Source organism: Niveibacterium microcysteis (assembly GCF_017161445.1).
Lineage (GTDB): Bacteria > Pseudomonadota > Gammaproteobacteria > Burkholderiales > Rhodocyclaceae > Niveibacterium > Niveibacterium microcysteis.
This window is the reverse complement of the sequence record NZ_CP071060.1, coordinates 509,804-625,146: the sequence shown is the minus strand read 5'-3', so window position 1 is coordinate 625,146 and position 115,343 is coordinate 509,804. Positions and strand designations below refer to the sequence as shown.

The 115,343-nt window shown below is 65.3% G+C and carries 98 protein-coding genes (1 of these 98 cut by a window edge); 48 read left to right on the top strand and 50 right to left on the bottom strand.

Annotated elements, in window-relative coordinates; genetic code table 11:
* The 4 genes in view from cyoE to JY500_RS02860 are tightly spaced (at most 5 nt apart) and all read right to left on the bottom strand, a layout consistent with a single transcriptional unit that may run on beyond the window.
* A protein-coding gene (cyoE, locus tag JY500_RS02875; protein ID WP_172201067.1) for a heme o synthase crosses the window boundary here: on the bottom strand, positions 1 to 838 show its 5' portion. 59 nt of this gene lie to the left of the window's left edge; the window shows 838 of its 897 coding nt (coding positions 1-838); its start codon is at positions 836 to 838; the stop codon falls past the left edge of the window.
* Complete coding sequence (locus tag JY500_RS02870) at positions 819 to 1,832, bottom strand: COX15/CtaA family protein (protein WP_206255017.1); 1,014 nt, start codon at positions 1,830 to 1,832, stop codon at positions 819 to 821. Before JY500_RS02870 ends, cyoE begins: the two co-directional genes overlap by 20 nt.
* 5 nt (positions 1,833 to 1,837) lie before the next feature.
* On the bottom strand, positions 1,838 to 2,374 hold the full coding sequence (locus tag JY500_RS02865) for a hypothetical protein (protein WP_206255016.1): 537 nt from the start codon (positions 2,372 to 2,374) through the stop codon (positions 1,838 to 1,840).
* A complete protein-coding gene (locus JY500_RS02860; protein WP_246479770.1) occupies positions 2,364 to 3,128 on the bottom strand; it encodes an SURF1 family protein in 765 nt (254 codons plus the stop codon). Before JY500_RS02860 ends, JY500_RS02865 begins: the two co-directional genes overlap by 11 nt.
* On the opposite strand from JY500_RS02860, the gene JY500_RS02855 reads away from it, so the two are divergent.
* Complete coding sequence (locus JY500_RS02855) at positions 3,127 to 3,321, top strand: DUF2909 domain-containing protein (protein WP_172201071.1); 195 nt, start codon at positions 3,127 to 3,129, stop codon at positions 3,319 to 3,321. The genes JY500_RS02860 and JY500_RS02855 overlap by 2 nt on opposite strands.
* A gap of 12 nt (positions 3,322 to 3,333) precedes the next feature.
* On the opposite strand, the gene JY500_RS02850 is transcribed toward JY500_RS02855, so the two are convergent.
* The 6 genes from JY500_RS02850 to mpl form a co-directional block, all read right to left on the bottom strand.
* On the bottom strand, positions 3,334 to 4,182 hold the full coding sequence (locus tag JY500_RS02850; RefSeq protein WP_172201073.1) for a cytochrome c oxidase subunit 3: 849 nt from the start codon (positions 4,180 to 4,182) through the stop codon (positions 3,334 to 3,336).
* Between the two features lie 40 nt (positions 4,183 to 4,222).
* A complete protein-coding gene (locus JY500_RS02845; protein WP_172201075.1) occupies positions 4,223 to 4,426 on the bottom strand; it encodes a DUF2970 domain-containing protein in 204 nt (67 codons plus the stop codon).
* A complete protein-coding gene (locus JY500_RS02840) occupies positions 4,423 to 4,983 on the bottom strand; it encodes a cytochrome c oxidase assembly protein (RefSeq protein WP_206255015.1) in 561 nt (186 codons plus the stop codon). The genes JY500_RS02845 and JY500_RS02840 overlap by 4 nt, the downstream gene beginning before the upstream one ends.
* Before the next feature lie 121 nt (positions 4,984 to 5,104).
* Positions 5,105 to 6,685, bottom strand: a complete 1,581-nt coding sequence (gene ctaD, locus JY500_RS02835) for a cytochrome c oxidase subunit I (protein ID WP_172201079.1) — start codon at positions 6,683 to 6,685, stop codon at positions 5,105 to 5,107.
* A 32-nt stretch (positions 6,686 to 6,717) separates the two neighbouring features.
* Positions 6,718 to 7,563 carry a cytochrome c oxidase subunit II gene (gene coxB / locus JY500_RS02830; RefSeq protein WP_206255014.1) on the bottom strand — a complete coding sequence of 282 codons (846 nt, stop codon included), beginning with the start codon at positions 7,561 to 7,563 and terminating at the stop codon, positions 6,718 to 6,720.
* A 328-nt stretch (positions 7,564 to 7,891) separates the two neighbouring features.
* Entirely contained in the window at positions 7,892 to 9,241 is a 1,350-nt protein-coding gene (gene mpl, locus JY500_RS02825; protein WP_206255013.1) for a UDP-N-acetylmuramate:L-alanyl-gamma-D-glutamyl-meso-diaminopimelate ligase, read from the bottom strand.
* An 81-nt stretch (positions 9,242 to 9,322) separates the two neighbouring features.
* Between mpl and JY500_RS02820 the strand changes: the two genes are divergently transcribed.
* The 9 genes from JY500_RS02820 to JY500_RS02780 all read left to right on the top strand — a co-directional run bounded on the left by JY500_RS02820 (position 9,323) and on the right by JY500_RS02780 (position 16,170).
* A complete protein-coding gene (locus JY500_RS02820; protein ID WP_206255012.1) occupies positions 9,323 to 9,925 on the top strand; it encodes a hypothetical protein in 603 nt (200 codons plus the stop codon).
* Positions 9,922 to 10,479, top strand: coding sequence for a peroxiredoxin family protein (locus JY500_RS02815; protein ID WP_206255011.1), 558 nt, complete (start codon positions 9,922 to 9,924; stop codon positions 10,477 to 10,479). The genes JY500_RS02820 and JY500_RS02815 overlap by 4 nt, the downstream gene beginning before the upstream one ends.
* A 141-nt stretch (positions 10,480 to 10,620) precedes the next feature.
* On the top strand, positions 10,621 to 11,112 hold the full coding sequence (aroQ, locus tag JY500_RS02810; protein WP_172201089.1) for a type II 3-dehydroquinate dehydratase: 492 nt from the start codon (positions 10,621 to 10,623) through the stop codon (positions 11,110 to 11,112).
* Positions 11,113 to 11,170: 58 nt separating this feature from the next.
* Positions 11,171 to 11,623 (top strand): acetyl-CoA carboxylase biotin carboxyl carrier protein, encoded by a 453-nt coding sequence (gene accB / locus JY500_RS02805; protein ID WP_172201091.1) that lies wholly within the window; start codon positions 11,171 to 11,173, stop codon positions 11,621 to 11,623.
* 60 nt (positions 11,624 to 11,683) lie between these two features.
* Complete coding sequence (gene accC, locus JY500_RS02800) at positions 11,684 to 13,030, top strand: acetyl-CoA carboxylase biotin carboxylase subunit (RefSeq protein ID WP_172201093.1); 1,347 nt, start codon at positions 11,684 to 11,686, stop codon at positions 13,028 to 13,030.
* Positions 13,031 to 13,041: 11 nt separating this feature from the next.
* Positions 13,042 to 13,926, top strand: coding sequence for a 50S ribosomal protein L11 methyltransferase (prmA, locus tag JY500_RS02795; RefSeq protein ID WP_172201095.1), 885 nt, complete (start codon positions 13,042 to 13,044; stop codon positions 13,924 to 13,926).
* The gene (locus JY500_RS02790; RefSeq protein ID WP_206255010.1) at positions 13,926 to 15,428 is read left to right on the top strand and encodes a DUF3426 domain-containing protein; all 1,503 of its coding nucleotides are present in this window, start codon (positions 13,926 to 13,928) and stop codon (positions 15,426 to 15,428) included. Before prmA ends, JY500_RS02790 begins: the two co-directional genes overlap by 1 nt.
* Before the next feature lie 144 nt (positions 15,429 to 15,572).
* Positions 15,573 to 15,788 (top strand): hypothetical protein, encoded by a 216-nt coding sequence (locus tag JY500_RS02785; RefSeq protein WP_172201099.1) that lies wholly within the window; start codon positions 15,573 to 15,575, stop codon positions 15,786 to 15,788.
* 178 nt (positions 15,789 to 15,966) lie between these two features.
* The gene (locus JY500_RS02780; protein WP_172201101.1) at positions 15,967 to 16,170 is read left to right on the top strand and encodes a hypothetical protein; all 204 of its coding nucleotides are present in this window, start codon (positions 15,967 to 15,969) and stop codon (positions 16,168 to 16,170) included.
* A gap of 119 nt (positions 16,171 to 16,289) precedes the next feature.
* Here the strand turns inward: JY500_RS02780 and JY500_RS02775 are convergent, their stop codons facing one another.
* The 3 genes from JY500_RS02775 to JY500_RS02765 all read right to left on the bottom strand — a co-directional run bounded on the left by JY500_RS02775 (position 16,290) and on the right by JY500_RS02765 (position 19,528).
* Complete coding sequence (locus tag JY500_RS02775) at positions 16,290 to 16,934, bottom strand: DNA-3-methyladenine glycosylase family protein (protein WP_206255009.1); 645 nt, start codon at positions 16,932 to 16,934, stop codon at positions 16,290 to 16,292.
* On the bottom strand, positions 16,931 to 18,157 hold the full coding sequence (locus JY500_RS02770) for a GGDEF domain-containing protein (protein ID WP_206255008.1): 1,227 nt from the start codon (positions 18,155 to 18,157) through the stop codon (positions 16,931 to 16,933). The genes JY500_RS02775 and JY500_RS02770 overlap by 4 nt, the downstream gene beginning before the upstream one ends.
* Before the next feature lie 150 nt (positions 18,158 to 18,307).
* Positions 18,308 to 19,528: a threonine/serine exporter family protein gene (locus JY500_RS02765; RefSeq protein ID WP_281391259.1), complete on the bottom strand. Its 1,221-nt coding sequence runs from the start codon at positions 19,526 to 19,528 to the stop codon at positions 18,308 to 18,310.
* Between the two features lie 302 nt (positions 19,529 to 19,830).
* Here JY500_RS02765 and JY500_RS02760 point away from each other — a divergent pair, with 302 nt between their 5' ends.
* Together JY500_RS02760 and JY500_RS02755 are read left to right on the top strand one after the other, a co-directional pair.
* Positions 19,831 to 21,405: a M4 family metallopeptidase gene (locus JY500_RS02760; RefSeq protein WP_206255006.1), complete on the top strand. Its 1,575-nt coding sequence runs from the start codon at positions 19,831 to 19,833 to the stop codon at positions 21,403 to 21,405.
* A gap of 152 nt (positions 21,406 to 21,557) precedes the next feature.
* Positions 21,558 to 22,094 (top strand): GNAT family N-acetyltransferase, encoded by a 537-nt coding sequence (locus tag JY500_RS02755; RefSeq protein WP_206255005.1) that lies wholly within the window; start codon positions 21,558 to 21,560, stop codon positions 22,092 to 22,094.
* A gap of 13 nt (positions 22,095 to 22,107) precedes the next feature.
* Here JY500_RS02755 and JY500_RS02750 read toward each other — a convergent pair whose 3' ends face one another.
* Positions 22,108 to 23,031 (bottom strand): DUF2167 domain-containing protein, encoded by a 924-nt coding sequence (locus JY500_RS02750; protein WP_206255004.1) that lies wholly within the window; start codon positions 23,029 to 23,031, stop codon positions 22,108 to 22,110.
* A 221-nt stretch (positions 23,032 to 23,252) separates the two neighbouring features.
* On the opposite strand from JY500_RS02750, the gene JY500_RS02745 reads away from it, so the two are divergent.
* Positions 23,253 to 23,696: a CBS domain-containing protein gene (locus JY500_RS02745; protein WP_206255003.1), complete on the top strand. Its 444-nt coding sequence runs from the start codon at positions 23,253 to 23,255 to the stop codon at positions 23,694 to 23,696.
* Positions 23,697 to 23,720: 24 nt separating this feature from the next.
* Here JY500_RS02745 and pbpC read toward each other — a convergent pair whose 3' ends face one another.
* From pbpC to JY500_RS02730, 3 genes are all read right to left on the bottom strand, one after another.
* On the bottom strand, positions 23,721 to 26,114 hold the full coding sequence (gene pbpC / locus JY500_RS02740; RefSeq protein WP_246479766.1) for a penicillin-binding protein 1C: 2,394 nt from the start codon (positions 26,112 to 26,114) through the stop codon (positions 23,721 to 23,723).
* Positions 26,115 to 26,183: 69 nt separating this feature from the next.
* The gene (locus tag JY500_RS02735; protein ID WP_206255002.1) at positions 26,184 to 26,846 is read right to left on the bottom strand and encodes a VC0807 family protein; all 663 of its coding nucleotides are present in this window, start codon (positions 26,844 to 26,846) and stop codon (positions 26,184 to 26,186) included.
* Between the two features lie 115 nt (positions 26,847 to 26,961).
* Complete coding sequence (locus JY500_RS02730) at positions 26,962 to 28,098, bottom strand: carboxylesterase family protein (protein WP_206255001.1); 1,137 nt, start codon at positions 28,096 to 28,098, stop codon at positions 26,962 to 26,964.
* A gap of 383 nt (positions 28,099 to 28,481) precedes the next feature.
* Here JY500_RS02730 and JY500_RS02725 point away from each other — a divergent pair, with 383 nt between their 5' ends.
* Positions 28,482 to 29,639 (top strand): glycoside hydrolase family 26 protein, encoded by a 1,158-nt coding sequence (locus JY500_RS02725; protein WP_206255000.1) that lies wholly within the window; start codon positions 28,482 to 28,484, stop codon positions 29,637 to 29,639.
* 472 nt (positions 29,640 to 30,111) lie between these two features.
* On the opposite strand, the gene JY500_RS02720 is transcribed toward JY500_RS02725, so the two are convergent.
* From JY500_RS02720 to ybaK, 5 genes are all read right to left on the bottom strand, one after another.
* A complete protein-coding gene (locus JY500_RS02720; protein WP_206254999.1) occupies positions 30,112 to 30,672 on the bottom strand; it encodes an imm11 family protein in 561 nt (186 codons plus the stop codon).
* A gap of 2 nt (positions 30,673 to 30,674) precedes the next feature.
* Positions 30,675 to 31,556, bottom strand: coding sequence for an AHH domain-containing protein (locus JY500_RS02715; RefSeq protein ID WP_206254998.1), 882 nt, complete (start codon positions 31,554 to 31,556; stop codon positions 30,675 to 30,677).
* Between the two features lie 29 nt (positions 31,557 to 31,585).
* Positions 31,586 to 36,715 (bottom strand): alpha-2-macroglobulin family protein, encoded by a 5,130-nt coding sequence (locus tag JY500_RS02710; RefSeq protein ID WP_206254997.1) that lies wholly within the window; start codon positions 36,713 to 36,715, stop codon positions 31,586 to 31,588.
* A 1,024-nt stretch (positions 36,716 to 37,739) separates the two neighbouring features.
* Positions 37,740 to 38,591, bottom strand: coding sequence for a hypothetical protein (locus JY500_RS02705; RefSeq protein ID WP_206254996.1), 852 nt, complete (start codon positions 38,589 to 38,591; stop codon positions 37,740 to 37,742).
* Between the two features lie 61 nt (positions 38,592 to 38,652).
* Complete coding sequence (gene ybaK / locus JY500_RS02700) at positions 38,653 to 39,135, bottom strand: Cys-tRNA(Pro) deacylase (RefSeq protein WP_246479764.1); 483 nt, start codon at positions 39,133 to 39,135, stop codon at positions 38,653 to 38,655.
* Between the two features lie 112 nt (positions 39,136 to 39,247).
* On the opposite strand from ybaK, the gene JY500_RS02695 reads away from it, so the two are divergent.
* Together JY500_RS02695 and JY500_RS02690 are read left to right on the top strand one after the other, a co-directional pair.
* Positions 39,248 to 40,006 carry a GNAT family N-acetyltransferase gene (locus JY500_RS02695; RefSeq protein ID WP_172201133.1) on the top strand — a complete coding sequence of 253 codons (759 nt, stop codon included), beginning with the start codon at positions 39,248 to 39,250 and terminating at the stop codon, positions 40,004 to 40,006.
* A 122-nt stretch (positions 40,007 to 40,128) separates the two neighbouring features.
* Positions 40,129 to 40,953, top strand: a complete 825-nt coding sequence (locus JY500_RS02690; RefSeq protein WP_206254994.1) for a lysophospholipid acyltransferase family protein — start codon at positions 40,129 to 40,131, stop codon at positions 40,951 to 40,953.
* Between the two features lie 24 nt (positions 40,954 to 40,977).
* Here JY500_RS02690 and JY500_RS02685 read toward each other — a convergent pair whose 3' ends face one another.
* Positions 40,978 to 41,499 (bottom strand): DNA-deoxyinosine glycosylase, encoded by a 522-nt coding sequence (locus JY500_RS02685; RefSeq protein WP_206254993.1) that lies wholly within the window; start codon positions 41,497 to 41,499, stop codon positions 40,978 to 40,980.
* Positions 41,483 to 43,273 carry an endonuclease/exonuclease/phosphatase family protein gene (locus JY500_RS02680; protein ID WP_206254992.1) on the bottom strand — a complete coding sequence of 597 codons (1,791 nt, stop codon included), beginning with the start codon at positions 43,271 to 43,273 and terminating at the stop codon, positions 41,483 to 41,485. Before JY500_RS02680 ends, JY500_RS02685 begins: the two co-directional genes overlap by 17 nt.
* Before the next feature lie 92 nt (positions 43,274 to 43,365).
* Between JY500_RS02680 and JY500_RS02675 the strand changes: the two genes are divergently transcribed.
* Both JY500_RS02675 and JY500_RS02670 read left to right on the top strand, forming a co-directional pair.
* A complete protein-coding gene (locus JY500_RS02675) occupies positions 43,366 to 44,994 on the top strand; it encodes an isovaleryl-CoA dehydrogenase (RefSeq protein ID WP_206254991.1) in 1,629 nt (542 codons plus the stop codon).
* A 60-nt stretch (positions 44,995 to 45,054) separates the two neighbouring features.
* Positions 45,055 to 45,981 (top strand): substrate-binding periplasmic protein, encoded by a 927-nt coding sequence (locus tag JY500_RS02670; RefSeq protein ID WP_206254990.1) that lies wholly within the window; start codon positions 45,055 to 45,057, stop codon positions 45,979 to 45,981.
* Here JY500_RS02670 and JY500_RS02665 read toward each other — a convergent pair.
* The gene (locus JY500_RS02665; RefSeq protein ID WP_172201143.1) at positions 45,964 to 46,431 is read right to left on the bottom strand and encodes a putative toxin-antitoxin system toxin component, PIN family; all 468 of its coding nucleotides are present in this window, start codon (positions 46,429 to 46,431) and stop codon (positions 45,964 to 45,966) included. The two genes, JY500_RS02670 and JY500_RS02665, sit on opposite strands and share 18 nt — an antisense overlap.
* Positions 46,432 to 46,565: 134 nt before the next feature.
* On the opposite strand from JY500_RS02665, the gene JY500_RS02660 reads away from it, so the two are divergent.
* On the top strand, positions 46,566 to 48,194 hold the full coding sequence (locus tag JY500_RS02660; protein ID WP_206254989.1) for a bifunctional aminoglycoside phosphotransferase/ATP-binding protein: 1,629 nt from the start codon (positions 46,566 to 46,568) through the stop codon (positions 48,192 to 48,194).
* Here the strand turns inward: JY500_RS02660 and JY500_RS02655 are convergent.
* The 7 genes from JY500_RS02655 to JY500_RS02625 all read right to left on the bottom strand — a co-directional run bounded on the left by JY500_RS02655 (position 48,179) and on the right by JY500_RS02625 (position 55,513).
* Positions 48,179 to 50,974, bottom strand: a complete 2,796-nt coding sequence (locus tag JY500_RS02655; RefSeq protein ID WP_206254988.1) for an AMP-binding protein — start codon at positions 50,972 to 50,974, stop codon at positions 48,179 to 48,181. The genes JY500_RS02660 and JY500_RS02655 overlap by 16 nt on opposite strands.
* An 82-nt stretch (positions 50,975 to 51,056) precedes the next feature.
* Positions 51,057 to 51,857 (bottom strand): hypothetical protein, encoded by an 801-nt coding sequence (locus JY500_RS02650; protein WP_206254987.1) that lies wholly within the window; start codon positions 51,855 to 51,857, stop codon positions 51,057 to 51,059.
* A gap of 52 nt (positions 51,858 to 51,909) precedes the next feature.
* Positions 51,910 to 52,389, bottom strand: a complete 480-nt coding sequence (gene ahbB / locus JY500_RS02645) for a siroheme decarboxylase subunit beta (RefSeq protein ID WP_206254986.1) — start codon at positions 52,387 to 52,389, stop codon at positions 51,910 to 51,912.
* A 15-nt stretch (positions 52,390 to 52,404) separates the two neighbouring features.
* A complete protein-coding gene (locus JY500_RS02640) occupies positions 52,405 to 52,881 on the bottom strand; it encodes an Lrp/AsnC family transcriptional regulator (RefSeq protein WP_206254985.1) in 477 nt (158 codons plus the stop codon).
* A gap of 4 nt (positions 52,882 to 52,885) precedes the next feature.
* Positions 52,886 to 53,968, bottom strand: coding sequence for a siroheme decarboxylase subunit beta (ahbB, locus tag JY500_RS02635; RefSeq protein WP_246479762.1), 1,083 nt, complete (start codon positions 53,966 to 53,968; stop codon positions 52,886 to 52,888).
* Positions 53,968 to 55,158, bottom strand: a complete 1,191-nt coding sequence (locus JY500_RS02630; RefSeq protein WP_281391246.1) for a cytochrome D1 domain-containing protein — start codon at positions 55,156 to 55,158, stop codon at positions 53,968 to 53,970. Before JY500_RS02630 ends, ahbB (JY500_RS02635) begins: the two co-directional genes overlap by 1 nt.
* Positions 55,148 to 55,513: a c-type cytochrome gene (locus JY500_RS02625; protein ID WP_172201147.1), complete on the bottom strand. Its 366-nt coding sequence runs from the start codon at positions 55,511 to 55,513 to the stop codon at positions 55,148 to 55,150. The genes JY500_RS02630 and JY500_RS02625 overlap by 11 nt, the downstream gene beginning before the upstream one ends.
* Positions 55,514 to 55,792: 279 nt before the next feature.
* On the opposite strand from JY500_RS02625, the gene JY500_RS02620 reads away from it, so the two are divergent.
* Positions 55,793 to 57,166 carry a hypothetical protein gene (locus JY500_RS02620; protein ID WP_206254984.1) on the top strand — a complete coding sequence of 458 codons (1,374 nt, stop codon included), beginning with the start codon at positions 55,793 to 55,795 and terminating at the stop codon, positions 57,164 to 57,166.
* Positions 57,167 to 57,231: 65 nt separating this feature from the next.
* Here JY500_RS02620 and JY500_RS02615 read toward each other — a convergent pair whose 3' ends face one another.
* Both JY500_RS02615 and JY500_RS02610 read right to left on the bottom strand, forming a co-directional pair.
* Positions 57,232 to 57,540 carry a c-type cytochrome gene (locus JY500_RS02615; RefSeq protein WP_172201149.1) on the bottom strand — a complete coding sequence of 103 codons (309 nt, stop codon included), beginning with the start codon at positions 57,538 to 57,540 and terminating at the stop codon, positions 57,232 to 57,234.
* A gap of 122 nt (positions 57,541 to 57,662) precedes the next feature.
* Positions 57,663 to 59,387, bottom strand: a complete 1,725-nt coding sequence (locus tag JY500_RS02610; protein ID WP_206254983.1) for a nitrite reductase — start codon at positions 59,385 to 59,387, stop codon at positions 57,663 to 57,665.
* A 155-nt stretch (positions 59,388 to 59,542) separates the two neighbouring features.
* Between JY500_RS02610 and JY500_RS02605 the strand changes: the two genes are divergently transcribed.
* On the top strand, positions 59,543 to 59,851 hold the full coding sequence (locus tag JY500_RS02605) for a metal-sulfur cluster assembly factor (RefSeq protein ID WP_206254982.1): 309 nt from the start codon (positions 59,543 to 59,545) through the stop codon (positions 59,849 to 59,851).
* Entirely contained in the window at positions 59,848 to 60,930 is a 1,083-nt protein-coding gene (locus JY500_RS02600) for a hypothetical protein (RefSeq protein ID WP_206254981.1), read from the top strand. Before JY500_RS02605 ends, JY500_RS02600 begins: the two co-directional genes overlap by 4 nt.
* Before the next feature lie 6 nt (positions 60,931 to 60,936).
* On the opposite strand, the gene JY500_RS02595 is transcribed toward JY500_RS02600, so the two are convergent.
* Complete coding sequence (locus tag JY500_RS02595) at positions 60,937 to 61,119, bottom strand: hypothetical protein (protein ID WP_206254980.1); 183 nt, start codon at positions 61,117 to 61,119, stop codon at positions 60,937 to 60,939.
* 265 nt (positions 61,120 to 61,384) lie between these two features.
* On the opposite strand from JY500_RS02595, the gene cysK reads away from it, so the two are divergent.
* Positions 61,385 to 62,317 (top strand): cysteine synthase A, encoded by a 933-nt coding sequence (gene cysK, locus JY500_RS02590; protein WP_172201159.1) that lies wholly within the window; start codon positions 61,385 to 61,387, stop codon positions 62,315 to 62,317.
* 113 nt (positions 62,318 to 62,430) lie between these two features.
* Complete coding sequence (locus JY500_RS02585; protein ID WP_206254979.1) at positions 62,431 to 63,570, top strand: MalY/PatB family protein; 1,140 nt, start codon at positions 62,431 to 62,433, stop codon at positions 63,568 to 63,570.
* Between the two features lie 351 nt (positions 63,571 to 63,921).
* Here the strand turns inward: JY500_RS02585 and JY500_RS02580 are convergent, their stop codons facing one another.
* Positions 63,922 to 65,409 carry a methyl-accepting chemotaxis protein gene (locus tag JY500_RS02580; protein WP_206254978.1) on the bottom strand — a complete coding sequence of 496 codons (1,488 nt, stop codon included), beginning with the start codon at positions 65,407 to 65,409 and terminating at the stop codon, positions 63,922 to 63,924.
* Between the two features lie 142 nt (positions 65,410 to 65,551).
* On the opposite strand from JY500_RS02580, the gene JY500_RS02575 reads away from it, so the two are divergent.
* Entirely contained in the window at positions 65,552 to 67,066 is a 1,515-nt protein-coding gene (locus JY500_RS02575; protein ID WP_206254977.1) for a pyruvate kinase, read from the top strand.
* Position 67,067: 1 nt separating this feature from the next.
* Here JY500_RS02575 and JY500_RS02570 read toward each other — a convergent pair whose 3' ends face one another.
* On the bottom strand, positions 67,068 to 67,367 hold the full coding sequence (locus JY500_RS02570; RefSeq protein ID WP_206254976.1) for a chorismate mutase: 300 nt from the start codon (positions 67,365 to 67,367) through the stop codon (positions 67,068 to 67,070).
* A gap of 25 nt (positions 67,368 to 67,392) precedes the next feature.
* Positions 67,393 to 69,828: an EAL domain-containing protein gene (locus tag JY500_RS02565; protein WP_206254975.1), complete on the bottom strand. Its 2,436-nt coding sequence runs from the start codon at positions 69,826 to 69,828 to the stop codon at positions 67,393 to 67,395.
* A gap of 680 nt (positions 69,829 to 70,508) precedes the next feature.
* Between JY500_RS02565 and pepN the strand changes: the two genes are divergently transcribed.
* Entirely contained in the window at positions 70,509 to 73,208 is a 2,700-nt protein-coding gene (gene pepN, locus JY500_RS02560) for an aminopeptidase N (protein WP_206254974.1), read from the top strand.
* A gap of 114 nt (positions 73,209 to 73,322) precedes the next feature.
* Here pepN and JY500_RS02555 read toward each other — a convergent pair whose 3' ends face one another.
* Positions 73,323 to 75,134, bottom strand: coding sequence for a S8 family peptidase (locus tag JY500_RS02555; protein ID WP_206254973.1), 1,812 nt, complete (start codon positions 75,132 to 75,134; stop codon positions 73,323 to 73,325).
* Positions 75,135 to 75,641: 507 nt separating this feature from the next.
* On the opposite strand from JY500_RS02555, the gene rhlP reads away from it, so the two are divergent.
* Together rhlP and JY500_RS02545 are read left to right on the top strand one after the other, a co-directional pair.
* The gene (rhlP, locus tag JY500_RS02550) at positions 75,642 to 76,481 is read left to right on the top strand and encodes a rhombotarget lipoprotein (RefSeq protein WP_206254972.1); all 840 of its coding nucleotides are present in this window, start codon (positions 75,642 to 75,644) and stop codon (positions 76,479 to 76,481) included.
* Positions 76,478 to 77,080, top strand: coding sequence for a rhomboid family intramembrane serine protease (locus JY500_RS02545; RefSeq protein ID WP_206254971.1), 603 nt, complete (start codon positions 76,478 to 76,480; stop codon positions 77,078 to 77,080). Before rhlP ends, JY500_RS02545 begins: the two co-directional genes overlap by 4 nt.
* On the opposite strand, the gene JY500_RS02540 is transcribed toward JY500_RS02545, so the two are convergent.
* Both JY500_RS02540 and JY500_RS02535 read right to left on the bottom strand, forming a co-directional pair.
* Positions 77,059 to 78,183, bottom strand: coding sequence for a radical SAM/SPASM domain-containing protein (locus JY500_RS02540; protein ID WP_246479760.1), 1,125 nt, complete (start codon positions 78,181 to 78,183; stop codon positions 77,059 to 77,061). The genes JY500_RS02545 and JY500_RS02540 overlap by 22 nt on opposite strands.
* Positions 78,184 to 78,425: 242 nt before the next feature.
* Positions 78,426 to 80,045 carry an ABC-F family ATPase gene (locus tag JY500_RS02535; protein ID WP_172201190.1) on the bottom strand — a complete coding sequence of 540 codons (1,620 nt, stop codon included), beginning with the start codon at positions 80,043 to 80,045 and terminating at the stop codon, positions 78,426 to 78,428.
* 189 nt (positions 80,046 to 80,234) lie between these two features.
* Here JY500_RS02535 and JY500_RS02530 point away from each other — a divergent pair, with 189 nt between their 5' ends.
* The 3 genes from JY500_RS02530 to egtD are packed head-to-tail and all read left to right on the top strand — an operon-like array spanning position 80,235 to position 82,887.
* Positions 80,235 to 80,618: a VOC family protein gene (locus JY500_RS02530; RefSeq protein ID WP_172201192.1), complete on the top strand. Its 384-nt coding sequence runs from the start codon at positions 80,235 to 80,237 to the stop codon at positions 80,616 to 80,618.
* Between the two features lie 31 nt (positions 80,619 to 80,649).
* Positions 80,650 to 81,912 (top strand): ergothioneine biosynthesis protein EgtB, encoded by a 1,263-nt coding sequence (egtB, locus tag JY500_RS02525; protein WP_246479758.1) that lies wholly within the window; start codon positions 80,650 to 80,652, stop codon positions 81,910 to 81,912.
* Between the two features lie 3 nt (positions 81,913 to 81,915).
* The gene (egtD, locus tag JY500_RS02520; RefSeq protein ID WP_206254968.1) at positions 81,916 to 82,887 is read left to right on the top strand and encodes an L-histidine N(alpha)-methyltransferase; all 972 of its coding nucleotides are present in this window, start codon (positions 81,916 to 81,918) and stop codon (positions 82,885 to 82,887) included.
* A 55-nt stretch (positions 82,888 to 82,942) separates the two neighbouring features.
* On the opposite strand, the gene JY500_RS02515 is transcribed toward egtD, so the two are convergent.
* Entirely contained in the window at positions 82,943 to 84,562 is a 1,620-nt protein-coding gene (locus tag JY500_RS02515) for an alpha-amylase family glycosyl hydrolase (protein ID WP_206254967.1), read from the bottom strand.
* A gap of 145 nt (positions 84,563 to 84,707) precedes the next feature.
* Here JY500_RS02515 and pyrF point away from each other — a divergent pair, with 145 nt between their 5' ends.
* Positions 84,708 to 85,526 (top strand): orotidine-5'-phosphate decarboxylase, encoded by an 819-nt coding sequence (gene pyrF, locus JY500_RS02510; RefSeq protein WP_206254966.1) that lies wholly within the window; start codon positions 84,708 to 84,710, stop codon positions 85,524 to 85,526.
* 91 nt (positions 85,527 to 85,617) lie between these two features.
* Here pyrF and JY500_RS02505 read toward each other — a convergent pair whose 3' ends face one another.
* Together JY500_RS02505 and JY500_RS02500 are read right to left on the bottom strand one after the other, a co-directional pair.
* The gene (locus JY500_RS02505) at positions 85,618 to 88,815 is read right to left on the bottom strand and encodes an efflux RND transporter permease subunit (protein ID WP_172201202.1); all 3,198 of its coding nucleotides are present in this window, start codon (positions 88,813 to 88,815) and stop codon (positions 85,618 to 85,620) included.
* A gap of 32 nt (positions 88,816 to 88,847) precedes the next feature.
* Positions 88,848 to 89,960, bottom strand: coding sequence for an efflux RND transporter periplasmic adaptor subunit (locus JY500_RS02500; protein ID WP_206254965.1), 1,113 nt, complete (start codon positions 89,958 to 89,960; stop codon positions 88,848 to 88,850).
* 270 nt (positions 89,961 to 90,230) lie between these two features.
* Here JY500_RS02500 and JY500_RS02495 point away from each other — a divergent pair, with 270 nt between their 5' ends.
* Positions 90,231 to 90,803, top strand: a complete 573-nt coding sequence (locus JY500_RS02495; protein ID WP_206254964.1) for a lipid-binding SYLF domain-containing protein — start codon at positions 90,231 to 90,233, stop codon at positions 90,801 to 90,803.
* A gap of 52 nt (positions 90,804 to 90,855) precedes the next feature.
* On the opposite strand, the gene lgt is transcribed toward JY500_RS02495, so the two are convergent.
* The gene (gene lgt, locus JY500_RS02490; RefSeq protein ID WP_206254963.1) at positions 90,856 to 91,710 is read right to left on the bottom strand and encodes a prolipoprotein diacylglyceryl transferase; all 855 of its coding nucleotides are present in this window, start codon (positions 91,708 to 91,710) and stop codon (positions 90,856 to 90,858) included.
* 228 nt (positions 91,711 to 91,938) lie between these two features.
* Between lgt and ilvD the strand changes: the two genes are divergently transcribed.
* From ilvD to JY500_RS02455, 7 genes are all read left to right on the top strand, one after another.
* Complete coding sequence (gene ilvD, locus JY500_RS02485) at positions 91,939 to 93,801, top strand: dihydroxy-acid dehydratase (protein WP_206254962.1); 1,863 nt, start codon at positions 91,939 to 91,941, stop codon at positions 93,799 to 93,801.
* Positions 93,802 to 93,873: 72 nt separating this feature from the next.
* Positions 93,874 to 94,359: a YbaK/EbsC family protein gene (locus JY500_RS02480; protein WP_206254961.1), complete on the top strand. Its 486-nt coding sequence runs from the start codon at positions 93,874 to 93,876 to the stop codon at positions 94,357 to 94,359.
* An 18-nt stretch (positions 94,360 to 94,377) separates the two neighbouring features.
* Positions 94,378 to 94,773 (top strand): methylglyoxal synthase, encoded by a 396-nt coding sequence (locus tag JY500_RS02475; RefSeq protein WP_343073402.1) that lies wholly within the window; start codon positions 94,378 to 94,380, stop codon positions 94,771 to 94,773.
* Between the two features lie 125 nt (positions 94,774 to 94,898).
* Positions 94,899 to 95,471 carry a hypothetical protein gene (locus tag JY500_RS02470; RefSeq protein WP_206254959.1) on the top strand — a complete coding sequence of 191 codons (573 nt, stop codon included), beginning with the start codon at positions 94,899 to 94,901 and terminating at the stop codon, positions 95,469 to 95,471.
* An 868-nt stretch (positions 95,472 to 96,339) separates the two neighbouring features.
* Positions 96,340 to 99,726, top strand: coding sequence for a hybrid sensor histidine kinase/response regulator (locus JY500_RS02465; RefSeq protein WP_246479754.1), 3,387 nt, complete (start codon positions 96,340 to 96,342; stop codon positions 99,724 to 99,726).
* Positions 99,713 to 100,651, top strand: coding sequence for a response regulator transcription factor (locus JY500_RS02460; RefSeq protein WP_206254957.1), 939 nt, complete (start codon positions 99,713 to 99,715; stop codon positions 100,649 to 100,651). Before JY500_RS02465 ends, JY500_RS02460 begins: the two co-directional genes overlap by 14 nt.
* A 175-nt stretch (positions 100,652 to 100,826) precedes the next feature.
* Positions 100,827 to 100,991 (top strand): hypothetical protein, encoded by a 165-nt coding sequence (locus JY500_RS02455; protein WP_172201220.1) that lies wholly within the window; start codon positions 100,827 to 100,829, stop codon positions 100,989 to 100,991.
* A 65-nt stretch (positions 100,992 to 101,056) separates the two neighbouring features.
* Here the strand turns inward: JY500_RS02455 and JY500_RS02450 are convergent, their stop codons facing one another.
* Together JY500_RS02450 and nudC are read right to left on the bottom strand one after the other, a co-directional pair.
* On the bottom strand, positions 101,057 to 101,293 hold the full coding sequence (locus tag JY500_RS02450) for a hypothetical protein (protein ID WP_206254956.1): 237 nt from the start codon (positions 101,291 to 101,293) through the stop codon (positions 101,057 to 101,059).
* Positions 101,294 to 101,404: 111 nt separating this feature from the next.
* Positions 101,405 to 102,268: an NAD(+) diphosphatase gene (nudC, locus tag JY500_RS02445; protein WP_206254955.1), complete on the bottom strand. Its 864-nt coding sequence runs from the start codon at positions 102,266 to 102,268 to the stop codon at positions 101,405 to 101,407.
* Between the two features lie 212 nt (positions 102,269 to 102,480).
* On the opposite strand from nudC, the gene urtA reads away from it, so the two are divergent.
* The 6 genes from urtA (at position 102,481) to urtE (ending at position 108,941) form a co-directional block, all read left to right on the top strand.
* A complete protein-coding gene (urtA, locus tag JY500_RS02440; RefSeq protein ID WP_206254954.1) occupies positions 102,481 to 103,752 on the top strand; it encodes an urea ABC transporter substrate-binding protein in 1,272 nt (423 codons plus the stop codon).
* 104 nt (positions 103,753 to 103,856) lie between these two features.
* Entirely contained in the window at positions 103,857 to 105,458 is a 1,602-nt protein-coding gene (gene urtB, locus JY500_RS02435) for an urea ABC transporter permease subunit UrtB (RefSeq protein WP_206254953.1), read from the top strand.
* A 145-nt stretch (positions 105,459 to 105,603) separates the two neighbouring features.
* On the top strand, positions 105,604 to 106,815 hold the full coding sequence (urtC, locus tag JY500_RS02430) for an urea ABC transporter permease subunit UrtC (protein ID WP_206254952.1): 1,212 nt from the start codon (positions 105,604 to 105,606) through the stop codon (positions 106,813 to 106,815).
* Between the two features lie 74 nt (positions 106,816 to 106,889).
* Complete coding sequence (urtD, locus tag JY500_RS02425) at positions 106,890 to 107,654, top strand: urea ABC transporter ATP-binding protein UrtD (RefSeq protein ID WP_338086726.1); 765 nt, start codon at positions 106,890 to 106,892, stop codon at positions 107,652 to 107,654.
* Positions 107,655 to 107,716: 62 nt separating this feature from the next.
* The gene (locus JY500_RS02420; RefSeq protein WP_206254951.1) at positions 107,717 to 108,169 is read left to right on the top strand and encodes a hypothetical protein; all 453 of its coding nucleotides are present in this window, start codon (positions 107,717 to 107,719) and stop codon (positions 108,167 to 108,169) included.
* Between the two features lie 79 nt (positions 108,170 to 108,248).
* The gene (gene urtE, locus JY500_RS02415) at positions 108,249 to 108,941 is read left to right on the top strand and encodes an urea ABC transporter ATP-binding subunit UrtE (protein WP_172201236.1); all 693 of its coding nucleotides are present in this window, start codon (positions 108,249 to 108,251) and stop codon (positions 108,939 to 108,941) included.
* A gap of 47 nt (positions 108,942 to 108,988) precedes the next feature.
* Here urtE and JY500_RS02410 read toward each other — a convergent pair whose 3' ends face one another.
* Genes JY500_RS02410 through JY500_RS02400 form a run of 3 tightly spaced genes read right to left on the bottom strand, consistent with a single transcriptional unit; the run spans position 108,989 to position 112,535 of the window.
* The gene (locus JY500_RS02410; RefSeq protein WP_206254950.1) at positions 108,989 to 109,198 is read right to left on the bottom strand and encodes a hypothetical protein; all 210 of its coding nucleotides are present in this window, start codon (positions 109,196 to 109,198) and stop codon (positions 108,989 to 108,991) included.
* Positions 109,195 to 110,346 (bottom strand): PepSY-associated TM helix domain-containing protein, encoded by a 1,152-nt coding sequence (locus JY500_RS02405; RefSeq protein WP_206254949.1) that lies wholly within the window; start codon positions 110,344 to 110,346, stop codon positions 109,195 to 109,197. The genes JY500_RS02410 and JY500_RS02405 overlap by 4 nt, the downstream gene beginning before the upstream one ends.
* 5 nt (positions 110,347 to 110,351) lie before the next feature.
* Positions 110,352 to 112,535 (bottom strand): TonB-dependent siderophore receptor, encoded by a 2,184-nt coding sequence (locus JY500_RS02400; protein ID WP_206254948.1) that lies wholly within the window; start codon positions 112,533 to 112,535, stop codon positions 110,352 to 110,354.
* Between the two features lie 463 nt (positions 112,536 to 112,998).
* Between JY500_RS02400 and JY500_RS02395 the strand changes: the two genes are divergently transcribed.
* Both JY500_RS02395 and queF read left to right on the top strand, forming a co-directional pair.
* Positions 112,999 to 113,535 (top strand): ester cyclase, encoded by a 537-nt coding sequence (locus JY500_RS02395; protein ID WP_206254947.1) that lies wholly within the window; start codon positions 112,999 to 113,001, stop codon positions 113,533 to 113,535.
* An 836-nt stretch (positions 113,536 to 114,371) separates the two neighbouring features.
* Positions 114,372 to 115,214: an NADPH-dependent 7-cyano-7-deazaguanine reductase QueF gene (gene queF, locus JY500_RS02390; RefSeq protein WP_206254946.1), complete on the top strand. Its 843-nt coding sequence runs from the start codon at positions 114,372 to 114,374 to the stop codon at positions 115,212 to 115,214.
* Positions 115,215 to 115,343: the final 129 nt, after the last annotated feature.

The following is a 115,343-nucleotide window of genomic DNA, read 5'->3' as shown; positions in this document are numbered from 1 at the left end:
AGCGGAAGGCGCGCCGCGCCAGTGCGTCCGAGTAGTCCACCCAGAGTCGCCAGCCATAGCGGATGAAGCCAGCGCCCAGACCGACAGCGGCGACGAGGTAGGGCAAGCCGCTCATCTTGGTCGCATACGGCAGCAGCGTTACCGCGAACAGGATCAGGGTGTAGAGCAGCACCTGCAAGCGGGTGTATTCCGAACCGTGGGTTACCGGCAGCATCGGCAAACCGGCGCGGGCGTACTCCTGGGTCCGGTACAAGGCGAGCGCCCAGAAGTGAGGCGGCGTCCAAGCGAAGATGATCAGGAACAGGAGGCAGGCATCGGCCGAGACCTCACCGGTCACCGCGGCCCAGCCGAGCACCGGCGGCATCGCCCCCGATGCGCCACCGATCACGATGTTCTGCGGTGTGTAGGGCTTCAGCAGCACGGTGTAGATCACCGCATAGCCGACGAAGGTCGCGAGTGTCAGCCACATGGTCAGGGGGTTGACCGCCTGCCACAGCACGGTCAGACCGAAGCCGCCCAGCAGGCCCGAGAACGCCAGCGTCTCAGCCGGTGTCAGCACGCCGCGCGGCAGCGGTCGTGCGCGCGTGCGCGCCATCACGGCGTCGATCTTCTGCTCGATGAGGCAATTGATCGCGGCCGCCGCGCCAGCCACGCAAGCGATCCCCAGCGTGGCGGCGATCACCGTCGCGGCATTGGGTAGCCCCCCTGGCACCGCGAGGAACATGCCGATCACCGCGCAGAACACGATCAACAGGTTGACGCGGAATTTCGTCAGCGCACCGAAGGCGCGCAAACGATCGGCCAGTGGCTGAGCAAATTCAAGCGAGAGCGTTCTCATTCAGGCACCTCCCCCGACGCACCACCACGGCACGCGGCCGCACGGCGTGATTGATCCGGACCATCACCAGCACCAGCACCAAAGCGCCGGCGTTATGCATCACCGCAAGCGGCAGTGGCAGGCTCAACAGTACGTTGGCCGCACCGAGCGAAATCTGCAGCACCAGCGCTGCAAGCAGCAGCGCACCGAGCCCGCGCGTTGCGGTACGCCGCAGCAGCGCAATCGCCAGCGCGGCAAGCAAGGCCCCCGCCACCAGCGCTCCGCCACGATGACTCAGGTGAATCGCGGTCAACGCCGCGTTTGAGAGCAGATCACCGCTGGCTGTCATGCCCAGTTCGCGCACGAGGTGGAACGCATTGTGGAAGTCGGTCTCCGGCCACCACTGGCCGTGACAGGTTGGCAGATCGGCGCACGCCAGTGCCGCGTAGTTCGTGCTCACCCAGCCGCCGAGAACGACCTGGCACGCAAGCGCGAGAAACGCAGCTCGGGCAAGCCAGGCTTGCGCCGGCGGTACGTCGATGCGGCGCAAGCCCGCCAGCCGGCAGGCAAGCCACGCGAGCAGCGCCGCGGTGGTCATGCCGCCGATCAGGTGACCGCTGACAATCGCGGGTTTCAGCAGGAGCGTGACCGTCCATTTGCCCAGGAGCCCCTGAAAGATCACCACGCCAACAATGGCCGCAGCAAGACCCAGCGGCGCGCCCTCGCGACGGCGGCGCCAGGTCAGCATCGCAATGCCGAGGATCATCAGACCAAGCGTTGCCGCCAGATAGCGATGAACCATCTCCTTCCAGGCCTTGGGCATCGACACCGGCCCCTGTGGCGCGTCGGCCTGCGCGGCAGAGATCGCTTCGGCCGCGTGATGCGGACTCAATTGGCCATAGCAACCGGGCCAATCCGGGCAGCCGAGACCCGCATCCGACAGCCGGACGTAGGCGCCCAGCACGATCACGATGCAGGCCAGAGAGAGGGCGGCGAGAACGAGTCTGCGCAACATGCCGTTCAGCCCAGCCGCGAGTACTTCAGGATGCGGGTCAGATCCTTGATGATCCGCTTCGGCTCAGGCTGTGCCGGGTAACGCATCATCCGGTTGCCCAGCGGGTCGACCATCTCGATCCGCCCTGCTGGCGCCGCGGCGGCCTCGGCGCGCACCACGCGCAGCCCCGGATGCTCTGCGAGCAATTCGGCACTGGGCGCGCTGCCGTCGGTCACGAGCCAGACCCGCTCGACGCGCTCCATCTCCTTGCCCTGTGCTGTGCGCACCTGACGCATGATCCAGAGGTCGTGCCGGCAGGCGGCGTCGCACGCCGCTGGCGCGGCGTAGACCATCACCCAGCGGCCCTTCAGGCTTGCAGGTTCGATCGCAGCGCCGCCGAGCTCGACCATTCGGCCCGGTTGCCACGGCGCTGGCTGCAGCAGCTCGCCGTAGTTGGCGCCCGTCGGCGCTCTGCCGAACCAGTAGAGCGTGTAGCTTGCGATGACCGGGGCGGCACAGACCGCGCCAATCAGCAGCAAGGTGCGGCGGGCGTCAGGCTTCATCACGTCGCAAACTCCTCCATCCAAACCACAGCGTCAGCCCCGCAGCGAGGGCTGCGAGCAAGAACCATTGCAGCGCGTACCCGCGGTGCTTCTCCGGCCCGAACGCAGGTGGCGCCCACTCGCGCACGAGGCCATCACCCACATTGCTTTCGAGTTGCAGCACCAGCGGGTAGACCTTTGCTGCGCCTGCCCACCGCTGCATCTGGGCAACATCGATGCGCGACCACAGCGCGTCGCGGGCATCGCCGCCCGCGAGCGTGTAGCCGCCGGTCGCAGGCTGCACCGCCACCCCGATCAGTGCCTGTGCCGCGCCGCTTGGCAATGACGGCAATGGCAACTGACGACGATCGCCCGGCATGGGCGCCCAACCCCTGTTTACGAACAGCCAGCTGCCGTCGGCGAGCGCGAGCGGCGTAAGCACATGGACGCCTGCGCGGCCGGCGTGGGTTCGGTTGTCGATCCAGACGGTGCGGTCGATCAACCACTTCCCGCTCACCACCACACGAGCGCCGTCGTAGTGCGCCGCGTCGGCAGACGGTGGTAGCGGCTGTGCCGAACCTGCTGCAGCATGGGCAGCGGCGAGCGCTGCCTTGAACTCGGCACGCTGCAATTGCCAGCGCCCCAAACCCAGACACAGCACGCAGAACGCCAGGCCAGTCAGCAGTGCCAGCGCGCGGCGCAGCGACGCACGCCGGCTGGCCGACGCCGCCGGGGCTGAACTACACTGCGTGACAACCATTCCGGAGTGAGACATGCGCGTTCTGGTGATCGTGTTTCTGGTGCTGATCGTGGCAAGCCTGGCTTCCGCGCTGGGCTTCCTGCTCAAGGACCGCGGTGCCGGTCAGCGCACCGCGATGGCCTTGTCGATTCGGGTTGGCATGTCCTTGCTGCTATTCCTGTTGCTGATGGCGAGCTATCACTTCGGCCTGATCAACGGCAGGCTCTGAGTCCCCCCGCAGTCAAAGCCAGTAGACGACGACGAACAGGAACAGCCACACGACGTCGACGAAGTGCCAGTACCAGGCCACCGCCTCGAAGGCGAAGTGGCGTTCTGCCGTGAAGTGCCCCTTGATGCTGCGTGCGAGGATCACGATCAGCATCGTTGCGCCGATCGTCACATGCATGCCGTGGAAGCCGGTGAGCATGAAGAAGGTGGAGCCATAAATGCCGGACGCCAGCGTGAGGTTCATCTCCGCGTAGGCATGGTGATACTCATACGCCTGCAGGCACAGGAAGATCACGCCGAGCAGCACGGTCAGCGCGAGCCCATTGATCAGCTGGCCGCGAGCGCCCTTCAACAATCCCCAATGCGCCCACGTCAGCGTGACGCCGGAACTGAGCAGGATCGCAGTATTGATGGCCGGAATACCCCACGCGGCCATCGGCGTGAAGGCCTCTTCCGCATAAGGGCCGGCATTGGGCCAGGCACTCTTGAACCCGTCCCACAGCATCGCGGACTTGCCGGAACCTAGCTCAGGCAAGGCCAGCACGCGAACATAGAAGAGCACGCCGAAGAAGGCCGCAAAGAACATCACCTCCGAAAAGATGAACCAGCCCATGCTCCAGCGGAACGAACGGTCGACCTGTGCGCCGTACTTGCCGCCTTCGGATTCGCGCACCACCTGGCCGAACCAGCCGAACAGCATGTAGATCAGCGTCGCGAAACCGGCCGCCACCATCCAAGAGCCAGGCGATACCCGGTTGAGCCACATCGCCGCACCCGCACCGATCAGCAACAAGGCGGCGGAGCCGAAGATCGGAAAGCGTGAGGGCTCGGGTACGAAATACTTTTCGAGCGTGGAGCTCATCTGTGCGTCTCCCTGTCGATGCTGTTTTATGTCGGCGCCTTCAAGGCGACGCCGTAACCCATGACACAACCATCACGAGTGTGAAGATGAACAACGCACCCGCGATCAAGCCCGCCACCACCACCGCAAGCGGATTCAGCGAACTCGCGTCTTGCTGATAATCCTGTCGTTTGCGCACACCGATGAACGACCACAACACCGCACGCAGCGTTGCCAGGAAGCCAGCCCGCGGCGTCGCCGTCACCCGGCCCGCCCCGCAGCGGCCACAGGCGCAGCGCCTTCCACCTCGAAGAAGGTGTACGACAAGGTCACGGTATTCACTTCAGCCGGCAGCGCCGCGTCCACCACGAAAACCACCGGCATGACTCGGCGCTCGTGTGGCGCCAGGGTCTGCTGCTGGAAACAGAAGCACTCGAGCTTCTTCACGTACTGCGCGGCGACGCGTGGCCCATAGCTCGGGATCGCTTGCCCCACCACCGTTTTGTCCGTGGTGTTCTCGAGCACGTAATCCACCCGCACCAGTGCGCCGGGGTGCGTGCTCACACTCGACTGCTGCGGCGAGAAGCGCCACGGCAACGCGTGGGTGTTGGCGTCGAACTCGACGATCAACGTGCGCGAGGCATCGACCTGGCTGTTGGCCGCCTGCGCATCCGCCTTCATCAGGCGATTGATGCCAGTGACCTCACAGATCGTGTTGTAGAACGGCACCAGAAGAAAGCCGAAACCGAACATCGCGACCGCAGCCACGGCCAGCCGCAGCAGCAGACGACGATTCTCGGAGGCGCGTTCCAGTGAGCTCATTGGTGGTTCTGCAGCCAGTACTTGAGCATCACGCCGAAGAAGAACACCAGGGCGATCGATCCCAGCCCCAGTGCCGTCTTCAGGTTGCTGCGCGTTGCGCTCCGCTTGGCCATGTTGCGACTCACTTGACCTGAGGCGGCTCTTCAAAGGTGTGGTACGGCGCCGGCGACGGCACCGTCCACTCAAGCCCCTCGGCACCATCCCAAGGCTTGGCTGCGGCCTTCTCGCCACCGCGCACACACTTGATGACCGTGAAGAGGAAGATCAGCTGTGAAAGCCCGAACCCGAAGGCGCCGATCGTGGCGATGGCATTGAAGTCCGCGAACATCGGGTTGTAGTCCGGAATGCGCCGCGGCATGCCGGCCAGGCCGAGGAAGTGCATCGGGAAGAAGGTGATGTTGAAGAAGATGATCGAGCACCAGAAGTGCAGCTTGCCGAGGCGCTCGTCATACATGTGCCCGGTCCATTTCGGCAGCCAGTAGTAGGCGCCGGAGAACAGCGCGAACAGTGAGCCGGCCACCAGCACATAGTGGAAGTGCGCCACGACGTAATACGTATCCTGGATCTGGATGTCGATCGGCGCGATCGCGCAGATCAGCCCGGTGAATCCGCCCATCGTGAACACGAACAGGAAGCCGACCGAGAACAGCATCGGCGCCTCAAAGGTCATCGAGCCGCGCCACATCGTCGCGACCCAATTGAACACTTTCACGCCCGTCGGCACCGCAATCAGCATCGTTGCGTACATGAAGAACAACTGGCCGGTCGCGGGCATGCCGGTCGTGAACATGTGGTGTGCCCACACCATGAAGGAGAGAATTGCGATCGACGCCGTCGCGTAGACCATCGAGGCATAGCCGAACAGGGGCTTGCGCGCAAAGGTCGGAATCACCTGCGAGACGATGCCGAAGGCCGGCAGGATCATGATGTACACCTCGGGGTGCCCGAAGAACCAGAACACATGCTGGTAGAGCACCGGATCACCGCCACCGGCCGCGTTGAAGAAGCTGGTACCGAAGTGCCGATCCGTGAGGATCATCGTCACGGCCCCCGCCAGCACCGGCATCACGGCGATCAGCAGGTAGGCGGTGATCAGCCAGGTCCAGCAGAACAGCGGCATCTTCATCAGCGTCATGCCAGGGGCGCGCATATTCAGCACCGTGACGACGATGTTGATGGCGCCCATGATCGAGCTGATGCCCATGATGTGGACCGCGAAGATCGCCATGTCCATGCCCATGCCCATCTGGATCGACAGCGGCGCGTAAAGCGTCCAGCCAGCCGCCGATGCTCCGCCCGGCACGAAGAACGACCCCACCAACAGGATCGCAGCCGGCGGCAACAGCCAGAAGCTCCAGTTGTTCATCCGCGCGAAGGCCATGTCGCTCGCGCCGATCATCAGCGGGATCTGCCAGTTCGCGAAGCCGACGAAGGCCGGCATGATCGCGCCGAATACCATCACCAGCCCGTGCATGGTGGTGAGCTGGTTGAAAAACTCCGGCTGCACCACCTGCAGGCCAGGTTGAAAGAGTTCGGCACGGATCGTCAGCGCCATCACGCCCCCGGAGAGGAACATGATGAAGCTGAAGATCAGGTACATCGTGCCGATGTCCTTGTGATTCGTGGTTTGAATCCAGCGCATCAACCCGCTCGGGTGATGGTGGTCATGTCCGTGTTCCAGGCCGTGTGGGACCGCACTCATGCTCTAGCTCCTGTCTCGGAATCGGTGCGTGATCAACCGGCCGCGGCCGTGTTGGCAGATGCCTGCGGGGCCGCGGGCTGCGCTTCAGCGGCCATGCGTTTCTTCTGCGCCGCAACCCATTCGGCGTACTTCGCAGCAGACACCACATGCACCTCGATCGGCATGAAGCCATGCTCCTTGCCGCACAGTTCGGCGCAGTTGCCGCGATACACGCCCTCCTTCTCGGCACGGAACCAGGTGTCGCGGATGAAGCCGGGGATCGCGTCCTGCTTCACGCCAAAGGCCGGCACCCACCAGGCGTGGATCACATCGTTCGCGGTGGTGAGGATGCGGATCTTCTTGCCCACCGGCACGACCACCGGGTTATCGACTTCGAGCAGGTAGTTGGCGCCCTTGGCCGCCCCGCCTTCGATCTGGTCGCGCGGCGTGGACAGCGTGGAGATGAAGCGCACGCCCTCGCCCTCGCCCTTGAGGTAGTCGTAACCCCACATCCACTGGTAGCCGGTGGCCTTGATCGTGATGTCCGGGTTTGACGTGTCCTTCATCGAGATCACCGTCTTCGTCGCCGGGTAGGCCATGCCGAGCAGAATCAGCACCGGCACGACAGTCCAGGCAATCTCGACCGCTGTGTTCTCGTGGAAATGGGCTGCAACCGCGCCCTTCGATTTGCGGTGCCGGAACACCGACCAGAACATCACGCCGAAGACACCGACGAAGATCACCAGGCAGATCACGAGCATCATCGAATGCATGCCGTAGATCTGTTCGGCAATGCCGGTGACAGGGGGCTGGAGGTTGTAACGTGCGTCGGCTGCCGACGCGGCGTTGGCGACAAACGCCATTGCCAGTGGAACTGATGCGCGAGTGGTATGCCTCATGGGTCCTCGAAAAACACCGGATGAGTGCTGCTTCTGACGACAGCTTTGCAGTCCGTGAGCACCCGACCTCGCGACGCCTCACACGACCGCTTGCCGCAACTCCAACTCCCGCGCGGGGGAACGACGCCCTTTCGGGCCGCCCCGCCGCGTTCGGTTTTGATGGTGCCACAGCGAGGGCGCTCGCAGCAACAAATGTTGATTCATATCAATGTGTTGCATTGCCGCACATGCTGCATCGCCATATCCATCTGCCTGAACACACACCGCTTACGCAGCACAGAAAAACAAAAGGCGCCCGAAGGCGCCTTTTCTCTCTGCGTGCAAGGGGTCAAGCGACAGCCAGCGCATCCAGCAACTTCTGATGGACACCGCCGAAGCCCCCGTTGCTCATCACGAGGACATGGTCGCCGGGTGCGGATTGCTGCACCACAGCACGCACAAGTTCATCGATCGACTCAAAGGTGCGTGCCCTCTCGCCCAGCAGATTCAATGCCTCGGCCGGATCCCAGCCGAGTTTGTTCGCATAGCAATAGACAAAATCCGCCTGCGTGAGGCTTGGCGCCAAACGATCCTTCATCGTGCCGAGCTTCATCGTGTTGGAACGCGGCTCCAGCACGGCGAGGATGCGCCCTTGCGGCTGCCGCCGGCGCAAGCCTTCAACGGTGGTTTGGATCGCAGTCGGGTGATGAGCAAAATCGTCATACACCGTAACGCCGCGCACGACGCCACGCACTTCGAGCCGCCTCTTGATGCCCTTGAAGCCCGCGAGCGCGGCAATCGCATCCTGCGGGCGCACGCCGACATGGCGAGCCGCCGCAATCGCCGCCAGCGCATTGGCGCGGTTGTGCGCTCCAGCCAGCGGCATCTCGGCACGCCCGATCTCGTTGCCATGAAGAGAAAACACCGCCTCCGACACCGAATCACCCTCTCGCGCGTGCCACGCACCCGCGTCGTCAAACCATTCGAGCTCGCTCCAGCAACCGCGGTCGATCACGCGTCGCAGACTCGCCTCGGCCCCGTTGGCCACGATGCGACCAAGGCGCGGAATCGTGCGCACCAAGTGATGGAACTGGGTTTCGATCGCGGCCAGGTCGGGGAATATGTCTGCGTGGTCGTACTCAAGATTGTTCAGGATCACCGTGCGCGGGCGGTAATGAACAAACTTCGAGCGCTTGTCGCAGAAAGCGGTGTCGTACTCATCGGCTTCGATGACGAAGAAGGGCGACTCGGTCAACCGCGCCGACACGCCAAAGTCCTGCGGCACCCCACCAACCAGAAAGCCGGGATTGAGCCCGGCGGACTCCAGCAGATAGGCCAGCAGCGACGTGGTGGTGGTCTTGCCATGCGTGCCCGCAACCGCCAGCACCCACTTGCCCGGCAGGATGTGCTCAGCCAGCCACTGCGGCCCGGAGGTGTAGGGCAAGCCGCGATCCAGAATCGCTTCGAGCAGCGGATTGCCCCGCGACACCGCGTTGCCCACCACATACATATCTGCCGCCTGATCCAGCTGCGACGGATCGAAGCCTTCGATCAGGCCAATCCCCTGTTCCGCCAGTTGCGTGCTCATCGGCGGATAAACATTGGCATCGCAGCCAGTGACGCGATGGCCTGCAGCGCGGGCAAGCAAGGCAATGCCGCCCATGAAGGTGCCGCAGATACCAAGAATGTGAATATGCATCAGGGACGGCGCAGCCGGGAGACCGCGCGGGGTGTGGTTAGAATAGGCTCAATTGTAGCCGAGGCCCCGCGCCCAACCCCGATGCCGCTCGATGCACCGCCCCCGCGCAGTTCGCTGCGCCAGAACGTCGCCGCACTGGCAGCCCGCCTGATGGCCGAAGACGGCATATCCGATTACGGCCTCGCCAAACGGAAGGCTGCGCGCCAACTCGGCGTCACCGAGGGCGAAGCGATGCCGAACAACGCCGAGATCGACGCCGCATTGCGCGAGTATCAGGCGCTCTACCCCGACGACGAGCATGAGGAACGCCTGGAAACCATGCGCGAAACCGCCTGCGAGGTCATGCGGCTGCTCGCCCCCTGGCGCCCCGCCCTGACCGGCGCGGTGCTCGACGGCTCGGCGAATGGATTCTCGGAAGTCGAAATCGACCTGTTCGCCGACAGCGCCAAGGAAGTCGAGATCTTCCTGCTGAACCAGGCGCTCGACTATGAACACCGCGAAGTGCGCCGGCCAGGCCCGGAGTCGCCCGAGGCGATCCTCGCGTTTGAATGGGACGAAGTGCCGGTCAAGCTCTGCGTGTTCGGCCCGCTGGCGGAACGCATTCCGCGCCGCAACGGTTCGGACCGCGCCAAGCTGCCCGCAGTGGAAGCCCTGCTCACTTCACCGGCACAGCGCGAAGAATGAACCCCACCACTCGACGCGCCCTCGCAGCGGCGCTGATCATCGGTGTATCCGCCATTGCCGGCTACGCGGGCTGGCGCACCCAGCGCCATGTCGACCAAGCAACACCCGCACCGAAAATCAGCGACAGCGCACTCCGGCAGCTGATGGCATTGCAACTGCCCGACTCGGACGGCCGACCTCAGGCCCTCCAGCAATGGCAGGGCAAAGTGCTCGTCATCAACTTCTGGGCGACCTGGTGCCCACCCTGCCGCAAGGAAATGCCCTTGCTGGATGCGGCGCAACGCAAATGGGCGGACAAGGGTGTGCAAATCGTTGGCATCGGCATCGACGAAGCCGACGCGATTCACAACTATGCAGTCACGAACAAGCTTGCGTTCCCGCTGCTGGTCGGCGGCGCGGAACTGGTCGACCTCACCGTCGCGCTCGGCAACGCAGCGCAAGGACTTCCGTTTTCAGTCGTGATCGGGCCAGACGGCCGCGTTGCACAAACCAAGCTCGGTGCATTCAAGGACGATGCGCTGGAGAAACTGCTGCAGGAACTCGCCCCGCGTTGATCTGGCGGCCGCCGCGCTTGCAAAGTGCGGCATCGAGTGGCATCGTGCAGCGAACTCGCCGCATGAGGCTGGCCGACTATTTTCGTCGGTTCCTGCCTCGACGGTAGTCATCTTCGTCGATTTCCGGCAAACTTGTCGGTTATGGCGACCTCCAATCGCAAATCGAAGCGCACTTCTGCTGCACCGCCGCAGCGCCGCATCCTCGTGCTGCACGGGCCGAACCTGAACCTGCTCGGCACGCGCGAGCCGGAGGTGTACGGCCGCACGACGCTGGCGGACATCCACGACATGCTCTCGGCGCGCTCGCGTGCCGATGGCGTGCTGCTCGAATCCTTCCAGAGCAATCACGAAGGCGAGCTGATCGACCGTGTACAAGCTGCGCGCAGCGAAGGGATCGACTTCATCCTGATCAATCCGGGTGGTTACACCCACACCAGCGTCGCGTTGCGCGACGCTTTCTCCGCGGTGCAGATCCCGTTCATCGAGGTGCACCTGTCGAACATTCACGCCCGCGAGCCTTTCCGGCATCACTCCTATTTTTCGGAGATCGCGGTGGGCGTGATTTGCGGACTCGGCGCCCAGGGCTACGCGCTCGCGCTCGAGTACGCACTCAACCGCATTCGCGAAAACTAAGCCGTCACCGCCTCCCCAGACAAATGGCGGGCCGGCATCCACGTGAGGGAGCAATAAATTGGACCTGAGAAAACTCAAGAAGCTGATCGACCTCGTCCAGGAGTCAGGCATTTCTGAACTGGAAGTGACCGAGGGCGAAGAAAAAGTCCGCATCGCGAAGCATCTCGGCGCACCGAGTGGTGCCGCCCCGGCACAGTACTACGCGGCGCCGGCCCCGGTTGCCGCAGCACCGGCACCGGCCGCACCCGCCGCGCCGGCAGAAGCCGCGCAGCCGGACGGCCATGTCGTCAAGTCACCGATGGTCGGCACCTTCTATCGGACCTCGGCCCCCGGAGCGAAACCCTTCGTCGAGCTCGGTCAGTCGGTTTCGAGCGGCGACACGCTGTGCATCATCGAGGCGATGAAACTGATGAACGAGATCGAGTCCGATGCAACGGGCACGATCAAGGCGATCCTGGTCGAAAACGGCCAGCCGGTCGAATACGGCCAGCCGCTGTTCGTGATCGGTTAAGGGTTCGGGCGCGAGCCCTTCCCCCTACCGACCCTATTCACCTTTCACGGACACTGCCTCATGTTTGAAAAAGTCCTGATTGCCAACCGGGGCGAGATCGCGCTGCGCGTGTTGCGCGCCTGCCGCGAGCTTGGCATCCGCACGGTTGCAGTGCACTCCGAGGCCGACATCTCGGCCAAGTACGTCAAGCTGGCCGATGAGTCGGTCTGCATTGGCCCGGCCGCCTCGGCGCAGAGCTATCTGAACGTGCCGGCGATCATCGCCGCCGCGGAAGTGACCGACGCCGAAGCAATTCACCCGGGTTACGGCTTCCTGTCGGAAAACGCCGATTTCGCTGAGCGCGTCGAAAAATCCGGCTTCGTGTTCATCGGTCCGCGCCCCGACACCATCCGCCTGATGGGCGACAAGGTTTCGGCCAAGCAGGCGATGATCGAAGCAGGCGTGCCTTGCGTGCCCGGTTCGGGCGGCGCACTGCCGGACGACCCGAAGGAAATCACCAAGATCGCCCGCGCGATCGGCTTCCCGGTCATCATCAAGGCGGCCGGTGGTGGCGGTGGCCGCGGCATGCGCGTGGTGCATACAGAAGGCGCGCTGATCCAGTCGGTTACGATGACCCGTACCGAAGCACAGGCGGCCTTCAGCAACCCGACCGTCTACATGGAAAAGTATCTGGAGAATCCGCGCCACGTGGAGATCCAGATCCTCGCCGATCAGCACGGCAATGCGATCTACCTTGGCGAGCGCGATTGCTCGATGCAGCGCCGCCACCAGAAGGTGATCGAAGAAGCGCCTGCGCCCGGCATCGATCGCAAGCTGATCGAAAAGGTCGGCAAGAGCTGTGTCGACGCCTGCAAGCGCATCGGCTATCGCGGCGCCGGCACCTTCGAGTTCCTGTACGAGAACGGCGAGTTCTTCTTCATCGAGATGAACACCCGCGTTCAGGTGGAGCACCCGGTGACCGAGATGATCACCGGCATCGACATCGTGCAGGAGCAGATCCGCGTCGCATTTGGCGAGAAGCTGCGCTATACGCAGAAGGACGTCGTACTGCGCGGTCACGCGATGGAGTGCCGCATCAACGCCGAAGACCCGTTCAAGTTCACGCCGTCTCCCGGCAAGATCACCAACTGGCACACGCCGGGCGGCCCCGGTATCCGCGTGGACTCGCATGTGTACAACGGCTACACGATCCCGCCGAACTACGATTCGATGATCGGCAAGGTGATTTCGTACGGCGACACACGCGAGCAGGCAATCCGCCGGTTGCGCATCGCGCTGTCCGAGATGCTGGTCGAAGGCATCAAGACCAACATTCCGCTGCACCAGGAACTGCTGCATGACGGCAACTTCATGCGCGGCGGCACCAGCATTCACTATCTCGAAGCGAAGCTGGCGAAGAAAGACTGAGGAACACGACGATGTGGCTGCAGGTTGCCGTTCAGGCGGATGAAGCGCATGCGGAAACGCTTTCCGAAGCGCTGATGGACGCGGGAGCGTTGTCGGTGTCGATCGATGACGCCGATGCCGGCACGCCTGACGAGGTGCCGCAGTTCGGCGAGCCGGGCCATCCGGCCCAGCCCTTGTGGCAACACAGCCGCGTCGTCGCGTTGTTCGATCGTGATGTCGAGCTGGCGGTAGCGCTCGCCGAAGCGGCGGCGCAGGCCGGCCTCGATGCGGTACCGCCATTCACCGTCGAAGAGGTCGCCGAACAAGACTGGGTGCGTCTGACGCAAAGCCAGTTCGATCCGATCGAGATCGATCCCCGCCTGTGGATCGTGCCGTCGTGGCATGTGGCACCGAACCCTGACGCGATCAACATCGAGATGGATCCGGGCCTCGCATTCGGCACCGGCTCGCACCCGACCACCCGACTGTGCCTGCAGTGGGTGCTCGACAACATTCCCGCCGGCTGCAGCGTGCTCGACTACGGCTGCGGCTCCGGCATCCTCGCGATCGCGGCGGCCAAGGTCGGCGCGGGCAAGGTTGTCGGCATCGACATCGACGAACGCGCGCTCGAAAGCACGCGCGACAACGCCGAGCGCAACGGCGTGTCGATCGAGGTGGTGCATAGCGGCACACCGGTTACGGCCCGCTACGACCGCGTGATCGCGAACATTCTGACCAACCCGCTGTGCGTGCTCGCCCCCGCCATTGCGGCCTGTGTCGCAGACGGCGGCAAGCTGGTGCTCTCCGGCGTGCTGGAACCACAAGCCGAGCAGGTCATCGCCGCATACGCCCCCTACATCGCGCTCAAAGTCGGCGCGACACATGAGGGCTGGGTGCGCCTGGAGGGTCAGCGCTAATGCTGATGACGCGCTGCCCGCACTGCGGCACCGCGTTCCGGGTCAAACCCGAGCAGCTCCGCGCGCGCGGCGGGCGGGTGCGCTGCGGCCACTGCCAAGCCCCCTTCTCTGCGCTCGAATCCCTGATCGATTCGCCGCCGGCGCCGCAAGGCACCGAGGATGCGAACACCGAAGCGGCGGTCACGACCTCGCCCGCGACGCCCGCGAGTACACCTGCACCTGCACCTGCACCTGCACCTGCACCTGCACCTGCACCTGCCAGCGTGACGCCGTCGCCCGCGGTTGTGACAACGCCTCCGCGCGTCGCCGCGCCAGTCGAGCCGCCGAAAGCGCCACTCGCGGTGAACTCGGCACTCGCCACACATCGCACCAGTTCCTGGGCCGGCACCTCGGCCACCGAGATCGTTCCGCCGATGCCGGAGCTCGATCCCGCCGCGCCGCGACGCAGCAGCTACGAGCTCGATTTCGACCTCGATGCCGACGTGCCCGCGACCGCCACGCCGGCCCCCGTTGCGCCACCCGCCACGGCCGACTTCATCCGGCCCGCGCGCGACGACGAGAAAACGACACTCACGTTCGACTGGCGCACCGGCGGCGACATCCCGGGCGGGCATGGCGGTGCAGCACAAGCACATGAGGCGGAAGTCGACCTCGCCGCTTCTGACTGGCACAGCGAGCCGGTTGAGCGAGTCCCGGTCGAATCCCTGTCGGAAGTACCGCTCGAGGCAGAAGAACTCGCACCCGCGGACGAAGACGACGCGCCGGTCTTTGTTACCGCCTACGCTTCACCTGCAGGGGTGACACAAGAACCGAGCTGGCCGACCGAGGTGCACGAACTCGATGCCATCGAGGAAGACCGCTTTGCCCCGCTGCCCGAGCCGGCCGTTGCCAGCGCCGCCGTGGTGGGGGACGACCTGCATACGGTACCGGGCGAGCCCGAGCTGATCGAGCACGTCGACGACGAAGATGAGCCGCCGCATGAGGCTGCGCAGCAGTTCGCCTGGGAAAAGCCGCGGACCCCGAAATCCGTCAGCTGGATGTGGGGCATTTCGATTTTTGTACTGTTCGCCGGCGTTGTCGCCCAAGGACTGCTTTGGGCTAGGCACGACATCGCGCGTGAGCTGCCCGAGACCCGGCCATTGTTCGAGGCGGCCTGCGCGAAGCTGGGCTGCGCAATGCCGTGGCCGCGCGTGTCGTCGCAGATCAGTATCGACGCCTCGGATCTTCATCCTCGCCCAGGCAAGGACGGCCAGTTTGAATTGAGCGGCACACTCCGCAACAAAGCGGCATTCAGCCAGTCTTACCCGCACATCGAGGTTACGCTCACCGATGTGTTCAATCGTGCGCTGGTCCGCCGCGCGCTACCGCCTGAGGAATGGCTGCCGCCGAATCTGCAGCACACGCAGGCCTTTGCAGCGGGCAGCGACGTGTCCTTCACGCTCTATCTGGACGCAACCGGCCAGAAGGCCACCGGCTACAAGCTCTACGCCTTCTACCCCTGACCGCCATTTGCGGCGGCGCAACAAATCCCGCTTATACAACAATCGGAAAGATGAATTGGTGCTCCCTTTAAGGCGGAGTAGTCTTTGTGCTGTGCACAAAAGCATAACAAGGCACGCAGTACAACTACCCTGGGGGTACAGATCATGAGTGAAAACGCTCTCGAAGTTTTTGAAGTCTCCAACGGTTCGGTGCGCGTCTTCGGTGGCGTCTATGCCGCCAATGATGGCTTCTTCGCCGAAATCCACGAACAGCGTGACGGGTCGATCCGCCGCGTCGACAAGTCCGACATGCTGCCTTCGCACGAGATCGCGGTGGCATGGATGCAGAGCCGGCCCTGGTTCAAGCACTCCGCCGCCTGATTCCGCCCCTCGCCCGACATCCGGGCGCCCTGACGTAATGGCCACCAAACGGTGGCCATTATTCATTTTGGGTCCCCGATAGAAAAAACTATCGACATATCAAAAGCTTGAATTTGTTAGCTGCTTTGGCTGCGACTAGAATTCAACTCAGCAGTAAAGCAAAAAGAAAGGAATAGTCATGGCCCCCCTACCGCTTGACGTGATGGAAACCGGCACCGGTCGCAACTGCGTATTCGGTGGTGTGTATGCCGCGAACGACGGCTTCTTTGCAGAGATCCACGAACAGAAAGACGGCCGCGTCCGTTTGATCGCGAAGTCGAGCAGCATGCCGACCCGCGAGATCGCGGTGGCATGGATGCGCACCCGCTGCCAGGCAAACTAAAGATCTCCCCCGCTGGGCGAGCTTAACGCGCGCACCGGCACAAGCACCGAGACAGGTGCAAAGCAAACAGGGCCAAACGGCCCTGTTTGTCTTTTTGGGTCGGCGTGCGCGATATGCGCTCAAGGAGCGTCGGCAGCCCGCCACAGGTACCAGCAGGCAACGCTGCGCCAAGGCGCCCAGCACTGTCCCGCCGCGCGAAGTTCGCTGGCGCTTGGCAAGCGATCCTGGCCATAGGCTCGGGCATAGCCTGCACGAATGCCGTAGTCGTCGAGCGGCAGCACGTCGATACGGCCCAGCGTGAAGATCAGGAACATCTCCGCCGTCCAGCGCCCGACGCCTCGCACGGCTGTGAGCCGCATCACGATCGCATCGCTGGACAAGCGCTCGAGTTCGCCACTCGCCATCGGCACGACACCTTCCAGCGCCTTGGCGGCGAGGTCACGCAGATAAGCTTGCTTCTGCCTTGAAAGTCCGGCCGAACGAAGTTGCTCATCGCTCGCAGCGAGCACCGCAGCTGGCGGCGGGAATGCGTGCTCGGGAAACAGCGCGAGGAAGCGGCGATGAATCGTCTCCGCAGCCCTGCCGGCAAGTTGCTGGTACATCACCGCCGTAGCCAGCGCCTCATACGGCGAACGAGCGGGGTCGGGCGCCAACAGACAGCGGCCATGGCGTGCTATCAGCGCAGCCAGCACCGGATCCGCCGCCGCAAGCCCACGCTCGGCGGCACGCAGCCGGCGCGGCGTGATCAGAATCGGCTTGGTCACGCGCGCAAGGGGCTGCGCAGGAAACTCGTCAGCGGGCCCGAATCGTCTTCGGAAATCGGTGACGGTACTTCCGCTGGCGGCTGCCAGCCTTCGACGCGATTGCCGCCCGCTTGCCGCGCACTCACCAAGGCAAGATCGGCGCGACGCAACACGGCATGCGACCGCTCACCGACCATGCAGTCGGCAACGCCAATGCTGACACTCACGGCGATCGCGCCATCAGCAAGCACGAAAGGCTCCTCGCCGATCGCCTGGCGCACACGTTCTGCCAGGACATGCGCCTCGCCCACATTCGTATCGGGCAGAAGGATGCAGAACTCGTCGCCACCGAAGCGTCCGCAGACATCGTCCGCACGGGCGACACCGATAATCCGCTTTGCCACTTCAAGCAGCACCCTGTCGCCGGTGGCGGCACCAAAACCGGCATCGATATCACCGAAGCGGTCTACGTTGATCATCACAACGCTGTAGGGGCGCCCGCTCCGCAGCCAGCGCGCGTGCTGGCGAGCCAGCAGTTCGGTGAGAGACAGACGGTTCGCGAGTCCGGTGAGATCGTCGATGCGCGCAAGCCGGGCCAGCTGAGATGAGACACGGATGTTCGCCCAGAGCAGGCAGCCGAACGAGAACACAATCGACAGCACGCTGACACCGGCATAGCAGAGCACGCGCGTGGTCGCATCGTTGGCATTCAGACCGCCGGGCAACAAGTTTGCGGCGATGCGGGTGCAGAAGATACCGCCAAGTCCGGTCGCGGCCAGCAGGATCACGACGCGAGCGGATTGCTCCTCGACAGCACCAGGGCCGAGCACACGCAACGCGATCGCACCGCTGGCCAAAACCAGCAGACCCGACATCAAGGTCACTCGGATCGTCGCCTGCATGCCCTCGCCCGCAAAACCAAAGCTGATGACCAGGCCCGCCAGTGCGGCGAGCGGCACCAGCCACAGGCGGGCCTCGGCGCCATCAAAACGGCGTACGCCTTCGAGGAAGGCAACAAAACCGGCGAGCACGCCGGCATTGAACACGGCACGCCCGCCGGGCAAGCCGATCCACATCAGGCCGACCAGTGCGATCAGGCCGGTCGCCACAAGACTCATACCAAGGCACCAGAGGTCACCGCCGGGCACCTCGCTCCGCCGGCGAATCGTCAACGTCAGCACCAGTGCCAGGGCGGTGTGAATGGCGGCCGCCATGATCGCCATCGTCGGTTCGTGAAACTGCATGGTGACGCTCCTTCCCAGCCTCGCTGACGGGCATGTATCACCTGCCGTCGCGCCGCCTCACCCGATCATTGCAATCCGGTCATGCTACGCCCGGCGTTTCGCTTGCGAGCGAGAAATTCGTCAAACCTGCCGACAAACGGCTGGCGGCGATCAATCCCGCGGGCGCCGTACCAATCCAGCCAGGCGCGCGCCGATCAGCAAGCCCAGCCCCATCGCGCCCACCACGAAGCAGGCCTTGAAGAAGCACGCGAAAGTCGCGGCCAGTTGCGCCGCATCAGCATGCGCGCCTTCACGCGCGATCTGCATCGCGCCGGCGATGCCTTGGTAGATGAACACGCCGGGCATCATCGGTACTGCGCCAGCAAAGGCCACGGCGGCAAAAGGCAGACGCATGCGGTCAACCGCAACGTTGGCCATTGCCCCGATCGCGAGGCAGGCAAACAAGGTCGCGATCTCCTGCGACACGCCGTTGTGCATGGCGACGTAGCGGATGCCGTGGCCCACCATGCCACACAGGATCGATGTCCAGAGCACACGCCAGGGTTCGTTGTAGAACGCGCCGAAGCCACAGGCCGCCACGCCCGCCAGAAGTACGTCGACCAGCAAGGTGATGTTGGCGTCTGGCGAGGGCACCGCGGACACGGTGGTCATGCCCAGCGTCAGCCAGCCGCCCAGGAAGACGCCGAGTGCCGCCGCAACGAGGATCCCCGTGGCCAGCCCGAGGCGTGCGATCCCGGTCTGCATGTGGTTTTCCAGCATGTCGTAGAGGCCATTGATCAGATGTGGCCCCGGCACCAGCATCAACGCGGGCACCATCAGGCAGAACCCCGGTGTGGCGGTCCATCCGGCACGGATCACCAGCCCGCCGAGGATCGAGCCGATCAGGGCCGCGGTGAACGGCATGGCGAACAGCACGACATGCCGTTTCGCGAGTTCCTGGCGCGCCAGCAGGCCAAGCCCTGAGGACACGCCACTCACGGCGACCGCCCCCCAATCCGCTTGCAGCAAGCGCGCCAGCGCTGCGGCTGCAACGCCGAAAATGCAGGCGAGCAGCCAGCGGTTATGGCGCACGGCACGGCGCTCGATCGACTCCAACTCTGCAGTTGCTTCGGCCAACCCGATGCGGCCTTCGCACACCTCATCGATCACCCGATTGACGACCGAGCTGACGGCCACGTTGATGCGCAGCTCGGGGGCTTGCGCGTGGAACTGTTGCCCGCCGGGCGAAAAGAGCGTGACGCCGCGGTAGCTGACGAAGACCAGGATATCGAGGCCAAGGTGCGACGCCGCGCGGAGCAATTTCCGCCGCAGCAGTTCAGCGCGCATGTTGTATTCACAGAGCAATCGCGCAGCGAGAACAAGAAACCGCATCGCCGGCAAAACATCGGCTGCGGGAATGGGAGTGGCGTGCTGGGCTTGGGCAGTATTCATCGTGTGACCTCTGCTGGCGCCCGCGTGGTTGCGGGGCCGGATCGCTGCCGGATGAGCAGCGTGGCAATCGTAGCGGATGCGGCGCGACAGCCACGCCGGATCGGTCAACTCCGGCCTTCGATGCGGGAAACGCTGGACAGCGCGTCCGCCGCAACTATGCTATTCGAATCCCCCCGACCGACGAGGGTACGTGGCACAACTGCGCACCCCGACTCTCCAGCCCGACAGAGAAGGAGTTACCCATGGTGTTTCGCAAACGTCAGCTTGTGGTCTCAATCGCAGTCGCACTGTCCAGCGTTGGCGCCGCCTCGGCGCAGGAAGCATCCGCCCCGGCGGTCAAACGCGCCCAGATCCATCTGCAGAACTTCGGCGCAAACGTGCAGGCATCCGAAGGCGATCAGTTCATCGCACGCGGCACGATTACCGATGCCGACGGTAGTGAGCATGTCCGCTTCGACCGCACCTACAAGGGGCTGCGCGTGATCGGCGGCGACATCGTCGTGCATTCGAATGCGCGCGGACAAGCGCAGCGCTTCAGCCACACGATGGCGACACGGCATCAGATCGACACCCGCCCGACGCTCGACGACCTCGCGGCCACGGCCGTCGCGGAATCGGCATTCCGCGGGCAGCGCGACGGCGCCTCGCGCAGCGAGCAGGTGATCTTCGCGCGCGGCAGCCAACCCACGCTCGCCTATGAAATAGTGACGACCGGCACGGCACCCGACGGCACACCCAGCGTGATGCACACCTTCATCGACGCCCACGGTGGCCAAGTGCTCGACAAGTGGGACGAGATCGAAACAGCCGCCACCTTGGGCACCGGCAAGAGCCTGTTCGACGGCTCCGTTTCGCTGACCACCGACAGCCAGAGCACTGGCGGCTACGCCTTGCGTGACCCCTCGCGTGGCAACCACTACACCACCAACCTGAAGAACCGCACCAGCGGCGGCACGATCTTCACCGACGCCGACAACGTGTGGGGCGACGGCACCACCGCCGACACCGCCACCGCGGCCGTCGACGCCACCTTCGGGCAGAACGTCACCTGGGATTACTACAAGAATGTGCACGGTCGCAACGGCATTGCGAACGATGGACGTGGCGCCTATTCGCGGGTGCATTACAGCCGCAAGTATGTGAACGCGTTCTGGAGCGACTCCTGCTTCTGCATGACTTACGGCGACGGTGATGGCACCAGCTACTATCCGCTCACCTCGCTCGACGTGGCCGGCCACGAGATGACGCACGGCGTCACCAGCCGTTCGGCCAACCTCACCTACTCGGGTGAATCAGGCGGCCTGAACGAAGCAACGTCGGACATCTTCGGCACGCTGGTGGAGTTCTATGCCAGCAACGCATCGGACCCAGGCGACTATCTGATCGGCGAGAAGATCTTCGTCGCGAACAAGGGCGTCAGCAACCCGACCAAGGCGCTGCGCTACATGTTCAAGCCAAGCCTTGATGGCTCATCGCCCGATTGCTACAGCAGCACGCTGGGTTCGCTCGACGTGCACTATTCGTCCGGCGTGGCGAACCACTTCTTCTACCTGCTCGCCGAGGGCGCCAAGGTGCCGACCGGCTTCAACCTGTCGGCCTCACAACTGGTCTGCAATGCAGATACCGGGCTCACTGCGATCGGGCGCGATGCGGCAGGCAAGATCTGGTACCGCGCGCTCACGGTGTACATGACGTCCAACACCAACTACAAGGGCGCCCGCACCGCAACGCTCAGCGCGGCGGCGGACCTCTTCGGGGCAAGCTCTGCGCAATACGCCGCCGTGGCACGCGCTTGGTCGGCCGTCAGTGTGAATTGAACCTCGCACACCGGCGCGCACGGCGCTGGTTACGCAAAACGCCCGGCGGCCACGATCGCGCCGGGCGTTTTTGCATGAATTTGCCAAGCTGGTCTGGTGCAACGCGCACACTTGCGGTACGAATCACCCCTCCAGGGCTCCACCGTCAGACCATGCCTGTAACGCCTGACACGATCTTGCTCGAACCACTCGCCACGCACCACGCAGAGGCCTTCTGGCCCCATGCGCAGTCCGATGCGCTGTATGCGTTCGTCCCGATCGAGCAGCCGGGTTCGCAACAGGAACTGGCCGCGTGGTTCGCGCGTCTCGCCGCTGGCGCGCCCGCGCACCTGAACGAGGAGTGGCTCAACTGGGCCGTGCGGCTTCCGGAAGACGGCGCCGTTGCTGGCATTGTGCAGGCGACGGTGATGCCCGACGGAGAGGCCGAACTGGCCTACCTGATCGCGCCGGCATTCTGGGGCCACGGTATCGGCCGCGTGGCGGTGCGACGCATGATTGAATGGCTGTGGCACGAGCGTGCGGTGGCGGTGCTCCGTGCGGTGGCGGACACCCGCAACCTGCGCTCGCAGGCGCTGCTCGATGCGCTTGGCTTTGTGCTCGCCGGGGAGGTGGCGTCGTCGATACGCGGCGTGCCGAGCACGGACCGAGTGTACGCCGCTCAGGCGCGCAGCGTGCTCCGGCGCGCCTGATTCGACACCGCGCTCAGACGGACGCGTCGTCCTGCTGCGCCTTGCGCCCGCCAAACAGGCGGCGGGCGGCGGCCACCAGCGCAACACCGCCGAGCGCGATCAGCTTGAACGACTTGGCCGCGAAGGCGGCAATCACGGCGAAGAGCCCGAGCTTCTTCACCGCCAGGCCGCCGACAAGCGCGGCGAGCCCGTACTCAGCCACCTTGTCGGTGGAGGCATTGAAGTCCGAGTAGCGCTTGCCGTCGCCGTACTCGAGCGCGGCAAGCAGGGCATGCGCGACCGGCTTGTCCTGCGCGATGCGATCGGCGCCGGTAACCAGGTTCAGGCTGAAGTAACCATCGCGCCCGAGTGCGTAGGTGTTGTAGTTGATCGAACCTTCAGCGCTTTCAGGCTGGCCTTTCTGGCGTGCGCGGATCGACCACACAAGGCGGTGCGTGGCAGCATCGTAGGTCGGCGCCTGCACCCAGCCGAGCACGTCGAGCTCAGGGATGCCGCGCGCACGGCGATCTTCGTTGCTGGCGGCGGTGCCTTGCTTGATGTTTTCAAGCAACTCGTCGGCCTTCCAGTCACGCGCGTCGTCGTCCTTGATGTAGCCCGCCTTCTCGAACTCCGCCACAACCAGCCAGTCGCCCTCGCCGTCCGGGAAGATCACGCCAGCGAGGCGATCATCCGCGCTGTTGCCCATCGCGTGCATCAGGTTGCCAGCAGCCGGCTGCGGCACCCAGATGCGGCCTGCGGGCAACTTCAACGTGGCCTGGTCGAGCAGCTTCACTTCGGCCGGGCCGACCACCTTCACCGCTTCGGCGGCCTGCACCGCAGCCGACATCTCTGCCTGGCGCGCGGCGACCTGGGCCTCTTCGGCCGACGATGGGCCTGCACACAACAGCATCGAACACACGCTAAGGCAACTCAGGGCACGGCGGGCAAACGCAATCATGATCGGTCCGAAAAGGTCGGGAACATTGGCGGGGCTGGCCCTGCCGGGAAAGGAGGGGGTACGATGCCCTCCGCCGTTGCCGGCAGCAAGGGCTGGCTGCGGTGCCGTGTGTCCTCGCGCACACTGCAAAGCAATCCTTGTGATTTTGATGCGGGCAGTCCAGATTAGAAGCTCACAGATCCGCCCGAGAGCGGCATACCCACAGCGAGGAGAGCAAGGCAATGACGATTACGGTACGGCAGATGCTTCAAGCCAAGGGTGGCAAGGTGTTCACCGTTTCGCCGGATCAAAGCGTGTTGCATGCGCTGGAGTTGATGGCGAAGAACGATGTGGGTTCGGTGCTGGTCACCGAAGGCGAGCGCCTCGCCGGCATATTCACCGAACGTGACTACGCGCGGAAAGTGGTGCTCAAGGGCCGCACCTCGGCGGAGTCGACCATCGGGGACCTGATGACCTGCAATGTGCTGACCGTCTCGCCAACGCAGACGATCGACGACTGCATGGCGATCATGACCAACAACCGCATCCGCCACCTGCCAGTGGTTGAGAAGGGCCAGCTGATCGGCATCGTCACGATCGGTGATGCGGTGAAAGCGGTGATCGAAGAACAGCAACGCACGATCAGCCAGCTCTCCAGCTACATCTCAGGCGAACTCACGACCTGATTCGGCAGCGCCGCCGCCGGGAGCTCAGTTCGCCCGCGGCAGACTCATGCTGAAATCCACCACCGCGAAGCGCCCGCCGGCATCCACCACGCTGACAGTGTGGGCGCCGGCGGTAGCGACCTCGATCAGCTGAGTCGCAGCGGCCGGCGCGCTGCGCAGCACCCGCCCGTCCAGCAGCCACCACACGGCGCCGCTCGCCCCCAGCAGCTGCAACTGCACCCGCGCGGAGGCCTGGCCAGGCGCCGGCCGAAGCACACTGCCCGGCGTCAGACCATTGATGCGGAGATTGCCCGCACCGTCGCCGGCGGCCACGCAGCGCGGCGACCAGGCGGGGATGCCAACGCGTTCACGCATTGCAGGGCCGAGGAAGGGCTCCAGATGCGTCGGCCAACGCGCGACGCGGCGGGCCTGGGCATCGGCTCGACAGGCGGGTGTAGTGCGCAAGCCGCTGTCCGGATCGATCCAGACCGTATCGAGCTGCCCGCTCGGACGCACGCGGTCCGGCAGCGTTGGCGGCGCGGCACCGTTAAGCGTCCATGCAGTGCGCTGCTGGTGGCAATGCGCCGGATCGGTGTCGGCCAATGCGCGACCAAGCGGCCAGCAGATTTCCGCCACGCCGACGTTCTTCGGCGGCGTGCGTGGCGCGCTCGCGGCGGCGCCGGGCAGCGCCGCCGCGATGTCCTTCAGTAGCGGCGCGGCGATGTTGGCCCCGAAGAAGCCGGGGTTGGGTGTGCCGTCCGGGCGGCCGACCCAGACACCTATCGTGTGGCGATCGGTCACACCAACCGCCCATGCGTCGCGAAAACCAAAGCTGGTGCCGGTTTTCCACGCCACGCGCCGCGAGCCCGCCTCGATGAAGGGCCGGTCGGGGTGACCACCGGTTTCAAGGATGTCGCGCACGATGAAGGCGGCCCCCTCGCTCATGATGCGGTTCTCCACCCGCGGGGCATCGGGCGTGAGGCGTGGTTGGCCAGCCAACCCGCCCGCGGCCAGCGCCCGATACGCGCCGACGAGTTCCTCCAGCGTTGTACCTGCGCCACCGAGGATGAGTGACAGGTTGGGCGTAGCGCCCTTGGCCATGCGCAAACGCAGGCCGCCCGCCCGCAACCGGGCGGCAAAACGTTGCGGCCCCACGCGGTCGAGCAGATCGACCGCCGGCACGTTGAGCGACCGTGTCAGTGCTTCGGCAACGCTGACCGGGCCGGAGAATGCGGCCTGGAAGTTGCCGGGCTCATAGCCGGAGAAAGCCTGCGGCGCATCACTGAGCAGGCTCTCTGAATGAATCAGGCCTTCGTCCAGCGCGATCGCGTAGAGGAAGGGTTTCAGCGTGGAGCCCGGAGAGCGCACGCCTCGCACCATGTCGACGTATGCGTAACGGGCGCGATCGGAGAAATCCGCCGAGCCGGCATAGCCGAGCACCGCAAGACTGGCGTTGTCCATCACCAACGCCGCCATCGACACCTTCGGCGGCAATTGATCGACGCGATCCAGCAACATGCGCTCCAGCGTGCTTTGCACCTCAGGTTCCAGCGTGGAGCGTACAAGCTGCAAGGCGCCTTCGGTACGCGCTGCTGCGGCCGGGGTGCGCGCTTCGCCGCGCAGGCGCTCGGCCGCGAGCGGCGCAAGCCAATGCGCGCGGATCGGCTGTGCGCCGACGCGCTCAACACGCGCATCGGCCACTTCGGCTGCCGACCACACACCAAATGCAGCCATGCGATCGAGCACCTTGTCGCGCGCGGCCTGCGCCTTGTCCGGCGCACGATCGGGCCTCAGCCGCGACGGCGCCTGTGGCAAGGCCGCGAGCATTGCGGCCTCGGCGTGGCTGAGGTATTTGGACGGTTTGCCAAGGTAAGCCCGGCTCGCCATTTCAACACCTTCGACGATGCCGCCCATCGGCGCATGGTTCAGGTACAGCGTGAGGATTTCATCCTTCGAGAAGTGCACTTCAAGCTGCAAGGCACGCACGACCTGGCGCAGCTTGCCGCGCAAGGTGCGTGGCGGCGGATCGAGCATGCGCGCCACCTGCATCGTCAGCGTCGATCCGCCGGAAACGATGCGCCCGTTGCGCGCCCACTGCCACGCCGCACGCAGCATCGCGAAGGGATTCACGCCCGGATGCCAGCGGAACCAACGGTCTTCGTAGTTGAGCACCGCCTGCAGGTAGCGCGGTGACACCTGTTCTGCCGTAACCGGGTAGCGCCATACGCCATCCACTGAAGGCCAGGTGCGCAGCGGGGTGCCGTCGGCTGCGGCAACGATCAGTCCGGCCTCGTGCGGCGGAAGCGGCAACGGAAACAGGCGATCGAGCACCCACGCCGTGAGGACGAGGCAAGCAAGCGTCGCCAATGCCACGCGTGCGCTGCGGCGCACAGCCAGTGCAGCGAGCATCCGCTTGATCGCCACACTGCGCGCTTGCATCCAACTCAAGTCTTTCGCCTCAGCATCGCATCGCTCGTGACGACCTGCGCGTCGTCATCGCGAGCGGCTTCAACCCACCGCATCTTGCGGGCCGACCTGCTGGCCATCAGCCGGGCCGGCATCGCGCTCTGCGCGCCCCAGCAGGCGGCGATACCACAGCGTCCACAGCATCAGCAGCGCGACCAGCCCGTAGCCAATGAATGGGGCCACCGCGAGGAAGCGGGCGGGTGGCCAGGTCCATGCCAGCCAGGTACGCAGCGCGGCCTCGGCGGTGAGGCCGCTCCCCCACACCGCGGTCATCACCGACACCGCCCGACGGGCTCCCGAGGTGGCCCACCACGCCTCGATCATCTCGTGGGCGTCGTCTTGCTCACGGGCCATCGTCGCGCGCGCGAGGTAGAAAATCAGCGGCTTCTCAAACAATAACGACACCAGAAAGGCCACGCCAATCGCACCAGAAGCCAGGGATTCGCGGACCAGCAATATCCGCGCATCGCCACCCAGAGCCAAGCCCACCAGCGACATCGCAATGCCGACCAACACCAACACGCTCAGCGCGTCCAGACGCCGATGCCGCAGCAACTCGCCCAGGCTCCAAAGCAGGGGCGGAATCGCCGAGGCAATCAAGCCCCCCAACTCGCCCCAGCGCGGCTCGGCCAGCGTGTAGGCCATCCACGGCAGCGCCAGATTGACGGCGAGTTCGGCGATGAGGTTGATGTGTTTTCGGTTCATGGTATTCACAAGCGGCATACGGCCAATCAACCGAAAGCGTAACCCGACACGCGGCCGTTCGCGTCGCCCGCGCGCGCGAACATTGCCCTCGCTAACGTGGGCGCGGACTGCGCGCCTAGGCGCGGCATGCCTCGGTGGCGTCGTCCCGAATGAGGTCGGGGTAAAAGCGATACGGCACCTTGACCGCCGGCAGCGGAGAGACGAAGCACTTCACATTGCCCGCACTATCCCGACGCGCATACATCAACCAGCCCGCGATGAACCGGTCGTCACGGATATAGAGGAAGGGCATCGGGTTGCGGCCCGGACCGAAATCGAGCCGGATCTGGCGGTCGGTCGCGGAAATGCTCACCTTCTCGCCGGTATCGAAGTGGTACGCACCCGCGAATTCCTGTGGGTTAGGTATTGGCGTTGAGGCGCTGTCGGCATCGGGCCGATCACGAGCAAGCATCCAGTCCACCGGGTCCTTGGTAAAGGCCAGCAGTTGCACCCCCGCGTGGTCCATCGCTTCTTCGTGGACATCCGGATTGCCGCCCGCACTCCGCAGCAACGATACCGGATTGCGCGCAACGGCAATCGGTACATTGTTGTCGGACAAGCCGCTGTAGACACGCACCGTATTGCTGGCGACGGCATCGAATGCGTGGCCCCAATCTTCCGCGCCAGTCAGCGGGATGTTCGAGAAGTAAAGCAGATCGTCATTCGTGAGTCCGCCCGCGACCGGCATGACGGCCGAGAAGCGCTTCGGAAAACTCAGCGCCATCGCCCAACTACCGAATCCCCCCATGCTGCCGCCGGTGATCGACACCCGCGTCTTGTCGACGCGATAGCGGCTTTCGACGTCCCGAATCACTGCATCAAGAAAGACCGGGTCGTGCCAGGTAATTGGCCACTCAGCATTCGTTGGATATTGGTAGAAATCCACCTCCTGCTGTGGTGCGATGATGATTGCCGGAAAGTGAGTGCCAGTATTCCGCATGAATCCCATCACGCCAATCCGGATCATGTTGTCGAATCCAAGCTCACCCAAGCGAGCAGAGCCGTGCAGGAAAATCACCAGCGGCCAGCGTTTGTCGGAACTCGTCTCGTAACCCGGTGGAACGTAGAGCACATAACGCGAGGCGCCATCTACAGGTACCGCAAGCGACTCCTGAGTGAACGCCACGGGCTTCTCGTCGCCTGCGTTATCACCACCACAACCGCTCAGCATCAAAAGTACACATGCCAGCGCGGCAAGAACTCTGCATTTCATTGATCGATCTCGTCAGAAATGGGCGCCGGAGCGCCTCTCAGGCTGGCTTCGGCAGCGCTAACGCTGCATGCCGCAAGAAAATTACACCGGCATTGTCTTTGTCGCCGCAAAGACAACCCACACCGCATCGACGGCGAATGTGACAGTACGCACGGCGATGGTCGAAATCCGCGATGACGGCGTCGTATCCACTAGGCATTTGGTGTCGAATGGCCGCAGACCTGATCAACCGATTCCAGCGAGAAGAATCGAAGTGGCACAAAAAGGGCATCAACACCTGTGAATCGGCTTGCCCAAGGTTGCTAAACAGGACCCAGAGTCGACGCGGAATTTTGCGGACGGCGACTTGCTCGCAAATCGGACTCAACAACCATGGAGTACTCATGAAGCCAGTCATCACCGCGGCGAGTATTGCTCTGCTGCTGGTTCTTGTGGCGTGTGGCGGATCGTCGGATAGCCCCCCAGCAGCGGCAACCATCGCCAACCCGAGCGACCCTGCCGCCAGTGCAGACGCCGTTGCGGTCTTGCACTATGTGCATGCCCTGTCGTCCCAGCGCGGCTCAGGGGTGGTGGTTGGACAGAATACCGGGCACGGCGACCAAATCCTCAACCAAAGCGGCAACGTCGGTTATGCGCCTCTTGTTGGCGCACTCGAAGCAAGCAGCGGAGAACTGCCCGGTATCGTCGGATTGGACTATGAGCACGATGAGATTTTCACACCGGAGCGACTCGCCGCCGCAAACAAGGTCCTTATCGCTCACTGGCAGAAAGGTGGCCTAGTAACTATCAACTGGAGTCCGCAGAGCCCGTGGCTCAACGATGAAAGCGATCTTGCCGGCAACCGCGGAGTCTGGAGCAACACCCGCCAGACTGGCGACAACATGAAGAACGTCGACCTCCGCAAGTTGCTGGACCCGGCATCCCCGATGCACGCTATCTGGCGCAAGAAGCTCGATCGGATCGCGGCCGCTCTTGGCGAACTACAGAGCGCAGGGGTCGTCGTGCTGTGGCGTCCGATGCAGGAAATGAACTGGAACCTGTTCTGGTGGGGCGCCACAAATCCGCCAAGCACCGGTACGGACCCGTACGTCGCGGTCTGGCAGGACATGCACCGCTATTTCACCAAGGACAAGGGGCTACATAACCTGCTTTGGGTCTATTCGCCCTATTCGTATTACCCGGTCACGTGGCGATACCCTGGCAACAATTTTGTCGACGTCGTAGCGGCAACCTCCTACAACGACAAGCTGGACATTCCGTACTACAGCGATCTGCGCGACCTCGGAAAACCCATGGGCATGGGCGAATGGGGCGCTGTCGGCGCTGTGACGTTGACCGGAAGCTTTGACGACCGCCTCTACGTGAGCCGGCGGCAGAAGGATTACCCCGAGATCGCCTACTGGGTGAGTTGGCACAACTGGGACTGGGGCGACGGCACGTCCGCACACATGTCGATCAATGGCAATCTGAACGCAGACGCCATGATGCGCGACGCCTCCGCGCTCACTGTCAGCCGGCTGAAGTGGAAAGACTTTCGTTGAAAGATGTGCCACGGAGCTGGCTGCAAGCGATGCGCATCAAACGATGCTGGACTGGCGCCGGTAGCACCCAATCGCCCGCGCTCGTGCTCGTGCTCGCCAGGGCCACAAGCGCGAAACGCTGGGTGATCAAGGGTCGCGCGCTTCCGATCAGCGCAGAGACTGCATCGGCGGAGTGGGATCTGTGGGAGGATCTGGCTCAATTCATGACCGACGTAAGCGAGCCCCAATTCATCAATCGCACCGTTCGGGGTCTCGCGTGGGAGACGGCAAGGCAACCTGCACGCGACTGGATGCCCGGGTTACACAAAAGAGGCGATATAGCCAATGCAGGCCATACGCCCGCCCCATCCCAGCGAGGTTCGACCTAAGGTGCGCCGAATTGGCCAGAGGCGCAACCTGCGGCTCACGGATTCTGGAGCCGAATATCGCCCGCCGTACCGTCTGAGGTGGACACGCTCCCGCTGAGCGGCAATCAGTCAGCAAACCCATCCCAGTCGACGGGGTTCTCGATCCTCACTCCCGTCAATGGCGCTGATCCCACAATTCTCGCCACCTGCTCATCGACAAGCACAAGCAAGTCGTACTCGGCCAGCCGGAAAAGGCGCAAACCTTGGCAACGGCCTTCGTCGATAACGAGTCGATCGATCGAACGCACCATCACGGGGTGTCGCCGCGCGGGCTCATACACCGATAGCCCCCTATCCATCGCCGCCACCATGCCAATGATGTTCGCGGCGTTGTACGCCCTCGTCTCGCCGGTTGCGGTGTTTGTTACTCGTGCCGGGTAGTAATCGATATTTGAAACTCCGGCACTCTGCAACACGTCGCACATCGTTGCGGAAAAAAGAGGAATGGCTGAGTTGGGTCTCAGGTAATCAGGCCAAACGAAGCCATGCGGGGACTCGAATTCGAATTCCAACGGCGGCATCGGCCGTACAAAACGCACGCCACTCACCCAGTCGAGCTGCTCTATGGCGGTTCGAAGCACGATGGACGGATAGGTTTCGCGAGCAGAACGAAGCAGGTAATGCATGATCAGTACCACTCCGGCAGGGTTTCATAGGCGCCCTGCAGAAAGGGGGCAATCTGCGCGCGCGCCACGTTGATATCAACATCGTCAGGAGGGATCTCGATGTAGCTCTCGGCGCCCAGACGGAAGGCATCTTCGGGCTGGCGCGCAGCGAGCTTTCTGAACAGCGTTGCCTCCGTCACATGCATCTCCTCAACAACAGCCCTCGCGATCGCATCTTTGTCGGCCGGTTCCTCTGTCTTGTCGCAGAACCCCTCGGCCTTGAGCAGCCGTACGGTCCGCTCAAGCATCGCCCAGACAGTCTCGAAATAGATCTTCCTGTGCGCGCCAAGGTGCCCCTGCAATGGCCTCCCTGTGCCACGTGATCTCGCCAAGTAGTACGCCGCGAAGAACTGACTCGCCGAGCTGGGCAGGAAGATGCAATTACCGCCGCCATTGATGTCATACGCCCCTTTCTTCGCCCACGGATTCACCTTTGGCTTTCGCGGCAATTTGTTCGTGCCGTTCATGCAGCAAACCGCGACCATGTGGTGGGGAGCGGCGATCCATCCCTTGATTGGTGGAGGTTGATATTTCTCAGCGCGCGCGCTGGTCTTGCCACCCTTAAGGTATGTCTTGAAGATCGTCTGATCATCCCAGGCAGGCGGCTCCAATGGACTCACCCACGCGCCCGAAGCGTCCTTCGGGTAATAGCAGGATCGATCCGCATCGCCTTTTATGTAACTGCGTCCCGCCTGTGTAAGCGCGTCGTCATTGCGCGTAAACGTCTCTGGTGGAAGTGGCTCCTGTTCTTTCTTCTGATGGTCCTCACCGCAGAAGATGCACTTCTTGTCGCCAGGTTCGTCTAGTACCAAGCCAACCGCAACACCCTCGCCGATTTGCGTCATCACGACACCTCCATGCACATTCTCAGCCGTTACTTGTCCTGCGGCGCCCGCGGATCGACGATCGTGATCGGCGCCGAGGCGGGGCCGATGCCGCGCAGTTCGGGTCGGTACATGTCTTCCGCGAACGGGGCCGGAACGACGTAGCGGCCCGGCGTGACGACGCGGACCATGTAGAACACGTTGAGCTCACCCGGCTCAAGCCGCGCCGCGGCGACATAGCGGTCGTCGCGGAACTCACGGTGCTTGATGCGCGCATCCTCCATCGCCTGGCCGACGTTGATGTTGCCAACGGTGAACTCCTGCGCTGATGGCCCCTGCGAGAGATTGAGGTTCTCGACTTCGAAACCGGCCGGAATGTGGTCGACGATCAAGCCGTCTTCGATGCGCTGCTTTGCGCTGGCGGTGACGCGCACGATCATCATGTCGCCCACCTTGAGCGGGCGCCCCTTCCATTCCTTGCCATCGGCCTCGTACCAGGTGCGGGTTAGCTTGATGGCGTCGGACTTCGGTTCGGGCGCCTTGACCGGGTAGCCGCTGGCTTCGATCTCGACGAACAGGGCCTCGCTGTGGCTGCTATCGATCTGCACGCCACGGGCGAGTGCGGCAGCGTCGAAGCTGCGTGCTTCGGAGCTCTTCGAGGTGAGTGTTTGGGCCGCGTCACCGTTCTTCAGCACGGCGCTCCATTCCTGCTTGCCGTCGCCGCCCGCCGCGCGTGCCGCGAGGAACAGCGACAGGCGTTCCTGAGTGGACGCCCAGCCACCACGCTCGCCGAGGCGGTCAGCGAGGTCAAAGAGGATCTGCTCCCGGCGCGGGTGCGCAATCTTGTGCCGCACCAGCAGCGCGTACGACAGCGCCAGGTCACGCACCGGCGAGCCGTAGTCACCCAGCCATTCCCAGTAGTAGCCGGTCGGTTGAACGCCATAGCGGCGCGTCATCGCTTCATCGAGTGCAACCTTGGCGCGCGCCGGGTCACCGGAGAGCTGCAAGGCAATCGCAAGATGAACCAGCGGTAGCGGTGAACGCGCGCGGTCGCGGTACTGGTCGTGCAACAATCGCAGCGTAGCGAGCGGCGCGGCCTGCTCACGGGCGAGCATGTAAGCGAGGTGCGCCATCTCGGCGAAGCGCTGATGGCCGTTGCGCAGCAGCTCGTAGTCCTGCGCCTTGTAGAAGCCCTTGTCGTCTGGCTTGACCGTGCCGGGGATGCTGGGGAAGTTGTTGGGCGCGTTCTGCAGTTGCTGCAGCATCCAGGTCTGCGCGCGCTTGCTCATCTCCGCCGGCACGGTGAAACCGGCCTCGCGTGAATCCTGCAGGAAACCGGCGACATAGGCGGTCAGCCACGGTTCGTAGTTGCCCTGGCCCCACAGCGTGAAGCCCCCTTGCGCGCCCTGCATGCCGGCGATACGGCCGATCGCGCCTTCGATGAAGGCGGCGCGCTGCTCACGGGTGCGCGGCTCCAGCCCCATCGCCTTGGCACCGGCCTCGTCGATGAACACATGCGGATAGGCCGCGCTGGTGGTTTGCTCAAGGCAGCCGTAGGGGTAGTCGAGCAGGCCCTTGACCAGCGCCTTCACGTTCAGCGGCGGCTTGTTCGAAAGCGTGACGCTGACATTGCTCGATGCCTTGAAGTACGGCGCGATCATCGTCGGATCGAGCTTGAGGCTACCGTTCGGCTCGATGCGCGCGCGGCGTACCACGCGCTCCATCGGCACTGGCGGTTGCACCTGCAGGGCCGATTCGCGTTTGATGACGATCGGCTTGGCGCCGCCCGTCTTCAACTGCAGCGTGACGCGAGCAAGGCCGTAGGCATCCGTCGCCTCGGCCTGGAAGCGCAGCGTGCTGCGTTGCTTGTCGGCGAGCTTGAGCGTGCGCTCTCCATCCTTGATCTTTGCCGGGTCGGTCGCTTCGAGCTTGAGCGTGATGTCTTGCGGCGCACCGGAAAGGTTAGTCACATCGAGTGCAATGGTCGCCAGATCACCCGGCGCGATGAAGCGTGGCGTCGCGAGTTCCGCAACGATGGGCGCGGCGACGGTCATCTCGCGTTCGGTGTTGCCGTAGCGCTCGGCGGTCGAGGCCACGGCCATCAGCCGCAGCGTGCCATTGAAGTCCGGAATGTCGAGCGGGATTTCGGCTTCGCCCTTGGTATCGAGCTGCACCGGGCCGCTGAAGATGTCGACGAGCTTCACCTTCTTCGGCATCGACTGGCTGTCGCGCATGCCGGCGTCACCGCCCCATTTGAGCTTGCCGCGCGTGCCATCCATTTTCTCGATCAGCTTGCCGTACAGATCGAGCAGTTCAGGCGCATAGCGATGCTTGCCGAAGAAGAAGTCGAAGGGGTCCGGCGTCTTGTAGCGCGTGATGTTGAGGATGCCCACATCAACCGCCGAGAGGGTCACCGTCGCCACTTTGCCCGCCGCGCCATCGACCTTGACCTTCACTTTTGTGATGCGTTCCGGTTGCACTTTGTCGGGCGCCGTCACCTGTACCTTGAGGCGGCGGTCCTCACGCGCCAGCGGCAGGTGCGCGAGGCCCAGCGCACGCGCCGGCGTCACGCGGTCGCCCTGGCTGCCGGGGCGGAACACGACGGCGGACACATACAGATCGTGCCGCGCCCACTTCGCATCGACCGGAATGCTGACCGTGGTGCCACCGGTCGAGGCCGCGACGCGCTTGGTCCACAGCACCTTGTCGCCTTCGACCACGACCAGCGCTTCGCCATCGTGCGGCGGCGTCAAAGTCAGGCGCACGTTGTCGCCCGGTTTGGCCGGCACGCCTTCGAGCTTCATCTGCACACGATCCGGCCGGTTGCCTACATCGTCGGCGTCCTGTGCGTTCCAGCCGGCATAGAAGCGATAGCGCAGCGTTTGCTGCGTGTCCGGGTCTTCCACTTCGAGGCGGTAGCGCCCCCACTTGACCGGCAAGGACACTTTGGCGCGCTGCTTCAGCACCACCGCGCCGGATTCGATCAGCTCCTCGGTCTCGGTAAAACCGGAATGCCAGCCGCGCTGATCGTCGAAGCGCCAGTAGTACTGGCGGTCTTCGCGGAACAAGCGGATCTTCGCCTGCGCCAGCGGCGCCAACACACCGGCGGGCGTCACGCGGACCAGCTCGAAATCGGCGTTCTGTTCTTCGCGCGACACATCGCGGTCGAAGGCCGGGCGCACGCCGATCATCGCCTTGGCTGGCCACCAGATGCGTTCGACCGAACGCACCACCGGGCGGCCTCCGGATTCAAGCAGGCTGAAGGACGCACGCACCGTGACCGGCGACTTCGCACTATCGACACCCGTCGGCACCGTGACATTCGCGGCGCCCTTGTCGTCGAGCGCGGTTTCTTCCATTTCGCTGCGGCGCTTGAGCGTGTCGTCAGCGAAGTCGCCAAAGATGAAGCCGTTCCACTCCTTCGTGAAAGGCGTGCGCGCACGTTCGATCGCTACGCTGCCGAGCAGCCGATTGCCCGCCGCCGGCGCGCCAAAGAGGTAGTCACCCTGCACCGCCACCTCAAACGCGTCGCCGCCCATCAGCGGCGCCTTGGCGGTCTTGAGATCCAGCTTCATGCGTTCGGGCAGGAATTCCTCAACCTGGAAGCTCCACACCGCATCCGGCGCCTTCGCTGCAGGATCGGCACGCACCTCCAGCATCCAGCGGCCGGTCTGCGCGTCGGCCGGCAGGCTGAGCGCCTGCTGGAAGTAGCCGGGCTGCTTGTCGTTCGGGCGCCAGCTTTGCGTAACGACCGCACGGCCATCCGGCCGCTTCAGGATCGCCTGCACCGGCGAGGGCGGCAGCGCGCGGCCGTCGGCATCGCGTGCGAGCAGCGAGACGTTGAACTTCTCGCCCGGCCGGTACAGATCACGTCCGGCGTACACGAACAACTTCGCGTCGCGCGGCAGGTGGCCACCGATATCGAACTCCGACAGGTCCAGCCCTGGCTCGCGCAGTGCAACCAGCGACAACTCCTTGCCGCGCCGCCCCAGCAGCAAGTGGGCCGATGCGGGCAGGCCGGCGATCTGCACATGCCCGTCACCATCAACCTTGGCTTTGGCGAGCCGCTTCGCGTTCGCGTCGAGCACCTCGATGTCGACATCCCCCATCGCCTTGCCGCTCACCAGCGAGGTGGCGAAGACATCCATCGTCTTGGTGTTGCGATGCGCGTGCAGGCCGATGTCGGAGACGTAGAAGTAGGTGACCTGGTATTCCTCGCGGAAGCGCCCCGGCTGGCTCATCACCGCGATGTAGACGCCGGGTTCCTGCAGTTCCTTCACGTCTTCCACCGGCAGGAAGGTCACCTGACGCTTGTTCGGTTTGTCGCCGGTCAGGAAGCGGCCCGCGTACACGCTCTTCGATACATCGCGCAGGCGATCGAGCTGCCAGGAACCCACCGTGCCCTTGAGCCGGCTGTTAGTGTCGTAGCCATACTCATAGTTCTCCTCACCGCCCTCGCCCGCCGCCTCCTCGTCCGAAGCCGGCGCACGCCGCCCCGCGATCACTTGCTCGATGAAGCGCGGCAGGTTCTCCGGCTCGACGCGCAGGAACTGCACATCCACTTCTGCGACGTTCACCGTGACGACCGGCAAGCCGCCGTTCTGCTTCGCAGGCAGCACCGTACCCTTGCTGGCAAAGAAGTAGGAAGGCGGCATCTCTTCCGTCGCCAGCTCGCAGGTCTTTGCGCTGGCGAGCTTCGCGCCGCTCGCGGCCAGCACGCCCTCGTTTACCGTGATGCGATATTTGCGCTGCGGCTGGATGTAGGGGAACACGACGATGCGCGGGTTGCCATCCACCACCCAGCTGCCCTGCAGAATCTTTTCACCCGGCGCCGCTTTGTCAGCATTGCGCGGCTTGCTGCCGTTGGCCTGCTCCTCGCCCGATTCGGACTTGCCGTCGATGCGGCCGAGGTCGGTCACCTGGAAAACCTTGTCGAGTGCCTGGCTGCGATCCACCGGTTCTGAGAACACCACCGCCAGCGCGGGCTGATCCTCGAACAAACGCGCGCGGCAATCGGTCGCCGCGAAGGGGCCGCCGGTATCCGCGATCACCGCATCGCCCGCCATCGTCCCGCCCGCGCCGGCTGCACGGTGCTTGTACCACCAGCCACCGCCAGCGGCCGCGAGTGCCACGACGACCGCGCCAGCGGCCAGGATGCGTTTGTTCGCAAACGGGTTCATGCCCATGCTCCAGAACGGATTCGGATGTGGCGGCGAGTATGCCGCTTTGGTAATCCGCTCGGTAGCGGATTTGGGGTGGGGGAGCGACGGATCGCACGGCGGGGGTGTTCGGTGCCGTGGTGCGGGCACTTTGCGCACAGTGGCGGCAACGCAGCGCCGGCCGTTGGGTTGGCATCGGGGAGCGGCGTGGCTTGGGCTGCGCGTCGCAGAGCACAACGGTTCGGCTTGCGATTTGCCGCGTCGCTTTGCCGCGGCTTTTCCGTTCAAGCCGGATCCCGCCCTGGCGGGCGTGTTACTTCTTTTGCTTCGCCAAAAGAAGTAACCAAGAAAAGGCGACCCGGCGTTCGCGGTCAGACGCTTTGCGCCTGACTTCCCTCGCGTGCTCGCGGAGTCGGGCGGCTGCGGAACTCGGCCCTGCGGGCCTCAGACAGTCCTCGCCGTCGGCGCTCCGCGCCGATCCCCCGCCCCCGCTGCGCCACTCGGCGCTCTCGACGGGACCCAAAATCAAAACCATTAGCAGAGCGACGCTTGTGAGTCGTTCTGGGCCTGGATGGAGCTGAAGCCGTAGCAGGCGCCCCCATCTGTTCCACCGCAACGCCCGGATTCCGGTCTGCGATGAAGTTGCAGCGGCTGATCGTCGACGCTTTTCAATCCCCCTCTGAAACGCCAAGCAGCGCAGAAGCATCGGGTTCCGACGTGCGAAGCATGGCGGTGGCGAGCACTGTCCGAGCACCGAGCGTTAGCGAGGGCGAGTTGCGCAGCCACCCGATGCTTCGAGCAGCGCAGGGCACCCCTTGCGCAGCAAGGGGCGTTGAAGCGGGGCGATTTTCTTTGGGTACTTTCTTTGTTCGCACAAAGAAAGTACCCCGCCCGCCGGGGCGGGACCCGGCTTGAATGGGAAGGCCGGCGCAAAACTCACGCGCAATTCGCAAGCCATCGCGTTGGACTTCGCAACGCTCAGCCCAAGCAACTCCAGTGCATGTGCGCAAGCGTCCAATAGTAGCCAGCGGAACGCGAGGGTACGTCAGTTGTCCTTACGCGGAACGAGAACTTGATCGGTAAATAGACGCGAGGGGGAGCCGGAACCGCCCCCGTACGTCGGGCATATCCGAGCGCGCAACCAAGCGCTGCTCCCACGAGACTCAAATCCATACGTGAAGGCAAACACGGTCAATTCACCGAGCACTTCGTTGGCCTGAATGTCCAGCACTCTTACCGTGCTGCTCGCGACCCCAAGCGCACGCTCCTCCGGTACGACGTGGTCTTCGTAGGTCACGCCGTATCGGGGCTCGGGGCCGGATGCAGGTCTCTTGTCGAGGTTGGCTCTGATGTACCCCTTGAGCCATGTCTTGTCTTGCTGCCAAGGCTCGTCGTAGCTAATCACATAGCGATTCCGTTCTCCATTCGATGAATCGACAGTGTCGACAAAACGATAGCCGGGGCGTTCGTGTGGTCCCGCCTTGTAGGATGTGTTGATCCCGCCACGCGCCGTCGGCGTTATAGGACTTGGCTTACCGTCGGGGCCGAACGCCTCTTCGTAGCCAAGAAAGTCTTTGATGTATTCCTCAGCCGTTCCCTCATGGGCAAAGGCCGCCCCCGGCCACATGCGGTCGTGCCACTCGTTCTCGCCCGCCGGCGGGCGCACCCTGAGCAGCGTGATGCCTTCGACGTCCTCAACCCTGCGATAGATCTTCTCGCCGGCCTCGGTCTTGCATTTCTGTTCCCACAGAGCAAGGCCAGCCTTCGCGCGTTCTCGCTGTGCTTTCTGCTCAGCGGTTTCTGAAGGCGCGCAAGCGTTGAGCGCTAGCACCGCCGACAGGAGAACGACGATCGAACTTCTCATGTTTGCTGCAAGGTGATTCATCAGGAGTTCCATCCAGAAACCATACCCACACATCCGACCTTCGGCGACCGTGACCGTACGGCAATAAATCGGATCACCCCGTCGCTGCATCCACCGCCGTCGGCCCCACCAGCGCCACCAGATCCGCCGGCGTAATGCCGACGAGATACCCGCGACTGCCCCCGTTGATGTAGAGCTTCTCCAGATCGAGCACCGTGCGCTCGACATAGACCGGCATCTGCTTGCGGGTGCCGAAGGGCGAGGTGCCGCCGACGCGGTAGCCGGAGTGGCGTTCGGCAACTTCCGGCTTGCAGGGTTCGACACTCTTCACGCCGATCGCGCGCGCGAGGTTCTTCAGCGAGACCTCGCGGTCGCCGTGCATCAGCATCACCAGCGGATGGGCGCGGTCGTCCTGCAGGATCAGCGTTTTCACGACGCTGTGTTCGTCCACGCCGAGCGCTGCGGACGAGACCCGCGTGCCGCCGTGGTCGACGTAGGTGTAACAGTGTTCGGTGAAGGCGATGCCGCGGCTCTTGAGCAGGCGATTGGCGGGCGTGGAGGGGATCTTCGGACTCACGGTGTCTTCCTGAAATGCGTTGTCACACGGCGGTAACGCACGCGTCATGTTTGGGTCACGGCCGGATTCTAGAGTCACCCCGACAAAAAACGGACAAGACAGGGTGAGAAGCATGCTGCAAATTGAATCCAGGCCCGAGCGGGCCCGCACGCGTGATCTGCAAGTTCGGTTGGCGAGCTGCGAGACCGAGATCCGCGAGGCGCAGAAGCTGCGCTGGCGCGTATTCGCCGACGAAATGGGTGCGCGCCTCAACAGCCGCGAACACGGCGTCGACCGCGATCATTTCGACCCATTCTGCGAGCACCTGATCGTGCGCGACGAGGCGCAGGGCCGTATCGTCGGCACCTACCGCATCCTCACCCCGAGTGCTGCGCGCCGCATCGGCAGCTACTACTCGGAAACCGAATTCGACCTGACCCGTTTTCACCTGATCCGCGACCGCCTGGTCGAGATCGGGCGTTCCTGCATCGACCCGGAATACCGCAGCGGTGCGGTGATCGCGCTGCTGTGGGCTGGCCTTGCGCGCTTCATGCAGGAGAACGGCTACGAATACCTGATGGGCTGCGCGAGCATCAGCATGGCCGATGGTGGCCACGCAGCGGCGGCGATCTACGACCAGCTCGAAGCGCACCAGGCGCCGGCCGAATGGCGCGGCTTCCCGCGCCTGCGCCTGCCGCTCGAAGCGCTGCGCAACGGCCAGCGCGCCGAGATGCCGCCGCTGATCAAGGGCTACATGCGCGCCGGCGCGATGGTGTGCGGCGAGCCGGCGTGGGACCCGGACTTCAACACGGCCGATCTGCTGTTGCTGCTGCCGATGGGCCAGACCGACGCGCGCTACGCGCGCCACTTCATCGGCTCGCGCGGCGAGTGAGCCTGGCCAGACGGGTGTCAGGGCTGGCCGCTGTGGCCACGCCGTTGGCACGCGGGGTGCTGGGAGGCGCCGCGAGGGCGCGGGTTACAATTGCGCCACGCCAACGGCCCGCAGCGGGCCGGATGGCGCACGTGGTCGGCGCAGTGCGTACGGCCAGCCCGCAGCCCCGCCGACCCGTACTTGCCTTGTTCAAACAGATCCGTGCCGCCTGGCGGCTCCTGCGCACCGTCCTGCATTTCTTCCGCGGCTGCGCCATCGTGGCGATCCGCTTTCCGTGCTGGACGCCCGCCCAACAACTGGCCGCCAAGCAGCGCTGGTCGATCCAGCTGCTCTCGCGCCTCGGCGTAACGCCGGTTCTGCATGGCGACGTGGTGAGCGGCGGCGCACTGGTGGTTGCAAACCACATATCGTGGCTGGATATCTTCGTCATCAACGCTTTGCGCCCCTGCACCTTCGTGTGCAAGGACGATGTGAAGGACTGGCCGCTGGTGGGCTGGCTGGTGGCCAACACCGACACCATCTTCATCCAGCGTGGCAACCGCGCGGCCGCCCGCCGCACGGCGGAATCGATGGTCGAGCATCTGCAGGGCGGGGTTTCGATCGTGGTGTTCCCCGAAGGCACCACCACCGACGGCACGCACATGCTGCCCTTCCGCCCCGCCTTGTTGCAGTCCGCCGTGGATGCCGGCGTGCCGGTCGCCCCGGTCGCGATCCGCTACCGCGATCCGCAGCACCCGATCAGCCCTGCGCCGGCTTACGACGGCGATATCTCGCTGTGGCAATGCATGCGCGCGATCACGCTGGCGGATGGTCTGGTTGCCGAAGCCTGGGTATTGCCGGCGATCAACTCACAAGCCGAACGCGCCCACCTCGCCGCACACGCCAAACACGAAATCGCCACCCAGCTGGGCGTGCCGCATCACGCACCCGCCAGCGCACCGGGCTGAGTGATGGCGCGCTAATCCGCCAGCTTACAAACCGTCGGCCAAGGCCCGCCAGGCTTCGAGCTTGGCAGCCAGATCACGGCTCGCATGCGCCGGGCTGGTGGAGGGCAGCCGGATACGTTCGATCGCGCACGCCGTGGCATCGAGCTGCGGCAGCACATGGCGGCGGAACAGCGTTTCAGCCGCGGAGCCATTAAAGGCAATCCGTACGATCGCTGGGTGCTGCGCGAGAAAACCGGCGAAATCGTTGGCTTCGACGCTGTCACCCTCGATCGCTGAATCAAGGCTGCCGATGCGGCGGCAGGCCGCGAGCACATCCCACAAGGCCACGCCAGCCGCCTGCAGATGCCGCAGACGGTCCGCATAGGCTACCGCCGGATCAAAGCCGAACAGCGTCCCGACAATGGGCCAGAACGCGTTGCGCGGGTGGGCGTAGTACTGCTGCGCGGCGAGCGAGGCTTCGCCCGGCATCGAGCCCAGCACCAGCACCCGCGCGCCCGGCGTGGCGACCGGCGGAAACGCCAGCAGGCGCTCAGCGGGGGATGGCATCGATATCGAACACGGCGCGCACCGGGTCGTGGTCCGACTGGGCATCCGGGTACTCGGCATTCAGATGCACGATCTGGTAGCCGCGCAGCGCCTGCCCGGCCAGCGGGGGCGACACGAACACATGGTCGAGCGCCTGCGCGTTGCCCTGGTAGATGAAGCTGTAACGCTCCTGCGGCGGCAGACCAAGCGTGAGGTTGGCAAGCCCGGCAGCCTCCAGCGCCTGCGCGGCGGGGCCGAAGGCGAAATCGTTGAAGTCACCCAGCACGACGATGGCCGCATCAGCGCGATGGCCGCGCAAGGTGCGCACGAAATCGGCCACCACGGCAGCCTGCGCCACCCGCTGCACTTCAGAGCCCGCGAAGGGGGGCTGCTGCGGCCCGAACAAGGGCTGGTCCATGCGTTTCGACACGAAATGCGTTGCCACCACGACCAGGCGCTTGCCGGCAACCGTGAACTGCGCAACCAGCGGCTTGCGGCTGGATTCAAAGGCCGGGTCGCTGGGTGCGATGCGGCCTGCAGCGGGTTGCAGCTTGCCGCCCACGCCGATCGCCACCGCATCCTTCGCGCCGCCAACGCTGCCATCGAGCTGCACTCGTGCAGGGTCGTACAGGATCACCTGCCGGATGTTGGCGCCGGGCGCCCCGCCGTCGGCGTTGTTCTCCGGCGCGATGTCGATCCAGCGGTAGGCCGGCCCACCCGCGGCACGGACTGCATCGGTAAGCCGCGTCAGCGTGCGCGTCGCATCGGTCACGCCGTTGTCGCGTGCGCCGCTGCTGTCCTGCACTTCTTCGAGCGCCAGCAGATGCGGGGCGCGCAGCGGCCCGACGATCTGCCGCGCCAGTGCATCGAAGCGCGCCTGCGGCGCATCGCCGCCGAGGTTCTCGACGTTGTAGGCCGCCACCGCCAGCTGGCCTGGCGCCAGGGCGGGCGCGGCGTCCGCGGGCAAACTCTTCGATACGAGCTGCGGCGTCTCGGTGAGCTTGAGCCGATAGCTGCCGTAGGCGTAGTCGACCACGCCACGCACGCCGCGCAGGTGATCGCCCACCTTCACACCGGCCGGCGTTGCAGCGAGCGAATCGTCGATCAGGATGCGATGCGGATTGAAGGCACCCGGTGCGATGGTGAGTGCACCACGCGCCGAACGCAGCCCGGTTTCCGCCTGCGCCGCGGCGATCACGACCAGCTCGCCGCGCTTGCCGCGCGCGCTCACCGCCACTGCATCGTCGATCTCGACCCGCATGCCTTCGAGGCTCTCGAAGAAATCCATCGCATAGCGCCGGGGTTCCAGCGCACGACGGGCGGCTTCGACGTTGCCCAGCGTGGGCGCGATCGCCGCGGTAGGCGGCAGCCGGCCGCCGTCGCCGATGCGCACAGGTGCCGGCAGGGGCACACCGGCGGCAAGGCGCTGCCAGCGCGCGTCGTCGAGCTGCGTGATCGTCAGGTTGTCGGGGTTGCGGCCCGGTCGGTACTCGCCGACACGGCCGCTCACGGCGAGCCGGTCGCCAACGGCGGGTTTCTCACCCTTCGCGAGGTATACGAACACCGCATCGGCGCTCCGTTCATCCGCATCCGGCGTTTCGTCCTGCAGCCAGAAGCCATTGCGGGACACCGCGGTCACCACGCCGCGCAGATCCTCCACGGAACGGCCCGCGTACGGGCTCAGGTGACCGGTGCCCTGAACTTCGCCGATCGTCATCGCGGACGCACCGGTGGCGGCGAGCAAGGCGAGCAGGCCCGGGACAATACGGTGCAAGGGCAGCTTGGTACGCATCATGGTGCGCTAGCGTACCGGATACCGCAGCGCAGCGTGCCCCGTACGCACGCGTACGTCAGAATCAGCCAGACACCCGACCAAGGAGTGGCGCGATGAGCTGGCCGACGCACGAAGTGATGAACCAATCGCCGGAGCTGGGCGACTACAACCTGTTCGAAGCCGACGCAGCGCTGCGCGAAGCCGCCAACCGCGAGGGCGCGGCCTGGGCCAGCGATGCGCTGCGGGCGACCGGGGCGGAACTCGGGCGCACCGAGGTATTCGAGGCTGGCCGCCTGGCCAACACCTACGGGCCGGTACTCAATGCCTTCGATGCGCGCGGACACCGCATCGATCAAGTCGAATTCCACCCCGCCTGGCATGAGCTGATGCGCGGCATCGTCGCACGGGGCTTCCATGCCTCGCCGTGGGCAGAGCCGCGCCCCGGCGCCCATGCCGCGCGCGCTGCCGGCTACCTGATGCAGGCGCAGGTCGAAGCCGGTTCGCTGTGCCCGACCACGATGACCTACGGCGCCATTCCGGCGCTGTCGCGCGACCCCCAGCTCGCACGCGATTGGCTGCCGCGCCTGATGTCGCGCGACTACGATCCCCGCGACGTGCCGTTTGCCCTGAAGCGCGGCGGGCTGATCGGCATGGGCATGACCGAGAAACAGGGTGGCTCCGATGTGCGGGCCAACACCACGCGTGCTGAACCGGATGGCCACGGCGGCTGGGCGCTGACCGGCCACAAATGGTTCTTCTCCTGCCCGCAGATCGACGCCCACCTGGTGCTGGCGCAAACGCCCAGCGGGCTCTCGTGTTTCTTCGTGCCGCGCTGGCGGCCGGACGGCACGAAGAACCCGGTGCTGGTGCAGCGCCTGAAGGACAAGCTTGGCAACCGCTCCAACGCCTCGTCCGAAGTCGAGTTCCAAGGCGCGTATGCCAGTCTGCTCGGCGAGGCCGGGCGCGGCGTGCCGACCATTCTCGAAATGGGCACCTATACACGGCTCGATTGCGTGCTCGGCACCACTGGCCTGATGCGCCAGGCGCTCAGCCGCGCGGTGCATCACGCCCGCCACCGCAGCGCCTTTGGCGCGATGCTTGTCGCGCAGCCGCTGATGCGCAATGTGCTGGCCGACATGGCACTTGAAGTGGAGGCCGCGATCGCGCTCGCACTGCGGCTCGCGCGCGCCTTCGACGAACACGACGATGCCTCGCAGCACCTGCGCCGATTGCTCACGCCGGCGGCGAAATACTGGATCTGTAAGCGCGGCCCGGAGCTCGCCGCCGAAGCTATGGAGGTGATGGGCGGCAACGGCTATGTCGAATCCGGCGCCCACGCGCGCATCTATCGCGAGATGCCGGTGAACTCGATCTGGGAAGGCTCGGGCAACGTGATGTGCCTCGACGTGATGCGCGCACTCGCCCGCAGCCCGCACGCGGCCGATGCCCTGGCCGCAGAGCTTGCCCCCGCAACCGGGCGCAACGCGGACTTCGACCGCTTTGTCGGCACGCTCCACCAGAGCCTGCGCGCGGGCGAGCCTGATCCAGCCGGGGCGCGCCGACTCGCGCAGAACGTGGTGCTGGCCGTGCAGGGCGCACTGCTGCTGCAACATGCGCCCGCCGGTATCGCGCAGGCGTTCTGCCGCTCGCGCCTGGCCGGGGACTGGGGCTACAGCTTCGGCACCCTGCCCGCCGCCAGCGACCTCGATCGGCTGATCCAGCGCGCGCTGCAGACGGAATGACCCTACCCGCGGCGCGGCGAAAGGGCTAGGCTAGCGGCAAAGAACAAGGAGAGAGACGCCGTGCTGCTCCGCCGCCGCATCCTGATGCTGGCCACGTGTGTTCTGGCCAGTCTGGCCGCCACCGCGGGTGAAACGATCGTGCGCTTTCCGCGTGGCGCCAATCCGACCGATTTTCGCTACACCTACCCGGTCCGCATCCTGCAGCTGGCGCTCGACAAGACCGCCGCGGAAGACGGTCCGGCGCGCGCCGTGCAGGCCACGGAGCCGATGACCAATGCGCGCATCCAGGCCGAAATCGAGCGCGGCGGCCTGATCGACATCGCGAACTATCCGCCGGGCCGGGATCTCACGCAGCGGCTGCAAGCGATCCCGATCTGCATCCGCAAGGGCATCCTCGGTATCCGCATCTTCATCATCGACCGCAAACAGGCGCCCCGCTTCGCCGCAGTGCGCACGCTGGACGACCTGAAGGCGCTCAGCGCCGGTCAGCTGAAAGACTGGCTGGATACCCGGGTGCTGCGTGCCAACGGCCTGCAGGTAGTGACCTCGGAGAACTACGAAGACCTCTTCGAAATGCTCGCGACCGGCAAGTTCGATTACTTCCCGCGCGGCGTCCATGAGCCCTATCGCGAAGTCGAGCCCCGCGCGCTGCGCTTTCCGGACCTGATGGTGGAAGAGACCCTGGCGCTCAACTACCCGCTGCCGGACTACTTCTTCGTGCGCAAAGGCAATACCGCGCTGGCGAACCGCGTGCAGCGCGGCCTCGAACGTGCGATTGCCGACGGCTCCTTCGAGGCGGCGTTCCAGAAGGAGTTCGGCGAGTCCTTGCGTCGCGCCAAAGTCGCGCAACGCAACATCATCCATCTCGACAACCCGGATGTCGGGCCCGTGCCCAACCCGGACGACCCGAAGCGCTGGCTTCAGGCCACCAGGGCCGCCGACGAGGGCGGCAAACGCAGCAACGGCAAATCAGCCCATAGCGACTGAGAGCCAGCGCTCGAACGCCTCGGGCGTGATGATCGCGACGCGCTCGCGCAGCAGGCGATGCTTTGCCAGCCGCAGCACCGCCTTGTCGCGGCTCAGCAGGAGGTTTGCGCCACCGGTGAAGGCCAGCTCGATGAACTTCTGGTCATCGCTGTCGCGGCACTTGGGCAACAGGTATTCCGGCTCGATCGCAGGCACCAGCTCGACCCGCGCGCGGTATTCGGCAAGCAGCGCGGCCTGCGCATCCGGTGCGACCGCGAACTGCGTATAGGCGAGCACGCGGCGCAGTTCTTCGAGGGTTTCTTCCCTTGCCAGCAACACGAAGCGGCCCGCCTCGCAGGCCGCGCGCAAATGCGGCAGCTTCGGGTCACGGAACAGCCACAGCGCCAGTACGGTGTTGGAATCGAGCAGCACGCGCGGCTGCGCCGGAAGGGTTTCTAGCAAGGCAGACATAGCCGCGACTCTAGCCTAGATCGCAGCCGCATCAACGCTGCATGCCGCGGCGATTGCTTTGCACCCGCTGCTCGCCTACGGTTGAAAGGCGGCCACCGCTTGCGTTAGGCACGCCGCCGCGCCGGCAGCCACCCATGAAGCCCGATCGCCCCCTTCCCGATGCAGACACGTTGCAACGCCAGCTGGTTGAAGCGCTGCACACACCCGACTGCTACCCGCACCCGGTGGGCACGGTGCGGCTGCTGGAAACCCATATTTCGCGCGTGCTGCTGACCGGCGACTTCGCCTACAAACTGAAGAAGCCGGTCGACCTTGGCTTTGTCGACTTCAGTACGCTCGCGCTGCGCCGGCGCGACTGCGAAGACGAGCTGCGTCTCAATCGCCGCCTCGCACCCGAGCTCTACCTCGCCCTCGTCACCTTCTGCGGCGACCCCCACGCGCCACGCCTGCGCAGCGACGCCGACGCAGCAGATGTCATCGACTACGCGGTGCAGATGCGCGAGTTTCCGCAGGATGCGCTGCTCGACCGCATCGCGGCGCGCGGTGCGCTGACGCCCGACATCATTGATGCCGTTGCCGACGCGATGGCGCACTTCCACGAGAGCGTTGCGCGTGCGGGCGTCGATGATATTTACGGCACCCGCACCACGGTTTGGAACCCGGTCGCCAACATCATCGCGCCGCTTCGCGCGAGCGCGCAGAACGCCGACGAAGGCGCGCTGCTGAGCCGGCTCGACGCGTGGTGCACCGGCGAGTATGCACGGCTCGAAACGTTCTTTGCCGAACGCAAGCGCGACGGTTTCGTGCGTGAAGGCCATGGCGACCTGCACCTGGGCAATATTGCACTGCTGCACGGCCGGCCGCAGGTGTTCGACTGCATCGAGTTCAGCGCCGCGCTGCGCTGGGTGGACGTGATCTGCGAAGTGGCCTTCCTGTTCATGGACCTCGAAGCGCATGGCCGCAGCGACCTCGCCTGGCGCTTCCTCAACCGTTACCTTGAACACGGCGGCGACTACGCGGGCCTCGCCGCCCTGCGTTTTCACCATGCCTACCGCGCGCTGGTGCGCGCCTATGTCGCCGGCATCCGCGCCGCGCAGCCGGATGCCGCCAGTCACCCGCAGGCCACGCTCGACCGCGCGCGCTACCTCGCCTGCGCAGCGCGGGTGCTGCGCAAGCCAGCGCCACAGCTGCTGCTGATGCATGGCCTCTCCGGCAGCGGCAAATCGTATTGGGCTGGTATCGCACTCGAACTCATCGGCGCAGTGCGCGTGCGGTCGGATGTCGAGCGCAAACGCCTCAACGGCCTGGGCCCCACGGCCCGCAGCGGCTCGCCGGTCGACGGCGGCATCTACGCCGAAGCCGCAACGCGCGCCACCTATGCGCGGCTCGCGGAACTCACCACCGGCTTGCTGGCGGAAGGCCACAGCGTCATCGTCGATGCCGCCCATCTCAAACGCTGGCAACGTGACGCCCTACGCGCCACGGCACAAGCGCTTGGTCTGCCCTGCCGCATTCTCAGCTGCGTCGCAGCGCCGGCCACGCGGCTCGCACGGCTGCAGGCGCGCGCAGCGGCCGGGCTGGATGCATCGGAGGCCAGCGCGGCGGTGCTGATGCACCAGCGCGAGCACAGTGAGCCGCTGGCGGCCGACGAACAGGCGATCACGCTCGAGATCGACAGCGAACGCGCGACGCCCGAGCTGCTGCGGCGCTCACTCGCTACACCGAGCCACGCGGCGCGCGTGCGCGATCACGCGCCATCCTGAGCGCTTGCATCGAGATCGGGCTCGCCGCACAGGCGGCGCAGCTCGGCGCGGGTGGCCGCCATCAAGCGCATCGCCGCTGGCCAGTCCTGGCCATCGGGCGCCAGGGTCGCGCCTTGCTCGAAACGCAGTGGCTCGCGATGTGGCAGCCAGGTGCCATCGCGCAACAGGGCACGACTGCCGCGCAAGCCGGTGCAGACGACCGGCACGCCGGCATGCGCGGCAGCGAGGAAGGCACCAGCATGAAAGCGTCGCAGGCCTGCTGCGCGCGTGAAGGTGCCCTCGGGGAAGACCACCAGCTGCGCGCCGCGCCGCAGGGCCTCGACCAGCACTTCGACATCCTCCGCGCCGCGTAGCGCATCGTGGCGCTCGACGAACAGGGCACCGAGGCCGCGCAGCAGCGTGCCGGCGACGCGCTGCTGCGCGAGTTCGGCCTTCGCAACGAAACGGTACTGCGGCGGCAAGGCCGCGCTGAGCAACAGCCCGTCGAGATAGCTCGCGTGATTGCACACCAGCAGGTGCGCACCAGCGGGCGCGGCCAGGGCGGCAGGTGTCTCGATCGACAGCCCGCACAGCTGCATCCAGCCGCGTGCGGCACGATGGACCCAGGCGCGCGCCCAGGCGTGCGCGGGGCAGAACGCCACCAGCACGCACGTCGGTGCCGCCAGCAGCGCGAACGCCGCAAGCGACCAGTACGACCACAGGCGCCCCGCCAGCCAGCGTGCGCTGACGCGCAGGCGCGCCAACAGGCCTTGCACCAGCAGGCGCACGCCCTGCAGCCACAGCGGCCAGTCGCGCTGGCGCAGTTCGCCGGCCAGATAGCGCTCGCGCGTGGCAGCCCGGCGCAGTTTGCCGCTGGAGGTCTTGAGCACCGCATGCGGCGGCGCAAGCACGATGTCGTCGGCCGCTTCGCCAAGCACCGCCTGTGTGCAATCGGCGATGCGCCGCTGCAGCGCCGCACGGGCCGTGGCATCGCGTTCGCGCGTTTCGGCCAGCACGACGAGGCGCTCGCCACCGCCGCCCGCTGGCGCACACGCGAACACCGCCACACAGCCACGGCGCACGCCATGCAGCGCACCGACCGCCTGCTCCAGATCGTAGGGGTAGAGGTTGCGGCCGCCGCGGATGATCATGTCCTTGATCCGCCCGGTGAGATGGATCTCGCCATCAGCGAGATACGCCATGTCGCCACTGTCGAGCCAGCCGTCGCGGAACAACCGGGCGTTTGCCACCGGGTTGCGGTAGTACCCGCTGGTGGCCGAGGGGCCACGAAACTCCAGGCGGCCAATGCGCCGCTCCGGCAGTTCGTCGCCCGCCAGATCCACCACGCGCACTTCATGGCCCGGCAGCGGGCGGCCGCAGGCCGGAATCAGCACCGCATCGTCGCCCGCTGCAGCGGGTTCCGCGCGGCGCTCCTGTGCGAACGGAGCGGTGCGGATTCGATCGATGCGCGGACCGCGCCCCGGCGGCGGAAAGGCGAGGCCGACCGAGCATTCCGCCAGCCCGTACACCGGCGCCAGCGCGTCACGCCGCAAGCCGGCCGGCGCGAACCGCGCAGCAAAGGCGTCCAGCGTTGCCGGGCTGACCGGCTCGGCGCCGTTCAGCGCCATGCGCCAGCAGGAAAGATCCAGCTCCGCCAAGGCAGCATCCGGCACCTTGCGCACGCACAGTTCATAGGCGAAGTTGGGGCCGGCCGACAGCGTCGCGCGGTGTTGCGAGATCGCCTCAAGCCAGCGCGCGGGTCGCGCCAGGAAGGCCAGCGGGGACATCAGGACCAGTGGGAAACCGTAGTAAAGCGCGCCCAGCCAGGCGCCGATCAACCCCATGTCGTGATACAGCGGCAACCACGAGACGAACACATCATCCTGCGTGACCTGGCAGGCGCGCCCCATCGCGCGCAGGTTCGCAAGCAGGTTGGCGTGGCTCAGCGCCACACCCTTCGGGTCGCCGGTGCTGCCGGAGGTGTATTGAAGCAGCGCCAGCGCATCCGCGGCCGGGTGCATGACATGCTGCGCCGTGCCGACCAGTTCGTCCGGCGCCAGCACCGCGACGATGCCCGGCGCCGCGGCCCGCAGGCGCAGCGCAACCGGCTTGGCCTGCGGCACCGTGATCAGCAGGCTGGCTTGTGCATTCGCGAGGATCGTCGCGTGGCGGCGCACATGCTCGTCGATCTGCGCCAGCCGCGCCGGCGGGTAGATCGGCACCGGCACGCCACCGGCAAGCAGCACGCCGAAGAAGCTCACAAGGTAGTCGTGCCCTGTCGGCAGCATCAGCGCCACCGTCTGCCCGCTACGAAGACCAGCGGCGATCAGTGCGGCGGCGCGCTGGGCAGCGCCCTGCCACAGCGCGCCGTAGGTCAGGGGCTGGTCGGCGCCTGCCTCGTTGAGCAACAGTACATGCACGCGATCAGGCTCGCGCTGCGCGCGCCACTCAAGCACGTCGACCAGGCTTGTCGCCTGCTCGGGCGTGCCCTGCTCGCGGGCGCGCTCGGCCGGGAGCGCCGTCGACGCAACGCTGGTCGGCAGTTCGCCAGCCCAACGCAGCAACTCACGCAAGGTATCGGCCTCGGCGTACGCGCGCTCCGGGAACTGCAGCCTCAGCGCATCCGCAATGCGACTGATCAGTTCGACGCGACCGAGACTATCGAGCTCGAGATCGCGGCCAAAGGCGCTGTCGGCGTCGAGCGCGATCTCGCGGCCCGGATGCGTTTCGCGCAGCAGGGCGGCAGCAATCTCAAGCGCTTGCGCGCAACGGGCATCGCGCGTGGCGACAGCATCGGCCATGATCGGCCCTCCACCCACGGCGAGGGCGAGAGTGCCGCATCACCGGGGCCTATCCTCAGCATAGGCGCCGGCGGATCAGCCGTCAGAACCGGTAACCGAGGGTCAGCTGGATCCGGCGCCGGTAGGTGTTGGGCACGCCGCTGCCCCACAGCAGGCCACCGGCCATCAGCGCCGCTTCCCATGCCGGCGCGAGCCGCAAACCACCTTCAAGCTCGGCGGTGGCGCCGCTCTTGCCATCCTGTTCCCAGTCGAACACCGGCTTGATCGTGAGCTTCACGAACCGGCCGTCGCCCCAGCCGTCGTTGAGGCTCGCTTCGAGCTTGGTGTAGTTGATGTCCTTGCGGCTCTCATCACCTTCGAACGAGACGACCTGCTGCAGCAGGCCCGCGAGGGTCAACGCGTGCTTGCTGTCGTCGATGCGGTAGGCGCCGGCCGGCAGGCGCGTACGCAGCGCAGGCGCGATCTGGTACTTGCCGCTGCCGAGGCTGGCCGGGTCTGCGGTCGGCAAAGTGAGCTCGGCGTATGCGGTGAGTGGCAGGCCGAAGACATCCACCGCTTCGAGATCGGCACGCAACTTGATGTCGCCGAGTCGCGGGTCGAGCAGCTTGCCGCTGTAGCGGGTGTCGGCATCGGGAAACGGCACATCCAGCCGCAACAGCGACAGATGCGCGGCGGGGAAGTACTCAAGGCGCAGCGTGCTGCGGGTTGATTCGTCAGCCGTGCCGCGGTCGGTATTCTGGCGCTTGAACTGGAAACGCCAGGGATAAGGCTGCGCCGGTGCGGCGCTCGAAGCCGGTTCGTCGTCGGCCGCGGCAGGCGTGCTTGCCCACAAGGCGGCAAGCAGCACGACAAGGAAGCGGCGAGGTTGGTGGGGACTGAGCATTACGAGCGGAATTGTCGCCGCAGCGCGCGACAGATGAAAGCCGGCGTGCGGCTCAGGCGCCGATGCGCAGGCCGGTTTTCTTCAGGATGGCGGTGGAGAACAACACGTCGTGCGCGCGGCAGGCCGCGCCCAGCAGGGCATGGATCTCCGCAACGCGGGCGAGCACCTCTTCGCGCGTATGACCGTGCACCATCGCGAAGAGGTTGTAGGGCCACAGCGGCAAGCGCCGCGGCCGGCGGTAGCAGTGGGTGACGCAGTCCATGTGGCCGAGCTGTTCACCGAGCGCGTCCACCTGTTCGTCATCGACATCCCAGACCGACATGCCGTTGGCGGTATAGCCCAGGGCGTAGTGGTTCGGTACCGCAGCGATACGCCGCACCCTGCCGTCGGCCTGCATGGCGCGGAAGCGTTCGAGGATGCGCCCGGGCTGTTCGCCGAGCGCCTCGCCGATCGCCTGAAAGGGCTCAACGGTGAGCGGCAGGCCAGCCTGCGTGGCGAGCACGATGCGGCGGTCGAGTTCGCTGTCGTCCATCTCGCTCGCTCCTGATCAAACCGTGAACTTGAGTTCGACGAAGAACTCGTGTTCCTTCGGGAAGGCGTACACCGGCAAACCGGTCTCGGCCTCGATCCGCGCAATCGCGGCATCAATGCCCTGCGGCGTTTCGGTCGCCAGCACGAACCACATGTTCAGCGCATGCTCACGGCGGTAGTTGTGCGCCACCTCGGGCAGCGCATTGACCTGCTCGCACACGACATCCCAGCGCTCGTCCGGCACCGCCAGCGCCGCCAGCACGAAAGCGCCGCCCATCCTGGCGACATCGAACATCGGCCCGAAGCGCGTCAGCACGCGGCGCTCAAGCAGGGCGGCGATGCGATCCACCACCGCCTGTTCGCTGATGCCAAGGGCGTCGGCGAGCGCGACGTAGGGCCGCTCGATCAAGGGCAGACCGTCCTGCAGCGCGGTGATGAGGGTGCGATCGATCGGGTCGAGCTGCGCAGGTTCGGTTGCGAGCGGGCGCGCCATTGGCTCAGCGTTCCGCGTAGCGGGCACCGCGCTGCTTGTAGCGGCGGGTCGAGAACAGCACCTCGGAAGGGCAATCGGCAATGCCGGCCTCGGCGACCGCGCGTTCACGGGTCTGCAACACGGCTTCGCGCTCGCGCCCGTGGATCATGCAGTACAGGTTGTAATGCCAGCGCTCGGACACGCGTGCGCGCCGGTAGCACAGGTTCACGCCGGGCAGCGCGGCGATGCGGCGGCCGGCTTCGGCGGCGCGCGCATCCGGCACATCCCACACGCACATCGCGTTGGCGCGAATGCCCAGCTCGTGGTGATGGACCACGATACCGATGCGACGGATCGCGCCGGTCGAGAGCCAATGCCGCAGCTGTTCGATCACTTCGGTTTCGTGCATGTCGGCACGCATGCCCAGCCGCGCGAAAGGCCGCGGCACCAGCGGCAGGCCTTGCTCCAGCGCCGCCAGAAGGCGCCACTGACGGCTGTCCAGATTCACGCGGGCGCGGGTGAGGTCGACCGAGCGTGCCGCGCGCGCTTCCGGGCCGCGCAGATCGAAACCCAGATCCAGGTGATAGCCCTCGAGCATCGGCAGGTCGAGCGGTGCCGCGCCGGTGGCATCCTCGATACGCTGCAAGGCGGCGTCGATCTGGCGCCGTTCTCCTGCAGTGAGCACGAACCAGAGGTTGTATTCGTGCTCGCGCGCGTAGTTGTGATTCACCTCGGACATCAGCGAGATGTAGCCCGCGACGGATTCGACGCGGTCCTGCGGCACGCTCAGCGCGGCCAGCGTGGATGCGCCGAATGCTGCCGGCGTGAGCACCGCGCCAACACGCGAAATGGCGCCCTCGCGCTGCAAACGACGCAGCGCGGACAGCACATCGCGCGGCGGGCGGCCATAAGCCTCCGCGATGCGGGCGAAAGGCTCCGGGTCGAGCGGCAGATCGCGCTGCCAGCGGTTGAGCAGTTCGAAACCGAAGGCTTCGTCATGCACCTCGTCGCCGCCCTGCCCACCGAGGAGCGTGAGAATGTCGACCGAGCCGCCGCTAGAGGGCACGGAATGGGGCGGCGGCATGTCGGTCATCATCCTGGGTTTCATCAGAATCCGATTCTCGCGGCGCGCGTCGTGAAGAAAATGCCGGACGGCGCGTCGATGGAAAAGCTTGCGAGCGTGTCAAAGCGCTCGGTGTTGATCACGCTGACCCGGTTGTCATCGCGCGCCGAGAGCCACACCTCGCCGCCGCGCGGCAGGAATTCCAGATGCAGCACGGCGCGACCGGGTTCCAGCGACTTGACGACACTGCGCGACAGCGAATCGATCACCTGTACTTTGCCGTTATCCGGGAAGGCGAAGTTGACCCATATCTGTCTTCCGTCAGGTCGCGCCATCACGAAGACCGGCTGACCCGCCACCGGAATCTGCGCAACCTGTTGCCAGCTGCGGGTATCGACCACCCAGACCTGGTGCCGACCAATCGCCGGCAGCCACAGGTAGCCATCGGCCATCGCCCAGCCGCGCAGGTGCGGCATCTTGTAAACCGGCAGCTTCTCGTCACCGCGGCCCCAATCGCGCAAGACCTTGCGCACACCTTTTTCAGGCTGCCAGAGATCAAGCAGTGCGAGGCCATCCTCGCCGAACAGGCCGGCGAGGTAGTAGCGCCCGTCCGGCGTCACCAAACCGTCATAAGGCTGCAGGCCGGCGGCGTATTTTTCGGTGCGCGGCGTTTTGGGGTCGGACAGGTCGGTGACCCAGATCTCGCCTGCGTCGAACAGCGCGTAGGCGAAGCGATTGCCGGGCAGGTCGGCCAGCCCGACCACCTTGGAGCGCTTGCCCTCTGCGCCGTAGGTCGAAGGCACCTCGGCCAGCGGCGCCAGCGTATCGGCGTCGAAGGCGCGGATACCGCCCGGCTCGTAGTTCTGCGCGACGACGATACGGCCGTCCTGGCTGATGGCGCCGCCAATCGAGTTGCCGGCTTGTTGCACGCGGTGCGTGATACGGCGGGCCAGCAGGTCGACACGCGTCAGCGCGCCGTCGCGGCCGAACACGAAGGCGAAACGGCCATCGCGTGCGAACACCACCGAAGCATGCGACAGATCGCCCAGCCCGCTGACCTCGCCAAGCACGGTGCGATGCGAGGTGTCGACCACCGCGATCTTGCCGCTCGCGCGTGCAATGACGACCCCCAGATCGCCTGTGCCGCGCAACTCGGGCGCTGGCGGCTGCGAGGCGCATCCGGCGACCACGCCGGCAGCGAGCAGCAGCGCCCGGATCCGCAGGTCAATGCGCACGGGCAAGCTCCTGCGGGAAACCGTTGATCAGCTGATCGAGGATCCAGTCGGCCTCACCCTCGGTCAGGAAAGGTGCCCAGGGTGGCATCGGCGTGCCCGGACGGCCGTGCAGGATGGTGGCGAGCATCGCCTCGCGCGGCCGGTTGGCCAGTGTTCCGGCGTTGAGCGCCGGCCCCAGCCCGCCGGTCAGCTGCATGCCGTGGCACGAGCCGCAGTCCTGCCGAACCAGGTGAATCAGCGCGTCAACGCGTTCGGCCGACGGCGCCGCGGACGCATCCGAGGCCTGCCAGAAGCCCAGCAGCAAGGCGCCGACCGCGCCGATACGGATGATGCGATCAAACAAGTGTGGCGACATGGATTCGCGCTCCCCCTTCGCGAGATGGGGCCAGCATGCCGACCGGGTGCTACGCCAGCGTTGATCGCAGTCAAGCCGCCGGACGCACTGTCGGCGAATCGGGCGGGGCCTGATCTGGCACAAGCGGGCCGCTCCGCGCTGCGGCGGCTCTTTTGTTGGGTGTTGCGCCGGTTGATGGTGATCAACACCCCATGTTGCCCCCTACAGAAAACCGCAATTTGGCCGAGAATCAGATAAGTGTTGCTGCAGACACGCCCATTAGAAGAACAAGGAGACATCGTGACCGCGATTCAACTGATGAAATCGCCGATGCGGCCTTTGGCTCAACGCCGCTGGCGCTGCTGGCTGAGCGTGCTGTGTGCGGCATCACTGCTCGGCGGTTGTGCGAGTTGGTATGGCCGCGACGCGCAGCAGGAGGCCCTGAAACGCGCCGAGTCGCAATTGCAGCAACGCGTGATGCGCTACGCCGACGGCTACATGGACAGCGTGTCGCTGGCGGTGCGGCAAGTCGAGGATCAGGTGAACGACCCGCACTCGCGGCGCCTGCTCAACGACTTTCAGGTCAAGCAGTCCACCGCAGCGGTGCAGATCGGCTCCGGCCCCAGCGCCAAGATCAATGCGCTTGACATGCTGATCCTCGCGACGCTGACCCGGAACGTCGTCGAACAGCGCCTGCCGCCGGTGCTCGGCAAATCCGCCGCGCCAGTGATCAACACTTTCGGCAAGCTCGAAACCGGCGCCTGGGCGCTGGTGGATTTTCTGACGCCCGCCCAACGCGACGATCTGCGCAGCAAGCTCGAAGCCTGGAAGCAGACCTCCACCTCGCTGGACAGCGTCGCCTTCAACCGCCTGGCCGACTTCGCACGGGCAACCGGCCTGCTGAAACCGGGCGACGCGCCGGACGATGGCGTGTTCGGCCTGATCGGCCTTGACCCCTTTGCTGGCCTCAGCCCCGCAGTAAAGGAGATCGAACAGAGCCGGCTGCTCGCCGAGCGTGCCATCTACTACGCCCAACGCTCGCCGATGCTGCTCGATCTGCAGACGCGTTCCTTGTCCAGTGCGCTGGCCGACATGCCTGAGTCGCGCGCGATGTTGGCGACCTCCACCCGCGTCGGCGACGCCGCCGCGAAGATGGCCGAAACCGCGGCGCTGATGCCCGGCACGCTGAGCAGCGAGCGCGAGGCGGCCATCCGCCAAATGTTCGCCGCCCTGCAGCAACAGCAAGGCACGATGACCGCGATGCTGCTCGAACTGCGGCAAAGCCTCGAAGCCGGCCGCGCGGCATCGGATTCGGTGCATGGCGTGATCGAGAGCACCGACGCGCTGCTGACCCGGCTCAAGGTCGGCGAGCCGCCGCCACCGAACGCGCCGCCGCCGGGCCGCCCGTTCAACATCACTGAATACACCGCAGCCGCCGCAGCCCTGGGCGACAGCGCGCAGCAGATCCAGAGTCTGGTCATGCTGCTGGAGAAGGACACCCCAGCCGCGATGAAGCTGGCGGAAGCGGCGCGCGCGCAGGGCGAGGTGCTGATCGACCACCTCTTCAAGCGGCTGACCCAGGCCTTCGGCGTGCTCTTCCTCGGCGTGCTGGTGATCGTCGTCGCGTCGCGCTGGATTACCGGCCACTTCCAACGCAAGGCGCTGCAGCGCTGAGCCCGCCGCCGACAAAAAGGGCGCCAGAACGGCGCCCTTTTTTCTTGTGCAACACACCGTACGGGCTACTTGCCGCCAGCGAGTGCCCACGCGACCAGCGTCCGGATGTCCTCTTCCGGCACATTGTTGGGTGGCATCGGCACCGGCCCCCAAACGCCCTTGCCGCCCGCCTTCACCTTCGCGACGAGCTTGTCCGGCATGTCCGACTGGCCTTTGTACTTGGCCGACACATCCTGCCAGGCCGGCCCGACCACCTTCTTGTCCGGCGCATGGCAGGCGGCACAGTTGTATTTCTTCGCGAGCTCGGCACTGGCTTGCACCTGTGGCGCCCCCAACGCTGCGCCTGCGGCGATCAGCAGAACGATTCGCTTCATGTAACCCTCCCCCCGATTTGCGGGCTTTGATTCGAAAACGCCGGCGGGTCTCCCCGCCGGCGTTCCCATTCCCTCTTGAGACCTTTGGCCGCGCGGGTTGGCGGCCGCCGGGCAACACGCGATCAATAGACGTCGTTCTGCGTGTTGTTCAGGTTGAAGTGGCCGGTTGGCGTGATCAGGCGCGGATCGCGGATCACGGCCTTGAGCGCGAGGGTCTTGTCGTCGACCACCACGATCGCGGACTCCTTGTTCTTCGCTGACCACACGGAGAACCACACTTCGTCGCCGGCCTTGTTGTATTCCGGCTGCACCACACGGCGGGCGCCGTCATCCTTGATGCCCGACCATTCGCCGATCGGCAGCACCTTGAAGCCCTTGTCGAGGTTCTTGATGTCGAACACCGCAACCGATTGCGAGATTGCCGGTTCCGGATTGAGTGGCGTGTCGACATACAGGTGCGTCGATTTCGGATGCGTCTTGAGGAATAGCGAGCCACCGCCCTGCCCCTTCAACTGCGCGACCATCTTCCACGCATATTCCTTGTGCTTGACCGGATCGGTACCGACCAGCGCAATCGTGTCGTCGCCAAGATGGCCGGTCGCCCAGACCGGGCCGAATTTCGGATGCACGAAGTTGGCGCCACGACCCGGGTGCGGAATCTTGCCGACGTCCGCGATACCGGCGAGCTTGTCTTCCTTCGCGTCGATCACGCCGATCTTGTTCGACTGGTTCGCGGCGACCATGAAGTAGCGGTGCGTGCTGTCCCAGCCGCCGTCGTGCAGGAAGCGGGCCGAGCCGATCTCGGTGATCTTCAGCGCGTCGATGTTCGAGTAGTCGACCATCAGCGTCTTGCCGGTCTCCTTCACGTTGACGACGAACTCCGGCCTGAAGTGCGACGCGACGATCGACGCCACGCGCGGTTCCGGATGGTAGTCCTGGGTATCGACCGTCATCCCGCGGGTGGCGACGATCTTCTTCGGCTCCAGCGTGTTGCCGTCCATGATCACGAACTGTGGCGGCCAGTAGGTGCCAGCGATCGCGTACTTGTCCTCGTAGCCCTTGAACTTCGAGGTATCGACCGAGCGCGCCTCAAGACCGACGCGGATCTCGGCAACGTTGTCCGGCTTCTCCATCCACAGGTCGATCAGGTTGATCTTCGCGTCGCGGCCGATTACGAACAGATAGCGGCCAGACGCCGACACGCGCGAGATGTGCACCGCATAGCCGGTCTTGATGATGTTGATGATCTTCTTGCTGTCCCCGTCGATCAGCGCGATCTCGCCGGCGTCGCGCAAGGTGGTCGAGAAGATGTTGGCGATGTTGTAGTTGTTCATCTTCTTCGTCGGGCGCTTCGCCGGCGGAACGATGACCTTCCAGGTCGCCTTCATGTCCTTCATGCCGTATTCCGGCGGCTGCGGAGGCGTTTGCTGCACGTAGCGCGCCATCAGGTCGACATCCTGCTCGCTCAACTCGCCCGAGGTCTGCCAGTTCGGCATGCCGGCCGGCGACCCGTAGGCAATGAACACCTTGAGGTAGTCCGTGCCCTTGCCGATCGTGATGTCCGGTGTCAGCGGCTTGCCGGTGGCGCCCTTGCGCAGCACGCCATGGCAGCCGGCGCAGCGCTCGAAGTAGATCTGGCGCGCCTTGTCGAACTCCGCCTTGCTCATCGGCGGCGCCTTCGGGTTGATGTCCTGGTACATCTCCACGTCGGCCAGTGGCGAGCCGCCCGCCTGGTATTTCACCTCGGCGTCGGTAACCCCCATCTTGTTGTCCGCCGCCCATAGCTGGCCGCCCCCCAATGTGGCCAGTGCGGCCAGCGTGGCGATCGATAACGCCTTCTTGTTCATGTGCTCTCCCCCAATGTAAGACCGGTGCCCAGACCGTCTGAGACGGCGCCACTGTCTTCCCCACTCCCAGTGGGGTCATTGATGCGAGTCAAGATCGCCGGAGCGCCTTTGCGCTTGGGCGCGGGCAGCTATCATGGGCGCAACGGAGACCATGCATGACGACACAGAACCCACCTGATTTCGACGCAATCCTGGATGCACTTAGCGAGGTCGCCGACCCCGAACTGGGCGTCGGCATCGTGCCGCTCGGCCTGATCTACGAAGCCCATGCCGACGGCGCAACGCTGCACGTCACGCTCACGCTGACCTCGCCGACCTGCCCGCTCGGCGATGTGCTGATCGCCGATGTCGAAGATGCGCTGACAGCCCGTTTCCCCGGCTTTACGCCGGCCGTGACGCTGACCTTCGAGCCGCCGTGGACGCCGGAGCGCATGAGCCCCGCCGCCCGCGCGGCGATGTCATGAACGCGGTTCGCCTGCTGCCAGTAGCCAGCGCGCTGGCCGCCCTGCTCGCCGCAGTGTGGGCAGGGCTGGTGCGCCTGGGCTTGCCGCTGCCGGTGCCACTCGCGCAGTGGCCACTGATGCACGCAGCGCTGTTCGGCTGCGGTTTCTTCGGCACCGTGATCGCACTTGAACGCGCCATCGCCTACGGGCGCGAAGCCGCCTTCGCGGTGCCGCTCGCCAACGCCACAGCCACTGTCGTCGCCCTTGCAGGGCTGTGGGAGCTGGCGCTCTACATCTGGGTCGGCGCTGGCGTCGGCCTCGTCGTGGTGGCCTTCCTGCAAGCCCGTGCGATACGCGAACCGTATGCGGATGTGCTGACGCTGGCGGCGAGCTTCCTGCCGCTGGCCGCAGTGTTCGTGCTGGGCGGACATGGCACTGCCGCAGCGCTGAGCTGGATCGCCTTCCTCGTGCTGACGATCGCGGCCGAGCGGCTCGAACTCTCCCGCGTGATGCCGCGCCCCGCATGGGCAACCGCGCTGCCGCCGCTGCTCGCTTTCGCCCTTGCGGTGCCAGTGTGGTTCGCCGTGAGCCACCCGCTCGGCGCGCAACGCGGGCTCGCGCTCGCCTTGCTGGCGTGGGTCGCGTGGCTGGCGCGCTTCGACGTGATCCGCATCACCCTACGGCGGCCGGGTCAGCCGCGCTTCACCGCGGTATGCCTGATCAGCGGCTATGCCTGGCTGGCAATTGCCGCCATCGTGCTCGGCGCTGCCAACGCGCCGCTCGGCGCCGGCGACGCCGCCTACGATGCGGTGCTGCATGCGGTGTTCGTCGGTTTTGTGATGTCGATGCTGTTCGGCCATGCGCCGATCATTCTTCCGGCGATTACCGGCTGGCGCCCACGCGTACGCCCGGCGCTGTATCTCGCGCTGGCCGTGCTTCATCTATCGGTTGCGCTGCGCCTAAGCGGCGATGCGGTCGGGCTGACTAGCCTGCGCCAAACTGGCGGCGTAATACATGTCGCCGCGCTGGTGCTCTATGCGCTGCTGCTGGTGCAAGGCGGCGGCACACGCATTCGCCTGAGCGCGCCGGCCAAGCGCTAGGCTGTATCAGATCCAGGCCTCGGGGGGCAGATCAAACTCCCCGATATCGCGCTCGCACAGCCGCTCAGCCAGCTCACAACCGGGCGGGCACAGCGACGGATCGCCCCACTGCGTGGCGCACCATATCTCGTCGAGTTGGTCGTCCGGAGCTGGCGCACGCACTGGGCAATCAACCGCATGTGGCGTCATATCGCCTCCTGAGCCGTCGCGGCGCGAAAGCCACGATTTTGATGGAATCGTGGATTAATAGACCATCAGCATCAGAATCGTCAAACCGCCGACTTGACGCAGCGCCGCAAAACCGTGGCCAACGGCGCACGCGGCGCCACGCCAATAGGCAACCCTGCCATGCATCCATATGCATATGCCCGCGCAGATATTGGGGCGCCCGACACATGCGCCTAGAATCCGCCCACAGCCCCAGAGGCCTTCCCCTTACAAGGAGACGCACACCATGCGCATCGCGAATGACGTGACTCAACTGATCGGCCGCACTCCGCTGGTCCGCATCAATCGTCTGACCGCCGGCTCGGCCGCCACCGTCGCCGCCAAGCTGGAGTTCTTCAACCCCGCACACAGCGTGAAAGACCGCATCGCGATCTCGATGGTCGAAGCGGCCGAGCGCGACGGCAAGATCAAGCCGGACACGATCCTGCTGGAGCCCACCTCCGGCAACACCGGCATCGGCCTCGCCATGGTCTGCGCCGCACGGGGCTACAAGCTCACGATCGTGATGCCGGAGACCATGAGCCGCGAGCGCCGCCTGCTGCTCAAGGCCTACGGCGCCGAACTGGTGCTGACGCCGGGGCCGGAAGGCATGCCAGGTGCGATCAAGCGTGCCGAGGAAATGGCCGCCGCCGATCCGCGCTACCTGATCCCGCAGCAGTTCACGAACCCGGCCAACCCGGCCATTCACCGCAACACCACCGCCGAGGAGATCTGGGCCGACACCGATGGGCAGGTCGACATCTTCGTCTCCGGCATCGGCACCGGCGGCACAATCACCGGCGTGGGTGAAGTGCTCAAGGCGCGCAAGCCCGGCGTGAAGATCGTCGCGGTGGAGCCGGATGCGAGCCCGGTGCTGTCGGGCGGTGCACGTGGCCCGCACCCGATCCAGGGCATCGGCGCCGGCTTCGTGCCGGAGATTCTCAACACCTCGATCTACGACGAGATCGTCCGCGTGAAGAACGCCGACGCATTCGACCTCGCGCGCCGCGCCGCAACGGAAGAAGGCCTGCTCGTCGGCATCTCGTCCGGCGCAGCGCTTTGGGCGGCAACCGAGCTGGCGAAGCGGCCGGAAAACGCTGGCAAGCTGATCGTCGTGGTGATTCCGTCCTTCGGCGAACGCTACCTCTCGACCCCGCTGTACGAGCACCTGCAGGTGTAAGTCCGGCGTTACGCAGCGTCGACAGTGGCATAGACAAACGCGACTTCGGTCGCGTTTGTCATTTGTGTGCCGGGTTAGGATGTCGGCTCCTTGCCTGCGGATACCACGACGACATGTACGACTTCGATACCCCGCTACCACTCGCCGATCGCGCGCATTCGATGAAATGGTCGCGCTATGCCGGCCGCGACGTGCTGCCGATGTGGGTCGCCGACATGGACTTTGCCGCACCGCCACCGGTGATCGACGCACTGCGCGAGGCGGTCGACTTCGGCCACTTCACGTACAGCAAGCCGACCGCGACGCTGACCGAAGCCACCATCGCCCATCTGGCCGACGCCTACGGTTGGCAGGTTGCGCCGGAGTGGCTGGTGTGGCTGCCGGGCCTGGTCTGCGGCATCAACATCGCAGTGCGCGCCGGCTGTGACGCCGGCGACGCCGTATTCACGGCCACGCCGGTCTACCCGCCCTTCCTCGCCGCACCGGGGCTCGCGGAGCGCCGCCTCGAACGCCTTGACCTGGTGCGCGGCGCGAAACGCTGGGAATGGGATTTCGACGCCGCCGACGCAGCGCTCGCGAAGAGCCGGATGTGGTTGCTCTGCCACCCGCACAACCCGGTCGGTCGCGCATGGGACGCCGACGAACTGCGCCGCATCGCGGAACTGGCCGAACGCCACGACGTGGTGCTGTGCTCCGACGAGATCCACTGCGGGCTGGTGCTCGATCCGGCCAAGCGCCATGTGCCGATCGCGGCGCTGGACCCGGCAATCGCGCGGCGCAGCATCACGCTGATGGCGCCCTCGAAGACCTTCAACATCCCAGGGCTCGGCGCCGCGTTCGCGGTAATCCCGGACGCCGCGCTGCGGCGCCGATTCGAGAGGGTGATGGCCGGCATCGTGCCGCATGTGAATCTGCTCGGTCTGGTCGCGATGGAAGCGGCCTTCCGAGACGGCGAGCCGTGGCGCCGGGCCCTGATCGACTACCTAGCCGAGAACGCGCGACGCGTCGAATCGCGGATTGCGGCCTTGCCTGGCGTGAGCATGACGCCCGTCGAAGCGACCTACCTTGCCTGGATCGATTGTCGCGAGCACGCATTGGAGCATCCGTCGGCCCACTTCGAGGCCGCCGGCCTGGGCCTCTCCGATGGCCGGGACTTCGGCGCGCCGGGTTTCGTGCGCCTTAATTTCGGCTGCCCGCGCAGCACGCTTGAGGCCGGCCTGGATCGCTTCGCCGCAGCGCTCTCAAGCCGCTGACCACACGGCGGCGCCTGAAAACACAACGGGCCGAATCCCACTGGGAATCGGCCCGCAATTTCGGTCAGCGCAACCCGCTCACCGATCGCCGTTGTCTCTTACGGCGTCATTCTTCTGGTTTGTCTCCATCCTCTGGCTCGATTCCTGGACTGGCGCGATAGCTACCGGAATCTGCATTTCTTTAGCCTTCGCCTTCTTGGCTGCCTGACGAAGTGCGCGGAGTGTAGCCAGATCGGATTCTCCGGTCGACAACTGTCAAGCCAGCAATTCAAGTCAAATGACAGCCGTGTTGCAATCAAGCTAGAAGCAGCCCGGGCAGTAATTCGCGACCGAATTGCGAGCCCAGGCAAATCAGTGATCGAACCGCTCCACTGCGCCGTGCAGATCCTGTGCCGTCTGCGCCAGCAACTGCGACCGGTTGGCGATCGCAACGCTTTCGCCACTGGCCTCGGCGGCAACCGCGCTCAGGCGCGCCACCGCTGCAGCCACCGAATGCGCAGCCTCGCGTTGCGTGCGCAGTGCCTCTTCGATGCCGGCGATGTTGTCGTCCACCCGGCTGGCACGACGCAGGATCGCCTCGATTGCACCACTCGCGCGCTCGGCGTTGCCCAAGCCGGCTTCGACTTCCTGCACCGCGCGCGCCATGCGCTCGGTCACGTCGTTCTTCACTTCGATGATCTCGCTCACCATGCGCGTGATGTCGCCGGTGGCGCGGTTGGTCTGCTCCGAGAGTTTTCGCACCTCATCCGCCACCACGGCGAAACCGCGGCCGGCTTCACCGGCGCGTGCGGCTTCGATGGCCGCATTGAGTGCGAGCAGGTTGGTCTGCTCGGCCACCGTCTTGATCATCTGCACCACCTGACCCACGGCATCGGACTTGGCGCCCAGCGTCTCGACCGAGGCAGATGCCGCCTCCACCGCCTCAGCCATGCGCCGCATCGCATCGGCCGCCTCGCTGATCACCGCGCCGCCGTCGCGCGCCGCTTCGCGCGAGCGCACCGCCGCGTTGGCTGCCTCCGCTGCACGTTCGGAGATCGTGCCGACGGTCTGTTCCATGTCGCTCGCAACGTTGCCGGCGCTCGCGCTGGCATCGGCCTGCGCCTGCACTCCGGCCGAAATCCGCGCGCTGGCGGCGGCCAGCTCGGTCGCCGCCTCAGCCAAGGCGCGTGCCGACGAGGCCGCGACGCCCACGGTGCCACGCAGGTCGTCCTGCATCGCATGCATCGCAGCGATCATCGGGCTGCGGCTGATTTCCTTCTCGTCGAACTGGAAGTCCAGCTTGCCGGCCTTCACCGCCTTGGCGAACTCGGCGCCCACCTGTGCGCGCAGCAGCACGGTACGCAGCATGAAACCAAGGAATGCCAGTACGCCGGTGACGACGAGCATGGCACCGAACTGAGCGGCGATCTGGCCGCTGCTGACCGCGTGCTGTGACGACCAGACCGCGTCGGCGCAGGCCCACAACACGGCGCCGAGCAGCACCGTCTTCTGGTCGCAATAACCGAGCAGGATCATCACCATCGCAACCGCCGCGAGCCGCGGCCAGGCGGCGCCACCGCCCAGTTGCAGCAGCAGCACGGCCATTACGACGACGCTGGCCATGGCGATCAGGCGGGTTGGCGTCGCGCCGGGCGCCAGTCGGTGCGACACCGCCAGGGGCAGAAGCGCCACCAGCGAACCCACGATGGCCGTGGTCAGCGCTCCACCGCCCAAACCTATCGCCACCGCCACCAGCCCGCCCAGCCCGACCAGACCCAGCACGAGTTTGTCGGTAACCGAGCGCGCAGCAAAGAACACCCCATCGCGCGACTGAGACAGCCGCATGATCATCGTCGTCATGAAATCTCCGTGCAGATCGAATACGGTGCAAGCAGGGTTATCGGCAGCGAACGCCGCAACCTGAGGCGCAACACTGCAATCGGCCTGCAATGCCGGGCGGCGAAGATCACTGCCCCGCTTCCTGTATTCCGAAAGGCGCGCCATGCCGACCACGGTCGCCGACAAGACTTCACTGCACCTCGCCAATCTGTACACCGAACTCGAAGCCCTGCGGGCGGACATCGCCGACGAGGGCGAAGGCCTGGTCGACCAGTGGGCCAGCTGGATCCGGCGCGCCGACTTCGCGCCCTCGGCACGCAACCTGGCCTGCTACCTTGCGCTGCGACGGCGCGACCTGTGTGCACTGCAGGAGGAACTGACCCGCTTTGGCCTTTCATCGCTGGGGAGAAGCGAGTCGCGCACGCTCGAATCGCTTGCCGCCACGACCGCGCTGGTGGCCCGCGCAGCCGGCGTGCCCGAAGCGCGCCAACCAGCCCTGCCCGCGCGTGGCGATTTCATTGCCGGCAACCGCCGCCTCGAAGAAGAATGTCTGCGGGTCTTTGGCGTGCCGAGCCCGCAGCGGCGCACACGCATCATGGTGACCTTGCCCGACGCTGCGGCGGACGACAGCGAACTGCTGCGCGGCCTGCTGCAACGTGGCGTCGAACTGGTTCGCATCAACTGCGCACACGGCGACGAGGCGAACTGGGCGGCCATGATCGACCGACTACGCGCCACCGAACGCAAACTCGGCCTGCCGCCGCGCACGCGCGTGCTGATGGATCTCGCAGGGCCGAAGCTGCGCACCACCGTTTTTGCCGGGGCCAGCGACAAGCCGCGCTTCGGTGTTGGCGACAGCTTCTGGCTCGCGCGCGCGCCGTCCGACGTGCCCACGGGCGAACGGGCGATCGGCTGCAGCCTGCCCGAGGTCATCGGCCAGCTCGCGCACGGCGACCCGGTTTGGGTGGACGACGGTGAACTGGGTGGTCAAGTCACCGAACGGCGCCACGGCGCGGTTCGGGTGCAGATCACCCATGCACCAAGCGATGGCAAACGCCTGAAGGCGGACAAGGGGCTCAACTTCCCCGCCTCCGAACTCGCGGTGCCGGCGCTTACCGAAGCCGACCTGGCCGCACTTCCCTTCGTGGCACGCCACGCGGATATCGTCGGCTATTCCTTCGTGCAGGGCGCCGACGATGTCGCGCGCCTGCAATCGGCGCTGGAGTCCGCCGGCCGGCGGGGCGCGCAGGCGCCGGCCTTGCTGATGAAGATCGAGACACGGCGCGCGGTGCGCAACCTGCCAGAGATCATCGTTGCTGCCGCCGGTCGCAACCCGGCCGCGGTCATGATCGCGCGTGGCGACCTCGCGGTCGAACTGGGCTACCAACGCTTGGCCGAGATTCAGGAAGAGATCCTGTGGCTCTGCGAAGCCGCTTCGGTACCGGTGGTGTGGGCGACCCAGGTGCTCGAATCGCTCGCCAAGCGCGGCCAACCTTCGCGCGGGGAAATCACCGACGCAGCGATGGGCGTGCGCGCCGAATGCGTGATGCTGAACAAGGGGCCTTACATCCTCGACGCGGTCGATCTGCTCGCCGACGTGTTGCAGCGCATGGAGGCCCACCAGCGCAAGAAGACTGCGCGGCTGAGAGCACTGCAGTCTTGGCAGGCCTTGTTTTGATCTAGTCCTGAGCAGAGGCGGCGCGCGCCGCCAGCGCCGCATGCCTGCGCACGACTTCATCGATGATCGTGCGAAAGACCTGTTGTACAAGCGCCGGATCGAGCCCATGGCTTTGCGCCAGGGCCTCGTAACGCCGGCCTTGTTCGCGCTCGCGCGAGGGATCAACGGGCTTGGCGCCGGCTTCCGCCTTGAGCCGCCCGATCGCTTCGGTCACGTCGAAGCGACCGGCCAGCAAGCCGACCAGCCGTTCATCGATCTCATCGATCTGGTCGCGCAGGGCGAGAAGCTCGGGTTGCGTCATCAGGAAGGCATGCCGGCGGAACCGATCAGCCCACCGCCGCGAGGCGCGCGCTGACTTCGTCCGCCGTCAGCGGTTGGGAGAACAGGTAGCCCTGGAAGCTGTCGCAAGCCAGTGCGGTCAGCGCGATGCGGGTGCCTTCGTCCTGCACGCCCTCGGCGACCACCGCCAGACCCAGGCCACGCGCAAGGCTCACGATCGAGGCGACCACCGTCGCTGCGCGGGTGCTGCGCACCATCTCCTCGACCAGGCTGCGGTCGAGCTTGAGGATGTCGAGCGGCATCCGCGCGAGCATCGCCAGGTTCGAATACCCCATGCCGAAGTCGTCCAGCGAGATTCGGATACCGGCATCCTTGAGCCGGCCAAGCACGCGCGCGACGCCCTCGGGGTCTTCGATCAGCAGCGATTCGGTGATCTCGACCTCCAACGCGTCGGGTGGCAGCCCGCTCGCCTTGAGCGCATGCTCGATCGCCGGCAGCAGTTCGACATCTCGGATCTGCCGCGCCGACACGTTCACCGCCACGCGCAGGCTGTGGTGCCCGATCGCCCGCCAACTGGCGAGCTGCATGCAGGCGTGCTCAAGCACCCAACGACCGATCGGCACGATCTCGCCGGTATCTTCAGCGATCGGGATGAAGCGCGAGGGCGGCACCCAGCCAAGCTTGGGGTGGCGCCAGCGCAGCAGCGCCTCCAGCGCCACGACGAGGCCGTTACGTGCAGCGACGCGCGGCTCGAAACGCAGTTCGAACTCACCGCGCTCAGTCGCGTGACGCAGTGACTTCTCCAGCGCAAGCCGTTCGTGTGCGGCCTCGGCGAGCGACACATCAAACAGCGCATGGCCACCGCGGCCCGACTGCTTGACCGCGTACATCGCCATATCGGCACAGGCGATCAGCTGCTCCGGCTCATTGCCGTCCTCCGGATGCAGGCTCGCGCCGATACTGCAATCCAGATAGAACTGCTCGCCGCTGACCGCGAAGGGCTGCTCAAAGCAACGCCGCACGCGCGCCACCGCCAGCGCAAGCTCACGATCGGCCAGCCCGCGACCGGCGCCGACCGGCGCTTCGAGCGGCATCACCGCGACGAACTCATCGCCACCGTATCGCGAGAGCAGGCCGCCATCGCCACAGGCTTGCGCCAGCCGCTGCGCGACGTCACACAGCACGCTGTCGCCAGCCGTGTGGCCGAGCGAGTCGTTGATCTGCTTGAAACGGTCGACGTCGATGAAGATCACCGCGACATGCTCGCCGCCAGCCGCGGCATGCAGCATCTCGCCAAGGAAGGAGATCAGCGCACGCCGGTTGGGGCAGCGGGTGAGCGGATCGCGTTCGGCAAGGAAGCGCACCTGACGCTCGATTTCCTCGCGCCTGGTGATCTCGCGCTCCAGCCGCTGCACGGTTTCGGACAGTTCCCGCGTGCGCTCGGCGACACGGGTTTCCAGTTCGGCCTTGTCGGCACGGGTGTCTTCCAGCGAACGCACCGCCTGCATGTAGCGCAGGTTCTGCGAGCTGGTACGTTCGAGCTGGGTCAGCCGCGCGGTCAGCAGCTCACGGTGCGTCGCCAGCGCCGCCGTCGTGTCGCCGATCCGCTCGTAGTGTTTGTGCAGCTGATCGAGGCAGGCCACATGGCAGTCCAGCAACGCATGCTTCTGAGCCGCCGCCAGCGCGCGATCCATGTGGGCATCGAAGGTTTCGCTGTCACTGATCTCGGCGGCAATCGTCGCGAGGTGGTAGTGGCTCCACGCCTCGATGATCGGCTCGCCCATCGCTTCGCCCAATTCAAGCGCGTCCTCGATCGCGTCACGCGCGGCGTCCAGCGTGCCGCGCAGCTGGTGGATCACCCCCAGCTGGCCGAGGGCGAGGGCGCCGAGGCGATTGGCGCCCTCGCGGCGACTGATCTCGAGCGCTTCGACCAGGGCTTCACGCGCCTCCTCATGGCGGCCGAGCGCGATCAGCGGCGTGGCGCGGTTATAGAGCGCGTAGCCCAATTCGATAGCGTGCTGCGGGCAGCGCAGGCGGTAGATGCGTTCGGCGCGCTCGGCCAGGTGGAGGCCCTCGGCCGGCCGGCCGGAATTGGAATAGGTAACCGCCTCGGTCACCAGAGCGCGTGCCTGACCGCGAGCATCGTCGATCAAATCGAACAGGTCGCGCGCGGTTTCGATGTGGCGCAGCGAATGATCGAGCAACCCACTCGCCGCGCAGACCGTGGCCAAGTGGTGGTGTGCCCAGGCTTCGCCGAGGCGATCGCCGTTGGATTCGAACCAGGTCAGAGCCGCGCGCAGATGCGTCGTCGCATCCGGCACGCGGCCCAGCACGCGCAGGATCTCACCCAGGCCGAGCCGGATGTTCGCCGCCAGCGGACCATCGGACGCGTTCAGCGCATCATCGAGCAACTCTTCGGCATAGCGCAGCGCCCGTTGCGGTGCTGTCTCGCGCAGCCGATCAAGCTGTGCAAGTGCATCCATCCGCCTATCCGCGCCGCTACCAACGTCTGACACCTGAGCTGCAAGAACCACCGTGACCTCCGCATGCGTGCGCGGAGTCTGCCACGACTTGGGCGGGTCGTCAGAGCCATCTGTCCGCGTTCGCGGGCGGATTGCCGGGCGCCGCGCAATTTGCGCCGGGTGCACAAGCAATCGCTGTCAATTCGGAACCGTCTGGAAACTGTGCAGGCAGTCACGGCCTTTGCATTGCGGCCAGCGGCAATTCGGGATTACCCGCAAAGCGGCCTGCGGATTAGGTTTTCGATCTTTTCGCTCGATCAGAAAGTTTTTTTTGAATTGCGCAATCCCCGCAAGGATTGCAAACGACGAGGCTGGTTTAATTCGTTCCAAGGCGTTACGGACTCCCCCCGTCCCCCCCCCGAAGTCGCTTCCCCCAGCGGCCTCTCCTCCTCCGTAGCGTCCTTGTCTCCCCCCGCCCGTCGGTCGAGTCCCCCCTCACCGACGGGCTTCATCTTTCTGGCTTCCGCTTCGCTCACCTGTTCGCCCCGCGCCGGCAATTCCCGGTCGCATCGACGACAACCGAGCGCCGTTTGCTCCACTAGAATTTCGCTCCATTCCAGAATGGCGGAACGGGCGTGCGCGTGGGCGCAAGCACCGGCTTCTGCCCCGCCTATGCACGGCGCCCAGACCGAGGAACCCCCATGCGAACCGACACGCCACAAGCGATCTACCTGAAGGACTACACCCCGCCGGCCTTCCTGATCGAGACCGTCGATCTCGACGTCGCGATCGAGACCGGGCACGCCACGGTGACCGCGGCACTCGCCTGCCACCGCAACCCGGCGGCGGCTGACCCGAGCGCGGCGCTGGTGCTGACCGGAGAAGAACTGAAACTGGAGACGATCCGCCTTGATGGCCGCCTGCTTGGCCAGGGCGAATACGCGCTGTGCGATGACCGCCTGCTGATCCACGCCGAACTGCCCGAGAGCTTTACGCTGACCACGGTCAGCACGATCAACCCGGACGGCAATACGCAGCTGTCGGGCCTGTACCGCTCGAAGGACGGTTACTTCACCCAGTGCGAGGCCGAAGGCTTCCGCCGCATCACCTGGTTCCTCGACCGGCCTGACGTGATGGCGAAGTACACGGTCACGATCCATGCCGACAAGGCGCAGTTCCCGGTGCTGCTGGGCAACGGCAATCCGGTCGGCGCCGGTGACGAAGAAGGCGGCCGCCACTGGGCGAAGTGGGAAGACCCATTCCGCAAGCCGAGCTACCTGTTCGCGATGGTCGCGGCCAAACTCGACATGCTCGAAGACTGGTTCGTCACCAAGTCGGGTCGCAAGGTGCGCTGCGCGGTGTACGTGGAGCCGGGCAAGCTCGACCAGTGCGGCCATGCGATGGCAGCGCTGAAGAAGTCGATGAAGTGGGACGAAGACGTGTTCGGTCTGGAGATGGATCTGGACCACTACATGATCGTCGCGGTCGGCGACTTCAACATGGGCGCGATGGAAAACAAGGGCCTCAACATCTTCAACACGAAGTACGTGCTGGCCCGCCCGGACACCGCCACCGACATCGACTTCCAGAACATCGACCGCGTCGTCGCACACGAGTACTTCCACAACTGGACCGGCAACCGCGTGACCTGCCGCGACTGGTTCCAGCTCTCGCTGAAGGAAGGCCTCACGGTGTTCCGTGACCAGCAGTTCGGCATGGACATGCATTCGGCCGGCGTGACCCGTATCCAGGAAGTGCGCACGCTGCGCACCGCACAGTTCCCGGAAGACGCCGGCCCGATGGCGCACCCGATCCGGCCGGCCAGCTATGCCGAGATCAACAACTTCTACAGCGCCACGGTGTACGAGAAGGGCGCTGAAGTGATCCGCATGATCCACACGCTGATCGGCAAGGACGCCTTCCGCAAGGGTATGGATCTCTACTTCGCGCGCCACGACGGTCAGGCGGTGACCTGCGAGGACTTCGTCGCCGCGATGCAGGACGCGTCCGGCCTCGACCTCACACAGTTCAAGCGCTGGTACAACCAGGCGGGCACGCCGAAGCTGGTTGTGCGCGGCGCCTACGACGCAGCAACCAAACGCTTCACGCTGGATGTCGAGCAACTGTATCCGGCCACGGCCTACGAAAAGCGCCTCGAAGCCGAAGGCAAGCCCGTTGCGCGCGGCGCCTACCACCTGCCACTGGTGTTGGGTTTGCTCGATGCCGACGGTCGCGAGCTGCCGCTTCGCCTCGCGGGCGAGACCAGCGCTGCGGGCACCCAACGCGTGCTGTCGGTTACCGAAGATCGTCAGAGCTTCGTGTTCGAGGACATCGCGGCCGCACCCGTGCCCTCGCTGCTGCGTGGCTTCTCGGCGCCGGTGGTGCTGGACTACCCGTACACCGCCGCGGAACTGACACACCTGATGGCGCACGACAGCGACGCCTTCTGCCGTTGGGAAGCCGGTCAGCGCCTCGCAACCGACATCCTCACGGCAGGCATCGCGGCCTACCAGGCTGGCGACGGTGATTCGCTCGCGTGGATACCGACGACCTACGCCGATGCGATCCGCGCGCTGCTCGGTTCGGCCTTCGCGCCGGGCGGCGATCCGGCGCTGGTGGCCGAAGCCCTGGCGCTGCCGTCCGAAGTGGTGCTGATCGAGGCCACCGACGGCACCGTCGATCCGGACGCGATCCACGCCGCCCGACTCGCGCTGCGGCGCCATCTTGCCCGTGAGCTCAAAGGCCCCCTCGCTGCGGCCTACCATGAGCTGAAGGTGGATGCGCCCTATTCGCCCGAGGCCCAACAAGCGGGCGCACGCGCCTTGCGCAACGCCTGCCTCGGCTACCTTGCCGAGATCGACGACGCCGAATCGCGCGCCTTGGTCATGACGCAGTTCGATACCGCGGACAACATGACCGACACGATGGCCGCGCTTGCTGCGATTGCGCAGTTTGAGTTGGCAGAACGCGACGACGCGCTCGCCCGCTTCCTCGACAAGTGGAAGGACGAGGCGCTGGTTGTCGACAAGTGGTTGATGGTTCAGTCCACCGCGCGCGCTGCGGATACGGGGCAGCGTGTGCGCGCCCTGCTGCAGCACCCGGCGTTCGACATCAAGAACCCGAACAAGGTGTATGCGCTGATCCGCGCGTTCTGTGCCGCGAACCCGAAGCATTTCCATGCCGCCGACGGTTCGGGCTACGCGTTCGCCGCCGATGCAATCCTGCAACTCGATGCGATGAACCCGCAGGTGGCATCGCGCATCGCACGCGCCTTCGACCGCTGGCGCAAGTTCGACACACATCGCCAATCGCTGGCGCGCGTGCAGCTGGCTCGCATCCAGAGCCAGAACGGCCTCTCGCGCGACGTGGCTGAAGTGGTCGGCAAGGCGCTCGACAGCTGAGCACGCGCCGACGCAACGTGAGCCCCGCCCCGGCATCGCCGCGGCGGGGCTTTTCATTTCACACGCAAAGTTCGGCGGACACCTTGCGGCGCCCGCCGGCCTGTGACGCCCTGCTTACCAGCTTGCCGTCAGCGAATACTTGCCGTTGGTCGAGCCGGTGCCGCCGCTGTAGTAGCGCACCTGTACATAGCGCGTGACCGTCGTCGTGCCGGTGTTGGTGGTGCTTGCGGTATCGGTCTTGCCGGCACCCAACTCACTCTTCGCGATCTGCGTGCCCGCAGAGTTGTAGAGGTAGAGGTCATAGTCAGCCGTGCTGAGGCCCGCCACCAGTGTCGCAGTGAGCGTCTTGCCGGCCGGCAGATCGACGCGGTACCAGTCCTGATCGGTACTGGAAGCCATCGTGCCGGCCACCTTCGACGGCTGCGACAACAGCATCGGCGCAGTGCGGGAGTTGTTCGGCTCCACCTCGGTCACGTTCACGACACCGCCGCCACCGCCACCACCGCCATTCGCCGCCGCCACTGCCGCGCTGGCATCGACGAGGCCCGCACCGCATCCGGAGCAGGAGCCCGGGAAGGGGCGCACGGTGCTGGTGAGCACACCCTTCACCTGATCCGGCGTGAGCGCCGGATTCTTTGCAATGACGAGCGCCGCGACCGCAGCAACATGCGGTGTCGCCATTGAAGTGCCCTGGTAAAAGGCATAGGAATCCGCTCCGGGCGACTTGGTGCCCGCGTTGAGGGTGGACAGGATGCCGTTGGACGCGCTGCCACTCATGTCACCCCCGGGTGCCGCGAGCGTCACGATGCTGCCGTAGTTGGAGTAGTACGCACGATCGCCATAGCGACCGGTCGCCGCAACGGCGATCACGCCGGAGCAATTCGCCGGGTTCGAGTTCGACGCGTTCTGGTTCTCGTTGCCCGCCGCCACCACCACCACGGTGCCGCGGGAGCGCGCCGAGGTGATCGCGTTCTGCGTGGTGGTGTCGCAAGCACCACTGCCGCCTAGCGACATATTGATAACCCGCGCAGGCGTGGCGTTTGCCGGGACGCCGCTGACCGCGCCCCCTGATGCCCAGACGATGGCATCCGCGATATCCGAGGTGTAGCCACCGCAACGCCCCAGCACCCGCAGCGGTTGCACGCGCGCACCGTAGGCGATACCGGCAACCCCGCTGCCGTTGTTCGTCAACGCGGCAATCGTGCCGCCCACATGCGTACCGTGCCAGCTTGAATTCGTTGCTGCCCAGCCGGTGCCGCACTCGCCGGCATTGGTCCAGTCGCCCGGGTCACTCGCGTCGGCATCGCGGCCATCGCCGTCGTTGGACACGGCAGTGTCGGAGATGAAGTCGTAGCCTGCGACGATGTTCGCGGCGAGGTCGGCGTGTGGCCGATAGCCGGTGTCAATCACTGCAACCACCACGCCGCTTCCGTTGCCCTGGTCCCACGCCCCCGGCACACGCATGCCCCCGGTGGCTTCGTAGAGATCCCACTGCTCGGCATAGCGCGTGTCGTTCGGCGTGAAGAGCGCATGCATCATGCGGTCCGGCTCCGCGTATTCGATACTGGCATCGCGGGCCTTCAGTTCGGCGATCAACTGCGACGCTTCAGCCTGCGTGACCTTGCGGTCGAGCTTCACGACGTCCGCACCGAGGGCGGTCTTTCGCAAAGCATGCATCGTCACACCCAGGCGCGCGCCGGCAGCTTCAAACACCTGCGCACGCTGCGTCGCCACCGGCGCCGATTGCGCGCCGATGTTGAGCGTGTTGCGGTATTTCACGATCAGGCGATCGGTGTGTTCAACCGGTGCCTGCGGCACATCGAACGCGCTGATGGTGCCGCCAGCAATTGCAAGTTGGGGAAGGGCTGCCGCGAGACATGCGGCGATACCGGTCACGCGCGTGACCGGGGAACGGCGAACGATCATCTTGGACATCTCCTGTTGTGGTCCAGACCCCACCGGGGTATCCGGCGGCAGTCAATTCCGCGCGACCCGATCACCCGATTAAGGTGCGCGTCGTCACGAAACCCGCTGAGCGAGTCGGCCGAGTATGCCGCTCACATATTTGTACGTGCGAATCACTTTTTCGGAGACAACCCACTCGCAACACGCCATGCAATATGGGTAGATCTCCCATGCTCGGCACGCGTCCTCCGTATCGAGCCTCAGAGCACAATAGAACCCACGCAGGCAATCCTCAAGGTCGAATTCGCACCGCAACGCAGCCACTGCAGCGAGCGCACGGACCCTCTATTTGTTGGGTCGAAACACGAACCTGCCGACGGCGTCAGCCGGCCACGCTGCGCGTCGGCACGGGGCTTGGTATCGGAATCTGCTACGCAAACGCGCAGGCGATGCAACGTGTGATAAGGCGCTCGCCAAAGCGCGCGGGCGGCGCAAGCATCGCGTTACCGTCAACACCACCCGAGAACCATGAATACCCGCACTCTTGTTCGTCGCGCCGCGGCAGCGCTGGCGCTCCTTACGCTGGCCGGCTGCGCCAGCCTGTGGCATCGCACCGACACTCACACCCAATCGGGCAGCGCCGTCGAATACCTGTTCCCGGATGCCAAGCAAGCGCCACAGATGGCACCGGGCGTCACCACGCTGCGGCCGCCGGTCAAGGTCGGTATCGCGTTCGCCCCCTCCGCGCAGTGGGGCACCGCGATTCCCGAGCAGCAGAAAACGCTGCTGCTTGAAAAGGTGAAGGGCAACTTCGCCAGCCTGCCTTACGTGGGCAAGATCGAGGTGATTCCTTCATCCTACCTGCGTGCAAAGGGCGGCTTCGCGAACCTCGAACAGGTGTCGCGCATGTTCGACGTCGATGTCGTCGCACTGGTGTCTTACGACCAGGTCCAGTTTGTCGACAACGGCGTGCTGTCGATGCTGTACTGGACCATCGTGGGTGCCTATGTCATTCAAGGTGATCGGTACGATGTGCAGACGATGGTCGACGCCGCTGTCTTCGATGTTGCGAGCAAGAAGCTGCTCTTCCGCGCACCGGGCACGAGTCGCATCAAGGGCAGTTCGACCCTGGTGAACTACAGCGAAGCGTCGCGCGAAGCACGCGCTGCAGGATTCGACGCCGCGGTGAATGATCTGATCCCGAACCTGAAGCGCGAGCTCGACGGCTTCCGCGAGCGCATGAAGACCGATAGCAGCGTGCAGGTCGTCAATCGGTCCGGCTATAGCGGCGGCGGTAGCCTCGGCCTCGCCGGCGTGCTGGTGGCGATCGGCCTTGTGATCCTGATCGGGCTGCGCCGCCGGTCATGAACACCCACCTGCGCTGGCCATCCGCCAGCCTTGCGATAGCGGCGATCAGCCTCGCCGCCATCGCGCTGCCCGACGCGTGGGTCACCAAATTCGAGCTGACGCGAGCACCACTCGCAGGCGCCGCCCTCTGGCAACTCTGGAGCGGCCACCTGCTGCATTTCGGCACGGCGCACGCACTGACCGACCTGGTGACCCTGATCACCGCCGCCGCCATTGTCGAATCGGCGCTGGGCAGTCGCCGAGTCTCGCTGCTCTATTGCGTGGCAGCGCCCGTGCTGAGCCTGGCAACATTGCTCACGGCGTCAGCACTCACCGCCTATCGCGGTGCATCGGCGCTCGCGGTGATGATGGGCTTTGCGGCAGCCGGCGTGCTGTGGCGCGAGGCCCGCCTGCGCGCGCCGGTGGTGTTGCTCATCACGGCCTTTGCGGCAAAGCTGGCCGGCGACGCACTTGGCAGCGCCACCGATCTGGCTGGGCTGCCAGCGGGCGTGGCAGTGGTATGGCAGGCGCACGCCGCAGGCGCCTTGCTGGGCGCCGGGATCGCGCTGCGCCTCGCGCGTGAGGGCAGCGCCGGGCGCTACGGCATGATCTCGACGTAGTCGTAAACCGGGCAGTCGAGAATTTCGCGCTGCAAGGCTTCCGGCAAGGCGGCGTACCAGTCCGCAAGCGGATAACGGTCGATCGCCTGCCCGAGGTGGCGCACCAGTTCGCACACCGGGTCGGTAATGCCACTACGCCAAGCATCGTCTTTGCGCACATACCCCATCCACAGATTCTTCATGCAGTTGCCGCGACACCAGGCTTGCGCTTCGCAAGCGCCGCAGGGCATGTCGGGGTGCTGCTGCAGCGGGCTGGGCAGGAGCCAATTCTCGGCAAGGTCCCCCATCTGCATGTCCGGGAGGTGCATCAGATCCGGGCACGGGAAGATGCGCCCGTCCGGCATCACGTTGAGGATGTGCGATGAGACCCGACACTGCGCGCGACCATGGTGGCGTTCATCAACGAGTTGCGGGAACAGCTTGTTGCGCACGATGCCCATCAGCGGGATCACCGGCAGCAAGGCGTCGGCATCGCGGAAGAAGCGCGCCACCAGATCGTCGAGCACCGCCTTGCGGCGTATCAGTGCTGCATCGCCATAGGCGTGATCGGCAACGAACTGGAAGTAGAGGTAGTCGAAGCGATCGAGCAGCGCTTCGATCTGCGCGAGGTCGATCTCGTCGCTGGACCAGGTCATACGTGCGGTGAGCGAACCGCCGACCCGTGCATGCACCCGCTCGACATTGCGCATCACCTGACGATAGATGCCGCGCCCGCGATAGCCGTCGGTGACCTGCTCGCCTCCATCGATCGAGACCAGGATATTGTCCAGTCGCCGCAGCACCCATTCGGGCAGATCGTCGAGCAGGGTGCCGTTGGTCTGCAGCTGGAAGCGGAAGTGCGGGTATCGCCACATCACTGCTTCCATGAATGCGCGGTTCAGGGTCGGCTCGCCGCCGTAGAAGGTGACGTAGACGTCCTTTGCGCCAAGGTGTGTTTCGACGAAACGGTGCAGCGTGTCGATGTCGTACTCGACCTTGCCCTGCGAGCCAAGGACGTCGCCTTCACTGATCGAGCAATAGCTGCACTTGAGGTTGCACTGCAGCGTGGTCAGCAGTTGCAGTTCGACACGATGGCCGATGATCGCGGGGAGGTCGCTCTGCACTGGGGGCCGCGAGCGGACGAATGAAATGGGTTGCGCGTGCATGATGCCAAGGGCTTTGCCGGGGGAGCGCGATTTTGAGCGCCACGGCGAAGCCCCGCTTGGAGCAAGGTCAACGCCGGCGCAGTCTGTGGTCGCCCGAGACAATGCGCGCGGACACCGACCGGTGGAGCACGACGAGCGCGGCATGAAAAAAGGCCGGCGCCTTTCGGCGACCGGCCTTTCCAAAACGCATCGGCTGAGTCTTACTCGACGCCCTGGCTGTGCAGGTATTCGTCGTAAGTGCCGCGGTAGTCGATGATCTGACCGTCCTGCTTGATCTCGATGATGCGCGTCGCCACCGAGCCGACGAACTCGCGGTCGTGCGAAACGAACAGCAGCGTGCCGTTGAAGTCCATCACGCCCGAGTTGAGCGATTCGATCGACTCCATGTCCATGTGGTTGGTCGGCTCGTCGAGCAGCAGCACGTTCTTGCGCTGGAGCATCAGCTTGCCGAACAGCATGCGGCCCTGCTCGCCACCCGAGATCACCTTGACCGACTTCTTCACGTCATCGCCCTTGAAGAGCAGTCGGCCGAGCGTGCCGCGGACCAGCGTCACCGCGTCGTCGCCCTCATAGCCGCCTTCGCGCACGTAGCCGGAGATCCAGTCGGTCAGATTCTCGCCGCTGGCGAACTCGTCGGCGTGGTCTTGCGCGTAGTAGCCAAGCTTGGCCTTCTCGGCCCACTTCACGGTGCCGAACTGCGGCTTGAGCTCGCCCATCAGCAGTTTGAGCAGCGTGGTCTTGCCGACGCCGTTCTCACCGATGATCGCCACCTTGTCACCGGCGTCGATGGTGAGCGTCAGATCCTTGATGATCGGCTTGCCCGGTTCGTATGCGAAGGTAAGCTTCTCGATCTCCACCGCCTGGCGGTGCAGCTTTTCCTTCTCGTCGTAGTCGAAGCGGATCCACGGGTACTGGCGGCTCGAGGGCTTGAACTCGTCGATCTTGATCTTCTCGATCTGCTTGGCGCGGCTCGTGGCCTGGCGGGCCTTGGACTTGTTGGCCGAGAAGCGGCGCACGAACTCCTGCAGTTCGGCGACCTTTTCCTTCGCGCGGGCGTTGTCCTTGGCCTGCTGCTCGCGCGCCTGCTGCGCGGCTTCCATGTAGTCGTCCCAGTTGCCCGGGTAGATCTGGATGCGGCCGTAGTCCAGGTCGGCCATGTGGGTACAGACCTGGTTCAGGAAGTGACGATCGTGCGAGATGATGATCATCGTGCTCTCGCGCTGATTGATCACGTTCTCCAGCCAGCGGATCGTGTTGATGTCGAGGTTGTTGGTCGGTTCGTCGAGCAGCAGGATGTCCGGGTTCGAGAACAGCGCCTGACACAGCAGCACGCGCAGCTTCCAGCCGGGCGCGACTTCGCTCATCGGGCCGGTGTGCTGCGAGGTCGGGATGCCCACGCCCAGCAGCAGTTCGCCCGCACGCGCCTCGGCGGTGTAGCCGTCGTACTCGGCGAAGTGCGCCTCCAGCTCGGCGGCATGCATGTAGTCTTCTTCGGTCGCCTCGGGGTTCGCGTAGATCGCGTCCTTTTCCTTCATGCAGGCCCACATCTCGGCATGGCCTTGCATCACGACGTCGATCACGCGCTGGTCTTCGTAGGCGAACTGGTCCTGGCGCAGGAAGGCCATGCGCTCGCCCGAATCGAGCGACACGTTGCCGGCGGAGGGCTCCAGCACGCCGGCGAGGATCTTCATGAAGGTCGACTTGCCTGCGCCGTTGGCGCCGATGAGGCCGTAACGGTTGCCGTCGCCAAACTTGATCGAGACGTTCTCGAACAGCGGCTTGGCGCCGAACTGCATGGTGATGTTGTTTGCGACCAGCACGACGTATCCCTTTGCTCTGCCATCGGGCGGCCGTCCGCCCGGAAAAACCGCATATTGTAACGCGGAATTATTGCTTTCCACTCAAAGACTTGCGCCCCTTGCGCGAAAGCCGGCGAACTTCGCGTTGTGGTGCGCCCCGCGATGGTCTTAACTGCAATCTGAAGCCGCTCCCCCCGCAGGAGGCACGCCATGCTCGCCGATGCCCCAGTCACGACCCTGTTGCCCGTCGTGGATCTCGACCGCGCCCGCCATTTCTACGAACAAAGCCTGGGCCTGCGCCCGGTCGGCGCACGAGCGGACGGCAAGTTCATATACGCCTGCGCCGGCGGCGCCTTGCTGGCGCTCTTCCCGCGCCATCAAGGCACGCGTGCCGAACACACCGCGCTCAGCTTCCAGGTGCCGGACGTCGAAGCCGCTGTGCGGGCACTCGAGGCAGCCGGCGTGGTGTTCGAGGACTACGATCTGCCCGGCCTTCGCACCGAGGGGCATCTCTGCGTTCTGGGTGCAGAGCGGGCCGCCTGGTTCAAGGACAGCGAAGGCAACATCCTGTGCGTGCATCAGGACCTTGCGTGACAGGGCCTTGCCGCACGGCGGGATGCGCGCCGTGACGAGCCCGGCCGACGCAGCGCAGTACACCGCTGCGCTCGCGGCGCGCTACCACGAGGTACGGGCCCTCAGCCTCGCACTCGCGGAACCACTCAGCGCCGAGGATCAGTGCGTACAGTCGATGCCGGACGCGAGCCCGACGAAATGGCATCTCGCCCATACCACGTGGTTCTTCGAAACGCTGGCACTCCGCGCCAGCCTGCCCGGCTACCGCCCCTTTTCCGAAGCCTTCGCCTATCTGTTCAACTCCTACTACGAATCGCTCGGCGCCCGACAAGCCCGGCCGGAGCGTGGGCTGCTGACGCGGCCGCCTCTGTCGGAGGTGCTGCAGTACCGCGCACAGGTGGACGAAGCGATGGACGCACTGCTCGCAACGTCGATCCCCGTTGAGCTGGCAGCCACCATCGAACTGGGGATCCAGCATGAACAGCAGCACCAGGAGTTGATCCTCACCGATGTGAAACACCTGTTTTCACGCAACGTGCTGCTGCCGGCCCATTCCGCCGCCTCACAGCGGCCGCGCACCGCGCCAGTGGCGCTAGCGTGGATCGAATTCGAGGGAGGCCGTTGCGAGGTTGGCCACGCTGGTGCGGGCTTCGCCTTCGACAACGAGTGCCCACGCCACGCGGTGCTGCTGCCGCCGTTCTGCCTCGCCAACCGGCCCACGACCTGCGGTGAATACCTCGCCTTCATCGCCGACGACGGCTACCGGCGCCCGGAATTCTGGCTGTCCGACGCATGGGCAACGGTACAGGCCCAGGGCTGGCGGGCGCCGCTGTATTGGCGCGAGATCGACGCCGAATGGCACATCTTCACGCTGCATGGCGAACGCTTGCTCGACGCCGATGAGCCGGTGTGCCACCTGAGCTTCTATGAAGCAGCGGCGTTCGCGAACTGGGCGGGCGCACGGCTTCCGACTGAATTCGAGTGGGAGGCCGCGATTGGCTCGGCGGCATGCGATGGCCACTTCATTGAAGCCGGTCGCCTGCATCCGGAGGCCGCGCACCCGGGCACCGGTTTGCTGCAGCGCTTTGGCGACGTATGGGCGTGGACGCGCTCGTCCTACGACCCCTACCCCGGTTTTCGCCCGTTTTCGGGCAGAGCCAGTGAGTACAACGGCAAGTTCATGGTCGGGCAACTGGTGCTGCGCGGGGGCAGCTGCGCGACACCCGCAGGGCATGTCCGCGCGAGCTACCGCAACTTCTTCCCGCCGGCCGCGCGCTGGCAGTTCTCAGGATTGCGACTCGCAAGGGAGTGCTAGACCATGGACCGTCCGCCCGCCTACGCCACGTCACGCCTGGCCCGCAGCCACACCGCCCACGGCGGCTTCGCGCGCGACTTTGTCGAAGGCCTTGCCGCGCACCCGCGCCGCCTGGCGCCGAAGTACTTCTACGACACAGCGGGTTCAGCCCTGTTCGACCATATCTGCGCGCTGCCCGAGTACTACCCCACGCGCACCGAGATCGGCATCCTGCGCGCCTGCTCCGAGGACATTGCCGCCTGCATCGGGCCAGGCGCCCAGATCGTCGAGTTCGGCGCAGGTTCCGTGCTGAAGATCCGCCTGCTGCTCGACGCGCTGCACTCGCCGGCCGGCTTCATCCCGATCGACATCTCCGGCGAGCACCTGCACGCTGCGGCCGCGGCGCTGCAACGCGACTATCCGGCGATCCCGATCGAGCCTGTGGTGGGCGACTTCACCGCACCGATCACGCTGCCAGCCTGCCCCGCAGGGGCGCGCCGCGTGGGCTTCTTTCCGGGGTCCAGCCTTGGCAACTTCGAGCCGGACGATGCAATCCGCTTTCTCCGCCACGCAGCCGAAAACCTCCACGGCGGCGGCATGCTGATCGGGATTGATCTCGTCAAGGATCCGGCGCGCCTGCACGCCGCCTACAACGACGCGGCGGGCGTCACGGCCGCCTTCAACCGAAACGTGCTGGTGCGCGCGCAGCGGGAGCTGGGTGCAGAGCTCGCACCGGAACGCTTCGCCCACTACGCGTTCTACAACGCCCCCTTGCGGCGGATCGAAATGCATCTGGTCAGCGAGACATCGCAGCGCATCGTCGTACTCGGGCGGCGTTTCGACTTCACGCCCGGCGATACGCTGCATACCGAAAACTCCTACAAGTACACGATCGACGACTTTCGCGAACTGGCGCGCAGTGCCGGGTATTCGCCCGGCGCGTGCTGGTGTGATCCGGATCGCAGCTTCAGTCTGCACTGGCTGGCGATGCAATGAAAAAGGCCCCGCGGCATTCACGCCACGGGGCCATCTGCGTTACTAAACGAGTGCCTTACTTCGCGATCGTGTAGACCACGAAGGACTGCGGCTGCACCGTGGTGCTGAAGCTGCCGCCAGAAGTCACAGCGCCGCCAACGCCGCTCGCAGGCCACGCCACCGACACGCTCGCGCCAGCAGGAAGGCCGGTGAAATTCACGCTCGATGCGGTGGAGCCATAGTTGATCGCGACGAGCGCCGTCTCGCTTGCAGTGCTGCGCGTGAAGCTCATCGTCCAACCGTTAGCCTGCGGATTGTCGTAGCTGCCCGCGGCCAGCGCCGGATGCGCCTTGCGCACCGAGATCAAGGCCTTGTAGAAGCTCAACAGCGAGTTGGCATCGCCCAGCTGCGCAGCGACGTTGTTGGTCGAGACATTGCTCGACACTGCACGGAAGGGCTTGCCAGTGGTGAAACCGGCCGTCGTGGTGTCGGCCGTCCAGCTCATCGGCGTGCGCAACTTCCAGTCGCCACTGAGGCTGTTGTTGTTGGCCATGCCGATCTCTTCACCGTAGTAGATGAAAGGCACACCGGGCTGCAGCATGTAGGTTGCCACCGCGAGCCGGTATTGCGGCAGGTTGCCGTTAACCTGCGTCCACAAACGATCGCCGGCAAAGGCGTCATGGTTCGACACCATCGCCGCCATGTTCGCCGGCGCGCCGGTGAAGTAGTTCGCCACCGCCGCCACCGCACTGCTGCTGCCCTTCGCTGCGCTGACGATGTCGTAGTTGTGGCCAAACGCGAACGCACTCCCGCAGGCGCTGGATGCACTGAAGCCCTTCGGATCGATCGGCGCCTCACAGACCATGTAACGGTTTTGGTAACCGTTGAGCATGGAGAGGATGTCACCCATGATCACGTAGTTCTCCGGCTGGCCTTCCCAGGCCGAAGGGCCGTTCTCGACCAGGTTGCCGACGGCGTCGAAGCGGAAACCATCGACACCGCGGTTGAGCCAGAAGCGCATGCTGTCGTGGTGGTAGGCAAGCACGCTGGCGTTGCGCAGATTGAAGTCTGGCATCTGATCCCAGAAGCCGGCGAAGTAGTAGCCGGTGCTGCTCGACTTCCATGGGTCGTTGCCGTAGATGTTCCATCCGCTCGGCTTGGTGCTGGACCAGATGTACCAGTCGCGCCGCGCGCCGTCCTTCGCCCCGCTGGAGTTGAGGAACAGCGGGTTCTGCGCAGCGCTGTGGTTCATTACGTAGTCGATGATCACGCCGATGCCGCGCGCGTGGGCGGCGGCCACGAAGGCGTCGAAATCGGCCAGCGAACCGTACTGCTTTTCGATCGCGCGATAGTCGCTCACCGCATAGCCGTGATCGTTGTCCTGCGACTGGGTCACCGGCATCAGCCAGATGCCGGTCACGCCCAGGTCCTTCAGGTAATCAAGGCGCTGGGTGAGACCCTTGAGGTCGCCAATGCCGTCGCCGTCGCTGTCCTGATAGCCACGGACATAGATTTCGATGAACGGCCCCTGCTTCCAGGTGGCTGGCAGTACGGAGCCGGGATCGCTCTTCGCCACCGCGGAGACATCCGCGTCCGGCAGCGTTTCCGGCGGCACAACCGTTACCGACCCGCCACCACCACAGGCAGCAAGCGAAACCAGCATGGGCAGCAGAGCAAATCGAAGAGCACGACGCATGAAGCCTCCTGTACGGGGCATGAGGGAATCGCGTGATTGTCGCGCGAAAAGCCCCCGAGGATGTTGACCGCTCGTACCCTTGGCTTTGCGCGGCGCGCCACGGCTCGCGGGTAGAATCCCGCGTCTGACTGCAAGGATCACGTTCATGGACTTTCGTTCCCGCCTCGACGCCGCCTGGCGCACCCAGAACTCGCTGCTCTGCGTGGGCCTCGACCCCGACCCCGCCAAATTTCCCGCCCATCTGAAGGGGCGCCCGGATGCGGTATTCGAGTTCTGCCGCGCCATCGTCGACGCCACCGCCGATCTCGCGTGCGCCTTCAAACCGCAGATTGCCTACTTCGCCGCCGCCCGCGCCGAAGATCAGCTCGAAGCGCTGATCGCGCACATTCACGCCAAGCACCCGCAGGTGCCGGTGGTGCTGGACGCGAAGCGCGGCGACATCGGCGCCACCGCGCAGCAGTACGCCCGCGAAGCCTTCGAGCGCTACCAGGCCGACGCGCTGACGGTGAACCCCTACATGGGCTTCGACTCGGTCGAGCCCTACCTGGAATGGAAGGACCGCGGCCTGATCGTGCTGTGCCGCACCTCCAACCCGGGCGGGTCCGACCTGCAGTTCCTCGAAGTCGGCGCTGGTCGCAAGCTCTATCAGCATGTCGCCGAGCTCGTCGCCACCAAGTGGAACCCGCACGGCCAAGCCGCGCTGGTGGTCGGCGCGACCTTCCCGCAGGAACTCGCGGATGTACGCAAGATCGTCGGCGACGTGCCGCTGCTGGTGCCGGGCATCGGCGCACAGGGCGGCGATGTCGAAGCCACCGTCAAGGCCGGCCGCACGGCCGCTGGCAGCGGCCTGATGATCTCGTCCTCGCGCGCGATTCTCTATGCTGGCAAGGGCGAGGACTTCGCCGATGCCGCGCGCGCCGTGGCACTCGCCACCCGCGACGACGTGAACCGCTACCGCGGCTAAGCGGCCAAGGCCGCGCCGGCGCGGCAGACCAAAAGCAAACGGGCCACAGCGTGCGATGCCGCTGTGGCCCGTGTTGTTTCCAGCGCGCGGATCAGGCGACGCCAGGGCTGCGACGCAGCGCCCGGAACAGCCACTTGAAGCCACGCCACAGCAGGCGCAAGCCCAACAACGCGGCGAAGGCTTCCGCGAGTGTGGTGACGAAGGCGAGGAAGGCATTGCCGCGCGCTTCGCGGCGCTGGAACTTGCGGATCGCCGAGTCGCGCTTGATCTCGATCGAATCGTAGAAGCTCGGAATCACCAGTAGCGTCAGCAGCGTCGAGGTGATCGTGCCGCCGATGATCGCCACTGCCATCGGGCTGTAGAACTCGCCGCCCTCGCCGACACCGATCGCGACCGGCAACATGCCTGCGATCAGCGCAAAGGTGGTCATCAGGATCGGGCGCAAGCGCTTGCGGCCCGCGGTCATCAGCGCCTCTTCACGATCCATGCCTTCGCTCTCGAGCTTGCGCGCAGCGTCCAGCAGCAGGATCGCGTTCTTCGCGACCAGCCCCATCAGCATGATCACGCCGATCAGGCTCATCAGGTTCATCGTGCCGCGCGTCAGCAGCAGCGCGAGCACCACACCGATCAGCGACAGCGGCAAGGACAGCATCACCGGCAGCGGCGCGGTGAAAGAGCCGAACTGGATCACCAGCACGAAGTACATCATGCCGATGCCAGACAGCAGCGCGATCAGCATGGCGCCGAACACTTCCTGCTGGTCCTTCGAGGCACCACCCAGTTCGAGCCCGTAGCCGGGCGGGAAGGCGATCGACTTGGCGAGCTTCATCGCGTCTTCGGTCACCTCGCCGGGCGAGCGACCTTGTGCGTTCGCCGACACGGTCACCATGCGCTTGCCGTCGATATGCTGAATCTTCGACGGCCCCTTGCCGGTGGTGATGGTGGCGATCTGGTCAAGCGGCACCACGGCACCGCTGCCGGCCACGGCGATCGGCAGTCGCTCGATGTTGCCCGCGTCGACGCGGTCTTCCGGCGCCAGTCGCACCGCCACATCGCGCGTTTCACCGGCCGGGTCCACCCAGTCACCGACCTCGACGCCGGCAAAGGCCACCCGCAGTGCCTGTGCCGCATCGTTGGCCGAGATGCCCAGCGCGTTGGCGAGCCCGCGGTCAAGTTCGATCCGCAGTTCGTCCTGCGGGTCCTGTTCCGAGAGCCCGACGTCGACCGCGCCCGGCACTTTGCGCAAGCGCGCCATGAAGTCGTTGGTAATCGCCTGCAGCGTGCGGGCGTCGGCACCATGGAAGCGGATCTGCACCGGCTTCTGCGCGCCGTTGTTCAGGTCGTCGAGCACCACATATTCGGCACCGACGAGCTGCTTGAGCTTGATCCGCAGGTCGCTCGCGATCTGCTGGGCCGAACGCTTGCGCTCGGAGCTCTTGCCGATGTCGAGGTAGATGCGACCGCCATCGGGGTTGATTTGGCTGTTGGTCGCCACCGTTTCGGGAATCGTGCGGGCCAGCGTTGCTGCGGCCTCCAGTTTGCGTCGCGCGTATTCAAGGCTGCTCGACGCGGGCGTGCGCACATCAACCGCGATCACCGGGTTGTCCGACGCGGGCAGGAAGCTCGACCCACCGAACTTCACCTGGAGTCCGATCGCGGCGACGAAGCTCGCAGCCGCGAAGGCAAACATCCACGCGCGGTGGTGCAATGCCCAGGCGACCAGACGGCCATAGCGCTCCGACTGGCGATCGAACCAGACGTTGAAGTGCGCCAGCTTTTCAGCCAGCCCGCGCTTCGGCGCAAGGTGGTGCCCAGCCGGGTCGCCCCAGTAGGCGGACAGCATCGGATCCAAGGTAAAGCTGATGAACAGGCTCACCAGCACCGAGGTCACGACGGTCAGGCCGAAGGGGCGGAACCATTCGCCCGACATGCCCTGCATGAAGGCCACCGGCACGAACACCGCAACGATAGAGAAGGTGGTTGCCGCCACCGCCGGGCCGATCTCCGCCGTGCCGCGCAGCGCCGCCGTCATGCGGTCCTCGCCGGCCTCCATGTGTCGCACGATGTTCTCTCGCACCACGATCGCATCGTCGATCAGCACCCCGATCGCGAGCGAGAGCCCGAGCAGACTCATGAAGTTGAGCGAGAAGCCGCATAGCCACACCGCGATGAAGGCCGCGATCACCGAGGTCGGCAGCGACAGCGCGGTGATCAGCGTGGAACGCCAGGAATTGAGGAAGGCGTACACCACCAGCACCGTGAGCCCCGCGCCAAAGATCAGCGCATGCACCACGTTGTTGAGGCTGTCCTGCGCTTCCTCGCCGCCGTCGCGCGTGACGACCAGCGTGGTGCCCTTGGGCAGTTCCTTGCCGACCGTCTCGACCAGCTTGCGTACCTTGTCGGCAATCGTCACCGTCGACGAATCGCGCGAGCGGATCACCGACAAGCCGACGTTAGGCTGGCCATTGCGTACCGACAGGCTGTCGATGTCGTTGAAGCCGTCGCGCACCGTGGCGACCTGCCCCAGCCGCACGACTTGTTCGCCGCGCCGCTGCACGACGATCTGCTCGAACTCCGCCGGGCGCTCGATACGGCCGACGAGGCGGATGCTCTGGTCCTGCAACTCGCCGCGCACCTTGCCGACCGGCGCGGTGGCGTTCTGCGCACGCAGCGCAGCGACCACCTCGGCGACCGACACATTGAACGCGCGCAGCTTTTCGGCATGCAGCAACACCGACAGTTCGCGCTTCAACGCGCCACGCACCTCGACCACCGAGACGCCGGGAATCGCGCGGAAACGGTCGGCAAGCTGGTCCTCGGCGTAACGCGAGAGTTCGGCATGCGTCATCGTCGACGACGACAGCGCCAGCTGCATGATCGGCTCCGCCGACGGATCGACGCGCTCAAGCACCGGTTCGCGCATTTCCACCGGCAGCTTGTAGCGCACCGAGGCAATCGCGTTACGGACCTCGTCGGCCGCTTCGATCAGGTTCTTGCTGAACTTGAAGATCAGCACGATCGTTGCGCTGCCCTCGGCTGCGGTCGAGCGCACTTCGTCGATGCCGGCGATGCTTTGCAACGCCTTTTCAACCCGGTTGATCACCTCGCGCTCGACCGAGTCGGGCGAGGCGCCAGGGTAGGCAATGCTGACCACCAGCACGGGTGGCTGCACATCCGGAATCTGGTTGACGCGCAGCTTGTTGAGCGCCAGCAGGCCGGCAAACATCAAGCCCAGGATGATCACCACCATCGCGATCGGACGGCGGATACTGAAATCGGACAGGAACATGGTGGTCGCGCTCTGAGTGGGTGTGGGGCGTCTTACTTCTGTGCCTTGGCCGCAGCACGCTCGACCGGCTGGCCGTCAACCAGGCCAGTGTTCGGCGCACGCAGCACCTCATCGCCAGCGGCAACGCCAGCGCGTACCACCCACAAACCGTTGCGGGCATCGCGGTCGCCCAAGGTCACCGCGACCTTGTGCAGTTTTCCGGCGGCCACACGCCAGGCATACACATGGTCGCCCTCACGCGTCAGCGATGCCTCCGGCAACATCGCGACCGCTTCGCCGGAACTCACCACCTGCCCTTCCGCGTACAGGCCGGCCACCCGCGGCACATCGCCTTCGACGGATACACGAACCGAAACCTGGCGCGTCACGTCGTCAGCGCTCGGCGCGATGTGCTGCACATGGCCCACAAAAGCGGCGCGGTTCGCGCCAGCGACGCGGAAATGCACAAGCTGGCCGGCCTTGAGCTCGGCCACGCGCTCCACCGACACCAGGCCTTCGAAGCGCATGCTGGCAGGGTCGATCACCTTCAGCAGCTCCTTGCCAATCTGCGCGGTGTCGCCCGCAGAGACTTTGCGGTCGCTGACCACGCCGTCGAACGGGGCACGCACTTCGGTACGCTGCAGTTGCTGACGCGCCGCCACCACGCGGGCGCGTGCGGCAGCCAGATCGCTCTGCGCCTGGTTGCGGCGGGCTTCAGCGTCCTCCACCGACTGGGTCGAGCTCATGCCCTGCCCCTGCAGCGTGGTCAGGCGCTTGAACTGCCGCTCGGACTGGTCCAGCGAACGCTCTGCGGCACGCGCGGCTTCCTCGGCAGACGACAGGCTGTCGCGGATCGACGTGTCGTCCATGCGGACCAGCAGGTCGCCCTTGCGGACCACGTCGCCGTTGTCGCGCAACACCTGCAGCACCGTCGTTGACACCTCGGCGCGCAGGTCCGCGCGGCGCTCGGGCTGCAGCGAGCCCGTCAGTACCGGACCGCCGGCGTGCAGGGCACTGTCTACACGGGCGACATCCTCGGGCGCCAGCAACAATGGCTGCGAAGCTGCCTTCTTCGCGGCTTCGGCCGCGTCGTTCTTGTTCGGGCTGCAGGCGCTCAGCGTTGCGCCAAGCAGCGCAACAGCGATGAAGGCAACAAAACGCGACATGCGAAACACTCCGGGGCGGGACATCATTTCGGATTTCCGTGGCAATTCATGACCAAAAGTCCCGCGAGCTTACCGTCGCCCGTGCCACGTAGTATGGCAATTGCGACATAAAGATACATTGGCACACATAAGTGCTTCGGCTAGGCTCCAACGACGGCCACACAAAGCCCTTGGCAGTACGCCAAGGCGATCGCCTGACCCGCATCAACCCGACCCGGCAACGCCAGTGCAGCATTGGTTCTCCATGGCACAAGAACGAGGGATATCGACATGCAAGCACGACTGATGGGTGGCGCACTCGCACTGCTTCTGGCGCTCACGCCAATGTTCGCCTCGGCGGCCATGAGCGCGAAAGAGAAGGAAAAGGAACGCGCCACGATCCGCAAGGACGTCAAGGCAACGCTGAACAAGCTGTACCGCACACAGCCGTCAGCAAAGTCCTTGATCGCCGGCGCCGCGGGCTACGCCGTGATCAACAACTTCGGCATGAAGATCCTCGTCGCGGGCGGTGGATCGGGCAAGGGCATCGCCTACAACAAGGCGGGCAAGGAAGTGTTCCTGAAGATGGTGGAAGTGCAGGCGGGCCTGGGCATGGGGGTGAAGAAGTTCTCCCAGGTCTGGGTCTTCCTCGATGAAGCGAAGCTGAAGAAATTCATGTCCGGCAGCTTCGAGACCTCAGGCCAGGCCAATGCCACCGCGAAGTACAAGCAGAGCGGCGGCGCCTATGCCGGCGCCTTCGCAGTGGATGACGGCGTGTGGATCTATCAGTTGCAAGGCGACGGCCTGGCACTTGAGCTGACCGCGAAGGCCACTAAGTACTACCGCTACGACGAACTCAACTGAAGCACGCGTTCGCCCAGAACAGCAACGGGGGCCACGGCCCCCGTTCTTGTATTCAGCGCAGCTTGCCTTTGAGGCTCAGCGCCATGATCGCGGCGCCGATCAGGATCATCGGCAGCGACAACCATTGCCCCATCGAAAGCTGCCCGGCCAGCAGGCCGAGGAAATCGTCCGGTTGGCGGGCAAATTCCGCGATGAAGCGGAAGGTGCCGTAGCCGATCAGGAAGCTCGCCCCCATGAAACCGACCGGGCGAGCCTTGCGCGACACCAGCCACAGGATCACGAACAGACACACCCCTTCCAGCGCAAACTGGTAGAGCTGCGAGGCATGGCGCGGCAAACCGCCGTATTGCGCGAGCTGCGCCATCAGGGCCGGGTCGAGCAGCGCGGCGGCGCGGTCCTCATTCGCCGCTTGCGGGAACATCATTGCCCACCATGCGTCGGGCGAGGTGATGCGCCCCCACAGCTCACCGTTGATGAAATTGCCCATGCGGCCTGCGGCCAGGCCCAGCGGCACCAGCGGCGCGACGAAATCGCCCACCTGCAGAAAGCTGCGCCCGGTCTTGCGGCCGAAGAACCATAGTGCGACCAGCACGCCGAGGAAGCCCCCGTGGAAACTCATGCCCCCCTGCCAGACCGCCAGGATTTCCGCCGGGTGACCAAGGTAGTACGCCGGCTTGTAGAACAGCACATAGCCCAGGCGGCCGCCCAGCACCACACCCAGCACGCCCCAGAACAGCAGGTCGTCGAGATCCTTCTCGACCCAGCCCTTGATCGGGCCATGCTTGGCGCGCCACTTGCCCAGCGTCACGAAAAGCATGAAGGCGACCAGGTACATCAGACCGTACCAGCGCACGGCCAGCGGGCCGAGCGAGACAGCAATCGGGTCGAACTGCGGATGAACAAGCATTGATGGGCTTCCAGTTTCGCTAGAATTGATCTTTTAGGTCGGATGCGAGGCGGTGCAACCCACCTCTGGCTTCCGGGCGGTCCGGGTTGTCGCGCCGGGGCTCATCGGCCCCTTGCAGCGCAATCCGCCGCGCCGGCCCCGCGTTCCGGAAAAGCTGAATTGTATCGGTGCCGCTGTGACAAACAGCGTCGCCGGGCGCCGACGGCGCCATTTCCTGGAGTGAGCACCATGCCTGAGTACCGTTCCCGTACGTCCACCCACGGCCGCAACATGGCCGGCGCACGCGCCCTGTGGCGCGCCACTGGCATGAAGGATGGCGACTTCGGCAAGCCGATCATCGCGATCGCCAACAGCTTCACGCAGTTCGTGCCGGGCCATGTGCACCTGAAGGATCTGGGCCAGATGGTCGCGCGCGAAATCGAGGCGGCCGGCGGCATCGCCAAGGAATTCAACACCATCGCGGTGGACGACGGCATCGCCATGGGCCACGGCGGCATGTTGTACTCGCTGCCCAGCCGCGAGCTGATTGCCGACTCGGTCGAGTACATGGCCAACGCACACTGCGCCGATGCGCTGGTGTGCATCAGCAACTGCGACAAGATCACCCCAGGGATGCTGATGGCCGCGCTGCGCCTGAACATCCCCACGGTGTTCGTCTCCGGCGGCCCGATGGAAGCCGGCAAGGTCACCGTGGCCGACCCGGCCGGGCAGAAGATCATCAAGCTCGACCTCGTCGATGCGATGGTGAAGGCTGCCGACAAGGCGGTCAGCGACGCGGAAGTCGACGAAGTCGAACGCTCGGCCTGCCCGACCTGCGGTTCGTGTTCCGGCATGTTCACCGCGAATTCGATGAACTGCCTCACCGAGGCGCTGGGCCTCTCGCTGCCGGGCAACGGCACCATCGTCGCCACGCATGCCGATCGCAAGCAACTCTTCCTGCGCGCCGGCCGGCTCGCGGTGGAGCTGTGCAAGCGCTACTACGAGCAGGACGACGCCTCCGTGCTGCCGCGCTCGATCGCGACCTTCGAGGCTTTCGAGAACGCCGTTGCGCTGGATGTTGCGATGGGCGGCTCGACCAACACCGTGCTGCACCTGCTGGCTGCCGCACACGAGGCGCAGGTCGACTTCAAGATGAAGGACATCGATCGCATCTCGCGCAAGGTGCCTTGCCTGTGCAAGGTCGCCCCGATGACCGACAAGTACCACATCGAAGATGTGCACCGCGCCGGCGGCGTGATGGGCATCCTAGGCGAACTCGCGCGCGGCGGCCTGCTGCACCGCGAATGCCACACGGTGCATAGCAAGACGCTGGGTGGCGCGCTGGACACCTGGGACGTGATGCACGCCCACAGCCAGGATGTCTTCAACTTCTACCTTGCGGCGCCGGGCGGCGTGCCGACCCAGGTCGCCTTCAGCCAGGACAAGCGTTTCCCGGAACTGGATCTGGACCGCACCGCAGGCTGCATCCGTGATGTCGAGCACGCCTACTCGAAGGACGGCGGCCTTGCCGTGCTGACCGGCAACATCGCGGAAAAGGGCTGCATCGTGAAGACCGCCGGTGTCGATGAATCCATCTGGAAGTTCACCGGCAAGGCCATCGTGTTCGAGAGCCAGGAAGACGCCGTCGAAGGCATCCTCTCCGAGAAGGTGCAGGCCGGCCATGTCGTCGTGATCCGCTACGAAGGCCCCAAGGGCGGTCCGGGCATGCAGGAGATGCTCTATCCGACCAGCTACCTGAAGAGCCGCGGGCTCGGCAAACAGTGCGCGCTGCTCACCGATGGCCGCTTCTCCGGTGGCACATCCGGCCTGTCGATCGGGCACGCATCGCCCGAAGCCGCGATGGGCGGCGCAATCGGCCTCGTGCAGGACGGCGACACGATCGAGATCGACATCCCGAACCGCCGCATCCACCTCGCGGTGAGCGACGAAGAACTGGTGCGTCGCCAGGCCGCGATGGAAGCCCGTGGCGACAAGGCCTGGAAGCCGGCCTCGCGCGTGCGCCCCGTCTCGCAGGCATTGCTCGCCTACGCTGCGATGACCACCAGCGCAGATACCGGCGCGGTACGCGACCTCTCGCAGCTCAAGCGCTAAGCACCCAGGGCCACGCCGGACGCGTGGCCCTTTTTGATTCCGGATACGGCCGGACTCTTTTCCGCCGCAACGATGAAACCCGCCAGCCACCCCACCGCCCTGCGCACCCAGCAACTGCTGCACGACACAGGGCTCGACGTAAAAGTCGTCGAGTTCGACCAGCCCACCCGCACCTCGGCCGAAGCCGCCGCCGCGATTGGTTGCAGCGTCGCCGAGATCGCCAAGTCCATCGTCTTTCGCGGCGCCGATAGCGGGCAGGCCATCGTCGTGGTCGCCAGCGGCGACAACCGCGTCAGCGAAGAAAAGGTCGCCGCGCTGGTCGGCGAAAAGCTCAAACGTGCCGACGCCGATTTCGTACGCAGCGCCACCGGCTATGCCATCGGCGGCGTCGCACCCTTGGGCCACGCGCAGCCGGTGCGCCTGCTGCTCGACACTGATCTGCAACGCTTCACTACGGTCTGGGCGGCTGCCGGCACGCCCTTCTCCGTCTTCCCCCTCGCCCCCGCTCAGCTCGCCACCCTCACCGGCGCAGCGTGGAGCGATGTTCGTGCCGGCTGACCGACCCACAAATAAGAAATGAGACAACGCGTAATGAAAACAGTCGCCCTGATTGCCCACGATGGCAAAAAAGACCAGATGGTCGCCTTCGCAAAGACCCACCGCGACCGCCTGGAACGCTGCAAGCTGATGGGCACCGGCACCACCAGCAAACGCATCCGTGAAGAAACCGGCCTGCCCGTACACGGCCTGCTCAGCGGGCCCCTCGGCGGTGACCAGCAGATCGGCGCGATGGTCGCCGAAGGCCGCATCGACCTCGTCATCTTCCTGCGCGACCCGCTCACCGCACAGCCGCACGAACCAGACATCGCCGCGCTGATGCGGGTGTGTGATGTGCATGATGTGCCGCTGGCGACGTGCCTCAACAGCGCGCACCTTTTGACGGTGGCGATTCTTTTGGATGAGGTGGTTTGACGCGCTAGCGCAAAAACGGACCGACGCGGCCCGCATCTGAAGGCGGGCCCGCAGCGCTGCGTGTTGCCCTCACACCTCAGCGGATCGTTACCACTCAAGCGCCTTCGCCCACGCTGCCGGGACCGATGAACGAAACGATTGCGGAGAAATCCGATGCGCAGCCGAACCTCCGAAATCGCAGAGGTTCAACTTGCGCCGCGCGTCTTGTCGCTGTTGCGATCGCAGTAGCCGGCGTGCTTTGGTTTGGTGTGCTTCGATGGCTGCCAACCAGAACAGCTCCGCCCTTCGCCGAACTGACTGTAATCCGTGGGCGTGTTGTTGTAGACCGCTGTTTTTTTGGCGGTCGAAACCCCGTTAATGCGTGCTACCGGTTGGAAGCCGATGGCAAACGCGCTGCGCCGTACGTCTCGAAATATCTCGTTGATCGGAACCTCGGTCGAAGAATTGACGTTGCCGCCGCGCCCACGGGAACCATGTGGATAGATCCGGCAGTTACGAACACAGATCCGCGCAGTAGCGTCTATCAGCTAGCCATCGAGGGTGTCGTCGTTCCGGATATGTCCTACGACGAAATTGTGGGGCGTATTCGGGCCTTGGAATTGTGGGGACGGATTGTCGATCTGGCACTTGGATCTCTTGTTGGTCTGCTCGCAATTGCTGCAACGATTACGTTCTTTAAGTCCCGTAGGGTGAGCTGAGCACGGCGAAGCCCAACGTTTCGGCTACCGATAGGTCGTGTCGCATTGCCACGGTTTGTCCGTTCAAGCCGGGTCCCGCCCCGGCGGGCGTGTTACTTCTTTTGCTTCGCCAAAAGAAGTAACCAAGAAAAGACGACCCGGCGTTCGCGGTCAGGCACTACGTGCCTGACTCCCCTGCGTTGCTCGCACGACCGGGGGCCTGCGGAACTCGCCCTCGCTGCGCTCGGAGCTCAAACAGTCCTCGGCCTTCTTCCCGGTCGCGCTCCGCTACTCGGCGCTCTCGACGGGACCCAAAGTCAAAACCATCGGCGACGCGACGCGTGTAAGTTGCTCGAAGGCTAAACGGAGCGGAATCCTGGGCGGGCGAGTTCGGATACTCAACTGCCCTTCCCGGATTCCGGCCTGCGGCCTGCATCCGGGCTACGAAAGCCCTGCCGCGGTCGCACGCCGACGCTTTTTCCTCCCCCTCTGAAACGCCGAGCAGCGCAGAAGCATCGGGGTCCGACGCGCGTAGCGTGGCGGTGGCGAGCACTGTTCGAGCTCCGAGCGCAGCGAGGGCGAGTTCCGCAGCCACCCGATGCTTCGAGCAGCGCAGGGCACCGTGCGCGAAGCGCGCGGCGTTGAAGCGGGGCGACTTTCTTTGGGTACTTTCTTTGTTCGCACAAAGAAAGTACCCCGCCCGCCGGGGCGGGACCCGGCTTCAGCGGGAAGGCCATTGCAACTGAGCCACCCCAACCGGAAGCCCCAGTGTTGCGCCTGACAAAGCGCACACCCCAAAGATCGCACCCGGCGCGCCGCTTGCTAGTCCCCCCAAGCCATGCCGCCCGAAATCAAACAAGAAACTCCAAACCCAGCCCCGGTCCAGCGGGTGATCAAGATCCGCCGCGACTACAACAGCTGGGTCGCGCGCGAGACGATGGAGGACTACGCGCTGCGCTTCACGCCGCGCAGCTTCCGCCGCTGGAGCGAGCTGCGGGTCGCGAACACGGCCTTCGGCGTGGCGTCCTTTCTGGTGCTCGAAGCGGTCGGCGCCACCATGTTGGTGCAGGCAGGCTTCATCAATGCACTGTTTGCGATCATCGCGACCGGGTTGATCATCTTCCTCGCCGGCTTGCCGATCAGTTTTTACGCGGCCCGCTACGGGCTGGACATGGATCTGCTCACGCGTGGTGCAGGCTTCGGCTACATCGGTTCGACGATCACCTCGCTGATCTACGCCTCTTTCACTTTCATCTTCTTCGCGCTCGAAGCGGCGATCATGGCCTACGCGCTGGAGATGGCCTTCGGCATTCCACCAGCCTGGGGCTATGTGCTCTGTGCGCTGGTCGTGATTCCCCTTGTTACGCATGGCGTCACCACCATCAGCCGGCTGCAGACGCTGACCCAGCCGCTTTGGTTGCTGATGCTGGCGCTGCCCTTCGTCTTCGTGCTGTGGCAGGAGCCGACGGTACTCGCCGGCCTCGCGAGCTATGCGGGCGCCGATGGCCATGGCGGCCGCTTCAGCGTGCCGTTGTTCGGCGCGGCGCTCACCGTGGGCATCGCGTTGATTACGCAGATGGGCGAGCAGGCGGACTACCTGCGCTTCATGCCGGAGCGCACCGCCGCCAACGGCAAGCGCTGGCTTGCCGGCGTGATCGTCGGCGGCCCCGGCTGGGTGGTGCTGGGCGTGGCGAAGATGCTAGGCGGCGCGCTGCTCGCGTGGCTGGCGCTGCGCAACGCGGTGCCGGCCGACAAGGCGGTGGACCCGAACCAGATGTACCTGATCGGCTTCTCGCATGTGTTCGGCGCACCGGGCTGGGCGCTGTGGGCAACGGTGCTGTTCGTCGTGATATCGCAGTTGAAGATCAACGTCACCAACGCCTACGCCGGCTCGCTCGCGTGGTCCAACTTCTTCGCGCGGTTGACGCACAGCCACCCCGGCCGCGTGGTGTGGATGGTGTTCAACACGCTGATCGCGCTGATGCTGATGGAGCTGAATGTCTTTCAGGCGCTCGGGCAGGTGTTGGGGCTGTACTCGAATATCGCAATCAGCTGGATGATGGCGGTTGTGGCGGATCTGGTGATCAACAAGCCGCTGGGCTTGTCGCCGCGCGGTATCGAGTTCAAGCGCAGCCACCTGTACGACATCAACCCGGTCGGCGTCGGCAGCATGGCGATCGCCTCGGCTTTGAGCATTTCGGCCTGGATCGGTTTGCTCGGCCCCGCCTTGCAGCCCTTCGCATCCTTCATTGCCATCGGCACAGCGCTGGTGTGCTCGCCGCTGATCGCGTGGGCGACCGGCGGCAAGTACTACCTCGCACGCAAGGCCGAAGTACGCAGCAACGGCGCGCATCGCTGCTGCATCTGCGACCGCGAGTACGAATCGGACGACACCGCCCACTGCCCCGCCTATCAGGGGCCGATCTGCTCGCTGTGCTGTTCGCTCGATGCGCGCTGCAACGACCTGTGCAAGCCGCATGCGCGGCTCTCGTCGCAGTGGAACGGCGTGCTGCGCAGCCTGTTGCCGCGCGCCGCACTGCCGTATGTGGAAACCGGCCTCGGGCATTACCTGCTGTTGATGGCCGGCATCGTGCCCTTTCTCGCGCTACTGATGGGCCTGCTCTACTACCACGAGTGGGTCGTCGTCGGCAGTCAGCATGCTGCGCTGCTGCCGCACTTGCAGCAGAGTTTCATCAAGGCCTTTTCCGCCCTGTTACTGGTAAGCGGCGTGGTGGCGTGGTGGATGGTGCTGACGCACAAGAGTCGACAGGTTGCGCAGGAGGAATCCAACCGCCAGACCGCCGCGCTAATGCAGGAGATTGCCTCGCACCAACGCACCGACGAGCAACTTCAGAAAGCGCGGCAGGTGGCGGAACAGGCGAACCTCGCGAAGAGCCGCCACATCACCGCGATCAGCCACGAGTTGCGCACACCGCTCAACAGCATCCTCGGCTACGCGCAGATTCTGGACGGCGACGAATCGATTCCAGCGCACCGAAGGCAGGCCGTTTCGGTAATCCGACGTAGCGGCGACCATCTGCTGTCGCTGATCGAAGGCACGCTGGATCTCGCGCGTATCGAGGGCGGCAAGCTCACGCTCGACATCCGCCCGCTCGACTTCCCCGACTTCATCGCGCAGATCGTCGGCATGTTCGAACTGCAAGCGCGCAACAAGGGCCTCGCCTTCCACTTCGAACAACTCGGCGAGTTGCCACCGGTGGTGCGGGCGGACGAGAAGCGGCTGCGCCAGATCCTCATCAACCTGCTCGGCAACGCGGTGAAGTTCACGCAGCGCGGCGAGGTGCGCTTCCGCCTGCGATACCAGCGCGAAATGGCGCTTTGCGAAATCATCGACAGCGGCCCGGGCATTGCGGCCGACGAAATCGAGCACATCTTCGAGCCCTTCGCGCGCGGCAGCGCGGCGAGCCAGGGTGGCGCCGGCGGCACCGGGCTCGGCTTGACGATTACCCGCATGCTGACCGACCTGATGGGCGGCGAACTCTCGGTGCGCAGCACGCCCGGCACCGGCAGCACCTTTCTCGTCCGGCTGTTCGTGCCACAGGTGCATGGCCTGCAGGCGGTGCGTGCGCGGTCCGACAAACTGCGCATCGGCTATGTTGGCGTGCGACGGCGAATCCTGATCGTCGACAACGAGCGCGTGGACCGCGAGCTGCTCCGCAGCATTCTCGCCCCACTCGGCTTCGATCTCGCCGAAGCGGCCAGTGGCTACGAATGCCTGGAGCGTGTGCCCGACTTCAAACCGCACCTGATCTTCATGGACCTCGCGATGCCCGGCATCGATGGTTGGGAAACGCTACGTCGCCTGCGCATGCAAGGCTGCGACGCCACGCTGGCGGTGCTCTCGGCGAATGCCTTTGACCGCGGACTGGACAACGACGTTGGTTTGCCGGCCGAGGACTTCCTCGTCAAGCCGCTGCGGGTCGAGCATCTGCTCGACTGGATCGGTCACAAGCTCGCGCTTGAATGGGTCAGCGCAGAACCGCCCGCAAGCCAATCGCCACCCACATCACCGCGCCCGGCAAGCCTCTGCTATCCCGACGAGACCGCGCTGACCACGCTGGAATCCGCGATCACGCTCGGTTACCTGCGCGGCATCCTTGATACGCTCGCAGCGCTCGAAGGGCAGGATGCGCGTTACCTCGAATTCGTCCGCGTCATGCGCGGACTCGCACGACAGTTCCAGTTCGAACCCATGCAAGAGATCATTCGCAAAGCGCGCAGCGCACAGCACGGAGACGCCCATGCCGAGCAGTGAGCGCCCCGGCGTCGTGCTGATCGTCGACGATCTGCCGGAAAACCTCTCGTTGCTGCACGACGCGCTCGACGAGGCGGGCTACACCGTGCTGGTCGCAACCAACGGCCACGATGCGCTGATGCGGGCGCGGCAGAGCCTGCCGGACGTAATCCTGCTCGACGCATTGATGCCCGGCATCGACGGCTTTGAAACCGCACGGCGCCTGAAGGCGGACTTCGCGACTCAGTCGATCCCGATCGTGTTCATGACCGGGCTGACGGAAACCGAGCATGTTGTCGCCGCCTTTTCGGCCGGCGGCGCCGACTACGTGACCAAGCCGATCCGCCCGCAGGAAGTGCTCGCGCGCATCGCCGCGCACATGCAGAACGCACGCCAGATGCGCCAGGCGCGCAGTGCGCTCGATGCCTTCGGGCAGGCAACCGTAGCGGTGCGTTCGGCCGACGGCAAGCTGGTCTGGCAGACGCCGCTCGCACGCGAACTGCTGCACGCCCACTTCGGCACCGAGCGCGACGAAACACCACCGCGCCTGCTCGAATGGATTTCCGCAGCGGAAGCCGCGCGCCGCGACGGACGCGAACCCAGCACCCTGCTGATCGCAAACGGATCACGCAGATTGCTGGCGACCTTTCACGATCAGACCGGCGACGAGGAATGGCTGGTCGTGCTGCGCGAGGAGAACGACGCCTCCGCGATCGAGGCATTGATCGCCACTTTCCGTCTGACCACGCGGGAGGCGGAAGTGCTCTACTGGGTCACCCAGGGCAAGACCAGTCCCGATATCGGCCAGATCCTCGGAAGCAGCCCACGCACCGTCAACAAACACCTGGAGCATGTGTTCGAGAAGCTCGGCGTCGAAACCCGCACTGCGGCGGCCGCGCTCGCAATGAATCGCCTGCGTGGCTCGCAACGCGGCCCGGCCACCTGACCAGGCGGAGTGGCTGACGCGTTACAGACGCTTGCAAGCGTAACGGAGCATCGAGGGCCGATTCGGGTCAGACTTTCAACGCTCGCCCTGCCTGCGATACCGGCGGAGCAAGCGGCGTGGGCGCCCGCCCGCGCGCACTGGATGTGAGTCCATTGCTGCAGAAGGAGGAATCACGATGCCTGCAATCCGTTCGATCCTCAGCACCCTTCTTGTCGCCGCGCTTTGCCTGCTCCAGGGCTGCGCATTTGCCGTTGGCGCCGCAGCAGGTGGCGCCGCCGGGTACATGCTCAAGGAAAAGGGATACACCGTTCAATCCCCGGTGACACACGAGCACCGCTAAGCGCGACGCATCAAAAGACAAAGCCCCGGGCTAGCCGGGGCTCACTTGCCAGTCGCGCAGGGCGGTTACTTGGCGGGCTTGGCTTCAGGCGTTGCTGCGGGCTTTGCTTCAGTCTTCGCTGCCGGGGTTGCGACCGGCGCCTGCTTCGCACTGTGTTTCGTCTTCTTCACCGCCTTGGTCGTCTTCGCTTCGGCAGCCGGCTTGGCTTGCGGTGCGGACTGCGTCGCGGCCGGCGTCGCGTCGGCGGCAAACACACCAGCAGCAAAGGTCAGGGCGCTCAGGGTCAGGATCAGCTTTTTCATGGTCAGGCTCCTTGTGTTCGGGTTAAGTGCCTTCTCGCTGAAGGCATGGCTGCATTCTGCGAGCACGATCCTTAAGCCCGAATGAGCCCGGATTAAGCCGGACTTAAGCCTTCAACCCGCGCCATAGACCGAGAGCGCCGGATGGTCGGGCGCCACTTCTGCGATCGTGGCGTTGATCAGCCTGCGCGCGATCGTGATCTGGTGCGGCAACGGTGGCAGCGCGTCGATGTGGAACCACGCGGCATCGAGAATTTCGGCGGGGTCGGCGACGATTTCGCCGCTCGCCCAATCCGCCACGAACGCAATCATCAGCGAATGCGGGAAGGGCCAGCACTGGCTGCCGAAGTAGCGCAGGTTCTTCACGCGCAGGCCCACTTCCTCGAAGACCTCGCGGTGCAGGCAATCCTCGACCGATTCGGAAGGCTCGACGAAGCCGGCGAGCGCGCTGTAGATCACGCCGGGAAACCGCGCGCCGTGTGCAAGTAACAACTCGCGCCCGTTCGGCCCATCGCGCTTGATCAGCGCCATCATCGCCGGCGCGAGGCGCGGGTAAGCGACCTGCCCGCAAGCCGGGCAACGCCTTGCCCGCCCTTCGTCAAACAGCTCGTTGGCATGGCCGCAAGCACCGCAGAAACGATGGCTACGCGCGAAATCCAGCAACTGCTGCGCCCGCCCGGCCACCGCCAGCAGCGCTTCTGGCAGCCGGTTGAACAACTGCCGCAAGGGCACCGCCTCCAGCCCTTCGGGAAGCTCCGCATCGCTCAGTTCGGCCATGTGGCAGGCACGGCCATCGAGCACGCCGACCGAGTGCAACACACCGATCGGCAGATCACGGTAAGCGGCATCAGGCAGACGCGCACCATCGCCATCGCGCAACACGACCAGCGCGCCTTGCAGGAAGAGGAAACGGTGCGCCGACGCGTCTTCGATGTCGGCAGGCGCCCAACCGGGCTGAAAGTCGATAGGGAGTTGCATCGCGTGGATTCCGTTCGGGGGACGACAGCATAACGCGCCCACGCCGCCGAGTTCGCTGATGCTTCACGAGCGCCACGGCCAGTGCTTGCCAAACGAGGCTAACACCCCACCTACGCAATCTGACGTATTCCTCGATCCGGGCGCCGGCCCTAATGTGGCACCGCAGCATCCCACTGACCCCGTGACCCCAACTGATTCGAGGAAGAGCGTCCATGAGCACCCGTCGCAATTTCGTGAAAATGACTGCAATGTCCGCCGCGCTCGCCGTGTGCGGCTTCACTTCGCTGGCCGCGCAAGCCGCCGACACGATCAAGGTCGGCATCCTGCATTCGCTGTCCGGCACGATGGCCATCTCCGAAACGGCGCTGAAGGAAACCGCGCTGATGGCGATTGAGGAGATCAACGCCAAGGGCGGCGTGCTGGGCAAGAAACTCGAACCGGTGGTGGTCGACCCGGCCTCGAACTGGCCGCTTTTCGCCGAGAAAGCGCGCCAGCTGCTGTCGAAGGACAAGGTCGCGGTGACCTTCGGTTGCTGGACCTCGGTGTCGCGCAAATCGGTGCTGCCGGTCTACAAGGAACTCAACGGCCTCTTGTTCTACCCGGTGCAATACGAGGGTGAAGAACTCGAGAAGAACGTGTTCTACACCGGCGCCGCGCCCAACCAGCAGGCGATCCCGGCGGTGGAATACCTGATGAGCAAGGACGGCGGCGAGGCCAAGCGCTTCGTACTGCTGGGTACAGACTATGTGTACCCGCGCACCACCAACAAGATCCTGCGCGCCTTCCTGAAGAGCAAGGGCGTCGCCGATGCGGACATCATGGAGGAGTACACCCCCTTCGGTCACTCCGACTACCAGACCATCATCGCCAAGATCAAGAAGTTCGCCTCCGAGGGCAAGAAGACCGCCGTCGTGTCGACGATCAACGGCGACTCCAACGTGCCCTTCTACAAGGAACTCGGCAACGCCGGCCTGAAGGCGACCGATGTGCCGGTCGTAGCCTTCTCGGTGGGTGAAGAAGAGCTGCGTGGCGTCGATACCAAGCCGCTGGTCGGCCACCTCGCCGCGTGGAACTACTTCCAGTCGATCAAGAACCCGACCAACGCCGCCTTCATCAAGGCTTACCAGGGCTGGGCGAAGAAGAACAACCTGCCGAAGGCCGACACCGTCGTGACCAACGACCCGATGGAAGCCACCTACATCGGCATCTACATGTGGAAGCAGGCGGTCGAGAAGGCGAAGAGCACCGATGTCGACAAGGTCATCGCCACGATGGGCGGGCAGAAGTTCAAGGCACCGTCTGGCTTCGAGGTCGAGATGGACCCGAAGAACCACCACCTGCACAAGCCGGTGTTCATCGGCGAAGTGAAGGCGGACGGCCAGTTCAACGTGGTGTGGAAGACCAAGGGCCCGATCAAGGCCCAGCCGTGGAGCCCGTACATCCCCGGCAACGACAAGAAGAAGGACGAGCCGGACAGCAAGTAAGCCCGGCACGCACCTGAACGCTGCACCGCGCCGCGGTGCAGCCCTCCCGGCCGGCGCGCCCTCGGGCATGTCGGCCGGCACCACGAACACGGAACGGCCTTCCCATGGTCAGACTCCTCTTTCTGCTTGCGCTGCTCGCCCGCCTCGCCTGGTCGCCGGCCTGCGCAGCGCTTGACCCCGCCCAGCTCGCACGCCTCGGTGCAGACGACTCTGACGAGAAGATTGCCGCGATCGCCGCCCTCGCCAGCGCCGACCCCGAAGCGGTGCTGCCCGTCTTCAAGGCGCTGTCGGAAGACGCGCTGTTCGTCGCCGGTGACAAGCTGGTGCGCCTCGACGGTGAAACCTACATCGATGTCGCGACCGGCAAAGCGCTGGCCGCGCCACCGGACAATGCCGAAGCGGTCAGCATCAACAACCGCGTGCGTCGCACGCTGGACGCCGCACTCGCCGGCCTGCGCCTGTTCGCCAGCGAGCGCGAGGTGCGCCTTACCGCCGCCAAGGACGTGAGCGCCAACGCAAGCGCCGAGATCCTGCCGCTGCTCGACAAGGCCCTCGCGAAAGAGGCCGATCCGCAAATCAAGCAGCTGCTCGTGTTGGCACAAGCCAAGGCAAGCCTCGGTTCGCCCGACGCCGCTGCGCGCCTCAAGGCGGTCAAGTCACTCGCCGACAGCGCCGACCCGGCCGTGCGCCAACTACTCGCCGCAATGCTCGACAAGAGCAGCGGCAGTTACGCCGAGCCCGACGAAGCGGTGCGCATTGCCGCCGTCGCCTCACTCACGCAGATCGAACGCCGCATCGCGGTGGGCGAAAACCTCGGCCGCATCTTCACCGGCATCTCGCTCGGCTCGATCCTGCTGCTCGCCGCGCTGGGGCTCGCGATCACCTACGGCGTGATGGGCGTGATCAACATGGCGCATGGCGAGCTGCTGATGGTGGGCGCCTACACCACCTGGGTGGTGCAAGGCCTGTTCCGCAGCTATGCCCCGCAGTGGCTTGATGCCTACGTGCTGGCCGCGATCCCGCTTGCTTTCGTGGTTGCGGCGCTGGTCGGCGTGGCGATGGAACGGCTTGTGATCCGCCACCTCTACGGCCGCCCGCTGGAAACCCTGCTCGCTACCTGGGGCCTGTCGCTGGTGCTGATCCAGGCCGCGCGCGTGATCTTCGGGCCACAGAACCAGGAAGTCGCCAACCCCACCTGGATGAGTGGCGGCATCGAGCTCTATGCCGGCGCCATGCTGCCGCTCAACCGCATCGCGATCATCGGCTTCGCACTGTTCGTGCTGCTGATCGTGTGGCTGATGATGCAGAAGACGCGGCTCGGCATGTTCGTGCGCGCCGTGACGCAGAACCGCCCCATGGCCGGCTGCGTCGGCGTGCCGACACGGCGCATCGACACACTGGCTTTCGCGATTGGCTCCGGCATCGCCGGCCTCGGCGGCGTCGCGCTGTCGCAGATCGCCAACGTCGGGCCCGACATGGGTCAGGGCTACATCGTCGATTCCTTCCTCGTCGTCGTGCTCGGCGGCGTCGGTCAGCTCGCCGGAGCAGTGTGGGCGGCACTGGGGCTGGGCATCGTCACGAAGTTCCTCGAAGGCTGGGCCGGCGCGGTGATCGCGAAGATCCTCGTGCTGCTCTTCATCATTGTGTTCATCCAGAAGCGTCCGCAGGGGCTGTTTGCCCTTAAGGGCCGCTTCGTCGAGAACTGATCCGGCCCATGAATAGCCCTGCTGCGCAACCCAATCCTGGCCCTGCGATGCTCGCCGTACTCGCGGTACGGCTGTGCTTCTCGAACCAGCCTTGGGCTGCTCACAACGGACTCTTCACGAGCCTCGCGCCATGAAAGAACCAAGCATGAGAACGCCCATCTCGCTTCGACTTCTCACCGCCATGCCACGCAGCGGCTGGATCGCGCTGGCGCTGTTCGCCCTCGTCGCCTGGGTGCTGGTGCCGGTCGCGCACCTCGCGCTGCCCGAGGGTCACCCGCTGCATGTGTCGGACTACTTCGTGACGCTGACCGGCAAGGTGCTGTGCTACGCGGTCGTCGCGGTGGCGATGGACCTGATCTGGGGCTACGCGGGCATCCTGTCGCTCGGCCACGGTCTGTTCTTCGCGCTCGGCGGCTACGCCTTCGGCATGTACTTGATGCGCCAGATCGGGCGCGACGGCAGTTACCACGCCGACCTGCCGGACTTCATGGTCTTCCTCGACTGGAAGGAACTGCCCTGGTACTGGGTCGGCAGCGACAGCTTCCTCTGGGCGCTGGTGCTGGTGCTCGTGGTGCCGGCCGCGATTGCGTGGGTATTCGGCTACTTCGCCTTCCGCTCGCGCATCAAGGGCGTGTATTTCTCGATCATCACGCAAGCGCTCACCTACGCCGCGATGCTGCTGTTCTTCCGCAACGAAACCGGCTTCGGCGGCAACAACGGCTTCACCGACTTCAAACGCATCCTCGGCTACTCGATCACCGCGCCGGAGACACGGCTGGTGCTCTTCGGCCTCTCGGCGCTGTTGCTGATGTGCACGCTGCTGCTCGGCCGCTACCTCGTCACCTCGAAGTTCGGCCGCGTGCTCGCCGCGATCCGCGATGCCGAGTCGCGCGTGATGTTCATCGGATACAACCCGCTGCACTACAAGCTCTTCATCTGGACCCTCTCGGCCGTGCTGTGCGCGCTGGCCGGTGCGCTATACGTACCGCAGGTGGGCATCATCAACCCGGGTGAGATGAGCCCGGCGAACTCGATCGAAATCGCGATCTGGGCTGCGGTCGGTGGCCGCGGCACGCTGATCGGCCCGGTGCTCGGCGCCTTCACCGTGAGCCTCGCGAAGAGCTGGTTCACCGTGAGCTTCCCTGAATACTGGCTGTTCTTCCTCGGGCTGCTGTTCATCCTCGTCACGCTCTACCTGCCGGAAGGCCTGGTCGGTCTGTGGCGGCGCATTCGCAGCACACGCGATACGACACCCGCCGCACCCAAGGCCGTCGCGAAAGCCGCACACGCCCCGGCGAGCACCTCCACCCACAGCACCCCGCCCGACGCTGCCGCCGCTGAAGGAGCATCCGCATGAAAGTGGGCACCCTCGAACACGCCGATCCGACCCAGCGCGAACAATGGGAAGACGGCGCGCCGACCGGCCGCGTGATGACGCCCGGCGAGCTGGATCTCTCGCACAAGGTCATCCTCTACCTTGAAGACATCACCGTCAGCTTCGATGGCTTCCGCGCCCTCAACGCGCTGACGCTGACGATCGACGCCGGCGAGCTGCGCTGCATCATCGGCCCCAACGGCGCCGGCAAGACCACCATGATGGACGTGATCACCGGCAAGACGCGCCCCGACGCCGGCCGCGCCTTCTTCGGCCAGACGATGGATCTGACGCGCATGCGCGAGCCGGAGATCGCGCACGCCGGCATCGGCCGCAAGTTCCAGAAGCCGACCATCTTCGAGCAACACACGGTGTTCGAGAACCTCGAACTCGCGATGAAGACCGACAAGCGTGTGTGGCGCAGCCTGCTCGCGCAACTGACTGGCGAGCAGCGCGACCGCGTCGCGGAAACGCTCAAGCGCATCCGCCTCACCAGCGAGGCCGACCGCCCCGCCGGCCTGCTGTCACACGGCCAGAAGCAGTGGCTGGAGATCGGCATGCTGCTGATGCAGGAGCCGCGCCTGCTGCTGCTCGACGAACCGGTGGCCGGCATGACCGACGAGGAAACCGAACGCACTGCGGAACTCTTCGTCTCGCTCGCCGGCGAGCACTCGCTGATGGTGGTCGAGCACGACATGGCCTTCGTCAAGGCGCTGGGCGGCAAGGTCACCGTGCTGCACGAAGGTAGCGTGCTGGCCGAGGGCGACCTCGAAACCGTACAGAACGACCCACGCGTGATCGAGGTCTATCTTGGCCGCTGATCGCGCGGCGCACCGCGTGCCCCCCTCTGCCGCTCCGGCGCGCGGCCTGCTACGCTACGCGCATGGTTACCGGCACCGGCAAGTTCGATTACTTCCTCTGGCGTACTTCGCTGAAGTGGCAGGACGCGGTCGCCGCCGCGACGGCGGTGATCGAGCGCTGGAACACGCTGACGCCATTCGTGATGACAACGGACAAGCGCGACGCGGTGTGGATCGTGCGCCACGGTTCCACCGCGGCCCCCTTCTTCCAGTTGCGCGAGGATTCACTGCGCGGCTCGGTGCCACGCGTCGGAGATCCGCTCGGCGCGCTACTGCTGCTCTGCCTGGTGCGGGTTCACGGCGACAAGTTCCGGCTCACCTTTACCGACGGGCAGCCGATCGATGCGGCAAAACTCGACCCAAGCGAACTCGCGTCGCTGTTGCCGCATGCCAAGCACGATGTCTTCCGCAAGCTGCTGATTGCCGGCAGCGAGTTGCCGCCGCCGGCTTCGCCGACAACACCCCCGGCCGCCTGACCGCAGCATTCCACAACGCCTCCCGGCGGCGCGACGCGCACGCCGGCGCACGCCCTCGCCCGTATTGCGGAGCCTGACCATGCTCACCGTATCCAACCTCAACCAGTACTACGGCGGCAGCCACATCCTGCGCGACCTCTCCTTCGAGGTCCCGACCGGCAAGGTAACCACCCTGCTCGGCCGCAACGGCGTCGGCAAGACCACGCTACTGAAAACGCTGATGGGCCTGGTCCCAGCGAAAACGGGCACCGTGCGCTTCGGCGAAGCCGATCTCACGCGCAGCCCTTCGCATGCGCGGGTGCGCGCCGGCATCGGCTATGTGCCACAGGGCCGCGAGATCTTCCCGCGCCTGACGGTGGCCGAGAATCTGGAGATGGGCCTCGCGGTGAAGCCCGCCAGCGCGCAGGTGCCCGAGCGCATCTTCGAGATGTTCCCAGTCCTGCGGCAGATGATGAAGCGCCGCGGCGGTGACCTCTCAGGCGGGCAGCAGCAGCAACTCGCGATCGGTCGCGCATTGGCCGCGGGGCCGAAGCTGCTGATCCTTGACGAACCGACCGAAGGCATCCAGCCGTCCATCATTAAGGACATCGAACGCGCCATCCGCGCACTCGCCGAATCCGGCGAGATGGCGATCCTGCTGGTCGAGCAGTACTACGACTTCGCACGTTCGCTGGCCGACCAGTACATCGTGATGGAGCGCGGCGAGATCGTGATGCGTGGCGAAGGCAAGAACATGGACGCAGACGGCGTGCGCGAGCGCTTGTCGGTCTGAGCGCCGGGGCTTCAAAAGCACAGCGCCGGCTGGAAGCCGGCGCTGTTTCATTTTGTTGCGGTAGCAGGCGGTCGCCGCAGCCAGCCGAACCATACGCCAACCAAGGTCGGCCCCCACAGGCAGACGCCCGCGACCTGGTCGCCGAGGCCGCCATCGCTGAACAGCGCCGCCACCAGCCCGATACTCGTAAGCACCCCCAGCGCGATCGGCCAAGCCCAGATCGCGGCTGCACTCAGCGGTTCGCGTGGCAAGCTCATGCGCCCACCCCGTCCGCGGTCACAACCGAAGCCCGCCTGCCCGGCCGCGACGCTGCTCGCCGCTTGCGCAGCCACAGGTAGAGCCCGCTGCCGAGCACGAGGATGCTGGCGAGATCCAACACCGCCCAGACAATCTGCATCGGCCGCCCACCGTAGTCACCGAAGTGCAGCGGCTGTGACACCAGCAAGGCCGTCAGGTACCAGGGCAGCGCCGGCGCAGCCGTCACCTGCGCGGTCTTCGCATCCACTAGCACGGGCTGCAGCAGACGCGAGGTCAGCGGCGTATTGCCGCGCAGGAAGTAGGTGTGGTGGTGCGGGCTCGAATACGCGGTGCCGGGGAAGGCGACAAACGAGAGCTTCATGCCCGGCGCCTTTTTGAGCGCCGCATCCAGCCCCTGCTGCACCGAAGCGCGCTCGGCCAGCGGCACGGTCGGCTGGCCCGCGTAGGGCGCCAGCAGCGCCGAGAGCTGATCGTGCTGCCAGAACTTGATCAGCAAATCGGCCCAGGTGTTGATCATGCCGGTCGCACCAACGACGAACAGCCACACCAGCGTGACGATGCCGAGCAGGTTGTGCAGATCCAGCCATTTCACGCTGGCACGCCGCTCGCGCCGCACGCTGCCGAATTCGAGCTTGCGCATGAAGGGGCCGTAGAGCGCGACGCCGCTGACAATTGCAACGAGCAGCAGCAACCCCATCAGGCCGAGGAAGAGCTTGCCCGGCAGGCCGGCGAACAGGTCGACATGCAGCTTGAACATCACCCACATGAAGCCGCGATCGGCGCGCGGTTCGGCGAGCAACGCGCCGGTGCGGGCGTCGACCGCAACCGAGCGGTAGTCGTCGGTCGGCGCCGGGGTCGGCGTCATCGTGACGAACCAGATGTCCTCGCTGTCCTCCGGCTGCGAGGCGTACTGCGGCACCCGGTCCGGAAACTGCCCACGCGCGACTTCCAGCACCTTGTCCAGGCTCATCCGCGGCGTATCCGAAGGCATCGCCGGCGCCTCCACCTCGGTGCCGAGCAGGTGCCCGATCTCGTGGTGAAAGATCAGCGGTAGCCCGGTCAGGCACAAGAGCAGCATGAACACCGTGCAGATCAGGCTGCTCCAGGTATGCACCCAGGACCAGCGCTGAAGCGTCTTTGCGCGCATCGCGGTCAGAACCGGTAGGTGGCCGACAGCATCGCGTTGCGCGGCGCGCCGTAGGTGAATTGGCTATAGGCGTCGAACATGCCGTAGTAGGTTTTGTCGAACAGGTTGTTGACGTTCAACTGTGCCGACCACTGCTTGTTGATCTCGTAGCGTGCCATCAGGTTTACCAGCGCGTACGCCTTCTGGTCGATCTTTTCCGTCACGCCGAGCGGGTTGGCCGCGTAGGTGTAGGTCTCGCCCTGCCAGTTCACTCCGCCGCCCAGCGTCAGGCCTGCGAACGCCCCCGGCAGGCGGTAGCTGGTGAACAAGCGCAGCAACTTGCGCGGGTAGATCGTGTTGATGTCCGCGCCGTTCGCATCCTTGAGCTTGAACTGGGTGTAGCCCGCGCTGGCGCTCCAGCCCTTGGCCAGTTCGCCTGCGAGTTCCAGTTCGAAGCCCTTGCTGGTCGCGCCTTCGGACGCGCGGTACGCGGTCTCGGGCGGCGTCGTGCCGGCGATCATCTCGCCAGTGCTCTGCGCCAGGTTGTCCTGCTTGATCTGGAACAGCGCCGCCGAGGCATTGAGCCGGCCCTCGAAGAACTCGCCCTTCACCCCGATCTCGGTGCTCTTGCCGACAATCGGATCGAGGTACTGGCCGTTAACGTCACGCTTCTGCTGTGGCTGAAAGATGCTGGTGTAGCTCGCGTACAGCGAGGTGTTCGCGCTGAGATCGAAGACCACGCCCGCGTAGGGTGTCAGTTCGTGATCGAAATGCATCGCATACGGGGCACTGAATGCGTCGTCGCCGGAACGTTCGTACTTTGTCAGTCGCGAACCGAGGATCAGCTTGAGCGGGTCTGCAATGCTGAAGCTCGCTGCCGCGTACACCGCCTGCTGTGTCGTCGTGGCGTCGCCGTAGTAGGACAACGCACCCCACACCGGTTCAGGGAATGCACCGGTCCACGCGTTAAAGTCCGGCGCCGCGCCACCCGCCGCGGCGCGGCTGTCAGCATTGAAGTCCTGCTTGGAATACACATAACCGGCCGCCAGCTCATGGCGCCGCCCCAGCAGCTCGAACGGCCCGCCGACTTGAACGGTCGCGTCGTGCTGCTTCGTATGAACCTGGTAGGAACCGGGCCAGGTGTACATGCCTAGGCCGGTCGTGCGATCGGGTGCGCCGTACATGTAGAGCAGATACGAGTCCGCGGTGCGATCGCCAAGGCTGTAGCTGGCCTTGAGCGTCCAGTCATTGGCGAGGCGATGTTCAATCGACGCGAAGTAGTTCGTATACACCGAGTTCCAGCGTGTCCAGTCGGCCGCCGTCGTTTTTGATCGATCCCAGTCGGTACGGCTGCCATCGCTGTACCAGACCGGCAGACCGCCCCACATCGAACCCTTCGGGTCGTTCTCCTGGCGGCTGACGCCGACTGACAGCAGGGTACGGTCCGTCAAGTCCGCTTCTACGGTGGCGAACAGCGTCTTGCGGCGCTCGGTCAGGTTGTCGATCCAGCTATCGCTGCCTGCGTACTCGCCGACTGCGCGCGCCCGCACCGTCTTGGCGTCATTGACCGGCGTCGACACATCGACGGTCGTCCGCAGCTCGTTCCAGCTGCCGATACCCACTACTGCAGAACCCTTGAAGACCTTGCTGCTTGCACGCTTGCGTACCAGGTTCACCGCACCGGACGGATCGCCCGCACCGGTCGTGAGGCCGGTCGCACCACGCACCACTTCCACACGATCGTAGATCGCGAGGCTGCTCATCGCCTCGCCGGAACTCCACGCCTGATCCCAGGTGGTCGGCACGCCGTCGATCATCAACGCGTTGATGTCGAAGCCACGCGCGGTGAACTGCGCGCGGTGCGTCTCGTACTGGTTCACCGAAACGCCGGTCACGCTGTTGAGTACGTCGGTGATCGTCTGCAGCCCCTGATCTTCAATCTGCTGCTGTGTGACGACGGACACTGACTGAGGTGTGTCGCGCGGGGCGAGGCTCAAGGGCGTCGCGGTCCTGGCGCGGCCGGTCGTATACGACCCCGTGCCTTCCGTCGTTTCGCCCATCACCCCGGCACGCACCGCCACTTCGGGCAGTAGCGTCTCAGTGCCCGCATCCGCCGCGTGCGCCAAGGCTGGCAAGGCAAGCGCCACCATCGCCGAGATTGTTTTGAGTTTGCGCTTGCTCGAGTTTTCAGACGCGATCAGTCGGTGCACGCCGGATTCCTTTGTTTTCTGGATTGGTCGGTTCGCGGCCAGCTGAAAACATTGCGATCTGACGATGCAACGGGGGGGCGGCCGCATTCGCAAATGATAACGATTTGCATTTGCGAATGCAACGAACACCGTTTGATAGAAGGGCAATCAACGAATGCGGCAGCGGCCGAGTCGGTCAGCGCCCGGCTCTGGCACACAAGGCGGCACCCAAGCGTTTATCAAACCGCTTGCATCGTGATCACACGGTCCGTTCGTACATGCGAACGCATTGGCCACTCAAGAGGCGCGGGCGCCGAGTGCCGCTGCGGACATTGATGCGGCTGCGCGCTGTTCGCTCGCCCCAGGACGCCGAACCTTCAAACGCAGCAATAAAGTCATTCTACAAACCGAACGATTATCAAACTCGACGCACACATTGAGAATGCGCAACGGGTCATTCAGCCCATTTCAAGGAGCTCACCTCATGTGGAAAACACCCGCCATCGCCTTCGCGACGAGCCTCACCCTCTCGGTCAGCGGTCCAAGTGACGCTGCCGTAGCGAGCGACCAACCCGTCGCCCGACACATCGCAATAGCCGGCGATGAGGCCGCCGCCGCGCCGTTGATCGAAGCCGCGTTAACGTATGCAGCGTTCTGGAACAGCGGCGACGAATCGTTTGCGCGCCGAGCCCTCGCGAGCGGTTTCATCGACCGGACGCTGCCCGCCGGGCGCCCTCAGGGCCTGGCAGGCCCCCTGCAGGCGTCAAAGGCATTCCGCACAGCGGTACCAGACCTCAGCGCCGAGGTGGTAGACCTCGTCGTGGCTGGCGACCGGGTGAGTGTGCGATTGCACTTCCGGGGCCATTTCACCGGCCAGTTCGGCACTGTTCAGGGCGCTGGCCAAGCAGTGGATTTCGCCGCCTTCGATCTCTACCGCGTCGAAGACGGACGGATCGCTGAGAACTGGCACCTTGAGGACAACCTCACCTTGATGCAGCAACTCGGGCTGGTGAAGCACTGACGACCGAGGCGGCCGAACGAAGCGCGGATCGGCGTCGGTTTCGGCCTGCGGCCGACTTGATCAAACTTGCGATCAAGCGAATTCATTGTTCGATGTAAAAGCTTTTGTGTGATGCAACAAGGACTTGCGTAGAGTACGTCTCAGAGAACACGAGTTGAGACGACGAAGGAGAACGCAACATGATGATGCTTGCACTGACTGTTCCGATGGTGATCCTGGCTGCCTGGCCGAAGCGCGACGACATCGCCGAATTCATTGAAAAGCTGGATCAGGAAGACCGCGCGCAATAAGCGCCCCCGACCAAAGAGCGCCTCTTGAAAGGCGCTGCCGCATAAATGGAAAGCCCGCCGTTAGGCGGGCTTTCTTTTGGTTCCGTTCTTGAGGCAGCCGCCTCTCGGAACCGTGGTTTGCGCGCTGAGCGCGCGGGCGACTCAAGGTCGCCGGGGGCTGTGCCCCCACTGGCCCTCGAAGGGCCGTATGGTGAAGTGTTACGCCTTGACGTTGATCACTCGTCCGATAGTCTGTCCATTGAGATTCGTCGTCTGGGCGACCTGCTGGGCTTGCTGAGCCTGTTCCGGGCGCTCTTCTGCCCTTGCACGCTCCGCTTGCTGCGCCTGACGGGCAGAGGCGGCTTCCCTAGCCTGAGTAGCCTGCTGCGCATCGGGTGTCTGGACGACGCTCCCCGAAAGGGGACTTACCTCCATTGACCCTCCTTCGCTGAACCGACCGATACGAAGTCATCGGCCTGACTTCACTATAGGCACCCCAACGCACTTGTGCAGGGTACGACGTCCCTCGCAGTTATAAAAAATGTGACATCCCGTAAAATTGCGCCCGTGAGCACCGAACAAAACCCCAGCAACGCCCCGGAAGCCTCGCCGCTTGGCAAGGCGGTGGCCTATTGCGACCAGTACGCGCCCGAGCTGCTTTTCCCGATTCCGCGCAGCGGCAAGCGCGCCGAAATCGGTATCGGCACGGATCTGCCCTTCACCGGGCACGACCTCTGGAACGCCTACGAAATCTCGTGGCTGAATCCGCGCGGCAAGCCGGTTGTCGCGATCGGCACGCTGGCCGTGCCGGCAATCTCTCCGAACCTGATCGAATCCAAATCGCTGAAGCTGTACTTCAACAGCTTCAACCAGACGCGCTTCGAATCGGTGCAACGCGTTCAGGAGACGATCGCGCGCGACCTGTCTGCCGCCGCGGGCGCGCCAGTCGCGGTACACCTCGAAACGCTCGACCAGCGCCCCGGCCGCACCCTCGGTACGCCGGAGGGCGTGCTGCTCGATACGCTCGATATCGACATCGATACCTATGAACCGGCGCCGGAACTGCTCTCGGCGGCTGGCCCGGTGGTCGAGGAGACGCTGTACTCGCATCTGTTGAAATCCAACTGCCTCGTGACCGGACAGCCTGACTGGGGCATGGTGGTGATTCGCTACCGCGGCCCGGCGATCGACCGCGCCGGCCTGCTGCGCTACATCTGTTCCTTCCGCACGCACAACGAATTCCACGAGCAATGCGTGGAACGCATCTTCGTCGACATGACCCGCCAGTGTCGTCCGCTGCGGCTCGAAGTCTGGGCGCGGTACACACGCCGCGGCGGGCTGGACATCAACCCTTGGCGCGCCAGCGAGGCCATGCCCGGCCCGGGAAATCTGGGCGAAGTCCGGCAGTAGCGTCATCTTCGCACCGATCTGGTGCCTTCAAATTCGCCCGCCATTTTGCATGCGGCAATCTGGTGCATGGCAGCGCTTCGGCGGTGCGAATCGCTGCGCTCGCGCCTGAGATACCGACGAACCCCGCGC

Bases quoted from the DNA above. Each gene is read 5' to 3' on its own strand.
- JY500_RS02870 (WP_206255017.1), bottom strand. From the start codon at position 1,832: ATGTTGCGCAGACTCGTTCTCGCCGCCCTCTCTCTGGCCTGCATCGTG.
- JY500_RS02865 (WP_206255016.1), bottom strand. From the start codon at position 2,374: ATGAAGCCTGACGCCCGCCGCACCTTGCTGCTGATTGGCGCGGTCTGT.
- JY500_RS02855 (WP_172201071.1), top strand. From the start codon at position 3,127: ATGCGCGTTCTGGTGATCGTGTTTCTGGTGCTGATCGTGGCAAGCCTG.
- JY500_RS02860 (WP_246479770.1), bottom strand. From the start codon at position 3,128: ATGTCTCACTCCGGAATGGTTGTCACGCAGTGTAGTTCAGCCCCGGCG.
- JY500_RS02850 (WP_172201073.1), bottom strand. From the start codon at position 4,182: ATGAGCTCCACGCTCGAAAAGTATTTCGTACCCGAGCCCTCACGCTTT.
- JY500_RS02840 (WP_206255015.1), bottom strand. From the start codon at position 4,983: ATGAGCTCACTGGAACGCGCCTCCGAGAATCGTCGTCTGCTGCTGCGG.
- ctaD (WP_172201079.1), bottom strand. From the start codon at position 6,685: ATGAGTGCGGTCCCACACGGCCTGGAACACGGACATGACCACCATCAC.
- coxB (WP_206255014.1), bottom strand. From the start codon at position 7,563: ATGAGGCATACCACTCGCGCATCAGTTCCACTGGCAATGGCGTTTGTC.
- mpl (WP_206255013.1), bottom strand. From the start codon at position 9,241: ATGCATATTCACATTCTTGGTATCTGCGGCACCTTCATGGGCGGCATT.
- JY500_RS02820 (WP_206255012.1), top strand. From the start codon at position 9,323: ATGCCGCTCGATGCACCGCCCCCGCGCAGTTCGCTGCGCCAGAACGTC.
- JY500_RS02815 (WP_206255011.1), top strand. From the start codon at position 9,922: ATGAACCCCACCACTCGACGCGCCCTCGCAGCGGCGCTGATCATCGGT.
- aroQ (WP_172201089.1), top strand. From the start codon at position 10,621: ATGGCGACCTCCAATCGCAAATCGAAGCGCACTTCTGCTGCACCGCCG.
- accC (WP_172201093.1), top strand. From the start codon at position 11,684: ATGTTTGAAAAAGTCCTGATTGCCAACCGGGGCGAGATCGCGCTGCGC.
- prmA (WP_172201095.1), top strand. From the start codon at position 13,042: ATGTGGCTGCAGGTTGCCGTTCAGGCGGATGAAGCGCATGCGGAAACG.
- JY500_RS02790 (WP_206255010.1), top strand. From the start codon at position 13,926: ATGCTGATGACGCGCTGCCCGCACTGCGGCACCGCGTTCCGGGTCAAA.
- JY500_RS02785 (WP_172201099.1), top strand. From the start codon at position 15,573: ATGAGTGAAAACGCTCTCGAAGTTTTTGAAGTCTCCAACGGTTCGGTG.
- JY500_RS02780 (WP_172201101.1), top strand. From the start codon at position 15,967: ATGGCCCCCCTACCGCTTGACGTGATGGAAACCGGCACCGGTCGCAAC.
- JY500_RS02770 (WP_206255008.1), bottom strand. From the start codon at position 18,157: ATGCAGTTTCACGAACCGACGATGGCGATCATGGCGGCCGCCATTCAC.
- JY500_RS02765 (WP_281391259.1), bottom strand. From the start codon at position 19,528: ATGCGGTTTCTTGTTCTCGCTGCGCGATTGCTCTGTGAATACAACATG.
- JY500_RS02760 (WP_206255006.1), top strand. From the start codon at position 19,831: ATGGTGTTTCGCAAACGTCAGCTTGTGGTCTCAATCGCAGTCGCACTG.
- JY500_RS02755 (WP_206255005.1), top strand. From the start codon at position 21,558: ATGCCTGTAACGCCTGACACGATCTTGCTCGAACCACTCGCCACGCAC.
- JY500_RS02750 (WP_206255004.1), bottom strand. From the start codon at position 23,031: ATGATTGCGTTTGCCCGCCGTGCCCTGAGTTGCCTTAGCGTGTGTTCG.
- JY500_RS02745 (WP_206255003.1), top strand. From the start codon at position 23,253: ATGACGATTACGGTACGGCAGATGCTTCAAGCCAAGGGTGGCAAGGTG.
- pbpC (WP_246479766.1), bottom strand. From the start codon at position 26,114: ATGCAAGCGCGCAGTGTGGCGATCAAGCGGATGCTCGCTGCACTGGCT.
- JY500_RS02735 (WP_206255002.1), bottom strand. From the start codon at position 26,846: ATGAACCGAAAACACATCAACCTCATCGCCGAACTCGCCGTCAATCTG.
- JY500_RS02730 (WP_206255001.1), bottom strand. From the start codon at position 28,098: ATGAAATGCAGAGTTCTTGCCGCGCTGGCATGTGTACTTTTGATGCTG.
- JY500_RS02725 (WP_206255000.1), top strand. From the start codon at position 28,482: ATGAAGCCAGTCATCACCGCGGCGAGTATTGCTCTGCTGCTGGTTCTT.
- JY500_RS02720 (WP_206254999.1), bottom strand. From the start codon at position 30,672: ATGCATTACCTGCTTCGTTCTGCTCGCGAAACCTATCCGTCCATCGTG.
- JY500_RS02715 (WP_206254998.1), bottom strand. From the start codon at position 31,556: ATGACGCAAATCGGCGAGGGTGTTGCGGTTGGCTTGGTACTAGACGAA.
- JY500_RS02710 (WP_206254997.1), bottom strand. From the start codon at position 36,715: ATGAACCCGTTTGCGAACAAACGCATCCTGGCCGCTGGCGCGGTCGTC.
- JY500_RS02705 (WP_206254996.1), bottom strand. From the start codon at position 38,591: ATGGAACTCCTGATGAATCACCTTGCAGCAAACATGAGAAGTTCGATC.
- JY500_RS02695 (WP_172201133.1), top strand. From the start codon at position 39,248: ATGCTGCAAATTGAATCCAGGCCCGAGCGGGCCCGCACGCGTGATCTG.
- JY500_RS02690 (WP_206254994.1), top strand. From the start codon at position 40,129: ATGGCGCACGTGGTCGGCGCAGTGCGTACGGCCAGCCCGCAGCCCCGC.
- JY500_RS02685 (WP_206254993.1), bottom strand. From the start codon at position 41,499: ATGCCATCCCCCGCTGAGCGCCTGCTGGCGTTTCCGCCGGTCGCCACG.
- JY500_RS02680 (WP_206254992.1), bottom strand. From the start codon at position 43,273: ATGATGCGTACCAAGCTGCCCTTGCACCGTATTGTCCCGGGCCTGCTC.
- JY500_RS02675 (WP_206254991.1), top strand. From the start codon at position 43,366: ATGAGCTGGCCGACGCACGAAGTGATGAACCAATCGCCGGAGCTGGGC.
- JY500_RS02665 (WP_172201143.1), bottom strand. From the start codon at position 46,431: ATGTCTGCCTTGCTAGAAACCCTTCCGGCGCAGCCGCGCGTGCTGCTC.
- JY500_RS02660 (WP_206254989.1), top strand. From the start codon at position 46,566: ATGAAGCCCGATCGCCCCCTTCCCGATGCAGACACGTTGCAACGCCAG.
- JY500_RS02655 (WP_206254988.1), bottom strand. From the start codon at position 50,974: ATGGCCGATGCTGTCGCCACGCGCGATGCCCGTTGCGCGCAAGCGCTT.
- JY500_RS02650 (WP_206254987.1), bottom strand. From the start codon at position 51,857: ATGCTCAGTCCCCACCAACCTCGCCGCTTCCTTGTCGTGCTGCTTGCC.
- ahbB (WP_206254986.1), bottom strand. From the start codon at position 52,389: ATGGACGACAGCGAACTCGACCGCCGCATCGTGCTCGCCACGCAGGCT.
- JY500_RS02640 (WP_206254985.1), bottom strand. From the start codon at position 52,881: ATGGCGCGCCCGCTCGCAACCGAACCTGCGCAGCTCGACCCGATCGAT.
- ahbB (WP_246479762.1), bottom strand. From the start codon at position 53,968: ATGAAACCCAGGATGATGACCGACATGCCGCCGCCCCATTCCGTGCCC.
- JY500_RS02625 (WP_172201147.1), bottom strand. From the start codon at position 55,513: ATGTCGCCACACTTGTTTGATCGCATCATCCGTATCGGCGCGGTCGGC.
- JY500_RS02615 (WP_172201149.1), bottom strand. From the start codon at position 57,540: ATGAAGCGAATCGTTCTGCTGATCGCCGCAGGCGCAGCGTTGGGGGCG.
- JY500_RS02610 (WP_206254983.1), bottom strand. From the start codon at position 59,387: ATGAACAAGAAGGCGTTATCGATCGCCACGCTGGCCGCACTGGCCACA.
- JY500_RS02605 (WP_206254982.1), top strand. From the start codon at position 59,543: ATGACGACACAGAACCCACCTGATTTCGACGCAATCCTGGATGCACTT.
- JY500_RS02600 (WP_206254981.1), top strand. From the start codon at position 59,848: ATGAACGCGGTTCGCCTGCTGCCAGTAGCCAGCGCGCTGGCCGCCCTG.
- JY500_RS02595 (WP_206254980.1), bottom strand. From the start codon at position 61,119: ATGACGCCACATGCGGTTGATTGCCCAGTGCGTGCGCCAGCTCCGGAC.
- cysK (WP_172201159.1), top strand. From the start codon at position 61,385: ATGCGCATCGCGAATGACGTGACTCAACTGATCGGCCGCACTCCGCTG.
- JY500_RS02585 (WP_206254979.1), top strand. From the start codon at position 62,431: ATGTACGACTTCGATACCCCGCTACCACTCGCCGATCGCGCGCATTCG.
- JY500_RS02580 (WP_206254978.1), bottom strand. From the start codon at position 65,409: ATGACGACGATGATCATGCGGCTGTCTCAGTCGCGCGATGGGGTGTTC.
- JY500_RS02575 (WP_206254977.1), top strand. From the start codon at position 65,552: ATGCCGACCACGGTCGCCGACAAGACTTCACTGCACCTCGCCAATCTG.
- JY500_RS02570 (WP_206254976.1), bottom strand. From the start codon at position 67,367: ATGACGCAACCCGAGCTTCTCGCCCTGCGCGACCAGATCGATGAGATC.
- JY500_RS02565 (WP_206254975.1), bottom strand. From the start codon at position 69,828: ATGGATGCACTTGCACAGCTTGATCGGCTGCGCGAGACAGCACCGCAA.
- pepN (WP_206254974.1), top strand. From the start codon at position 70,509: ATGCGAACCGACACGCCACAAGCGATCTACCTGAAGGACTACACCCCG.
- JY500_RS02555 (WP_206254973.1), bottom strand. From the start codon at position 75,134: ATGATCGTTCGCCGTTCCCCGGTCACGCGCGTGACCGGTATCGCCGCA.
- rhlP (WP_206254972.1), top strand. From the start codon at position 75,642: ATGAATACCCGCACTCTTGTTCGTCGCGCCGCGGCAGCGCTGGCGCTC.
- JY500_RS02545 (WP_206254971.1), top strand. From the start codon at position 76,478: ATGAACACCCACCTGCGCTGGCCATCCGCCAGCCTTGCGATAGCGGCG.
- JY500_RS02530 (WP_172201192.1), top strand. From the start codon at position 80,235: ATGCTCGCCGATGCCCCAGTCACGACCCTGTTGCCCGTCGTGGATCTC.
- egtD (WP_206254968.1), top strand. From the start codon at position 81,916: ATGGACCGTCCGCCCGCCTACGCCACGTCACGCCTGGCCCGCAGCCAC.
- JY500_RS02515 (WP_206254967.1), bottom strand. From the start codon at position 84,562: ATGCGTCGTGCTCTTCGATTTGCTCTGCTGCCCATGCTGGTTTCGCTT.
- pyrF (WP_206254966.1), top strand. From the start codon at position 84,708: ATGGACTTTCGTTCCCGCCTCGACGCCGCCTGGCGCACCCAGAACTCG.
- JY500_RS02505 (WP_172201202.1), bottom strand. From the start codon at position 88,815: ATGTTCCTGTCCGATTTCAGTATCCGCCGTCCGATCGCGATGGTGGTG.
- JY500_RS02500 (WP_206254965.1), bottom strand. From the start codon at position 89,960: ATGTCGCGTTTTGTTGCCTTCATCGCTGTTGCGCTGCTTGGCGCAACG.
- JY500_RS02495 (WP_206254964.1), top strand. From the start codon at position 90,231: ATGCAAGCACGACTGATGGGTGGCGCACTCGCACTGCTTCTGGCGCTC.
- lgt (WP_206254963.1), bottom strand. From the start codon at position 91,710: ATGCTTGTTCATCCGCAGTTCGACCCGATTGCTGTCTCGCTCGGCCCG.
- ilvD (WP_206254962.1), top strand. From the start codon at position 91,939: ATGCCTGAGTACCGTTCCCGTACGTCCACCCACGGCCGCAACATGGCC.
- JY500_RS02480 (WP_206254961.1), top strand. From the start codon at position 93,874: ATGAAACCCGCCAGCCACCCCACCGCCCTGCGCACCCAGCAACTGCTG.
- JY500_RS02475 (WP_343073402.1), top strand. From the start codon at position 94,378: ATGAGACAACGCGTAATGAAAACAGTCGCCCTGATTGCCCACGATGGC.
- JY500_RS02470 (WP_206254959.1), top strand. From the start codon at position 94,899: ATGAACGAAACGATTGCGGAGAAATCCGATGCGCAGCCGAACCTCCGA.
- JY500_RS02460 (WP_206254957.1), top strand. From the start codon at position 99,713: ATGCCGAGCAGTGAGCGCCCCGGCGTCGTGCTGATCGTCGACGATCTG.
- JY500_RS02455 (WP_172201220.1), top strand. From the start codon at position 100,827: ATGCCTGCAATCCGTTCGATCCTCAGCACCCTTCTTGTCGCCGCGCTT.
- JY500_RS02450 (WP_206254956.1), bottom strand. From the start codon at position 101,293: ATGAAAAAGCTGATCCTGACCCTGAGCGCCCTGACCTTTGCTGCTGGT.
- nudC (WP_206254955.1), bottom strand. From the start codon at position 102,268: ATGCAACTCCCTATCGACTTTCAGCCCGGTTGGGCGCCTGCCGACATC.
- urtA (WP_206254954.1), top strand. From the start codon at position 102,481: ATGAGCACCCGTCGCAATTTCGTGAAAATGACTGCAATGTCCGCCGCG.
- urtB (WP_206254953.1), top strand. From the start codon at position 103,857: ATGGTCAGACTCCTCTTTCTGCTTGCGCTGCTCGCCCGCCTCGCCTGG.
- urtC (WP_206254952.1), top strand. From the start codon at position 105,604: ATGAGAACGCCCATCTCGCTTCGACTTCTCACCGCCATGCCACGCAGC.
- urtD (WP_338086726.1), top strand. From the start codon at position 106,890: ATGACGCCCGGCGAGCTGGATCTCTCGCACAAGGTCATCCTCTACCTT.
- JY500_RS02420 (WP_206254951.1), top strand. From the start codon at position 107,717: ATGGTTACCGGCACCGGCAAGTTCGATTACTTCCTCTGGCGTACTTCG.
- urtE (WP_172201236.1), top strand. From the start codon at position 108,249: ATGCTCACCGTATCCAACCTCAACCAGTACTACGGCGGCAGCCACATC.
- JY500_RS02410 (WP_206254950.1), bottom strand. From the start codon at position 109,198: ATGAGCTTGCCACGCGAACCGCTGAGTGCAGCCGCGATCTGGGCTTGG.
- JY500_RS02405 (WP_206254949.1), bottom strand. From the start codon at position 110,346: ATGCGCGCAAAGACGCTTCAGCGCTGGTCCTGGGTGCATACCTGGAGC.
- JY500_RS02395 (WP_206254947.1), top strand. From the start codon at position 112,999: ATGTGGAAAACACCCGCCATCGCCTTCGCGACGAGCCTCACCCTCTCG.